The following is a 115343-nucleotide window of genomic DNA, read 5'->3' on the forward strand; positions in this document are numbered from 1 at the left end:
AAATGGTTATGATGTAATAAGCACTAAGCATATATACGCAGTGAGTGAAGGGTACTTCCATGTCAGCCAGCCAATCTTCCCAGGAAAAAGAGCAAACTCCCTTGTCAGAACGGGAATTGCAGATTGTTGAGCTGGTTGCCGCTGGCTTAACTAATCAAGAAATCTCAACTGAGCTTGATATTAGTAAGCGCACCGTTGATAACCACATCAGTAATGTTCTAAATAAAACAGCCACCGGTAATCGGGTGGCATTGGTCCGTTGGGCTCTGAAATGGGGCAAGGTCTGTATCGATGACGTTAACTGTTGCAACCTGCCCACTACTAATGGTCATAATGATCAGCATCTCTCCAATGGCCAGCAGGAGCTAGTGTCTTAAACCAAAGTTGCCATCTGTGGTCTTTTCTGCAGAAAAATCTAATTCTGGTTGTGGATAAAGTTTAAGCTGGCGATCATTTGATAGGGTGGGCAATGCCCACTGCAAATTTTTAACAGTTCACTAATGAGCAATATCCAGGCACTGCGAGGTACCCGTGACATTCTGCCCGATGAGGTAACGGTGTGGCAGCATGTGGAATCAGTAGCTCGTGATATTCTCAATCGCGCTGCCTATCGAGAAATTCGCCCACCCATGTTTGAGCAAACAGAGTTGTTTGCTCGGGGCATTGGTGAGGCCACCGATGTCGTTGGTAAGGAAATGTACTCCTTTGAAGATCGGGGGGGACGCTCCATTACACTGCGGCCAGAAATTACTGCTGGTCTTGTGCGGGCCTTTATTGGTAATAAGTTGTACGCAAGCGGCGGTGTACAGCGTCTATGGCATACGGGGCCAGCCTTTCGTTATGAGCGTCCTCAAAAAGGGCGGCAGCGACAGTTTCATCAGCTAGATGTAGAAATTTTGGGTAGTCGCGATCCACGGGCGGATGTGGAGGTAATTGCGATCGCAACCGACATCCTCCAAAGTCTGGGTTTAAAGTCTCTGACCTTGGATCTCAACTCAGTCGGTAGCGGAGCCGATCGCCAAGTCTATCGCGATGCTTTAGTGAACTACCTCACCCCTTACAGAGATGAACTTGACGGTGATTCCCAAGCTCGCCTAACGCGAAACCCCCTGCGTATTCTGGATAGTAAAGACAGTCGCACCCAGGAAATTGTCAACGATGCCCCCAGTTTGCTGGATCATCTGAGTGATGATTCCCAGCGTCACTTTAACCAGGTGCAACAGCAGCTCAGTGCCCTGGGCATTGACTTCACTATTAATCCTCGGTTAGTGCGAGGTCTCGACTACTATACCCACACTGCCTTTGAAATTATGTCAGCGGATCTTGGAGCCCAGGCTACAGTCTGCGGTGGTGGTCGCTATGATGGTTTAGTCCAACAATTGGGCGGCCCAGACGTTCCAGCCATTGGCTTTGCCATTGGTTTAGAACGACTCACCATTTTACTTCAGCAACTGCAAAGTACACCGGTCCCTGCCTTAGATTTCTACATCGTTTCCCGAGGTGAAAAAGCAGAGCCTGCGACTACAGTGCTTGCTCAGAAGCTTCGCCATGCAGGATTTTCGGTAGAAATCGACTTGAGTGCTAGTGCCTTTGGTAAACAGTTTAAGCGGGCTGATCGCAGCGGCGCTATTGGCTGTTTGATTCTGGGGGACGCCGAAGCTGAAGCGAACACTGTACAGCTAAAGTGGCTGAGTTCGGGAGACCAGTCAGAACTGTCTCAAACTGATTTAATTAGACAGGCTGACAGTCTAAAAAACAAACTTGCAACCTTGCGCCAGTAATAAAATTAGATCTATTAGCCCATGTATAGACGTTGCAGGCAACGTCTCTTCACCCATTTATGTCAAGACTAGAGGTCACCACCACCTATCTAGAAATGCTGTCCGTGAGTCAGATTAACCCTGCCTCGCCCACGCACATCACCCTGACAGAAGCTGTTGTCCCATGTCCAGAATTCCAACGATTCCTTTACACCGCAGTGGGAGGATCATGGTACTGGATGGACCGCCTGCGTTGGACCTACCAACAGTGGGCCGATTATCTCAACCAAGAGTCCGTTTGTGTCTGGGTTGGCTATGTCAACGGTGTACCAGCAGGCTACTTTGAGCTGTCAAAACAACCCGATCTCAGTGCCAAAATTGAGTATTTTGGTCTCTTGCCTCAATTTATTGGTCAAGGCCACGGGGGCTATCTTCTAACCCTGGCTCTCAAAACAGCCTGGGAACTCACCTCAACACGGGTCTGGGTGCATACCAACTCCATTGATGGTCCCCATGCCCTAAAAAATTATCAGGCGCGGGGGTTGGTCATTTATGACCAACAGCAACATATTTTTGACTTGCCCCAAAGCTCACCAGGGCCATGGCCTGGAGCCCGTAGCCCTCACCAAAAGCACTAGGCACAATTCCTTCAGAGACAATTCCTTCAGAGACAATTACTCCAGAGACAATTACTAAGAAATATCCTCACTTCCGTCACAGGCTCCAATGGCGATGCTAGCGTAAACGGAATCAAAGGCTAATTTAGAGTGTCCATGGCCCAAGATCCATCTAACGATATATCCGATAACTCTCCTCAGACCCCATTAAACCAGCCTAAAAATCGTTCAGAGCTGGTAAATTTTATCGCAGCCGCTCGCAGTCGGGGAGCCTCCGATGAGTTTATTAGTAGCCTACTACGCAATTTTGGTTGGCCCCAAAGAGAGATTGAGCGTGCCTATTTTGTCGTCTATGAAGAATTCGTGGGCATGCCCATTCCTGCTCCCTCTGGTGGTCAAGGGGAAGCAGCGCGAGATGCCTTTATCTATCTGCTTTCGTTTGTCACGTTAGGAATTTGGACCCAAGCACTGGGAGAAATTGGGTTTATCTTGATCAATCACGTCATCCCAGATCCCTTAAGCCGTTCCTATGGCGACTCATCGTTTCAGGTGGCCTTTTGTCTAGCCCGTCTGTTGGTGGCCTATCCGGTATATCTGCTATTGATGCGCAGAATTCTCAAGGACCTGTCTGTATATCGCGAAAAAACCTACTCCGGTGTCCGCAAATGGCTCACCTATATTGCCCTACTCATCGTTGCATTGGTGGGCATCGGTACCTTAATGGCGTTTCTCACTTCGTTTTTGCGCGGCGAATTAACTCCACGGTTTTTGCTCAAAGTGCTGGTTATTTTAGTCATTGACGGCAGCGTCTTAGCATATTACTACCAATGGGTTCAACGACGTCCAGCTCAGATTTAACTCAACGTCTACCGTCAGATGGGCTATGCCCACCTCGCTTTGCAAACTATGAACCATTCAGCATTTGATCGTACCTTTGCCACCCTCGCTACTGTGGCTGTCGCTGCTGGTGCAGCGGCTGGTTTTTGGGTGTTGGGCACACCAGGTCAGCAGCGTCTGATCATGAGTGACCGACAGCGATTGGAAGATTTGAATGCGATCGCAAATACCCTTTATTGGCAAAATCAAGACCAGGAAGAATACGTCCTACCCGACACCCTAAACCCGGATGATCAGCGTCAAGATCCCATTACTCAAGAGCCCTATGGCTATAGCAAAGTTGACGAGAGTCTATACCAGCTCTGCGCTAATTTTGCCACCGATAGCAGCACCCACAAGTTAGCCAATGCCAATAACGAAAACTGGCAACACCCTGAAGGATTTCACTGCTTCGAATTAGAAATTAGTCAACAGCCCCCCTCTCTCTATTAACCATTTCAAGATTAGAGAAATTAGACAATCTATGGCATGATCCAAAGCCATCACGACAGGTTCAGCCGATTTTCAGGAGATTTTCAGCTGTGTAGGCGTTAATAACAGCAGCCTAACCGCCTAAAATCAGACCTCTATCTCACCCCTTCGTTTTCTTCTAGGAGAATTACATGAGCTACCTTGAAACCACAGCTAAGTTCTATAGTGACGTGGCCGAAGACCCCATGGTAGGACTGTGCTGTGTTCAGAGCACCCCATTGCAGCTACCGGACTTAAATGTTCCTACCCTGATGCAGGAAATGAACTACGGTTGCGGTACAACCGTCCATCCGTCCGAATTATCAGGTGACCCTACCGTGCTCTATGTTGGCGTTGGTGGTGGCATTGAAGCCTTACAATTTGCCTATTTTTCACGGCGGCCCCAGGGGGTCATTGCTGTGGATCCTGTAGATGCGATGAGGGATGCAGCCCAGCGCAATCTAGCCATCGCTGCCGAAGAAAACGACTGGTTTGACCCCAGCTTTGTCGACATTCGTAAAGGTGATGCATTCGATTTGCCCATCCCCGACAATTCCGTCGATGTGATGGCACAGAACTGTCTGTTCAACATTTTTGAACCGGCGGATCTAGTGCGGGCTCTAAAAGAAGCCTATCGAGTGATTAAACCTGGCGGTCGTTTGGTCATGAGTGATCCCATTGCCACCCGCCCAATCCCCCCCCACTTGCAAGCAGACGAACGGTTACGGGCTCTATGCCTGTCGGGAGCCCTCACCTATAACGAGTATATTCAGGCCTTAATTGACACGGGTTTTGGCCAGGTGGAAATCCGAGCCCGTCGCCCCTACCGTCTACTGGGTAAAGAAACCTACAACCTAGATCAACCCCTATTGCTAGAAAGCTTAGACTCAGTTGCGTTCAAGGTTCCCCTTCCTCCTGATGGAGCCTGTGTCTTTACTGGCAAAACAGCTGTCTATGCTGGCACAGAAGAGTACCTTGACGATCAGTCCGGACATATCATGCAGCCAGGCATTCCCCTGGCAGTATGCGATAAAACTGCAGCTAACCTGGCCAGCAAGTTCCCTAATGAGATTGTTTTAACCCCATCCACCTGGTTCTATGACGGAGGGGGGTGTTGCTAACCTAGACGGCGCGTTAGCCAGCAGCCACAGCCCACTGTGGCAAAGCCTAACCAAACAGACGGCTCTGGCACCGACTGCCTATTTGGACTAGTCGAGTTGGGGGGCAATGCATGATTCACAGTATCTCCTCGGTAAAGATTTGCCCCCACAACATATCCAAATTCATTGTTGTCAATCGCAAATCCATCCACTGCGACATCGTTAATAAGCGGAATTTCCGCAGGGTTATTACCTAAACGAGAAACGATATAGGTGATACCCATAAACTGGCCATCTTGAAAGTTGACTTTTGGAGAGTTGGCATCAATATCTAAAACATCATTGTCATCAGTAAATGTGATGCCACCAAAATCAAAGATAATTGACGTAGGCCGAACCGTTTCGTAACTCTCTTTCAGTAAATTCGTGACATCAACGGATGTTAACCCTATATAGCGCTCTCCTGCGAGGGGGCCGGATGTAACATCTACAGTGAAGTCATAGGAAACAGTGTGAGCAAAAGCTACTTGTGCCTTAAAGAATGTCAATATGGCAGTTGTTGCCGCCATCAAACAAACGCGATTCATCATGACAAGATTACCTTAGCTCAGTCAATTTATGGTCTCTAAACATCTTTAAATCCTGTATGTATACCCTAAAGGAGAGTCATAGCAAAAACGCCAGTAACAACAAGGAAATTTGATGAGTGTTTACTTAAACTTGTAGTCAACTATTCTGAAAAATTGCGGACTTGAAAAACAAGAGGTAGTCCAACAAAAGATATTAAGTACTATTTTTTTCAGCCTAATGTCGGATTACATAATAGTTGTGGCAGTCATGAAGCCCTGGGCGTACTATTGAACTGTTGGCAAACAAATCTGCCTTGTGTCTAGCAACAGCTATGTGCGCCAAGCTATAAGTTCTGAGCGGCACCGTAGATCTCAGGGCTATGTATTCCATCGATAAAACAATGACGAACAATGCAGCTTAAGCTTAAGGTTTGGCGACAGGCAGCTCCTGATCAATCAGGGCATATAGAGGACTATCGCCTTTCAGGCGTATCCCCCGATATGTCCTTTCTAGAATTACTTGATTTACTCAATGAACAGCTCACAGCCTCGGGGCAAGAGCCGGTGGAATTTGATCACGATTGTAGAGAGGGAATTTGTGGCTCTTGTGACCTGATGATCAATGGTCAGGCCCATGGACCAGAGCTGCGTACGGCTACTTGCCAACTGTATATGCGTAACTTCAAAGATGGGGATACCATCGTCATCGAGCCTTGGAGGGCTCAGGCATTCCCAGTTGTTAAAGACTTAGTGGTAGATCGCAGTGCGTTGGACCGGATCATGGCAGCCGGGGGCTTTGTATCTGTAAAAACCGGGTCTGCGCCTGAAGCTAATAGTCTTCCTGTTGCCCCTGGTAAAGCGCAAACTGCCTTTGATTATGCCACTTGTATTGGCTGTGGAGCCTGTGTAGCGGCTTGCCCCAATGCGTCTGCCGCCCTATTTACTGCGGCGAAGGTGGCTCATCTGTCTTTACTTCCCCAGGGACATCCCGAACGCCGTCAGCGTGTCATCAACATGACTGAACAAATGACAGCCGAAGGCTTTGGTGATTGCTCTAACCACGGAGAATGTCAGGCGGTCTGTCCTAAGGGAATTTCGATTGATGCGATCGCAACCATGCGCCGCGAATACCTCAAGACCATTTTTTAAGGCCTATCACCCAATCGTGGGTTGTCCAAATCGTAAAGCCATACCCCAAATCGTGTGGGGACGTTCCATGGAACGTCCCCACACGATTATTAGGCCTGGAGTTCGTCCAATCGGGCCAGGACTTCTTGGCTATGGATCGCCGGGCGCACACCGAGAAAACGCTCGCGCATGGTCCCATCCGGATCAATTAGATAAGTATGGCGCATCGACATGGGTTTCATCCAAGACCCATAGGCACGGCTCACCGCACCATCAGTATCTGCCAGTAAGGGAAACTTTAAGCCTTCGGAATCACAAAATTCAGCATGGCTATCCACATCGTCAGCACTGACACCAATAACCTGGGTCTTGCGCTCAATAAACTCTGGTAAATCTCGCTGAAAGCGTTGTGCTTCCAACGTGCAACCAGGGGTAAAGTCCTTGGGGTAGAAATAGAGAACAACCCACTGTCCCAAGTAATCTGTTAGGGAAATTTCCCCATCGCCTACATTTGTGGGGAGCGTAAAGGCAGGAGCAGGCTCCCCCAACGGTACTTGTTCACCACCGAGAGCTTGGGCCGGTAATGATGGCCCTAAAATCAGCACCCCCACCAATAGCACCGACAAAGCCAGACGGTAAATACAACGACGGACAAACGAAAGGGTCATAACAAACAACAGCAAAGCAAATACTTTACTTAAGTTAACATTTCTGGCCAAGCCCACAGGTTGTCTTAAACACTAAGGAAATTAGATGAGATACACAAAAAAATAAGGTTCGAAGTTAAACTTCGAACCTTATTTTTTCTTAAGTGGCGGGGGCCGGATTTGAACCAACGACCTTCGGGTTATGAGCCCGACGAGCTACCAGACTGCTCTACCCCGCGTCAGCGCTTTACTACTATAGCTATGGGTTGTGTAAAGTGCAATACTTTTTTGCCATTAATTTTTGATCCCCAGATTTTTTCATATCTAATTCTGCCAAAAGCCCATGACAGTAGGCTTTTCAAGAAACTAAACAAGGTCAATTTCACCAACCATATCGAGCCGCTTGTAGTCGCTCAAATTTAAATAGGTTTCGGCCATCGTGTCGGCAATATCTGGAGAAATCCATCCCAACTGTCGTAAAACATGGAGAGCCGCTGCATATTTAGCCCGCTTAGAGCCATCCACGACCTTCAGGGCTACCCCCAAGCCTTCCCCTACTCGACTCATACATTGAATCCCTTCTGCCCCAGACTTACTGAGAATTTCGCCATGGGTCAAGCACATTAATTCCGTATCAAATCCGCCGGGGCCTGATACCATCTCCGGATGGTGTGTCATGGCTCGCACAACTCGCTCCATCTCCAGGTTTTCTCCTGACGCCAATTTGGCATACAGCGTTGCCATTTGTCGCAGCTGCATGAAATAGGTGGGAGCACCACAGTCATCGTGGGCGCAAATAAACTCGTCAGATGGCATTCCCAATAAACTGGCAAAGCGATTGAGAATCAGCTGTTGCAAAGGATGATTGCGGTTCAGATAGGTATTGAGTTCCCATCCTTGCTGTTTACAGCATGCCAGCATGCCAGCATGCTTACCTGAACAGTTGTGTTCTAACGGGCTCTTCTTGCCATCGGGCACCGGACATCGTAAACACGTAGGTTCTAAATCAGCACGCCACAAAATGCCAAATACTTGCCGGGCCTGGTGGGTCAGGCCTTGGTGAGAACCACAGATAATGGCCAAATCTTTGTCAGTAAGCTTAAACGCATCCAAAGCCCCTGTAGATGCAATGGCCATCGCTTGGAAGGGCTTCAGGGCAGAACGTATAAAGCTGGCATTATCTGCATCACCAGCTCCTGATAGTAGTCTCCCGCGACTATCAGCCACTGCCGCGTGGACCTGATGAACAGACTCGACAATCCCTTCTCTCAACAGTTGGACTGCCAATGGAGTAGTGGAGATACGGCTTGGCCTAGGCATAAATTTTGATTGAAACAGCTAGAAAATGACGATATATAAGATATACAAAGATACCGGACCATATGAACCGGGATCAGAATACACCGATAAAAACTGAATACCTGACTTATCTTGGCAAAACAGGAAAATAGTTAGAGGAGCGACCACCCCAGAATACTGGTTGCCAGGCAGCTGGCTATGATACCAAAGGTTTTTCTCAGGCGACTTAAGATTGGTTTCACCTGGTAATCCACGATCAGGCAATCGCGATTGAATACATCATCAGGCTTAGTCCATATCTGACCGTCATACCAACCCGACTCTTCGTAGGGCAGGTCCCTGATTTGCAAGCGATGACCCACATGGGACCAACCCACATAAAGCTGTAGCAACGTTAGCGTTGGTATCACCAAAGCTCCCAATGAGGCACTCACCAAAAACTGAGTCAAAAATTTGGTTGGAGCAAAACTGGCAGCGGCAATCGGTGCGGAGACTAACCAACTGAGCCCCCAAACCACTAGAACAGGGACGGTGTAACCACGCAAACTACGGGCACCCCAGCTATAAAACCAGGACTCCCGCATTTCCTCATATTCTCGAATAGGTAGCTGCTCAGCAGGAACAGGACAGCGTGGTGCAGAGCGTTTCATGGCCAATGGTTACGTTTTAATAACTTCATCATAGGATAAGCACTCGCTTTGGCCTATTGCCCCATGCCAGAGGGGGGCGTAGGAATAAACTCAATGCGCTTAACGTGGCCCCAGAATGCCTCAAGATCGTAATATTCGCGCTCACGTGGCTGAAAAATGTGGGCAATGACGTCACCGTAGTCATAAATCACCCATTTCCCTTCTTCAACGCCCTCTGTACGTAGAGGAGAGCGGCCATGGTCCGTTTCGATGGTGGACTCAATGGAGCGGGCAATCGCACGAACCTGGACATTGGTAAACCCAGTGGCAATTACAAAGTAATCAGCTAGATAGGACGCATCACCCACCTGTAGGATAGAAATATCCTCTGCTTTCCGGTCATCGGCGGCATTGGCAATGGCTGTCGCCAGCTCTAATGCCTTTTCGTCTATTTGTTCCGTTGCGATCGCATCTACACTATTTCCTGATGTATCCAATCTAAGTGCCTCAGTCAAAGATAATAAGCTCCCTCATCAAATCAACAATATCTACACGGTAATGCAAATTATTTGAAGCAGAACACATTCAGCAATTCTGCAGTCAATAGTGTAACGAGGTGTAATACATTACCAGTGGGTGTACCTAATGGCCATTACCGATGTCAAACTTTGGCATCATAGGGGATAATCCATCTGATTTTAGGGGATAATCCATCTGATTTAGAAAGTGAACCTACATGAGGAAGCGCTGTTATGGCGACGCAAGCAGGGATAGGCGTATTAATTGGATTGGGGATCGGTTCGGGTGTAACCGCCTTCTTAATGCAACGCATTATTCGTCGCCAGGATAATGCCTTACAGCAATCCATTAATCGCTTGAACCGCATCCAGGAAGATCATGCCCAAGATTTAAATGCAGCCCTGGAAAAAATGGCCGCTGACTACGAACAGCAATTGGCCGCCAAAATTGAGCGTTACCAAGACACCCATGAAGAACAACTCACCGAGCTAGACGCCGAATACGAAGCGCGTATTGCAGCATTGACCGGCATTGGCTTTCAAGAAGAAACCAATGCAGTGCCAGAAACGACGGCAGATGCAGTCAACGAGGTTTCAGCGCCCCCAATTGAAGCCACTCAACCCATTCCAGAACAAACCTTTACACCCATTCCAGATCCCTGGGCAGAGAGCAACAATCCACCTGGAGCCACATCTGAACCCGCTCCCCCCCCAGAGACAGTGGCCACAACCTCGGTTGAGACAACGACTGCACCTGGCCAGCCCAATGCCAGCCAGAATACCCAACTGACTCAAACCGCAGCTGAACTAGGTAAAACCGCCGCCCTCAATCGTAAGGAAGCTATTCGCGCTGTCCCCCAGCTTGGCAAGCTCACCAAAGATGTCGATGCTGATGTTCGTCTAGCAGCCATTACAGCCCTTCAAGAATCTGGTTCCATCAAGGCAATTCCCTTTCTGCGGCAGGCACTTAGAGATACTGACAGCCGTGTTGTAGCTGCTGCCAGTGCCGCCCTCAATCGCTTTAAAGGCAGCAAGAAACCTGCGCCAAAAGCTAAAAAAACTAACAAAACCAAACGTCGTCGATAAGATATCTGCAACTCAGCTTGAGCCAAACTACGCTTGCTGCCATCATAGGCAAAGGTTTTAACCCGCTTTGCTATACGAGGATGCCTGCATGACTAAAGCAATCATGGAAACCGCGAAGGGAACTATCAATATCGACTTTTTCGATAACGATGCTCCCAATACAGTTGCAAACTTTGTCAAACTTGCCAAAGACGGATTCTACGACGGGCTCAATTTCCACCGCGTCATCCCCAACTTTATGATTCAGGGCGGTTGTCCCAATGGTACTGGGACTGGTGGCCCTGGCTATAAAATCAAGTGTGAAATCAACCCTAACAAGCACGAGGCAGGCAGTCTATCCATGGCCCATGCCGGTCGTGATACAGGAGGTAGTCAGTTCTTCATATGCCATTCTCCTCAACCTCACCTGGATGGAGTTCACACAGTCTTTGGTAAAACCACAGATATGGATGTTGTTAATGCCATTAAGGGTGGCGATAAGATAGTGTCCGTGACCATTCAAGACTAAAACTATTGCTTTGGTGGCCCAGCCGCTAATGATTAATAGCTTTAAACTACAGCCCTGTCTCTTCATTGGTCATGAAAAGACAGGGCTAGTTTTTTAGAGGCCCATTCATGTCATACCAAATCCGAATTTATTCACCCTGATTAAAAATGGACAATCCTGTAGGGGCAATGCCTTAGGGATGCCCTTCGGTATCGGGCGTTACTAGTCAGAATTTCGTATAAGTCAATAGATAAGTCAATGCATTTAAAATAAACTCCATAAGTTTCCGTTCAACTAATTGAACGGTTCAATAGAACACATCTGAATAGAGTGTTCGGGAGTAAGATAGCTAACCAAGCCCCACAGAATTTACTAACAATAGAGAGAGTAATCTCAAACTCCTATTGTGCAATATGCTATCTCTTCATTTTTGGCCGATATGTTATTTAGATCTCTGTTTTTAAATAATTTCATTCCCTCTCATTCTTCTCATTAAACGCAGTCTTTTGTCTTATATTTCTCATCTTTAGAGAGATATCTAAATACCGAGTGATTTGACCCTGTTTTTGTCTTGCACTATCAGGATTTCTACGATTAGTATAGCTGTAAGATTCGTAATCTTTAACACAGCGTATTCCTATGGCTAACATCAAAAAAACACTCAGTATTGTATTGAGGATGGTAAAAACTATCGGAGTCGCTTTTGGTGATTGGAAAACGAGTTTTTCCTTATAGTTTTTTGATGAATAGTCATGGTTGAGATACCCTGTGATTCCCCGCCAGCTTCAGAAAAACTGAATATTGACCTACTTAAAATTTGGCTGATCCGCTATCTGCCCAAGCTGGGATTAATCTCTTTGCAAGCACATAGCCATGTGAAGGCACGTCTTGCTGTTGCCGTGTCAGCAGAAGCCCGTCAAGAAACCCGTAGAAAAGTTTTGGGAAACCTAACAGCCCACTGCACAATGTCAGGGTTAAGGGCGCAACATCTGATGATGGATAGCCATATGCCATTGCAAATTCTTGAAGCTCAAAAAATCACTCATCAGATAGTGGCTATTTATCAATATTTAATGGAAGCTTATGTGAGAGATTTTGTATTTGCCCCGGTCTTGCACCATTTGCACACTATTGATAGTAAACAGGTAGTTGCACTTCAGATACTGCCCAAGTTTCATCAATTGATGCAAGGATTAGCGCCGTTACTCAAGGGGTTACAATCTCTGATTTCAACATCTACCAATCTTCGTGCCATTGGCTTTTTAAGTACACAGATTCATCTATCTCGACAACGGATCTTAAGTCGTTTAGATGTTTATGAGCGCATCTGGCTCTCTCCATATTTGCAACTGACTGAAGAATTGCTGTGTATGCCTTGGCAGCGCGTATGCATAGCAGCAGGTAACCATTCATCCAACAGCCCGGCAGCGGCACTTGTGACCAGAATGTTGCCCCTGACGGAACCTATTGCCAGTGCGGTTTATCATCGAGCATTACGCACTTTTCCAAATCATGTTAGTCGTCAGGGTTGCATCCAGTCAGATCCGGTGCAAACCTCCAGTGTTCGCGATCTGAGCATGTTTCAAACCTACATCTGGCTCTCTTTGCTGGAGGGCAATATATCGGTTATTAAAAATGAGCTTCTGCCTCTATGTCTTTTAGTCTTCCCATGTTCCAAAGTTAGCTGGCAATTTGTGCAGTATGGGATTCAGTGGCTTAGTGAAGAGATTTACTTGCACCTCACATCTCCAGAAACACTCATGTTTTCTAGCTACATTAAACCCATTCAACGACTGTTTAAGCAGGCTGACCCAGAGCAGATTGATCTGGTGAAAGTCAACAGCAAGTTAACGATAAAAACCATGGGGCATCAACTTCAGCCGGTAAGTCTTGGCTAAGTAGTATTGCTTTTACACTACTGATCAGCAGTATCAAACAGGGCTAGCAGCTGGGCTTCATTGAGTTGCGGGGTATTATACTTTTCAGCTTTTTTGAGTTTACTGCCAGGGTTTTTGCCAACAATAATGTAATCGGTTTTTCCACTGGGCATTTTATTAAGCCGTCCGCCCGCATCAGTAATTAGCTTGGTCACTTGCTCATAGGTAAGAGCCTTGAGTGTGCCTGTAATTACAAAGCTTTTGCCCGTTATCCCCTTGGCTGTTGTAGTGTCCTGAGATGGTTCTGTGGTGAGGCTGGCAGCTTGTGTCGATGGCTGTTCATTGGGCTGCGTGGGAGTTGGGGCTGTTGTTGCCGAAACGGGAGATGGAGAAGACGGGGGGACCGCAACGGCAGACGATGGTGCGGGAGTGGTTTGTTGTTTTTTGAGAGACGCAATTACAGTTTGGCTAATCTCTAGGGCTTCTTTCATAGCCACTTGCTCTTTAGCCGTTACTTTCAGCTGATCTGCCTGGGTTGTCATGGTTTGCTGAGCGGCTTGTAATTGTTGAGTCAGTTGAGCATTCATTGCTGTCAACTCCTCCACCTGGCGACTTAATTGGGGAGTATTCTGAGCTGTCTGTTGTGCCAGTTGCTGATGAGCTTGGGTTAGTTCTTCTAGCTGATTGCGTAGAGCTGTTTCACGATCATGGGAAAGCTGGGCATCTACTAGAGACTTCTGTGCCTGGGCTAATTCTGCTTCTAATACTGCAATCTGAGCCTGAGTTTGAGCTAATTGGGTCTGGCTGGTTGCCACGTCACGTTTTAACTGGTCACGTTCTTGCCCCAAGCTGGCTACCTTAGTTTGTTCACGCTGGGCGATCTGTTCTTGCTGCTGGATAGCCGTAGCCTGCTGTTCTCGTACCTGCTCTAGTTGCTGAGTCAGCTGAACAATCGTTGTCTCAGTCTGAGCAGACTCTGTTTGAGCAGCGGCTCTAACTTGCTCTAGTTGTTGGGTGAGTTGATCGATGGTCGATTGAGCATGGGTTGCTTCCATCTGAGACGTTGCCTGGGCTTGCTCTATCCGTTCTAACTGCTGGGTGAGGCGGTCGATGGTCGATTGAGCCTGGGTCGTTTCTGTGTGTGATGTTTCGCGCGCTTGCTCCAGTTGCTGGGTGAGTTCAGCAATGGTTGCTTGAGCTGCTTCGATTTGCGCCTGGGATGTTTCGCGTGTTTGTTCTAGTTGCTGCGTTAGCTGATTGATCGCTGTCTGAACTTGCTCATCTTCAGTTTGCACAGCCGCAAGGGACTGCTCTAGCTGTCGTTTATTTTGTTCTAGAGTTGTAACGGTGTGGGCTAGCTGACTGTTTTCAGTCTCTAAATTCTTAAGCTGTTGCTGCTGGGTTGATGTCTGAGCCTGGAATTGGGCTAGCTGTGAGGTTACCTGCTCTAGCTGTTGCGTCAGTTCAGTAATGGTTGTCTGAGCCTGAGTAACTTCTGTTTGAGATGTTGCTCTGGTGTGTTCTAGCTGTTCTAACTGCTGGGTGAGTTGGGTAATCGTTTCTTGGGACTGGGTTGTCTCTGCCTGAGCCGTTGCTTGGGTTTGTTTTAACTGCTGCGTGAGCTGGGTTATGGTTGTTTGAGCTTGGGTCGTTTCTGTCTGAGCGGTCTCGCTTGCCGCTTCTGCCTGTTGCAGTTGCTGGGTGAGCTGATGAATGGTTGCTGCCGCTTGTTGTTGCTCTGTCTGGGCGGTTGTTTGGGCTTGTTCTAACTGCTGAGTCAGCTGAGTGATGGTTGCTTGGGCCTGAGTCGCTTCTGTTTGGGCTTGGGCTTGGGCTTGTTCTAATTGCTGCGTGAGCTGGGTAACGGTTGCTTGGGCTTGGGTGGCTTCTGTCTGGGCGTCAGCCAGGGTTTGCTCTAGCTGCTGCTTATTTTGTTCTAAGGTCTTAACGGTTTGAGCTAGCTGACGTTTTTCAGTCTCTAAATCCTTCTGCTGCTGCTGCTGAGTTGAGGTTTGGGTCTGTAGTTGCCCCAGTTGGGTTTCCAAATCAGCTTGGCGAGTCTGAGTCTCTTGGCGTAGCTGGCGTAACTGCTGCTCTGATTGTTCTAGGCTATTCAGACGTTGCTGGGTGGCTTTTAATGAGCGTTCTAAGTTGCTAGCACGATCGCATTCCGTTTTATAAGTTTGCTCCAGCGTCTGTTTCTCTGAAGTCAAACCCGCTACTTGACCTTCTAGCTGAGTCGTTGTGCTTTCTAGCTGAGTCGCTTTGCCTTCTAATTGAGCTGTTTTGCCTTCTAGCTGAGCCACTTTAGCTTCAGCGGCAGTGGCCATTTTAGAGATGCGATCGCGTTCTGCCTTCAGCTCACTCACCTGTTGCTCCAGGCCCATAACCGCATCCTTAGCCAGGGCCATGGCCTCATTCAAGGTTTTATTTTGTGTCTGAGCCTGATTTACCTGTTGAGTTAGCTTGGTTTTTGTCCCCTCCAACTTAGACAGTTCGGTCGCTTGCTGGGCCTTCTGTTTGCCCAGGCGACTCGCCATCACTGCACCCACCAATGCCGCTGTGCCTACAGCAGTACCCACCAGTTCTGAAACCAGGGTGTAGTCCATCAGCTCTGAAACCAGGGTGTAGTCCATGGCTTGCATTTCCCAACTCAATTAACATATCAACTCAACAGACTTTCTATAGTAAACAGCTATGGCAGCGACTATGGCTCTTGGCAGAAATATTTTAGGCATTCGTCAGGGAATGGGTCGTTCGCTGGCCTAGGCAGGGGAAGGTGCAGTGGGCAGTGGGCCATGGCCACTTGCCTTCTATACTTTTCCTGCGATTCTTCCAAAGGCTTTTCGTAAACCAGACACAATAGAACTAATCGCAGCATTAGCAACTATGACTTCTACGTCCTCGGCTGGGTCAAACCGCCTGCTTACCCTTTACAAGTCATCCATTGGCAAAAAGCTCATCACTGGCCTTAGTGGTTTAGCCTTGGTCACCTTTGTCATCATTCATATGACGGGCAATTTCGTGTTGCTAGTTAGCGCCGATGGCTATAACCGTTATGGTCACCTGATCGAGCAATTGGGGCCATTGACATGGCTGATTGAGCTGGGGTTGTTAGGGTTTGTGCTGATTCACGTTGTGATGGGCATACAGATTTTTTGGGGGCGGTTGCGGGCACGACCTCAGGGATATGCCATCTATACATCTGCCGGAACGCCTAGTTACCAATCTATGAGTTCTCGCTCCATGATCATTACCGGGCTGGTTCTGGGCAGTTTTTTAGTCTGGCATCTGCTCACCTTTAAGTTTGGTGTGCGCTACACCGTACCAGGCTCAGATATCCGCGACTTATCGCGGCTGGTTATCGAAAAATTTCAGCAGCCTTTCTACTTGATTAGCTACATCGGCGTCATGGTAATGCTTGCCAGCCACCTACGCCACGGCATCTGGAGTGCGTTTCAATCCTTAGGTGCCTTAAATGCCACCCTACGCCCCATCATGTATGGGACAAGTTTTATATTAGCCATCGGCATCGCGTTGGGCTTTATTGTCTTACCCTTAGCCATATATTTGGGGCTCATCACCTAAAAAAATGTTGAATTTTGAGGTATGAATTTGGAATTATCAGCTCCACAAATTCCTGACCGCAACAGATTCTCAAAGCTCTAATTTTCTTGTGTTCTTAAACATTAAAGGCCAGCAACTCAAAACCAATAACCAAGACCCAATAACCAAGAAGACGCACCCCCCTTTACCTCAACCGACTCCTTATCGTTACACTTATGCCTTTAAATCCTCGCATTCCCCATGGTTCCTTAAAAGACAAGTGGAACAACTTTAAAGACCACTGCCAGCTGGTCAATCCCAACAACAAACGTAAGCATACGATTATCATTGTCGGCACGGGTTTGGCAGGAGCATCCGCAGCGGCGACACTAGCTGAGCTGGGTTACCACGTAAAAAGTTTCTGTATTCAAGACTCTCCTCGACGATCCCACAGTATTGCGGCCCAAGGTGGGATTAACGCCACTAAAAACTACCCCAATGATGGTGATAGTGTTTGGCGGTTGTTTTACGACACCATCAAGGGGGGAGACTATCGTTCCCGAGAGGCGAATGTGTATCGTCTTGCCCAGATTAGTAATCACATTATTGATCACTGTGTTGCCCAGGGCGTACCCTTTGCCCGAGAGTATGGTGGGTTATTAGCCAATCGGTCCTTTGGGGGGGCTCAAGTATCGCGCACATTCTATGCCCGTGGGCAAACGGGTCAACAGCTCTTGCTAGGGGCCTACAGTGCCATGATGAAAATGGCCCACCAGATTGAAATTTTCACCCGGCGTGAACTGTTGGATTTGGTTGTTATTGACGGCCATGCCAGGGGAATTATTACCCGCAATTTAATTACTGGTGAGTTAGAGCGGCACCAGGGTGATGCGGTACTCTTGTGTACCGGCGGCTATGGCAATGTGTTTTACCTATCTACCAATGGTCGCAACTCTAATGTGACAGCAGCATGGCGCTGTTATAAGCGTGGGGCTTATTTTGCCAACCCTTGCTATACCCAGATTCATCCCACCTGTATTCCGGTATCAGGAGACTATCAGTCAAAACTCACCCTGATGAGTGAGAGTTTGCGGAACGATGGCCGTGTTTGGGTGCCGATAAAACCAGGGGATAATCGTTCGCCCAATGAGATTCCTGAGGATGAGAGAGATTATTACCTGGAGAAACGCTACCCTAGCTTTGGCAATTTAGTGCCTCGGGATGTGGCCTCACGCAATGCTAAGCATATGACCGATGACGGTCGTGGTGTGGGGGCAACGGGGCTGTCAGTGTATCTAGATTTTCGGGATGCCATTGCGCGGGATGGTGAGGATGCGATCGCAAACCGCTATGGCAATCTTTTCCAGATGTATCAACGCATCACCGACGAGAACCCCTACCAACAACCCATGCGCATTTACCCAGCGGTGCACTATACCATGGGCGGTCTGTGGGTGGACTATCATCTGATGAGTACGGTACCTGGTTTATTTGTTCTGGGCGAAGCCAACTTTTCAGACCATGGAGCCAATCGTCTTGGGGCCAGTGCCCTGATGCAAGGATTGGCCGATGGCTACTTTGTAATTCCGTACACCCTGGGGGATTATCTGGCTCGTACCCCTTTACCAGCAGTAGAGACTACCGATGATGCCTTTGCTGAAGCTGAGGCCTCGGTGCAAACAAAAATCCAAAAGCTCCTCAGTATCCAGGGTGATAAAACTGTGATGCAGTTCCATCGAGAACTGGGGCAGCTGGTGTGGGACCATGTGGGCATGAGTCGAGATCGCAATAGTCTCAAAGCTGTAATTAGCCAAATCCAATCCCTACGAGCAGAATTCTGGCAAAATCTCCGGGTTCCTGGCAAAGCTAACACCCTCAACAAAAATCTAGAATATGCCGGTCGTCTAGCTGATTTTCTGGAACTGGGTGAACTTATGGCCCGTGATGCCCTCAATCGAGAAGAGTCCTGTGGCTGTCATTTCCGTGAAGAATATCAAACCAGTGATGGTGAAGCCAAACGAAATGATCAAGACTATGCTTATGTAGCAGCTTGGGCCTACAGTGGTGACGAACAACCCCCTGAGCTACATAAAGAGACACTGGCTTTTGATAACGTTGAACTGACGCAACGCAGTTATAAATAGGCTCGTTTAATTCTGGTTTCCCATCAGCGACAACTCTGCTAGTAAACCTTAATTGACTCTACCAATAGCTTAAACGGCCCTGCTTCAAAGTGGGGATTGAGCTGTCGATCATATTCAAATTTGCTCAACATCATTTGCAGCGAATAGATGCTGCCTCTATTAATTGGAGGCCGTTGCACTACCCTTGCCCGTTGTACTGCCTTCATGTCAGCAAACGGGATGCGCACAGTTACCCAGCCCCCATTAGCTGTATCAAAAGAATAGGCATAGGCAACAGTGTCCCAGCCCGCACCATCACGCAAAAAGAATTTATAGCGTTGCCCATCGCCCTTGACCCGTAGTTCAATGCCACTGTAGTTACTAAGATCTAGCGGTGGTTCAAAGTTGCGCGTGCGCACCGAGGCAAACCCCCCGGAGTTAGCGGTCGAAACATATCCGGTAAACGCTAAACCCTCAGGTTGTAGCTGGGTTCCACTCTGGCTGACGCCCCCCATGACCACATCGTCAAGAGCGCCCCATAGTTCACGCATTTGCTCTGTAGGCTGACGAAAGTCAAACACTACATTGGCTTGAAGTTGGGGCGGCGGCGGTGGTGGTGAACCAAAGAACATGTTTTGTAGTGAGCTAATGATGGGGATGGCCTCAAAGTAGTTGAGGGTGTCAAAAAAGCGCCCAAAATCCCACGATTGCCGGGTTTGCTCTGGCATGGCCTCAACCTCAGTTGACAGATACTTTTATTGTATATGTAGCTTCATGGGATTTGAGAGGGCAGATTCAGTGAACCGAGACCTGCTATACCTAGCTTAGGCATTGCTGATTCTCCTGAAAAAAGTCATGACTCATCAAAAAAATCCTTTTTCCCTAATACGCATCCCGCTGATACTCAGTGGATTGCTATATCTGGGTTTAGGTGTTGCTTTCTGCGTATTACCAAGGTTTGAAGCTGTCCTCAATGCAGCTGAATTACCTGCTGTATTTTTCTATGGCTTTGGATTATTTTCAATCTTGCTAGGCATTGCGGCCACTCTCTTTGCCTGTATTGTCCATAAACCGAACAAGGCAATTTACATCGTTGCCCTCGTCCTTACTGTTCTCTATATTCCATCGGCATACATTTTCTTTGGGATACCGATGCTTATATTCCTAATACGGAAAGATGTTCGAGATTACTATGGGATAAATATATAGGCTCGTTGGAAGTATGCAGAAATCAGCTTAAAGACATGGGTAATTGGCTTTGTATTTGCAACTTAAGTTCACCTATAAACCAGCTTGGGTTTGAGCAAATAGAGCCTTAAAGTCATTGTTGACTGGTGTTTGATTCGGTGACTCTGGTTTCGAAACTACATCAAAGGCCTTATTGCGGGCAGTGGTCTGTAGCAAGGCTTGAACCACGACCGCCGCAACATCAGCCCGAGGAATCGACGTTGTGATGCCTTCTGGTGGATTTTTTAGCAAGACATCATTTTTGCTGACAACGAGTTCTCGCTTGCCACCTGGCTGGTCCAGTAACCCACCGGCTCGAATAATTGTGTAGTCAATACCCGAGTCAATCAAATGTTGCTCGGCTTTACGCTTCCAGATCAAGATATTGCCATTACCGATCGTGTTGAGAAAATGATTCTCATCTGTTCCTCCCATGGAGCCAACTAGAACAATCTGTTGTATACCTGCCCTTTTGGCTGCCTCAATCTGATTGGTCTGACCCTGATAGTCAATTTGTTCAGGCATTTCTCCAGGGGCAAATGTAAACTCTGGACGTTGTCCAGGCTGAGGTGGGGCCTTCATCTGCGGTACTGCACTGGTGAGAATAACCAGGGAATCACAACCTTCCAAAGCTGGTACTAGATCATTTGGCTGAAGAATATTGCCAAAGAAGAAATTATCGGTTGAGTCAAAGAGGGCTTTAGCTTTTTGAGGAGAACGGGCAAAACCTCTGACACGAAACGATTCAGGTAATGTTTGTAGTTTTTTGACAACTAAGGAGCCGGTTTGCCCAGTTGCACCTGTGACTAGAACGTTAAGGGGATGGGACATGAAAGATAGATACCATGGGGCTGTGCAGTATTTAGTATAGGGATTTTTGAGAAGAGTTTTCAGGTCTACTTCATTCATTACAAAGTTCACCGAGTCTAATTTTTGGCACACGGCCTCAACTCTGGGGACGGGGATATGCAAAGGAAGCTACACTTTCTGTACTTCGCTACACATTTGATGTGCTTGGATTGAAAAAAGTAGAGGCAGATGTTGATGAACCTAACAAAGCTTCTATTCGAGTGCTTGAAGCGGTGGGGCTGTCCCAAACTCGGAGAGCAATCGTTAATGAGCGTCCATTGCTTTACTATGAAATTCAAACTTGAAGAAGAGAAACAGAAGAGAAACAAATGAATAACTGCTAGCGACCTGATAATCGTGCTGCCGTTTGCAAGGGGGCAAAGATATGGGGGTATCCCACGAGTATTCAAGCCAGTGCTAAGCTCAAGGTAGAGTTTCTCTGGGTTGAGTCCAATGGCAGACACTGAAGAGTTGGCTGGTGAAAGTGCCCAATCAATGAATGCTAAGCAGATAGAACTATATGAGCGCATTCAGGCGTTTTCATTAGATAAGCCAGATGCCCAGCTACCGTTTAGTAAACGGCTAGCCAGAGATAATGGCTGGACACTGCAATATGCCCAGCGAGCCATTGAAGAATATAAGAAATTTGCCTTTTTAGCATTAGCAGCAGGGCACCCAGTCACCCCTTCAGACCAGGTGGACCAAGTATGGCACCTACATTTGTCCTATACACACTCCTATTGGGAAGAATTCTGCTCTGGGGTTTTGCAAAAAACACTACACCACGATCCCACCCTGGGGGGAGACGATGAAAGCCAAAAGTTCGATAATTGGTATCGTCAAACTCTAGAGAGCTATGAACAACTTTTTGACGAACCACCACCAGTAGATTTTTGGCCAGCACCCGAAGAACGTTTTGGCCGTGACTTACATTTTTTACGAGTTAACACCCAACAGAATTGGATACTGCCAAAATTACAAGTTCAAAAAGCAGCAATCGCCAGTGTAGCAACGCTTTTAGCCTCGATATTCAGTAGTTATTATCTAAGCAGTGCTGAAGGCAATATTAATCCACTGGCGGTAGTTTTACTCACTGCTATGATTGTTGCTTCAGGGTTTGGCGCAACACGAATGATTATGGGACTCGTGGATTTTATCAAAGACCCCTCTCGCCCTCGACTTAAAGGAGATTGGAGCAACTACAGTGTTGGTAGCGGCTGTGGTGGTTGTAGCGGCTGTGGCAGCGGCTGCGGTGGTGGTTAACTAAAATATCGCTTGGAAGACCCGATTACTCGTATCGCACCCCATTGTGTTCTAGCCATCCATCTGCATGCCAATCTTTGGGATCATCATGGGTCCAGTGCAGCACACCTCCCCGCTCATTCCATTCATATTCACCCCGAAATCGCACCTCATCACCGACGCGTAACGCATCGATACGAGAAGCGACATCCCTATCAATATTGTGACTGACCAGCAGTGACTGCCCTGAGGCTAGTCGCAAAATAAACTTTTGATGACGAGAGCCTTCCAAATCATCTGGCAGTAGCTTTTCGACACGTCCTACCCCTTCTACAATCAGGTCAGAGTCACCATTGCGATAAGCTTCCATCAAAGCATCATCACCTTTAACATCAGTCCGTCGAAAGTCGTCTCTTGCAGCAGCATCAGCCATAGGTACAGACAAAGGAAACAATAAAGACACTTTTACCACTGGCACAAGCAGTATTAAAACAGACAAAGTGGTTACTATTAAAAACGTTGAAAACGCTTTTATAGCCTTGTTTATAGCCATCTCAGTGGGAAACCGTATACGGTAGTGTCGGTGTAATTTTACCCCATCCCATGGGGGCATTCACCACCTGCACCCATTCTCTCCGTTTGCGATGATGAATTTGTCGAACAAGAGAGATACGGCCCATGAAGACATCTGCACAGCAACCCATTATCGAAGGGATTCGCAACTGGTACCGCAACGCCATTCGCAACTCTAAATATCGTTGGCTTGTGGTTTTTGGGAGTCTTCTGTATCTTGTCAGTCCCTTGGATATCTTACCTGATGTTTTGCCGATTATTGGCTGGCTCGACGATGGCATTATCGCTACTCTTCTAGTTACCGAAGTGTCTCAACTCTTGTTCGAACAGGTAAACGCCTCTAAGAAAAAGAATCATCAAGAGGCTAATTATTCTCCTGATACCACTAGCACAACCGAGCAGGTGGTTGATGTAGAGGTGGTATCCGTTAGCTAGCTCAGTCTTTGAGTAAGTTTGTCGCGCTCATCACGTTTCATTATTCACTTTATTCAATAAGGCACAGAATCATGACCAATACCAACACCCAAGTAATCAACGAAAACTTCCAGTCCATCAAAGCAGAAGGCGGACGTCGTACTCAAAAGATTGGCGATATTCTTAAGTCCGCTTTCTCGGAGGCTATCAGTGAAGTAAAAGAAGGTGCCAGCACCGTTCACCCCCTTGCTAAAGATCTAGCCGATAACGCCGTTCAAGTAGTCAAAGAAAAAGGACAGGAAGCCTATGTAAATGCAAAACAAGCGGCACAGGAAACGGCTACTGATGAGAAAGACATTGTGACTCAGTTCAAGCTAAAACTACAGGCTATCGTGGAAGCGATTAAGGCCACACTATTAAGTAAGGTAAAGACGGCAGATGATGAGACTGCTGCTGAGACGGTGAAATTAATTGAACAGGATACTGAGGTGCAAACCGTGGTTACGGTGGGTTCCACAGCTGTTTAGTCTTGTTAGGTTTCTCTCCTTTTCCTAGAGTTTTGTTAGGTACGTAAACTAGACGCTAGTTTCCCTTAGGACTAGCGTTTTTTTTGTTTACTGTAGGGGCACCGTAGGCAATGCCCCTACAGGGATGGGCCTTTATGTTTTGGCTAATGCTTCTTTTTTGCGTTCCTTGATTTCTAAATGCACTAGGAGTGCATTGATATCTGCAGGATTAACACCACCGATCCGAGTGGCCTGACCTACGGTTAAGGGTTTAAAAGATGTTAGCTTCTCGCGAGCTTCCATCGATAACGTGTCAATGCTCATGTAGTTAATATCTTTCGGTAGCTTGCGGTTCTGTTGTTTGGCTACCTGCTCAATCTGACTTTGCTGACGCTGAATGTAGCCTGAATATTTAATGTCGATTTCAGCACCTTCTTTTTCGGCCCGTGTTAGGTCTAAATTACCTAAATCGTATTGCTCCAGATGGGTGTAATGGAACCGGGGGCGACGGAGGAGATCGGCAAGTGCGATCGCATCCTTAATTTTCTGCCCCGTATCCGCCACAATCTGCTTACCCACAGGCTCATGAGCCTTCACCCGTGTACTGTGCAGTCGCTTTTTTTCAGCTGCAATATTCTCCTGTTTGCGCAGATATAGTTCCCACCGTCGGTCATCCACCAAACCAATGTCACGCCCCAGAGGCGTTAACCGCTGATCCGCATTGTCTGAACGCAGGATCAACCGATATTCCGACCGTGATGTGAGCATCCGGTAGGGCTCTCGCAAATCCTTAGTACACAGGTCATCAATGAGCGTACCGATATAACTCCCCTCACGGGGGAAGATAATCATCTCGTCACCACGGCCATAGCGAACAGAATTAACACCAGCAACAAACCCTTGGGCCGCAGCCTCTTCATAGCCTGTTGTACCGTTGATTTGTCCCGCACAGAACAATCCCTCAATTTTTTTTGTCATCAGTGTGGGAAAACACTGGGTGGCAGGTAAATAGTCATACTCCACCGCATAGGCCGGGCGTAGCATGGTGCAGTTTTCCAACCCAGGTAGGCTGCGTAACATCGCCCGTTGAATACTTTCGGGCAACCCCGTAGAAAATCCCTGCACATAAATCTCAGGAATTGTACGACCTTCTGGCTCTAAAAAGATTTGGTGACTTTCTTTATCAGCAAAGCGAACAATCTTATCTTCAATGCTTGGACAGTAGCGAGGTCCCTTAGAATCTACCCAGCCACCATAGATAGGAGACATGTGGAGATTCTCCTGGATGATGCGATGCGTTGCTGCTGTCGTACGAGTTAGGTGACAATCCATCGGTTCACGCTCAACCCACACCTCTGGGTCAAAGCTAAACCAGCGTACATCCGTGTCGCTTGGCTGCTTCTCTAAAACATCAAAATTGATCGTGCGTCGGTCAACACGGGCTGGGGTCCCTGTCTTGAGGCGACCTGTTTCAAACCCTAACTGGTTTAGAGTGTCAGTTAGACCAACAGCTGCAAACTCCCCCGCTCGACCCGCCGCCATTGATTTGTTGCCCACCCAGATAACACCCCCTAAGAAAGTACCTGTGGTGAGAATCACCGCTTTACAGCGAAAGGCAACACCAAAGTAGGTTTGAACACCAATCACCTCATCGTTGTCACCCAGTACTAAATCTGTTGCCATCCCCTCACGTAGTACCAGATTCTCCTGGTTTTCTACGATGGTTTTCATGGTGGCGGCATATTCGCGCTTGTCGGTCTGTGCCCGCAGAGCCCACACTGCCGGACCACGGGAATTATTCAATACCCGCTTTTGTAGATAGGTGCGGTCGGCCATTTTGCCAATTTCTCCACCCAGGGCATCCACCTCATGGGTTAGCTGTGACTTTGCTGGCCCACCGATTGCTGGGTTACAAGGCTGCCAGGCAATTCTGTCCAGGTTGAGGGTAAGCAGCAGCGTCCGAGCCCCTAACCGTGCTGAAGCCAGCGCGGCTTCACAGCCCGCATGGCCTGCACCGATCACGACTACATCAAATTCATCTAAAAACTCTACCGAGCTGCTCATAGGCCTATCCATCCAGCGTTTCCCGTTGCTGATTTTTGCAAGATACCGATCTGGATTGAGTGCAATCCAGCAAAACTTGTCAGCTTCAACCCGATCGGGGGATCAGCAGCGTCAAGCGTTATTTATTCTAAACCCTCAATCCTGCTACAGTTAGGTTTCAGGATTGAGTTGATTAGAGTTAATCAATTGACAATTTTTACTAACCCCCTTTGGTATAGATTAATGTGGGGTTTGGAATCGGGTGCTTCTACGCCCTCGGGCCTTGAGTTTCTATTGACTCAAGGCCTCTGTTTAGTGCCCCCACAGGAAACTCAACCATGCAACCAGATGTTCTGGCATTTGATTTCGATGGAGTAATTTGCGACGGGTTGATCGAATATTTTCAGACGGCGTGGCGAGCTTATTGCAAACTGTTTAAACCAGACAGCTTAGAGCCCCCTAAAGGACTAGCTAAGCAGTTTTATCCGCTGCGTCCCGTGATTGAGACCGGCTGGGAAATGCCCATGCTGTTACGCGCTTTAGTCTCAGGTAAAACAGCTGAGGAAATTATTCCAGGCTGGCCAACCCTGGCGCTGCCGTTTTTAGAAGAAACCCAGCTTACCCAGGCTGAAGCTGCCAAAATTTTGGATGGTGAACGTGACCACTGGATTGCCACCGACTTAGACAACTGGCTAGCCCAGCATCGGTTCTATCCCAACATGTTAACCGTACTACAAGCCTCTCTGGAAAAACGCCCCACCTATATTGTCAGCACCAAAGAAGGCCGCTTTATCCAGCAGCTACTTAAACAAAGCGGTGTGGCCATGTCCGCTGAGAATATTCTGGGTAAAGAGGTTAAACGCCCCAAATATGAAACGCTGCGATTGCTGACAGCAAGCCATATGGCTCGGACGGAACCTGATCAGGAAGCTCAAGGCTATCATCCTGTTCCCCCTAGTATCTGGTTTATCGAAGACCGGATCAAGGCTCTCCAGTCCGTCAAGAAACAACCTGACCTAAACCACGTTGAACTGTTTCTGGCCGACTGGGGCTATAACTTAGGGCCTGAACGTCAAGCGGCTCAGGAAGACGATCGAATTCATCTGCTATCGTTAGATTCGGTAGTACAAAGGTTCGATATCGTTTAGGCGGCTGGCAGCACCATGCTGGATCTATCAAAAATTGCACAGCAGATGCAGGGGATCAGTAATCACCTGGCCAAGGAGGCTGAGGCAGCGAAGACAAGGATTGCGATCGCAACCCAACTTCTCCACCAGGCCCAATTACAGCAACCCCATTTAATCCAGCAACTCCAAACCCATGGTCCGCAAATTGGTTTTGCCGCCGCCGCACCGGTTGAACCACTAGATACCCGAGTCAACATCAAACCTGCCCCCGAAGCCCACACTGTCCTTGCCACCGACGGTTCACAGATCAACCCCAGCCACCACGAAATTGCCTATTGCTATTTGCTTAACATCGGTCGTATTGTGCTGCACTACGGCCAAAGTCGCTTCCCAATGCTTGATAGCCAGCCAGAAGTGATTTATCGTCCCGAGGACCTTTACACATCGCGACAGTGGGGCATTCGCACAGAAGAGTGGATGGGCTATCGCCGGACGGTATCAGAATCCGTGGTATTGGCAGAGTTAGGTCTGGATGTGCATGGAGGGCAAGGAGAGCCGAGGCAGCCGGAGACGCAAGCAACCTTAGAAGCCAGGCAATCCTCACCCCATGCATACATCCCCACCCTGGCCATGACCGATGGGTCATTAATTTATTGGTTTCTCGATCAACTGCCCGCACCCGCCAGGGATCAAATTCTTGAGCCCATCCTGGTGGCCTGGGATACCCTCCGTGCAGCCCAGGTCCCCCTGGTGGGATATCTCAGCGCCTCACGGAGCAGCGAAGCCCTTAACTTTCTACGCCTGCAGAGCTGTCCCTATGGGCAACCAGATTGTCAAAAGCACTGCGAAGGGCAAACCGACGGTGCCCCCTGTCAGGTATTTTCACCACTGCGAGACGTCACCTTGTGGGCCACGCTGCTAGAACCGGGACAGCGCGGCCCCTTATTCAAAAGCTCGGCAGATATTCTGCAACTTTATGGTGACCATCAAGTGTATTTTTGCCACGTCCATGTGGGCGCTGAAATTGCCCGTGTCGAGTTTCCTGAATGGGTGGTCAAGGACAATCAGCTATTTGAGAGCGCCCTGAGTCTGACCCTCACCCAAGTGCAGAAAGGCTTTGGCTACCCAGTTTCCCTGGCAGAAGCCCATAACCAGGCGGTGGTGCGGGGGGGCGATCGCAACCGATTTTTTGCCCTACTTGAGCAGCAAATGATTCGCGCTGGTTTGCAAAATGTTGGCACCTCCTATAAAGAAGCTCGCAAACGCGGCAGCATTGCCTGATCGACACCAGAGTGCGACTGCGCTCACCCCTGAAGATTTGGGTTCAGCTGCGCCCAGCCATTGGACGTCTCTGTATCATCCGGAAAAAATTGCATGACAGCATTAAAATTTCCGCTCAAGCTATCGGGAATTCTCCCTAGAGGAATCGTTATTAATAGTACGTTGTTGCAAACGGACACTCCCAGAGTCTTTGGTCTGTCAAACAACCCATAACAAATGTGATAATAACTACTCAGTACCTCTGATGCATGTAGTCACTAGAGCTGCGGCTGTGAACTCGTCTCCCCAACCCCCGAGTCGCCATCTCTGGCAATGTACTCAAACGATTAACGCCCACAATAGCTGGATTCGTTCCATTGCCATTGATAGCCAAGCAAGATACATCGTCAGCGGTAGCGGTGACCGCTCCGTAAAACTGTGGCATTTCAACAGTGGGCAGCTACATCAAACCCTGCAAGGTCATCAGGGATGGGTTAGAGCCTTAGCCATTAGTCCGGATGATTCATTGATTGCCAGCGGTGGCAATGAAAACAAGGTGTGTTTGTGGCAACTGGAGCAGGGCCAACAATTAGCCATCCTCAAAGGCCACACCGATAGCATCCGCACCGTGACGTTTAGTCCTGATGGACAGTGGATATATACGGGTAGCCAAGATAAAACGGTGCGGCGCTGGTCAGCGGTCGATGGTACGTTACAAGGCATTCTAATTACCCATCAGCACTGGATTCGTACCCTGGTGCTGAGCCCCGATGGTTGCACCCTGGTCACCAGCACTCAAGATCGGGAGATTAATATCTGCGATGCTAAAACTGGTCGCATTATTCATCGTTTACAACGGCATAAAGACGACATCGTATCCCTTGCCATCAGCCCCGATGGTGAGTTACTAGTTAGCGGCGGAGCTGACAATAAAGTCATGTTTTGGCGACTGGGGGACGGTCGGTTTCTAGCCGAACTTGATGCCCACAGCCAAGGGGTGAATAGCGTTACTTTTAGTGGCGATGGCAAACTTTTGGCGACCGCCAGTCGAGATCGCACCATCCGCATTTGGAATATGACCACCCGCAAATTGCTCGATATCCTTGAAGGCCACGAAAGCGGCGTCTGGTCAGCCGTATTTGCCCCCGATGGCCGCACCCTGATCAGCGGAGACTGGGCCGGTCAACTTCGATGCTGGCAGTTATCTAAGTAGGGGATTGAAGAACTTAAGACCAAGCTTTTCTACTCAAAAGCTAGTATTAAAATAGCTGTTTCACTCTTTTTAAGAACCGACTCTATGGAAACCCTAGCGCTCACCAACGACAACGTAGAAAAAGTACTTGACGAGCTCCGCCCTTACCTCATGGCTGACGGCGGCAACGTTGAGCTAGTTGACATCGATGGCCCTGTAGTTAAACTACGCCTCCAAGGTGCTTGTGGCTCTTGCCCTAGCTCTGCCATGACCCTACGCATGGGTATCGAGCGTCGCCTACGCGAATTTATCCCTGAAATTGCTGAGATCGAACAAGTAGCTTAGAGCATCAAAGTCCCTCTCCCTTGGGGAGAGGGATTTAGGGTGAGGGATGTTATCCTGATTTACTGGGAAAACTCGGTGAACCACAGTGCTTGATCTAAAGCTGATTCGACAAAATCCTGACCAAGTGGCAGCGGCCTTAGCCAAACGCAGCGGCGACTATGCAAACTCTCTATCTGAACTCCAGGCATTAGATAGTGAGCAGCGAGGCTTGGAGGGAGTGCGATCTCAACTCCAGGCTCGCAGCAATGAAATCGGCAAAGCCGTTGGTATGAAGATCAAGGGCGGTGCCGACCCTAAAGGTGACGAGGTCAAGGCATTACGCGGCGAAGGCAACCAGGTCAAAAAAGAGCTTGCCGAGCTAGAGCCTCAGGAAAAGGAACTCAAGGCCAAGATTCAAGATATATTGCTAACCTTACCTAATTTGCCCAACGACACAACGCCAGAGGGTAAGGATGAAGAGGAGAATGTGGAAGTTCGTCGCTGGGGCGATGACCTGATTCCCCAGGGCGATGAGTTGCTTGCGCACTATGAGCTAGGTGAAAAGCTCGGCATCATGAACTTTGAGCGTTCAGTCAAAATTGCCCAGAGTCGATTTGTGACCTTGATCGGTGCTGGTGCAGCTCTAGAGCGAGCCTTGATTCAGTTTATGCTCAACCGCCATACCAAGTCAGGCTACACCGAAATTTTGCCCCCCATCTTGGTCAACTCGGCCTCATTGACTGGCTCAGGGCAACTACCTAAGTTTGCTGAAGATAGCTTTAAATGTGCAGATGATGATCTTTGGCTCACACCAACAGCTGAGGTTCCCCTCACAAATTTGCACCGCAGTGAAATTCTCACAGAAGATCAGCTGCCCATTAACTACTGTGCCTATACCCCATGCTTTCGTCGAGAAGCAGGCAGCTATGGTCGCGATACCCGTGGTTTAATCCGCCTCCACCAATTTAATAAGGTGGAAATGTTTAAGTTTGTGCACCCAGACACCTCGTTTGATGAACTCGAAGCCTTGACGAAGGATGCTGAAGACATTTTGCAACAGCTGAAGCTACCTTATCGAGTACTCGCCCTTTGTACCGGTGACATCGGCTTTTCGGCCACCAAAACCTACGACTTAGAAGTATGGCTACCCTCAGCCAATCGCTACCGAGAAATCTCCAGCTGCTCCAACTGCGTTGATTTCCAGGCTCGCCGTGCTGACATTCGCTTTAAAACCCCAGGACAGAAAGGTACTCAGTTTGTCCACACACTCAATGGTTCAGGGCTAGCTATTGGCCGTACCATGGCCGCTATCCTTGAAAACTACCAACAGCCTAATGGAAGCGTGAAAGTGCCTGAGGTCCTTCAACCCTACATGGATCGCGAGTTTCTTTGAAGCATTTAACCCACAGCTATTTAAAGGGAACGGTAGAATGGGAATCATAACAAACGTTTTTCGTTAATTGACTCGCTTGCTTGTCTTATTGACGTTGTCTGTCAATGCTTTTGTGGGTTTTCTGATGCCCAAGAGTAAACCTACGTTCTGAACCAATCAAGCGACTTTTACTGACCTACTTACTGTCTTCTATGTCCGTTCTGGCCGTTATTTCTGTCATTGCCCTATTAATTTTCGTCCATGAGCTGGGCCACTTCCTAGCTGCTCGACTACAGGGCATTCACGTTAACCGGTTTTCCATCGGTTTTGGCCCCATCCTGTGGAAGTTTCAAGGCTCTCGAACAGAATACGCGCTGCGGGCACTTCCCCTCGGTGGGTTTGTGGGTTTTCCCATGGATGAGGATTCGGACACCAGTTTTGCCCCTGACGATCCGAACCTGCTGCAAAATCGTCCGGTGATGGATCGGGCCATTGTGATGAGCGCAGGCGTGATTGCTAACCTTCTGTTTGCTTACCTTGTCTTTGTCATCCAGTTCACCAGCGTTGGCGTCCCTCAAGACTTTATACCTGAGCCAGGTGTCCTGATTCCTCAGGTCATGTCCAATACATCCCCAGCCGCCCAAGCTGGCATCAAAGCGGGAGATATTATCCTCTCCGTTGAGAATCAACCCCTTAACCAAGGCGAAGAAAACGTACAGGTGTTGATTGATGCTATCCAAACTAGCCCTAATAAACCCGTTGATTTGCTCATCCAGCGGGGGAAACAGGAACTCAATCTAACGGTGACCCCTGACATGTCCCCCGAAGGGACGCCCATTATCGGTGTTCAGCTATATCCCAACGGTAGATTTAGCTATGAGCGTTCTGCTAATCCAATTGAGGTGCTTACGTTCGCCGCTGATGAATTTCAAAATGTATTTGTCCGTACAGCCGAGGGCTTCTTTGAATTAGCAACCAACTTTTCTGAAACATCCGACCAGGTATCCAGCCCTGTACGTATTGTTGAACAGGGTAGCACCATGGCCGATGCCAATATTATCAGCCTGTTTCCTTTTACGGCCCTGATTAGCGTCAACCTAGCCATCATTAATATTCTGCCCTTACCCGCCCTAGACGGTGGTCAGCTGGCTTTTCTGCTGGTAGAAGCTCTACTGGGAAAACCGTTACCAAGACGAATTCAAGAGAGCGTCATGCAAACGGGCCTGCTGCTGTTTCTTTGCTTAGGCAGCATGTTGATTGTTCGGGATATATCCCGCCTAGAAATTTTTCAGAATGTTTTTCAGTAGGTAATCCTCAGCCCCCAGCTCCTTCTCCTCCATGAAAAGGGGTACAAAAGGAGCGCTGGTTTTGCTCAGGTGAAAGCATCTAAACGCCATCAAAACCCCTCTCCCTAGAGAGAGGGGTTTGGGGTGAGGACAAATCCTTCAAAGCCACCTTCTAAGACATTGTCAGCCTCCTAAATCACCGTGACCGCTGCCCAGACCAAACGCCCTCGCCTCACTAAAAAACGACGAGCCTTATTCATCCTCGAGCAGCTCAAAGAGCTTTATCCCGAAGCTCCTTGCTCCCTCGATTACGACAATCCACTACAGCTACTAATCGCTACGATGCTGTCGGCTCAGTGTACTGATGCACGGGTCAATATTGTCACACCCCATCTATTTGAGCGCTTTCCAACGGTCACAGACTACGCAGAAGCAGACGTCAGCGAGATTGAGTCGTACATTAAATCAACCGGCTTCTATCGTAATAAGGCCAAAAATATCCGCGCCGCCTGTGAAAAGATTATTACCAATTTTGGTGGTGACGTGCCCCAATCAATGGAAGCCCTCACCAGTCTTCCGGGAGTAGCCCGCAAAACAGCCAATGTGGTCCTAGCTCATGCTTTTGGAATCAATGCTGGAGTCACCGTAGACACCCACGTAAAACGCATTACCAATCGTCTTGGCCTGACTAAACACGACACTCCCATCAAAATTGAGCAAGATCTGATGAAGCTTTTGCCTCAACCAGACTGGGAAAACTGGTCTATTCGGCTGGTGTACCATGGCCGTGCTGTTTGTGATGCTCGCAATCCAGCCTGTGAGCGATGTCAATTGATTGAATGGTGCACCTCTGGCCCTAAACTAATTAAGGCTAGAGCTGTGGCTGCAAGCACCAAGAACTCTAAAAAGAAGAAATCCTAGCCCGATAACGTCCATATATTTTTCCTGAATAGATGGGAAATTTAATGCATGAAGACAACGATATTCAGGGTATGTACCTGACAGCTCAACGAGTTCACCCCCCCAAACCCTTGTAAAACCTATGAATAGTTTAGGTTGGTTCATACTCGGACTTGTTGGTATTGGCATTCTTATTGGAGCCGCTGGCATTCTTAATTGGCTGATTAAATTTGATATTGAAGACGATTTCGATCAACGAGAACGTTAATTTATTAACGTTAGCTTTGCCAAAGCAGAGGTTCTCCTTTATTATGGGAAGCTGTGGTAAATATCGGTAACACCTAGGAAATTATCAGCCCAATGGCTAAAAAAGGCATGATTGCGCGCCAGCGTAAGCGCGAAAAGGCAGTTGCAAAGTATGCAGCTAAGCGTCAGGAGCTTTTGGATACATTTAGGTCCGCTGGCTCTCAAGCAGAAAAGTTAGAAATTCATCGAAAAATTCAGCAGCTGCCTCGCGATAGTTCCCCTACGCGTTTGCATAATCGCTGCTGGTTGACGGGTCGTCCTCACGGCTATTATCGTGACTTCGGTCTTTGCCGCAATGCTCTTAGAGATATGGCTCACCAGGGCTTACTACCTGGCGTAGTGAAGTCTAGCTGGTAGTTTTTAGTTTTGCCCAGGCTTTATCCCTGGCTAAGCTAACGAAGTAAATCCAGTTTAGTCAGCAAGCATCAGAAAGTTTTGGCTTTTAACCGGAGGGGTGTCATTATTACCTCTCCGGTTCTATTATTTATTTGTAGATGTCATGTAGATGTAAGACTTTAAGATAGCTAGTTTATCGCCTCCCAGTTCTTACCTGCATAGGAAAGTTTGCTCCAACCCCCAGGGGCACCCAGCCTATTCCAGTAGCGCTAAGCTCAACGGTCATTTTGCCCCCAGCGACCAGGTCACTGAATTATTAAGCTTTTTCATTCTCTGGTAGCCATTGCAATATAACCAGCAAACTGAGCCTCTAATTAGCAGAGCCTTTCAGTCGTTACTAAACCATCGCCGAGTTACCTGTCTGCTTGTCAATCGGCAAAACTATTTACTACATGTCTGTGGCGATCCCCTTGGGCTGCTGAAAACTCAGTCTGATGCCCAGACTGACCGTAGTGATTGTCAAGACATCCTGAAATGTTTGCCAATTTCATTGCGGCAGCCGGTCAGCATAGCTCTCCAGCAAGCACACATCAATGCTGGCCATATCCAACGAGCTAGCGGCCAGATCAGCACAGTCGATAATGAACAGCCCTATAGGGTGACCATAGAAGCTCACTTACACCTTGCCAGTGAGTCAACGGAAGAGTTTTTAACACTTTTGGTTGAACGAGAGACCTATGACTCTTCATTAGAGAAGCTTGGCCAATGCGCCAGTACTGATTTATCAGTGCACAATTTAACCCAATCCCATAACCCTAAAAACGAAACGACAGAACTGCTCGCAATTAATAAACGTCTGCGAGCAGAAGTATTGGAACGACAACAAACAGAGCAAAAGTTAGCCCAGAAAGCTGAAGCATTAATCCGATCTAATGCGGATCTAGAGGAGTTTGCCTATGTCGTTTCCCATGATTTGCAGGAGCCTCTGCGAGCCATGACAGCTTTCTCCCAGCTGTTGGCACAGCGTTATAAAGACAGCCTAGATGCATCAGCCCAACGATATATCACCCATATCGTTGACGGTGGCACTCGCATGAAAGCCATGATAGATGGCATTTTAGAGCTCTCTCGCATTAACAGTAAACAATTAAATAACAACCCCACCAACCTAGAACAGGCCCTTGCCACGGCACTCGAAAACCTTAAGCTTATACGTTTGGAAAATCAAGTAACTATTACTCATGGGGACTTACCCACCCTTGATGTGGATACAAATCATGTTGTACAGCTACTGCAAAACTTAATCAGTAACGCCATTAAATTTCGAGGACCGGAACCGCCCCATATTCATATTAATGCTGAGCAGCAGGCCACTAAGTGGTTTTTTAGCGTACAAGACAATGGCATTGGTATTCCCCAAGACCAACAAAAACGTATTTTTAAGCTATTTCAGCGATTGCATAACCAACAAGAGCAAAAGGGTTATGGGATTGGCCTAGCTATCTGCAAAAAAATTGTCGAGCACTATCAAGGTAATATTTGGCTCAAATCGTCTCCAGGAGAAGGCTCAATATTTTATTTCACTCTAGTCCCAAATCAATATCAACATGAAGCTTAAAGTTTGCTTATGAGGAAACCCTCAAGTCCACTGTCCTGGTTAGAATCATAGCCTTCGGGTGCACAATGGGTGTTAGCATGCCTGACCACTAAGATGGACGTAACTATTCTTCTTGTAGAAGATTCCCCTACTGATGCAGCTATCTTATCAGCTGCTTTTGATGATGTCGGCTGCCAATGGTCTATTCAACTGGCTCAAACTGGAGACGAAGCTTTAACCCTACTAAAGCAATTCGATAACAGTCACGCTCATCCTCAACTGATTTTGCTGGATCTCAATTTACCTGGTAAAACAGGTCACGAAGTTCTAGGAGAAATTAAGGGGAACTCAGCTTGGCAAGCTATTCCCACCATTGTCTTGTCAAGTTCTGCCACTCGTGACGATATCGATAAAAGCTATCAGCTCCATGCTAATGCGTACATTACTAAACCCACAAACTTTAGGGAATATCAGTTGATTGCTCAGAAAATCCTGGGTTTTTGGCTTGAAACTGCCCAATTGCCCACCAGTCTGTAACTTAAAATACTAATTCAGCAATTTTTGACCCAATATCTAGAGTAGAGTTAGCTCGATATATGTTTTTCGATGCTCTAGCAATTCCGTAGCACCTGTGCTCTCTGTATAGGCAGTCATATCGTAAGAATAGGTATTTTTGCGATATACAAGTTATAACGACTTTTCTTACTATGTCTCTAGATCAATTAGGACGCTGCGTGTTGTTTTCTGTAGAGACTCGTATTTATTCTTTTGTTGTTGCATAATTACCAGTGCTGATTACCACCTAGCTAGTCTATTTATAGGAGCTGCTATGCCTATGAATAAAACACTAGCTATTTCATTTTTACATTTTCTCCTTAGATATAACCTATACGGGCGTACCCATGACAACAGGTATAGATGCACTATTGATTGAAGACAACATATCGGATGCTCAACTCTTCCAAGAACTGTTATCTTCCTCTGAACTGCTTGAAACAACATTGCATCATATTGAGCGCTTTAATGAAGCTATCAGGACTCTAGAGACTAATAACAATTTTGATGTGGTTTTATTAGACCTTTGTCTACCTGATGGTCAAGGTGTCGATCTAGTTAAGCAAATTAAAACACTTGTGCCCAAGGTGCCTGTGGTTGTTCTAACAGGTATTCAAGATCAAAACGTTGCCATAGCTGCCTTGCAGGAGGGTGCCCAAGACTACCTGGTAAAATCAGACACATTTTCACCCGAAAGATTGCAGAGGTTAGGCTATGTTGATGTTGGTAATCTCCTGGCTAAGACCATTCAATATGCAATTGAGCGTACAGAACTCACAAAAAAGCTAGAAATTAGTGAGGAACGCTATGCTCTGGCGGTGCAAGGGGCTAACGATGGCATTTGGGACTGGGATTTGAGAACCAATACTATTTGTTATTCCCTCCGTTGGAAAACCATGCTGGGGCTTAACCACAGCAATCTTAGTGATAGCCCTGAAGAGTGGTTGTCACGTATCCATGCTGATAGTCGGTCAGAGTTTGAACAAACACTACAAGAACACCTTGCTTCTCAGCGGTCTAACTTTCAATTTGAATATCGAATGCGTCATGCTGATGGCAGCTATCGCTGGATGTTAACGCGCGGTATGGCTTTATGGGATGAGGAAGGACAGCCCTACCGGATCGCCGGGTCCCAAACCGATACCACTGAGCGCAAACACCTGGAGCAATCGCTCTATCAAGAGAAAGAGCTGGCCCAGATTACTCTCCACTCCATTGGCGATGCTGTTATTACAACCGATGCCCATGGCTATATTAAGGATTTTAATCCGGTGGCTGAGAAACTGACGGGTTGGAAAGCCAATGACGCAAAAAAACGCTCCATTTCAGAAGTTTGCACCATTGTTGATAGTGCGACCCAGCAGCCCCTGCAAAATCCAGCCTTACAGGCCATCAAGGAAAAGAAAGCCATTAGCCTCAGCAATCATCCCACACTCATTTCTAAAACTGGTCAGGAATTTGCGATCGGAGATTCGGCAGCCCCCATTCGTGCCGATAACGGCGAGGTGCTGGGCACCGTTCTTGTCTTCCACGATGTCACTGAAGAACGGGGTAGGGCTAAACAACTGGCCTGGCAAGCATCCCACGATCCACTGACCGAACTATTCAATCGCAAAAAGTTTATGCACGCTCTAGATAATGCCATTGAGGAGCTGCACGGTGCAGAATCACAGCACATGCTGTGTTATATGGATTTAGATCATTTCAAGGCTGTGAATGATACCTGTGGCCATGCGGCTGGGGATCAGTTGTTGCAACAAGTGGCCGATCTGTGGCGGAGGCAAATTCGTCAAACTGATGTGTTGGCTCGACTTGGTGGTGATGAGTTCGGTCTGTTGCTGTACAACTGTAAATTGGATCGTGCCACTGAAATTGCTAAGTCCTTTTGTCAGGGTATTCAAGGGTTTCGCTTTGTGTTCGATGGCAAGATGTTCAACATTGGTGTCAGCATTGGTATTGTGCCGATGGTATCCAATACTGTCAGCAGTAAACAGGTTATGCAGCTGGCGGATAAGGCCTGTTATGTCGCCAAAAATAAGGGGCGTAATCGCGTGCAAATCTACCACTCAGACGATGTCGGCATTAGCCGACAAACTGAAGATGTGCAATGGTTTTCACGGGTGACGGAGGCCCTTGATGGGGACCAGTTTCAGCTGTATTATCAAACGATTGAATCCGCTGTCCCCAACTCTAGCGATATTCGCTTGTGTGAAATTTTGCTACGCTTGCCCAATACTCGTACCGGTGAAATAGCACCACCGATGGCATTTTTACCGACAGCGGAACGCTATAACCTCATGCCCCGCATTGACCGTTGGGTCGTGGAAAGTTTCTTTAGTTATTTGACGTCCCATACCCCGATGCCTAAGACAATTTATAGTGTCAATCTATCGGGTGCTAGTATCAATGACGAAAATTTTATCGGTTTTTTGGAAAAGCAGCTACGAAAGTATCCCGTCAACCCCGCGATACTCTGTTTCGAAATAACGGAAACCCTAGCCATTGCTAATTTACAAAAAGCGGCGGATCTTATTTTGAAACTTAAAAAGATTGGCTGTCACTTTGCGCTAGATGACTTTGGTAGTGGTATGTCTTCTTTTAGCTATCTAAGGCATTTACCGGTAGACTACTTAAAAATTGATGGTAATTTTGTCAAGGAATCCCCCACAGATGATTTGCTCTGTGCCATGTTGGCAGCTATTAACAACATCGGTCACATCATGGGCTTAAAAACAATTGCTGAATATGTTGAAAGTCCAGCTGTGCTGAAAAAAGTTCAGGCACTGGGTGTAGATTATGTGCAGGGCTATGCTATTAGCCACCCCCAGCCACTGGTATAATGTCTTTTTAGAAAATTACTGACATCACAAAACTTGTTTATTTGAACGTGTACTTCGCCATATTTCTTTAGTATTGCTATAGCTAACGTACAGAAAGCTTAGGGAAAACGGTGACTCTGACGGAAAAAGGTGAGAATCGTAGCTATGTTTGCTAGGATTGCCCCTATGTTGTAGCTGTTTGTATAGATCACACCAGTGGCTACAGGTGATACGGGCAGGTCTCTGACAGGTGTTTAAGTATGCGTTATTGGGAGTTTTTAATTCAGCAGGAAGGTGATCAGACCTGGCTACCGCTGGAAACAAGGCAGGTAGAAATATTGGAAGGTCGCTATCGCATGGCTGCCCATACGAGCTATGACAGTACTTCTGTCGAAGTTCGGGTTAGTCAACTGTTGCTAGATGAAATTCCTCCTCGCCGTCGTGTTCGTAAACGTAAAGCAAATACAAACGACTCGGGATTGCTGGCTATTTTCCCGTTTATCAAGCTGAGTCCTGGCCGCTGGGAAATTGAGTGTAACAGTCCCAATGTCATTGATGACTTTCTGGGGGAGGGGGGATGGCATTATTCGGTGCAATTACAGGTCACGCCGCGAGATGAGGATGATTGGGAACCTAACTGGTCGGAGGCTACAGTTGACCATCGGCGCTCGCTTGATGCAGAGGTCAGTGCGGAGCAACCAGCGGCTGGTATCTCTGATATTGCACTGGGTGATGCTCAATCACCTGACGTTCAGTTGCAGCTAAAGCAACAAGCCTATGTAACAGAGTTGGGACAAACATTAACCCTGACTGGCCATCTATCTCAAACGGCTGGGAGTCCTTTAGCCAATGGGCAGCTTTGGGTAGAGCTACGGGATCCACAAACGGCCAGTACGGTTACTGAAAAGGCGTTTGATTTACCCAAAGCATTGCCCTCTCCCTTTTCGGTCACGATCGCGTTGCCAGAGGAACTATCTACTCAGGTTATTCTGGGGGCGATTTCGCTCCTGAGCCCAGATGGCTCGGTGGAGAAAACTGCGTTGGTGTCGGCGTCCTTTACGGTCACCATCGGTTTAGCGCAGATGCTGGATGCGATCGCAAATCAGCCAGACCTCGATTTTGAAGAAGAAATCTCCATTTTTCCAGGCTCCACGGAAGCCTTTGTTCCCTCCCCAGAGAAATCAGAGGCACTCCTTACCAGCGATACCCCTATAGTTCCCAAGGAAATTATCCCTTCTGAAGGCTTGACCCTACCTCCCCAAATCAAGCCCCCCAGTGATGTAGACCTGGATCCCGACCGGCAACCAGAACTGCCCACCTTTCAGGTAAACGCCGACAGCTCTCCAACCAAAGCTGAGACAGAAAGTCTATTGACTGATCAGGCAGATGAAGTCGCAGACACTATTGCAGAAAATCCGTCAGAGGACTCTCCTGCGACGGACCCAATCATCGATGCTGATCCTGAGGCGATGCGTTCTATAGAACTGGGAACAGCTATGGAGGATACAAAAGTCGAAGAACCTCCTATGGACGAGCCACTCCCCTTTGCCGAACCCCGAGTAGCCGAACCCCGAGTATTTGGGCTCAGTAGCATTGAAGACGATGACTTAGACCTGGAAGTAGCCAATGCCGCTCTTAAGCAGGATGTTGCTCCAGCAGCAGTGGTGGTTAATCGCCCAACCCGTCTGCCTGAGCCAGACTCTGCTTCCAAAGAGTCCAAAGAGCCGCAGTGGGAGCCAGCCACTGACAGCATTGATCAGGCTTTTCAAAAGCTGCAATTACGGGAACGGTTCTGGAAAAAGCTTAACTTGCTAACTCAAGAGGGTTATCGTCAATCCCTGGAGGTCAAGCAGGCGCTACACCCCTCTGAAGCGCAACAACCATTAGAGGACAAGGGCAATCAACAGACACAGACAAATGAGTTTGTGGCGTATGCCCCCCCGAAGCGTTCTCCATGGCCTGAGCAAAGAAAGGTGGCTCAAGAGGTAGATGATCCGATCCAAGTATTTCCGCCCATTTTGGACGTACCAGAGCAAGAATTAATAGCTGGCGAATGGATGGCCATCAAAGTGCGTGTACCGGCTGGCGATTATCAACCCTATGTCAAAGTGTGGATGAACGATTTACAAACGCGAACAATGATTGATTCGCCGCGTTTGCTGATGCAGTTTATCCCCAACGACTCCAATGAATTGGAAACCCTTATGCGGGTGCAGATTCCCCATGGTTGTTTAGAGCTGCAGGTGGCTGCCATCTCAATTGACATGGCGACTTTGCAAGAAAGTCGCAAAGTCGTGCAAAATCGACGAGTTATGCCACCGGACGACTCCCTATCCATATTTGATGGTTGGGATATTTGATGGAATTTTTTAGGGGCGTTCCATGGAACACCCCTAAAAATGTGTACACATTCCATGCAAACTTTCTAAACAATTGACATATACCGCATCAAATCGCAGTAAATTAAGGGCTAGGTCCTAGACCCACCGTACAGTCAGAATGTGGAGTTTTCTCTTGGGAAAGCCCTAATCTTCTGGATGTGACAATGATTAATTCTTTAGAGCATTTGCTCACTATTGAGAGATAGGAGACTCGATATATGGATACATCCCTTTTGCCTCAGGTTATGGTCCCCATCGTTGCTATTCATGCATTTGCATTTATGATCGCGATGTTCCTCTATGTAGAGCAGGAAGAAACATCGGCATAGGTTGTCGATCTATCTGTGGAACTTTCTAATCACATGTAATCTGTGGTAAGACCACCAAAAGTATTGAATGAGAAAAACCCCCCAGGCTGAATAGCCTGAGGGGTTTTTCAACGCCTATTTTTTATAGCTTTGTGCACATTAGTTCACAACATTAGTGAGCGCTAGTAGGTTGGTTATACACCTGAACCCACGCCAGCATAGGCACCATAGAAAAACAAACCAACAACCACTAGCACACCAGTGCCAGCAACAGTTGCCACAATCCAAAGGGGAATTCGGCCATCCTTAAACATGCATTTATCTCCTAGTTATCGCCTACTCTCATGAAAAATGAGCGTAGACAGCCATAGTATTGGCCACCTACACCCGTTACCTTTTAGTTAAAGAAATAGCTGGAAAACAACAGGCCCAACACAAAGACTAAAAGCAAACCAAGGAACAATGATGTCCGGTTTAACTCAACGGGCTGTTTATTTGGATTCGGGATTCTATCCACGGTGATCTCCTATCGCTGAATAAATTGCATTGCAGCAATGGCACCCAGGAAGAAGACCGAGGGAATGCCAAGGGCATGAACGGAAAGCCAACGTACCGTAAAAATTGGGTAAACGATGGGCTCGTTAGGATTACTGCTGGTCATAAGGGGATTCCAATCTCAATTGACAATCAACAAAGGGGACTAATTACCAAATTGGGTAATTTGATTATCCGCATCGTAGCGGTTCTCAAGAATCGGTACTTGAACCTGATTGTTGGGGAAGTACTCGTTAGGACGAGGGGTGCCAAAAACGTCATAGGCAAGGCCAGTGGATACAAACAACCAGCCTGCAATAAATAGTGCAGGGATGGTGATGCTGTGGATAATCCAGTAGCGAATACTTGTAATGATGTCTGAAAAAGGCCGTTCTCCAGTATTACCTGCCATTGCACAATCTCCTCTTAACAGCGAATAGGCGTGACTAATATCCAAACTAGAACGCAAAGTTTTCACTATCTGAAAACCAAAGCTCTATGGATGGAAAGTGTTTAGTAACATCATAGAGAACAGGGCATATCCCTATCAAGCAACGATTAAGGATTCCTTCACGTTTCCGCACTCTTGATGTTTCTCCCATAACGAGCAAAACGGCCTAAGCCATAGCTTCTGGGGAATATCGCAGTAGATAACCACGCTGTCCCAAAATAAAGCCCTGATCCTGATTAAAGAACTTAACCCTATAAAGATTGGAAGGAACATCGCCAGCGGGCTCATCTTTAAGCCAGGTTTCGCCGCCGTCAGGACTCATCAGTAGGGTACCGCTACCACCACTTACCCATAGCTCATTATCGGTACGATAACCAACATCTAAGAACCCCCAGCTAGTACCGATCTCAGGTCGCAAAGGCTCGCTCCAGCTTTCGTATTTAACAGCATCCGGATCTTCATCGGTCTGGCTAAATTGCATCTGGCCACCTCGAGCAATCAACCAAAGATCGCCGTCACTGGTAAAGCCCATATTTTGTAGGCGCTTAGAGTTCTCACGATTATGGGGCTGCCAGCTATCCTGGCCAGGTTCCCACGTGGAATAGAAATTGCCTCGAGACGAAACGGCTACGTAACGTCCGTCTTCACTACGAGCCATGTTACGAACCACACCCACTGCGGCTTGGACGAGGGCAGACCAGTGACGACCGCTATCTTCAGTACGATAGATAGCACCTACATCCGTCGCCAGTTCCACAGCTCCTTTGGCTAGGGCCGTCACCATCAACGGGCTACCAGGAAGCTGATTGCTCAATGGCACGTTGGCCCAGGACTGACCGCCATCGGTTGTATGCAATAACACGCTGGGCAAACCTGAGACCCAGCCTTCATCACCGACAAAGCTAACAGAGGTAAATGTGTAGCGCTGATCGCCCAGGTCCAATGTTCTTTGCCCCCAGGTCTCGCCACCGTCATTTGTTTCAAACAAAGAAGTCCGACTACCCACCAGCCAACCATGGTTAGCATCTGCGGTAAACGCGACATCGGAGAATGTGGCGTCGGTTTCCAGGGCAATCGTTTGCCAGGGATTACCTTCCAAAGCTGGCAGGAAGAACTTGGTACAGCCGACGCTAAGAACTGCGATCGCAACCAGCATTAGTCGCTTCAGCCCGATGGCCAATCGCTCATTGAAAAAGTCTGTTAAAACCGTTTGCATTTCTACGAAATCAAGACAAATAAACAAATTCAGGGATGAAAATCAGACTCAGCGCCCTGGCTGAACAAGCCTGTTTTTCAAAGCTTATTTAAGGCCGTACAAACTCATAAAGAACATGAACGCTACGGCCAAAGCTCCGAAAATCAAAATATTTTTCTGCCCAGGTGTCAGCGTGTTTACCCCCAATCCATATCCCAGATTTTCACTAAATCCTGACGGTTTACCTGCAGGGCCAATATTGGCAAACATCTTGGGGCGGGCACCGCACACCGGACAGCGCCACTTGATAGGCAGTTCATCAAAGGGCACTCCAGGCGGAATATCCGCTTTACCATCCCCCTTCACAGGCTCATAAACATAGCCACAAGGACGACATTCGTAGCGGTCTAACTCGTAAGGTGTCAGTGGTGCAGACGGTTCTTCAGTCTCAGGCACATCAGTCTCGGGCGCATCCACTATTGGATTAGCATCAGGCTCAGTACTCATGGGGGGGTCCGATAGCGTCATGTAAACAATTATTACACACTGAGTTGCGTCTCCTGTCATGTATAGGTATCAGGGCCATCATCATGCACCTATCTATAGAAACGTCCTATAGAAATGTCTCGATTTTTTTATCGTCGGATCTCTTTATCACGATGGGATTAACCTACACAGCTGTCTAGAATAGAAGTAAGCTTATTGGGGGCAGTTAGCCCTCTACGAGAAAACCATAAAGCGCGCGTGTTTGTACTAACTGGATACGAATACTTCTTACTCTTTTTAATTATTTGCAGCCTGGTGCCAGTTTTGGCCCTGGGGGCAGCTAAGCTTCTCGGAGCCAGAGGTACGGGTGCGGCTCGACGCACCACCTATGAATCAGGTATGGAACCCATCGGTGGGGCCTGGATTCAGTTCAACATTCGTTACTACATGTTTGCCCTGGTCTTTGTCATTTTTGATGTAGAAACCGTTTTTCTATATCCCTGGGCAGTCGCCTTCCACAAGCTAGGTGTATTGGCATTTGTGGAAGCTCTGATTTTTATCGCTATCTTACTTATTGGTCTGGTTTACGCGTGGCGTAAAGGAGCATTGGAATGGTCATAAAGTCTCCCGCAGAGAGTTCCTTAATCAGTGACAATGAGCGGGTTATGAATCCGGCAGCCCCGCCAACTGTGACTCAGGATTTATCGGAAAATGTCATTCTCACCACTGTGGATGACATTTATAACTGGACACGTTTGTCCAGCTTATTTCCGCTGCTCTATGGCACAGCCTGCTGTTTTATTGAGTTTGCCGCCCTTTTAGGTTCTCGATTTGACTTTGACCGCTTTGGCTTGGCCCCTCGTTCCAGCCCGCGTCAGGCAGATCTGCTGATCACCGCTGGTACTGTCACCATGAAAATGGCTCCGGCGTTGGTGCGGCTCTATGAGCAAATGCCTGAGCCAAAGTACGTAATCGCCATGGGTGCATGCACTATTACTGGCGGTATGTTCAGTGTTGATTCTCCCTCAGCCGTGCGCGGTGTGGACAAGCTGATTCCCGTGGATGTTTATATCCCTGGTTGCCCACCTCGACCTGAAGCCATTTTTGATGCCGTAGTCAAATTGCGTAAGAAAGTGGCAAATGAGTCCATGCGTGAGCGGGGCATCCTGGAGCAGACCCATCGCTACTATACCCGTTCCCACAAGATGGAAGCGGTTGAACCCATTCTTACTGGCAAATATCTTCGTTCTGACAGTCGTGAGGCTCCCTCTAAGGAGCTAATGCAGTCCATGGGCATGCCTATGAACGTTGCTGAGTCGGAAAAATTAGGTGAGGAGAAGCAGACTAATGGCTGATGAAGAAATTAAGCCTGCCGCTGAAGCCGCAGGTGTGCTGGCTGAAGCTGGTCCTGTATCAAGCTGGCTAACGCAACAGGGGTTTGCCCATGAAATCATGGAGCGTGATCATTTAGGTGTGGAATTGCTTAAAGTTGATTCTGCCTTTTTGATTCCCTTTTGCACGGCACTCTATGCCTATGGCTTTAACTATCTTCAGTGTCAGGGCGCTTACGATGCAGGTCCTGGTAAACCTTTAGTTAGTTTTTACCACCTTCTGAAGGTTAGTGATAATGCTGATGCCCCTGAGGAAGTACGCATTAAGGTCTACGTTCCACGGGATAATCCCAAGATTCCTTCGGTTTATTGGATCTGGAAAGCGGCTGACTGGCAAGAGCGTGAAAGCTATGACATGTACGGCATTATCTATGAGGGACATCCCAATCTAAAGCGATTGCTTATGCCTGAGGACTGGGTGGGTTGGCCCATGCGCAAAGACTACATTTCCCCAGACTTCTACGAGCTACAGGATGCCTATTAATTGCTTTGATAGTACTCTTTGGAGACCGAGCTTGGTAGCAAACCATAGATTTGCTACCAAGACATTTGGTCATTTAGGTAAGAGTTGAAGAGTAAATCATGTTACTTGGGAGCTCTTGACTATTGGTAGGAACACTGATGGCTGGTTCCCATGTCGTTTAAGGATTCCATAGCGCCAGAGTTATTGCCAACTAAAAGTATCGTTATATGTTCTACAGGTAGATCTGGGAGTACTCTTCTGGGGCTTACTTTGGGGGATATTGGCTATGCAGGTAAGCCCAGGGAATTTTTTAGGCCCGATGTATTGACTGCAAATGGTGTGCATTCGCATGTCAGTACGTTATATCCACACTTAGCCAACGTGTATGCTCAGGGAAAAACGCCAAACCAGGTATTTGGCGTCAAGTTACATTGGGACCATATGATCAATTTGATCAAAATTGTCCGCACAGATCCAGCCTTGCAGACAGGGTCAGATATTGAAATCCTTTCTACACTTTTCCCAAACCCTAGATTTATTTTTATTCGCCGTCAGAACCTCATTAAGCAGGCCATTTCTATGGAAATTGGTAAGCAAACGGGGGTGTATGTTGTGCGAAGCGAAGGTACCGACAAGGAACGCGCTAATAAAACGCACAAACTCTTCTTTAAACCCCTCAATATCTATCGCTACAAACAAGGTCTTGCAGGACGCAATCAGAAATGGCGGTCGTTTTTTCAACGCAATGATTTGCCCTTTTTGGAAGTGGTCTACGAGAGTTTAGTCGAAGATTTTGATGGCATCCTGCATCAGGTCATTGAATTTTCTGAAATTGAACTGCCTGAGGCAGGAGTTGAAATTACCAAAGCCACCAGTAAACAGGGCAATCGGATCAACGAACGCTGGCTCAAATATTATCAATTTATACCTGAAGGGCTTTTGGGATATTACTCGGCAATCAGAAGCTATGTGCGGAAAGTCCTGGTAAGCAGGTAAATTACTCTGCCCAACGTCTGAGCAGGTTTGACACGCTTTTAGATAGCAGATCAAACTCTGCTGTCTTTCCATGTTGGGCAAAAATTGATCGCCGCACCGTATCAATATCAAACAGGAGCTCACGCTCATCAGGGGCGCGTACCAGGCTTTGTGCCCAACCCACCACCACCAAACGCTGCCCCTGGGTCACTTCATTTACCCGGTGCAGTGTGGACGAAGGATAGACAATTGCATGGCCCGCTGACAGCTTATAGTGCTGCTCGTCGTCAGCTCCTTCGATGACTAATTCTCCCCCTGTGTAATCAGTGGGGTCACTCAGAAACAGCGTAAAGGACACATCTGAACGGTACCCCCCCATCATGGCATTGTCTGCATGGGTACCATAGGACATACCAGGGCTGTAGCGACTAAATCGCAAACTGTGAACATGTTTGGGCCGAACCGCGACTTGAAATAAAGGATGACGGGTTAAGGCTGCCTTAACCGTTGCTTCTAGTGGTTGCCCGACACCAGGCTTGAGCTGTTGGTTGTGTTTTACTTGTTTGGCATACCAGCCAGCTGTGACTTTGCCATCCACAAATTCAGCCTTGGCTAAGGCTGTGTGGAGCTGGGTTAACTCATCCCCAGAGAGCACATCAGGAATTTGAAACAGCATTGTGCAGCAGCGTTGAGATATAGGCCAAATCTAGCCAGGCAGTTTAACGGGATTTCATCCCTGATCTAACGTGATAAGGCGGTGAACATCCCATGCAAGGCATTGATATCCCATGACTCACCGCCCGTCATCCCATGTTGACTCACTAAGCCGAGGCCTACTGCCAACCAGCTCGGTCAACTATTTTGACAACTTCGGGGTTGTTACGACCATAGGCAGAGACATTGACTTCATCTACCTTGAACTCGCCCAGTTCTGCCACGATAGGGTCCATGGTGATCCCTTCGACAACTGGATATTCATTATTGCTGCTGGCAAAGACTTCCTGTGCTTCAGAACCCACAAGAAACTCCAGGAATGCGATCGCATTCTCCTTATTTTCAGCCCCTGTCACGACACCTACGCCGCTAATATTCACATGGGTGCCCCGATCGTCTTGATTTGGGAAAAAGACAGCGGTCTTCGCGATCACATCCTGGCTCTCAGGCTCATCGGACTTAGCCAGTCGTGCCCAATAATAATGATTAGCAATAGCCACATCACATTGGCCCGCTGCCACCGCCTTGATCTGATTAACATCTCCACCATCGGGGTCCCGGGCAAAATTATTCACCAAGCCCTGGGCCCAAGCCTCCGTTTCCTCTGGGCCAATGGTTTCAATTAATGATCCCACCAGGGACTGATTGTAAATATTGCTAGAACTGCGCACACACACCCGTCCATTCCATGCAGGCTCCGCTAACGCCTCATAGGTTGACAGCTCAGCTGCATCTACTGTATCCACGTTGTAGATTAGGACCCGCGCCCGTTTTGTGAGGCCGTACCACAGTCCATCGGGATGGCGTAAATTCTCAGGGACTTTTTCATCTAATACAGCGGAGGATATTGGCTGAAAAATCCCTGCCTGCTCAGCGCGCCATAGTCGCCCTGCATCTACGGTGATAAATACATCAGCCGGGCTGGCATCACCCTCTACCGTAATCCGCTCAATTAGCTCATCCGACTTACCTTCGACCACATTGACCTCAATCCCTGTCTGCTCGGTAAAGCTGTCAAACAACTCATCATCCACTTCATAATGACGCGCGGAGTAGACATTGACGACGGCAGCCGCAGCCTCAGATGCAGGGGTATCAGACCCAGACGTCTCTTGCGCCTGATTACCACAGCTTGCGATCGCAAATGACATGAGTGCCATGCATAAGAAAACAGGTTTGTAGGACATAGCCAGCAGTTAATGCGAAAAGTTCCTAAATAATCATATTAGGGGAAAACTGACCTACTTGATAATTAAGAACATCCTTGGACGGTTTGTAGCTCAAAAAATTCCTTGCGCAGAGGTAAACATAAGTTGACGGAAGTTTCGCTACTAACCCACTGATATTCAACGAGTTAGCAAGTATTATCGCTATCCGGAGGCCATTACAGCCTCAATTATTCTTTTATAAACTTTTAGATATTATTTGCAATAGAGTAAAACTATTGCAAATAACTTGAGAGTTCGCTATATTCTCATTAAGCTCTTATTAATGACATCCTCCAGAGGAACGATTATGGTCTCCTACACTCCCGCAGCAATGAAAGCTGAGCTTCACGAACGGGGATGGCGCATGACTCCACAGCGGGAAACTATTCTAAATACATTCCAAAATATTGATAAGGGGCAACACCTTAGCGCAGAGGAGCTGTGTGAGCTACTCAAAGATGAGGGTGAGCCCATTAGCCTTTCCACTATTTATCGCAACCTTAAGCTTATGTCCCGCATGGGCATTTTACGCGAACTAGAGCTAGCGGAAGGGCAGAAGCGCTACGAAATCAACCAGCCCTCTCCCCATCACCACCATCACCTGATCTGTGTGCGGTGTAATAAAACTATTGAGTTTAAAAATGACTCCGTACTCAAAGCTGGAGCCAAAATGGCTGATAAATCAGGCTATCACTTGCTGGATTGTCAACTTCTGATTCACGCTGTATGCCCGGCTTGTCAGCGCTCAATCATGCCGGTTTAGGCTAAAAAATAGCAGGGCGACTTGCCCTGCTGCTTAGTACGCGCAACGCCAGCGCTACTTGCCCATAACGTCTTCTTCATAATCTTCATAGGGGCCACCAATGCTGATGGGGGTGCCCACCACTTCGGCATCCGCAATATCAATGTTCTCCAGCGATGCATTAGTGACATCGGTAAAGTAGAGGGCTGAGCCAGATAGGTTCGCGCCATCTAACGTTGCTGACTCAAAAACAGCATTGGTTAGAAAGGCGTTACTCAGGTTTGCGCCCTTCAGATTTGCCCCAGTTAGGTCAGCTCCTTCAAGATTGCTGTCTGACAAATTGACCCCCTGTAAATTAGCCCCTCGCAGATCTGCTCCAATTAGGTGGGAGGACTGCAAATCAGCCCCTGAGAGATCGCAGTCAGGGCAGATACCCGTCATGACCAAACGTTGCAGATCTTCTTCGGATGCTGCATGGCCTGGAAACGCCACAAAAATGGGTAAAGCTAGAGCCAATAACGCATTTCGCACTAACATAAGCAATCTCCTTAATAGGTCTAAACAATTCAGCCTTCGGAGAAACTGGGGGTCATTGAAATTGACACACTCAATGTGTTGGATTTTTCTCAGAACCCAGCTGTTTTAAGCAGCCTTTTGTGTATCTCGTATCGATCTTGACACAGCCTTTCGGTAATTGACTAGGATCTTAACAAGCAATAATTATTCGGTTTTCAGTACACATCCCCACAGTTGCATGAGCGTTGACTATGCTGATTTTCCAGAGTGTTAGCAGTGGATTTAAGTGACAATATTCTGTAACAGTAACAGCGTGAAATTTGGTCTGTATTCGTGACAGTTTTGCTAGCGTCACCATCAATGTTATTTCGGAGAAATAGAGTCAAACAGATGGGGTAACGAGGTGGGATGGGAGAGGGATGTCTTTGCATCCTTCTTGGCGTCTTTAATGTGGAGTTAACGATAGTTTACTCTGGATCTGCCCTTGTCGAATAGGCTACCCCATCGGCTCTAAAGTCTATAACCCCTGGGTATCTAAGGTTGTCATCTCTTTCAACAACTCCTTCATGAATTTTTCGGGATCCTTTAGATTTATTTCTGAAAGTGCAACCATTTCTTCTACACTGTAGCGATCATCGCTATCAACGACATCTGAAATCCAGGTGGAGATTGTTTCAGGATATTGTAGTAGCTCTTCAGCAAACTCTAACGGGCTTTTGCCTGAGTGTTTAGCATCCACTTTGGATGCTAAACATAATCCCAATAGTTTACCTAGTGTAGTTTCCGGGGTTGTACATAAGAGAAACGCCATTGTTTGAGTCAAAAGCTGTTCCTTCTGCATTAGAAAATCTCCTAGATTGACTATTTATGGATGATTTTGGGGTGTATATGTTCGCTGCGCGTAAACTATACCATGGAGGTTAAATTTCAAGTTGTGCGTAGCGATAAGGATAGTTCAGCATGAACAACCTAAAGGTGATTGTTGTTGGTGCAGGCATGGGGGGATTGACGGCTGGGATCTCACTGCGCCAGGTAGGCTACGACGTGGAGATCTATGACCGCGTTCGGCAACTACGACCGGCAGGAGCAGGCATTTCCCTTTGGTCCAATGGCATTAAAGTGCTAAATCGACTGGGTTTAGGGGCTGAAATTGCCCATATCGGTGGTTCTATGCAGCGCATGGCGTATTTCACCCAAGCTGGACAGACTCTGACCAATTTTAGCCTGACACCGCTGGTAGAAGCGGTTGGTCAGTGCCCCTATCCTGTTGCCCGCACAGACTTGCAACAGATGTTGTTATCAGCCTTTGGTGTAGAGAATGTTCAGCTTAATTCTCAATGTGTCGGCATAGAACAATCGGATACAGACGCTACAGCTATTTTTGCGGATGGACGACGGGCAACGGGGGATCTTGTCGTTGCCGCCGATGGCACCCATTCTGTTCTTCGCAACTATGTGGTGGGGAAAACCATAGAGCGGCGCTATGCAGGCTATGTCAATTGGAACGGTCTGATACCTATCGCCCCTGAGCTGGCTCCGAGCCATAGCTGGGTGATTTATGTGGGTAACGGTCAGCGGGCCTCCATGATGCCTGTGGGTGATAATCGGTTTTACTTTTTCTTGGATGTGCCCTTACCCAAAGATGCTCAACCCCAAGCTGATATGCGAGCGGAATTAAACGATCACTTCGACGGTTGGGCGGCACCCGTTCAAACATTAATCCAGCATTTGAATCCAGAAAAGACCAATCGCATTCCCATTCATGATGTGGATCCGCTGCCACAGCTGGTAAAAGGGCGTGTGGCGTTATTGGGAGATGCGGCCCACAGTACGTCCCCTGACCTGGGGCAAGGGGGCTGTCAGGCGATCGAAGATGCTTGGGCTTTAACAACCCACTTGGTAACGACCAATATCGGTGTGGTAGATGCCCTGAAACGCTATGAAACTGAGAGGAAAGATCGGACAGCTGAGATTATCCTTAAAGCGCGGGAGCGGGCGGATATGATTCATGGCAACGTCGCGGCAAAGACTGAGCAGTGGTACGAGGAGTTGGCCCAGGAAGATGGCGGTAGGATTATGGGTGCGATCGCAAAAATCATCCAAAAAGGCCCGTTTCACTAGACCATTTCACTAGACCGTTTCACTAGACTGCAAATCACCATGGCAGGCAAACTTACAACCCATGTTCTCGATACAGCCCAAGGCTGCCCTGCTGTAGGCCTGACCATCGAACTCTGGTGGGTAGAAGGTCTACTCAAAGCAGAGCACCTGCTCAAAACGGTAACCACCAATGCCGATGGTCGCACCGATGCCCCTTTGCTAATGGACAATGAATTCACTATTGGCGTCTACGAACTACGATTTGCGGTTGGTGACTACTTCAAACAACAATCCGGAGAGCTACCAGACCCTCTTTTTCTGGACAACGTACCAATTCGGTTTGGGATTGCCGATGCCACAGCCCACTACCATGTCCCGCTACTCTGCTCTCCTTGGTCCTACAGCACCTATCGAGGCAGTTAGCGATGGGATATAGCATCATTGAGATTAACCACATGACTCAGCTGGCGTTTGTTCAAGTTTTTGGCAGCGTGTTTGAGGACACACCCAGCATTGCAGCCCAGACCTGGCATCATCGTCCGTTTCTGGATTTGGCTAGTCTCCACCAGGCCATGGTAACTCTGGTGGAACAGATGCCTGAAGCCGATCAGTTAACGCTGATTAGAGCCCATCCTGACTTAGGCAGTCGGGTGCAAATGGCCCCTGCCTCTGTGCAAGAACAAACCAGTGTGGGACTTGACCGCCTGAGCCCAGCTGAATATGGACGGTTTCAGCAATTGAATGCCACCTACCAAACAAAATTTGGCTTTCCCTTTATCATGGCAGTCAAAGGTCAGACCAAGGCGGCGATATTAATTGCATTTGCCAAACGTTTGAACCATACGACGGTCAGAGAAAAACAGCAGGCGATTTTGGAAATCGGAAAAATTGCTAGATTTCGCTTAGAAGACTTACTCAATTAGTTAGTTAGAGATAAAGAGGATGGCAGAGGCATCTCCACCAGCTTGGCTAGGAAAGTGCTTGAATAATCGCTATGAAATTCGCAAAGAGCTGGGTAAAGCTGTTGGACGTAGAACGTTACTGGCTGATGATACCCAAGCGCAATGTCCTGTCGTCATTAAAGTCATTACATTCGGTAACGATTTTGAATGGGCTAATTTACGTTTGTTTGAGCGAGAAGGGGAAGTTCTCAAATCGCTTAATCATGCTGGTATCCCTGGATATCTAGACTATTTTGAGATAGATTTGCCATCCGCCAAGGGATATGCGCTAGTGCAAAGCTACGTCCATGGACAATCACTACAAGAGCACCTGCAAACAGGACGGAGTTTTAGTGAGGCAGATGTCATCGACATTGCCCAGCGGCTATTGACTATTTTGCAATACCTCCATAGTCAAATGCCGCCAATTATTCACCGTGACCTGAAACCCAGTAATATTCTGCTCAGTGATCGTACTGGCCATAGTCAGGGGCAGCTCTATTTGGTAGATTTTGGCTCTGTCCAGGTCCCGTTTCTAAATCCATCTGGCACGTTAACCATTGTGGGCACCTATGGCTATATGCCACCCGAGCAGTTTGGTGGACGGGCCACACCGGCTTCAGATTTATACAGTTTGGGAGCTACATTAATTTTTCTGATGACGGGATGCCATCCTGCGGATTTACCCCAAAACAATATGCGCATCCAGTTTGAGAGCAAAGCCAGACATATCAGTTCTCCCATACGCCAGTGGTTGCGCTGGTTGATACACCCTGATGTCAGCCAGCGACCTGCCTCAGCCACAGAGGCCCTAACTGGCTTACAGACGGTTTTAGAAAAGGGTACTTTAAGCGCTTTATCTGAACGCCCTTTTGATCAAAATCGCATTTTAGTGAATCAGCGGGACAGCACCGTAGATACTGTTATTCGTCCCTATGGTTTTCGAAGGAAACAAGTGGGTTCATGGTTAGATCTACTGATTCTTGGAGTCATCTTTAGTATCTCTTCTTATGTCGGAACAGTGGCTGTATGGATTGTTCTTTCATCTATAGGTTTTTTTGGGGGGCTTTTTGGAGGCTTTCTCTGGTTTTTTAACACCGTCGTTGTTAGCTCTATTGCAGGGTTTACAGGCATAGTCCTACTACCTACCCCCTCCAGGAATCGTTTGCTGAGTCAGTTACATATATGTCTCAGTGATGACAATCTCATCATTTATCGAGAAACTATACTGTTGATGCGATCGCGCAAAGTTCTGTTTCAGACTCAGCGAGAAGATATCTTGCATTTAAGGCTAGAGACAACTAAAAACATCCTTGAAATTCACACGAATCATCGTTCTTATAACCTTAAATGCAAGACCTTAGGCTTAACCACAAGAGAATCCCAGTGGTTGGCTCAAGAACTGAGCAATAATTTAGGCGTTAGCCTAATCTCCACTTGAACAGATGTGATTGAACAAATGTGATTAATTTGTAGGCGATAACGGTTAGGCAAACACCACTGTGCGATTGCCATACACCAGTACGCGGTTTTGCAAATGTAGTCGCACAGCACGGGCTAGGACCACCCGTTCTAAATCCTTACCTTTACGAATTAAATCACTGACCTGGTCGCGATGGCTAACATGCACCACATCCTGCTCAATAATCGGCCCTGCATCTAAATCTGAGGTGACATAGTGACCCGTCGCGCCAATGATTTTGACGCCTCGATCATAGGCGCGATGATAGGGATTGGCCCCCACAAAGGCGGGTAAAAACGAATGATGAATATTAATCACCCTGGGAAACTGCTCGATAAAATCAGGGCTCAGAATTTGCATGTACTTGGCCAGAACGACCAAATCAATGGAATGCTCTTTTAGCAATGCCAGCTGCTTTGCTTCTTGCTCAGCTTTAGTCGCCTTAGTAATTGGAATATGGTAAAAAGCGATATTAAACTGCTCAGCAATGGACCGTAATGTTTCATGATTGCTGATAATCAGCGGAATCTCTGCTGCTATCTCTCCCGCTTGATATCGCCAAAGCAAGTCTAACAAACAGTGATTCTGCTTACTCACCCAGAGGGCAACGCGAGGGACTTCATCAGAGAAGTGGAGCTGCCATGTTGCCTCTAAAGGTTTAGCAATGGAATCAAAGGCTGCTCCAATCAGATCACGTTTTAGATTAAATCCATCCAGTTGCCATTCAATGCGTGACAAAAAAAGTTCTGATGGCTCATCGCGATGTTGATCAGCATGGACAACATTGCCCCCATTGGCGTAGATGAAGTTTGCAATTTTAGCCACAAGCCCTTGCTGATCGGGGCAAGAAATCAGAAGTGTTGCAGTCGGTGAAGCCACAGTTAGCAGTTCCTATACATGAAATTAAACGATATTGATATTTCTACAGTAGTTACCAATTGAGATGAATATAATATCGCCTGGTGGTGTAAGTGATACATAAAAACAGCGAGTCGAGGCAATAATGTGCTCGACTCACTGCTGAAATCATTGATTCAAAATGAAACCCATTCAGTCAATAGGCCTCAACGTTTACATCCGCTGCTCTAAGAAACCAGTGAGGCGACCCAACGTATCGTTTAGCTTTTCATCAGTGGAAGGACCAGCATCCACTTCTTCAGTACGCTTCATACGCTCAAATGTACGAATTAGTACGAACAAAATAAAGGCAATTACAACAAAGTTAATCACGGTCGACAGGAACAGACCATACTTGACGCCATTGGCAGATAGCTCTGCAATATCGGCAACGCCAGCCTTATTGAGTGCAGGGCTCAATAACAGAGGAGTGATGATGTCCTCAATAAAAGAGGTGATGACAGCACCAAAAGCACCACCAATAACAACTGCCACGGCTAAATCGACAACGTTACCACGCAGCAAAAACTCACGAAAATCGTTCATAAAACTACCGGCAGAATTCACTGCACGGGAGCGAGCCTGATTACTAACCATAACTGTGTTTTCCTTAAATGCAACAATTCAGTGTGTAGGCTAAACCACATTGAGGTGCAGCTTAGCTCCTCGATAGAGCCAACTAAAGCACTACGGCTGTAACGTACAGCCCGCCTAGGCTTTTGCGACCATCAAAGTGAATTGTTTGGAAGTATATCAGTGTTTTTAACAAACGGGTAGGTATTCTAGGTTACGTTAACCTTTGTGGGTGGCACACTCACTTCTTGAACTGGCTGGGGGGAAATCGAACCACAAACTTGGGTGTATTGTCTTAACGTTGATAGACAATTTGCGTAAAAATCGTAAGCAGCTTGTTGCTTTTCTGGAGCAAAGACAGCATCATTTAACGTCAGTTTATGAAACTTTTTACGCAGAATCTTGCCGGCTTGAATTGCTTTGGAGTTATCTCCATACTTTAGACGAGACGTGTGTTTCGCCACCGTATAGCTATCGGAAAATGGAGAACTCGTCCCAAGAAATTTCTGAAAGGCAGCCAACGTAGCGTCGGTATCAGCTAGTAAATCCTTGTATTTCAGTGTTAGGCAGCGACTGGGGTCATTAATTTGCATCACTAGCCTTTCAAAGCACTCTAGCCGCCTTCGGTAATAATTAAGCCATTTATCGACACCTTCTGGGGACTCTTGTCCTGAAAAGGATTTCACTGTACTTGTGTAAGTGGCTGCGGGATCTCGCAGAAGAAATATAAACTTAATCTGTTTATTTTGCAGAATGTTGTCCGCAATCGGATAGTTTCGAACAATCTTATCCACAATGTAGGTATGTTCCATTGGATCAAAGTTGTCCAGAACTGCAGCTGTTCTCCAAGTTAACTGGCGCAGATCCGTCTCTGATGAATACCCCACATGGCTTTCACCATAACCTGCCACTTCCGGATGACTGTAGAGTATGTGGCCTAATAATGTAGAACCAGATCGTGCGGGGGCCATAACAAAAAGATATTTTGATGGCTGTTGCCGCTGGTTTAACGTTTTGCTGAGGAATGGACCCAAAATGCGGTAGGCATAAATATCAAATAGTAAAAAGCTTTCGATTTTTGAAATAAACGTTCTAATGCTGACTGGAACGAACTTTCTTATGTAGCGTTTTAACATGGTGAGTGTTTCCTGTAAAAATCCACAGCCAGAAGCAGTAAAAGCATCTTGTACGTGACAACAAACGCATTTCACTGATTGTTGTTGATTCTTCTGTGCCGTGTATCTGCCAATGCTCAGATACCTTTTAATACACGTCTAAAAGAGGTTATACGGCTATACACGGCTAAGTGGATATGCCAGACAATCGGACGTGTTGTTTCAACCCTAGTTTCTAAAATTAACGGACAATGGCATTACGCAACATATCTTTAATTACCTGTCTATGCATAGGTAAAATAATGTAAACATCGCAAAACATCGCCTCTTCATTAGAAAAGCCGAGACTAATGACTATGAATGAGCGTACTAGCAGTATGCCCACAGAGACTATGTTAAACCGCTGAGAATTAAACCGCTAAGAACTCTTGAATCACATCATTACTGAGTTGATCCGTTGACCCCGATGCAACAATACCACCTTTCTGCATGGCATAGTAATAGTCGGCTTGACGGACGAAATGTAAGTGCTGTTCTACTAACAGAACGGAAATACCCGTAGTTTCAATAATCCGTCGTACCGCATTTTCAATGTCTAGAATAATTGAGGGTTGGATACCTTCGGTTGGCTCGTCTAAGAGTAATAACTGAGGTTGCCCCATAAGTGCACGGGCGATGGATAGTTGTTGTTGTTGTCCACCACTTAGATCTCCGCCCATCCGTGACAACATTGTTTTCAAGACGGGGAAAAGTTCAAAGATGAGGTCGGGAATTTCTTTTTTAGCCTTGGGGGCACGCTTTCCTAGCGCTTCTAAACCAATAAGAAGATTCTCTTTGACCGTTAAGCGGGGAATGATCTCTCGTCCTTGGGGGACGTAGCCAATGCCGATGCGGGCTCGGTTATCGGCAGTCAAAGTATGAATATTTTGTCCGTCATATGCGATCGCACCACCACGAGGCGACAACAGCCCAATAATATTTTTCAATAAGGTCGTCTTACCTACTCCATTACGTCCAATCAAACACACCATTTGGCCCCTGGGTACCGTGAGATCGACATCCCGTAAAATATGGCTCTCACCGTAATAGAAGTTAAGGCTGGAAATCTTCAGCATTGGAGCCGTGGAGGTGACTTTATGGGTAGGCGGGTAGGCTGTCTCTGTCATGGATGAGGATTGTTTAAGGGAAGTAAGAGGAATAAAGACTGTCTAGATCGAAGTTTCGAAAAAGTGCAGTTGGGTACCTAATTAGCGTTTTCAAATTGTTCTAGAGCAGCGTTTTCCAAACGATTTACGGTTTCTTCAGGCAGCGCTAACAGGTGTAACAGTTGCTGATATGCCGATGCTTCTGCCTGGTTAATTTGGTTAGCCTTAATGACGTCATAGCTCAGCATCAGTGCCTGTTCGCGCTGGTCAGGTGTTTTCAGCTGAGGAACCAACTCTTGTAAAGGAATTCTCTTCGCTAACAAATCTTTTAACTCTGTTTTCAGTGCAACTTGTTCCTCTGGTTCATAGGCAAACTGACGACTCAGGCGATCAAGAATAATCTCTTGTTCTATGGGTTCAAAGTTGCCATCGGCCCAGGCCATAGTTGCAGCGATACGTAACAACAACATCTGGTCTGGTGTAATGGACGTCTCGGTACCTAAATATACTTCAATCACCCGAGGATCATTTTGTACCTCATCCATCGTGCCTTCACAGAGCACAGAACCTTCGTGCAGCACCGTTACCTGACGGGCAATCTGACGCACAAATTCCATGTCGTGCTCAATCACGATTACAGAATGGCTTTCGGCTAAGGCAATCAACAGTTCACCTGTGCGTTCAGTTTCTTCGTCAGTAAGTCCGGCAACCGGTTCATCCACCAGGAGTAAATCTGGGGACTGGGCCACTAGCATGCCAATCTCCAGCCACTGTTTTTCGCCATGGGAGAGGAGCGCAGCGGGCTTGTCGGCCTTATGGTCAAGGCCGATAGTTTCCAGCAACCCACCCACGGTACGGCGTTCTGCTGTGGGTGTGGGCTTAAACAGAGTAGATAATACGTTCTTATCCTGGTTGCAGCATAGCTCCAGATTTTCGCGCGGGGTCAGATTAAGGTAGATGCGTGGGGTTTGGAACTTGCGGCCTATGCCTAGACGGGCAATGTTATGTTCTGAACGACCGCTGAGCTTTTTGCCTTTGAATCGGACCTTGCCGTGGGTGGGTTGGACTTTGCCAGTGATGACATCTAGGAATGTGGTTTTACCTGCGCCGTTGGGGCCAATGATGACTCGCAGCTCGCCTTCGTTCATGGAGAAGGTGAGCTTATTGAGAGCTTTGAAGCCGTCGAAGCTGACGGTGAGGTTATCGATTTCGAGGATTGGGTTGGCCATGATCGGGGTTGCAATGATGGTCGCTTGCAGAGATTGGAGAAAGTGGGATGGAGGGATGTTGGATTGAGCGGTGTTGGCGTAGCAATCAATAAAAGAGCTAGATCTTAGGCTCAACCCAACCAAGGCTTTTGGTGGTTATTTACCGGCTAATTCGCGCTGTTCGCGTTTGACATCGGGATCTAGCTCCAGATCTGGATAGGTGCTGAGCTGAGGTTGTAGGCCAAACAAATCACGAATCTGGCGGACGGCATCATCACGGACCCAACCAACGATTCCCTTAGGTAGCACCGTCACCACTAGCAAGAACAGGGCTCCTTGAAAGAATAGCCACACCTCTGGAAATTGTTCACTCAGAAGAGCTTGGGCCCAGTTAACCACCAAGGCACCCAAAATCGCACCGCCGAGGGTGGCACGACCACCCACAGCCACCCAAATCACCATTTCAATTGAGAAGGCAACGCTCATGTACTGTGGCGTGATACCGCTAGATTGAACGGTATACAAAGCACCCGCTGCTCCAGCAATACCACCTGCCACGGCGAATACCAGGACCTTAAACATGGCAGGGTTATACCCTGAAAATCTGAGGCGGTTCTCATCATCGCGAATGGCAATGAGTAGACGACCAAAGCGACCACGGGTCAGCCAGCGGCAAAGACCATAGGTAAGGGCAAGGACAATAACGGTGGCAACATAGAAGGCAAACTGCATGCGATCGCTACCCACCTGCTGACCAAACAGAACCGTGGTATCGGTAGTGAGACCGTTTGTACCATTGATTAGCTTTTGTTGACCATTAAAGAAGTTAAAAAACACCACCAGCATGGCCTGGGTCAAAATCGAGAAATAGACGCCTCGAATCCGGTTACGAAAGACCAGATACCCCAATAAACCAGCCACTAAACCAGGTAAGGCCACCATGGCAATAAGGGTGACTGGCAATGAATAGAACGGCTGCCAGAACCAGGGTAGCTCTGACACACCATACAAGCCAAAAAATTCTGGCAGACCATCGCCAGCCAGATTGAGCTGCAAATGCATCGCAAATGCATAACCTCCCAGGGCAAAGAAAATCCCCTGGCCAAGACTCAGCAACCCGGTGTAGCCCCAAATCAGGTCAACCCCCAGGGCCACAATCGCTAACGCTAAAAACCGCCCTAGTAACCCTAAACGGAAACCAGACAGTACTAACGGCGCAACAAAGATAAGGGCAAAGGCCAGACCAATAACAATACTTGCTTCGAGGGCACGTCTGCGCTTTTTGCCTACGGGTTTTGTCGTTACCATCGTTACACCTCCACCGAGCGGCCTTTTTGTGGGAATAAGCCCGCTGGCTTAATCTGCAGAAAGGCAATAATCAGAGCAAATACTAAGACCTTGGCCATACTCGTTGTGGCAAAGAATGTCGCCGTATCAATCAGAGGCTGTAAAGACTCGCTAGAGGGCAGCATCAGTACCAAAGTGCCGGAACCAACGATGTAGGTAATGATGCCAATTAACAGAGCAGCGACAATGCTGCCGATGAGCTTACCAACCCCGCCAACGACCACCACCATAAAGGCGTCAACAATATAGTTGCTGCCTAGGTTCGGCCCTACAGAGCCCAGCAGTGTAACAGCGCAACCGGCAATGCCAGCCAGTCCGGACCCTAAGGCAAAGGTAAGGGCATCCACTCGCTTTGTAGGAATTCCCAAACAGGCACTCATGTCACGGTTTTGGGTCACCGCTCGAATCCGCAAACCCCAGGCAGATTTATTGAGAAACCAGAATGTACCCAGCAGGCAAATAATTGTCAGTGCAATGATAAAAATACGTGCAGCTGGAAATGAAAGCGTATCCGTAACACTAATACTATCCTGGAGCCACTTGGGAGCCGTTACATCTACGTTACGAGCACTAAACCAAGGTTTGGACATGGTGGGATTACCATTGAGAGAACGCCCAAACGTGATGCCAATGGCGGCAGAAAGTACTAAAACAACAAAGTTAGCCAGCTTTTGACGCGGCCCCAAGTTAGCAAACTTGTTCAAAACAGCCCGCCCACCAAAAAGCAGTACACAAATAGCCAGAATGCCAAAGGCCATAGCCCAACTAACACTGCGCACAAACTGCTGCAAAATGAGGCTGACACCCCAGGTGGCCAAGAGCGTTTCCAATGGTCGCCCATAGAGCAATCGAATGACGCTGCGTTCTAACAAGAGCCCCACCAGGGCTGCCACGATAAAAGAGAGGGGTAAAGCTAACCAAATGTAGAAGTCTTGAGCCCCGTCCCCTAAGGACTTAAAGCTGTTCTGGACCACATAGGTGGTGTAAGCCCCTAGCATCATTAGCTCTCCATGGGCCAGATTAATTACACCCATGAGACCAAACACAATGGCCAGACCCAGGGCAACAATCAGGAGCACTGCCCCAATGCTGATGCCGTTAAATATGCCGTTGATTAAACCGTCGAGCACGACAATTACCTGTCAAAAAAGTAAACTCTTCTTCCCTTGAATGAAAAAAGGGAAGAGCCACAGTGACTCTCCCCTGTCAGCTAACCTACAAAAGCTTTAGGCTGCTTTAAACTTGCCACCCTTAGCAGGGTCAGACCAGTCGCACGCATAGCCCTTAGTATCAGGAACAAACTGATTCCAAGGAATTGGATCAACCGGACCATCAGTCTCGGAAACAATTTCAAATAGACCGTCTTCGCGGATTTCACCAATGCGAACAGTCTTAGAAATGTGATGGTTGGGGTTCATGGTAACCGTACCACCTGGTGCGTCGAAGGTCTGGCCATAGGCTGCCTCACGTACTGCGGCAATATCAGTAGAACCCGCTTTCTCAACCGCTTGTTTCCATAGGTAAACCATGATGTAAGCGGCTTCCATGGGATCGTTGGTTACGCGCTCATCGCCATACTCAGCTTTAAAATCGGAAACCCACTTCTCGTTAGCAGGGCTTTCGACGGTTTGGAAGTAGTTCCAAGCTGCATAGTGGCCTGTCAGGAAGTCGGGGCCAATGGTGCGAACTTCTTCTTCTGCAATACTTACAGACATGACAGGATAATTATCAGGTCCCATGCCTGCACCCTTAAGCTGCTTAAAGAAGGCAACGTTACTGTCACCGTTAAGGCTGTTAAAGATCACACCGCCATCGGGTAAAGCCGCCTTAATCTTAGTGATGATGGGAGTGACCTCTGTGTTACCCAAAGGTAGATAGTCTTCACCGACAGTGTTGCCACCCTTGGCCTTGAGCTGCTCTTTAATAATGGTGTTAGCAGTACGGGGGAATACATAGTCAGAACCCACCAGGAAGAAGTCTGTGCCTTTGTTCTCAAGCAGCCAGTCTACAGCGGGCTCAATCTGTTGGTTAGGTGCCGCACCCGTGTAGAAAATGTTCTTGGAGCATTCTTGACCTTCGTACTGTACGGGGTACCACAGCATGTGGTCCTTCGCTTCAAATACGGGGAGTACCTTCTTACGGCTAGCAGAGGTCCAGCAGCCAAATACCACGGATACCTGGTCTTGGTCGATGAGCTTTTCAGCTTTCTCAGCAAAGGTATCCCAATCAGAGGCACCGTCTTCCTTAACGGCAACAATCTGTTTGCCGAGGACACCACCAGCTGCGTTAATTTCTTTAATTGCTAATTCTTCAGCGTCCACCACGGTGGTCTCACTAATGGCCATCGTGCCACTTAGAGAGTGCAGAATACCGACTTTAATTGTGTCGCCATCACCAGCGGCCGCTATCGTAGTTTCGCCTTCGGCTGGTGCAGTATCTGCAGTGGGCTCAGAAGTTCCACCACAGGCCTTTAGCAAAATGCTGGTACCCACGGCAGTGGAGCCGTACACCAAAAATTTACGTCTATTAATCCTCGTCATTGGGCGTTCCTTTCTAAAGACTCACACACCTATGGCATCAAGAACCGGCCACTGCCACAAATCAAGTGTTGCAGTTACCGTAGATACACTTATTCGCTTCGTGATGGTAAGTCTTGAGGAAAACGACGATTGTAGCCTTTGATACTTTTCGGGTCTCTGTAGATTTATTTGTTTTTGTTTGCGTTTGATCCCCAGTATTAAATGAAGCGATTATGGCTCCAATAAAGACTCGAATGTTATGTCTCAATAACCTTATCTCTTGCAAAATGAATTATTTAACTTTCTAAACAAGAGTTTAGAAACAAGAGTTTAGAAACAAGAGAAGTTTTGGCAAGAACATTACGCACCCCTATGTGAGATTTGTAACTGGCAACCGCCCGTGAAACTGAATAAATTGCTGAATGGTGTCTAGCCCCTGACTGATTTTAAGGTTTGTAAAGACAAAGGGTTTATCGCCACGCATGGTTTTAGCGTCGCGATCCATCACCGATAAGTCAGCGCCCACCATGGGAGCCAGGTCAATTTTGTTAATCACCAGCAGGTCAGATTTAGTAATCCCTGGACCGCCTTTGCGGGGGATTTTGTCGCCAGCGGACACATCAATGACATAGAGTGTCAGATCTACTAGCTCTGGGCTAAAGGTAGCTGCTAAATTATCGCCACCGCTCTCTACAAAGATTAGGTCTAGGTCATCAAACCGGGTTTCTAGCTCCTCAATTGCCACCAGGTTAAGGGACGCATCCTCGCGGATGGCGGTATGGGGACATCCACCGGTTTCTACACCAACAATGCGGTTATGGTCCAGTAGGGCCTGACTGCGCACTAAAAATTGGGCGTCTTCTTGGGTATAGATATCGTTGGTAACCACGGCAATGGAATAGTCATTGCGCATGGATTTGCACAGGGCATCGACGAGGGCCGTTTTACCAGAACCGACGGGGCCGGCAACACCGACACGGTAGGGGGAGGAAGTCATGGGAGCATGCCGGATAGGTAATGGAATAGATCCCAGGATAAAACCCCTATTTAATGAGCCTAGAATTTACCTTCAAAATTTTAGATTTTACGTTAGCTACGGAAGAGGCGGGTGTATAGCGTTTCGTGTTGCATGCTTGCGATCGCACCGCCCCACCCACTCACATACAGCTGATCATCTTGCAGTGCCACCATGGTGGCTGCTGCCGTCCTCAGTTCAGGAATTAGCTGTAGCAGACAGCGTTGGCCGTCGGTTTGGCCCAGGGGCACCAGCTTAACGGCTGCACCGATCAGGTTAGCAGCCCAGCTTTGCAGATAGCCGAGGGCCATGGTGTGAACATCCATTTGCCAGTGGGCGGCGATGATGCCAAAGGCAACGGCAAAATTGCAGGGGGTGCCACAGGCGTTAAATGTGGCCTGAAGCTCTGGGTGAAGTGTGCAAACCAGACGCACCAGGGCGCGACCCATGTGCCAGCTTTGCTGGCGTAGTTCAGCGGTGTCGCGGCTGGCGGTGAGCCATTGATTCCAGTAGGCAAGCTGATCAGGGCTGTTAAGGTTCTGGTGGATGCGGGTTGCGATCGCAACGTCTAAACGCACCGCCCCATAGCGTAGCTCCTGCAGCAGCCAGCTGTGTAACGTCTCACCATCGGTAAGATGCCTCTGCATAACTAACGTTTCTAAGCCTTCTGAGTAGCTGAAGGCACCGACAGGTAAAGCTGGACTGCTCAACTGCAGCAGCTTTAGCAGCGCTTGCTCGTCAATGGTGATGGCCATAGGCCCCCGACTCTGGTTGAAAGGGAACAGTTTCTTCCGTGACCGTTACACCCAGCTGATGCAACATCGCTGCCAAAACCGGATCTGGCGCTAAGCGTAAGTAATCAGCCCCCACTTCCAGGGCCACATGACGATTACCCAAATGATACGCCGCCTGCAAAAGTCGCAAGGACGCCTGGGCGTTAGTCGATGGGGGCTGAGCGTTAGTCGAAACCCTCACGGTCATTACTGGCTCAGGCTTTGCCACAATTTTTAATACCTGACTATGGTTGCTGCCTCCCAGGCAATCACCGTGTCGTAGCGTCGTTCCACGGGGTAGTTCTAGATAGATTTCATCAGCCTGGGTAGTCTCTGGCTGGGTTGTACTAAAGTCTACAGTCTCCCCTTTAGTGTCCGTAATACCACCGGAGAGACTGTAGCGATATCGTGAGCGAGTACGCTCGTCCGCCGTTAGTGCTAGTGCCAATGTTGGCTCCAGTGCTGAAGATACTTTTTGAGTAAAAACGTACACCGAGATTCTATCTACGCATTGCTTTTACAGCATGCCACATGCTCACCCTATCCCCTAATCAAAACACGCGCACTGATTTATGCCGCCCGCCAAACTGTCACAAATTCATGCGGATTTTCCAAATTCGGAAATGAGGTAAATACCAACAGCGGCATCCGTATTTTCTACTAGTTTAATTCAGCATTTGATACGAATCTCACAGACGCCACTAGCACAGTCAACGAAGTTCAGATTTTCATCCGCCAATTACTTCTCGTTAGTTATGGCTTCTCAGACTCAACTCGTTCCCTCAATGGCTCCTTCTCCAGTTGCAGTAATCGATGATTCTAATGACTCTTTTAACATGCGAGCAGCTCTATTAATAGCTGCCATTGAAAATTCCACATTTGGCCTTGTGATTGTTTCTCAAAATGGAACTATTCTTCTCAAGAACAAACGTGCTCAATCACTACTTAAGAAGATGTCGTGCCCATCGTCCAGCAATATTCCTGATATTCTCTGGCAATCATGCCAAAGTCTTATGGAAAACCAAAATGAAGTCTCAGATCTCTTTCCCACACATTACACCATTGTTTTAGAGGATGAGCTTGTCACTGAGCATGGCAGTATCCATTTGCGAGCCCAATGGTTTGATTGGGAGAATACTGGCTATCAGCCTAGTAATTGTTTCCTAATTACATTAGAAGACCGCCAACATTCTCTCACTGTGATTGCCAATCAAGAGGCCCAGCGCTATGGTCTCACCACTCGTGAGACCGATGTATGGTGTCTAAAACGGATGGGTAAAAGTTACAAGGAAATTGCCAGCGCACTATTTATTTCTGAAAATACTGTCAAGAAACACTTGAAGAACATTTATTCAAAGAAAGAACAGTCTACTTGGTAGGCACAGTCAACTCAGTAGATTTAAACAGGAAGAAAACAGCATGCACCTATAAAAGGTTCCATGCTGTTTTTTCTTGCTTCACCTCAAAGGCACTCAACACCCTGTTTCGTCAGCTGTTTCAAGTGATTTTAGAAAGCCTGATGTTAAACGGTATCAGGCTTTCGCCAGCAGCTTAAACGTACTGGAAGCTAGAGCTCGATAGATTCAGGTTGCCTGCGCCTTGAATGACAGCAATCAGCTCATCCTTTTGGCCAGCCCCATTATCAATAAATAGAGCTTGACCATTGGGTACACCCTTTGGAGAAGATCCTAAACGATAGTCATGATCGTTGCTCAGCTGAATGATGTCTCCTTGACCAGCTTTGAAATCCTTGATTAGGGCGTAGTTGTTTAGCCCACTGGTTTTGGCTTTGCCATCATCGTAGAAAGCGCCAGCTTTGTTACCTAAAACAAAGGTATCGCGACCGTTACCACCCGTCATAATGTCTTTCTCGGTTGCACGCTTTCTAAAGGAGGTCCCTTGTAAACGGTCATTACCGTCACCACCGACTAGAACATCCGACTGTGTTCCGCCTAGCAGCCGATCATTGCCAGCACCACCATAGAGCTTGTCATTTAAAGAGCCACCATGGAGCGTGTCATCGCCATCTCCGCCTTTCAGGATATCTCTTCCGGCATTACCGTAAATCGTATCATTGCCCCCTTTTCCGTCGATGACGTCATTGCCGCTCCTGCCAAAAATTCGTTGGCTTTTCGAGCTACCAAACAACTTGTCAGCCTTGTTAGTTCCTCTAATAACAGAGTTGTTATTTGAGTTGGAAGGTGGTTTGGGGTTGGTGGGATTTGAGGGTGGCTTGGGTGTAGTTGGGTTTGAAGGTGGATTAGGTGAAGATGTTTCAATTGTTCCCTTACCAAACACCTGGGTCCAATAACTGTTGTAGTTAACACTACCCGTATCATTTTCTAAGAAATAATACCCGATGCCAATTTCGTTATAGTTAGAATTTAGCAGGTTGGCGCGGTGGCCAGGGCTGTTAATCCATCCATCAACTACATCTTGGGCAGAACGATATCCCGCTGCAATATTCTCTCCAACAAATCCAGATTCATAGCCTGCATTTTTAGCTCGATCTGCAGGGCTTGATCCATTTTGACCCTGATGGCTAAAAAAGTCTTTTTGGGCCATGTCCTTGCTATGCTGATCTGCAGCTTTGTTCAAGCTTTGATCAAAAACAAGAGGCTTTAAACCATTTTGCGCACGAAACTCATTGGTAAGTTCAAGAACTTCCCGTTCAAATGCGTTGATTTGCATGTTCTTTGCTTTTTTAAAGGATTAGGTTGAAAAGTGGTACCTGTACCCCGTTGAGAATTCACTACTTCCCCTAGCCCTTAAATCTCAGCTAGTATAACTAACTCGATTTAACTTAACTGCCGTAGATACGGCACCGTTGTTCATAGCAAAACCATCAAGGGGTTCTCTAGCGTTGAACACACTTAGTAGAATGAGTCACCTATGCGATCGCAACAATTGCAACCTTGCCACTGCCTCAGGTCATCACAATATGAAATATCCAACTCTGGAGGCAATTGGGAACTTTTGTATGGCCCTAATACCTATCACTCTATAACGGCATTAGGTTGAGGATAAACTAGTCGGCTAGGATCTCCCCTTTGTTGTTGTGGCGATCTGCACCTGTGATTCATCATAGAAACTGATTCTCATAAATGTCAACAGTTCAAGACTATTTGACAGTGATTTAAATCTTTTCAAGCCTGAAAAGCCCTGTGAATAAAAGGTTTTTCCCATTTATAAGTATAGCTGATGAGAGTTTTTAAAAGCTGCAAATGTCCCATGATATTGAGACGCATACTTTAAAGAAAACCTTGTGACCCACGTGCCAGTTGGAGAAGTCATACAAACTCCTCCGGATTGTTAATCCTATTGCCAGATTGACCTTTAATCCATCATTTAAGTGTTAACCCGAAGCAGAAACAAACACCTTCAATAGCCATGGAGAGCAGTCTTCAAGCATATTGTCCCCATAAAATTTCATGGGCTTCCCAGAGCCAGACTAAAGCAGCATAACCAAACACCGCTTAATATAGTAAGAAAATAGCCATTGTATAGCTAGCTCACGCCTATGCTGCCCAAAGACGACCTACTCAAGGGTGTTGAAAACACCGAAACCCTAACCCGTGTAATTGATCAAGCCGATCAGTCTATTCGTACATGGGAGCCGGTCACAACTGATTTTCTGTCACCACCAGAGCTTTACGAAGCCCAAGCCATATTTGGTCGTCTTACCGATATTCATACCCAGGCCCACGGAGGGTACCCCCAGGCCGAACGGCAGCGCCTGACCATAGCACGAACTGAAATTCCGTTAGCAGGACAAGCGCTTCCCTTAGCATTACTTAGCGTAGCGGGTAACTTTTTGTTTGATACAGCAACTCACCGGGACTTTTTGGGCGCATTATTGGGCACCGGCATTGTGCGGGAAAAAGTGGGGGACATCATTGTCTTGGGTGAACGCGGTGCCCAACTAATTGTTGTTCCGGAGCTGGTGGAATTTTTAGAAATAAGCCTGACCCAGGTACGCTCAGTACCCGTTAAAACAAAACCCATTGACTGGAGTGAGTTAAGAGTACGTGAACCCAAGAAAAAAGAAATCACAACTGTCGAAGCTTCTATGCGCTTAGATGCTGTAGCGTCAGCAGGATTTGGCATGTCCCGCAGCAAAATGGCAGACATGATTACTGCGGGCGATGTTCGAGTCAATTGGAAAACGATTCCCCAATCCAGTCATGCGCTAAAATCCGGTGATCTAGTCGCTATTCGCGGTAAAGGTAGACTGGAAATTGGCGATGTGATGATCACCAAAAAACAGCGCTACCGCATAGGCTTGACTCGGTATGTTTAGGCAGTCGCTATCTGGATGGCAAAATAAATCAATGACTGTGCACCCAATGCTGACTCACAATCAAGGCGGGTGAGAAACGCTACATTGAATCACAAAACTGCGAGGGGTCAAGAAAGAACCCATGGGTTCTTTCTTGACCCCTCGTAATTAAACCAGACTTGATTACAAAAGTGAGAATAGGCAAGCCTAAACCTAAAACACCTATCGTTTAGTTTCCTAAGATTTAGTTTTCTCGGACAGCCATACCAAACACATTAATATTGGCAATCCGCAGTTGATCCAGAGCCTGGTTGATTAGATTTTGCTTAATCTGACCAGGGTTCGTAACAATTAACATGCCATCTGCTTGCTCAGCAACCAGATATGCATCGGATTGACCCAGCAAGGATGGTGCATCGAATACAACTAAGTCAAATTTGGTTTTCAACTGTTGAAGTAGGCCTTGAACACGCTTAGTTGTTAAGATATGGCCCGCATCGTGACCTTTTGTTCCGGCACAGAGAACCTTAAGCCCATCAATAGGTTCATGGAGAAACGTATTTTTGGTAATGGAACTAGGATCAATCGAAGCCAGATCAGTGAGACCTGCATCATGGGGTAATTTAAGATAGCTGTGAATCTTAGGATTACGTAGATTAGTATCCACCAGCAGTACCCGTTGCCCCATCAAGGCAGCTGCTTCAGCCAAGTGAATGGCAGCAATTGATTTACCCTCATTATCCATCACAGAGCTAACCACGACCGACGTTAATGGTTGCTCTACACTGCTGAGTCTCAGGTTAGTGTAAAGGGAGCGAAACGCCTCCATAAATGGATCCTCAGTGTAAGATGCCGACCCGTTGCTTAAAGACGTTTTCGCTTGGGCATCGCCTACAGAAGACTTATTGACAGATAACTGTAACGCTTTGACAGGTTCTAGAATATCTTTTTCAACCAGTTGAGGCGTGGGGATCTTGCCTAAGATAGGCAATTGTATGACCCGTTGAATTTCTTTATCTGAATACAGAACCCCGGATGATTTATCCATCAAGAGGGCCATGATCGAACCCACTAATAATCCCAGGGTACCGCCCAGTAATAAGTTCTGCACCATGCTCACAGCCTGGGAGCTGGGTTGTGTTGGCGGGGTGACAATTTCCCAGGGAATTTCTCGCTGAGCCTCATCAATTTCTAAAGCCGCTTGCTTTGCTAAAAACTGATTCAGGTTTTCTGTGGCAATGCCTAGCTCCCGTTGAATTTCTAAATAGTCTCTCGAAATTCCTGAAAGGTCATCAACACCTGAGCTCAACCCCTGCAATGTTTGATTCAATGCCCGTTCCTGTGATTCTAGCTCTTGCAGCTGACTGATCAGATCTCTCTGGGATTGTTCCCCCTGTTGTTGCAGTAGCGCTAATAAATTCTGACGTTGCTCTTTGAGCACTTCCATATCAGGGCTACTGTCTAGATAAAGTGTGGAGGCCTCAGCAATTTTGGTATCTAGATCCAACAACTGATTAAGTAGCGTCTGATATCTGGGGTTTTGAGCTAATGCAGAGGAAGACGCCTGTTCTTGAGGCCCACTCAGCTGGCCGCGGAGACTATCGTAGGTCGCCCGATTTTGCTCCAGCTGTATTTGCAGGTCAAGCTGTTGTTTAGAGAAGGCATTTACCTGCCCTGATAGTTGAGCTCCACGGGAATCGGGATCAATAATATTGTGCTCTAAACGCAGTGATTGCAGCTGATCTTGCAAAGACTCTACCTTATTGACCAGATCAGGTAGCTTTTTCTCAACAAACTCAATTGCTCGGCGAATATCAGCCTGTTTTGACTCTAAGCTATAGGCAAGATAGGCTTGAGACACTAGGTCTAAGATAACCCGAACAGTCTGTGGATCAGGATCTTGCAATGTTACCTGAATGATGTCTGAATTCTTGCCGAGCTGCTTTACCTTTAAACGACTAGTAACCAGCTGGTAGCAAGGATCATAACTGAGCTCCAATGGTTCTGACTGCGTGGCTGCTGGAGGACAGAAATTAGGATATCGATCTCTAATGCCTTCAATAACAGGTTGTAAGACCTTAGGCCCTCTTAAAATCTTGAGTAGGTCTCCATCAACGGCCACTTGTTCTTGGCTTGTGATTGTTTCAGGAACGTTCGAGATGACCTCGGTCTCAGTACTTTGAGCCTGTACTAAAATTTCAAAACTGCCATTATAGACGGGTTTGGTAGTTATCACTTTAACCGCAGCCAAGCCCATGGTCACAACTGTCATGCCAGCGATGATCCACCACTTACGCTGTAGTGTTTTAAGGAGACCGCCAACATTTAGACCACCTTCATCTTCTGTCGTTGGTAGACGATCTTGAGGGGTCCATGGGGGTGAAGAGGGGAGGGTATCGGCTCTCATAGGTAGAAGATAATTATAATAGAGGTGAATTGTGCAAGATTAAAAGTGAAAATTCAGAGTTCTTGACTATCTCTGCCTAATCGAGTATATCCAGGAATCTTAGGGGAGAGAAGACATTCCTAATCACTTGTCCAACTGGCTCTAGTACAGCTCCAATATCATCGGTTACACGAGCTAGAGCATTGGGATTAACGATAACGACATCGTTATTTTGCAAGATAGGATTATTCTCGTCATTAATTGCTTGAGCAAAGTCCACCGGAATCGTTTCACGGGCAACGGTGCCATCCGCGTTGAGTCTGATCAATTCCGCTTCACCTTTTCTGGCACGACGGTTAAACCCACCAGCTGCAAGAATCGCTTGGCTGAGAGAGGTGTCAGGGGGTAACTCAATGACTCCTGATCGGCTTACTTCCCCGACAACGTTAACGCGAATTGAGTTAGGTGATAGGCTGGAACCTGCAACTGTCGGTACTTCAGCAGGGTTCAAAGCTGTTGCGACTGGAACAAAGATAGTATCGTTAGGCTGCAGCACGACATCTTGATAGATATCCCCTACTTCCAGCAATTTCCACAAATCAACATCAATAACCTGGGTCTCACCAGAACGGGTCGGGCGCACAACTTGCACCTTGCGAATATCGGCTCTGGGTTTGATGCCGCCAGCCAATTGTAGCGCTCGCGTCACCGTAGTGGGGGTTGACGAGCTAGAAGAGGCACCCGGAACACCAGCATCTCCAGTGCTAGCCCGACCTCCTTGCAGGGTATATGGACCTGGACGATAAACCTCACCAATCACAGCCACATTAATGGGCTGACTAACGCTGGCGGCAAAACTAGCATCTGCTAAAAAAGAGGCTTCTTGTAGAGAGAGGGTACCTGTGGGGATAAAAATAGAATCTCCATCTCTTAATGATATATCGTACTGGGAGTTACCAGTTTCTAGCAGCTCCCACAGATCAACGGTGAATGTCTGTTGTTCTCCATTACGTCCAGGGCGCTGGATCTGAATGTCCCGAATAGCCGCAACTTGCGTAACCCCCCCAGCCCGTTCTAGTAACTGGCTTAATCTGGGGGCCTGGGTCCCGGTTTGAGTCAGGGTGTAGGAGCCAGGGCTGTTGATTTCACCTGAAATACCAACTTGTAGAGGTCGTCTATTTAATAGACTGAGGGTAATTAAGGGACGCTTGAGATACTGACCGTACTGACTAGACAACAACTCTGTGGTTTCGCCTAACGTCAGACCCGCTACGTTTATAGGCCCCACGAGGGGTAAGTTAAGAGTGCCATCCACAAGGACTTCACTCTCGCCACTGTATTGCGGCACTCTAAAGATATCGACACGAACTACATCACCAGCACCTAATGTATAAGATGTTTCAGATGGTGGTGCAATGGCCTCTGATGTGGGTGCAGCACTGCGGCTTGTGGGGACTTCTCTATTACGATCCAACCCTGGCAATGGTTGAAGCTGAGCATTTGCTGGAGAGGTAGAGATACCCATTGCACAGAGTGCAAAACAGAGTAGGGCTAGGTTTTGCTGGGACAGGCGACGATTAAACATAGGTATCAAACAGATTGCAATGTGAGAAGTTAGAACACAAGCTTCGAACACACTGTATTCAGGCCATAAGCTATAAGCCTTTAGGGGTGTATCAGTTTTCTGTGTGAATCTACACCAATCCGTTTAATTTTGAAATCGCTGCCATTAATTTCACATATTTTCTGGCAGCAAAATCCTTGTAACCCTTGATCTGCCGTACATTATTGCCTGTTGTTATCTATATAAGTAAATAGGTCTCATCAAGACAATAGCCGTAGTTATAAAAATGCCCGTAAAACTGAACAATCGATTTGTAGAGATCCATTGTGCAACTTAAATAGATGACCACTGCCGCTAATGACAAATCATTTTTTTTTGTCTATACTGGCTGCAAAGCAAGGGTGTTTATGAAATAAAAACGTGTGTTTATAAAGCAATTATGAAGTATAGATTGCTTTCCCACTGAGAAAATGTGTTTTTATCATATGACGACACCTATTAGCAAGGAATTTGTCAATATGTAACGTAGGATGAATCGGCAGGTTTATCTTCGTGTACCCAACCCCAAATCTACAACGGCTAGAAGGTCTACCATATTCGTTTCAGGGTCTCTGAGTTTTATCGCGTTAATTAAACATGACTAACAGATAATTCTCCTGAGGTTGCTACCAGCCATTGAATAGAGTGTTGTTCTGTGTATTATCTACCTAAATCTTTGGTAAAGATTTACACGGGGCTCAGGGTTTACGCTACCAAGGAAGTTTTTCCATAGGTCTTTTAGTCTAAATCAGTCTTTTAGACTAAACAGATTTATCTAAGTAAATGGATAAAATGCTTGGATTAAGGGTGTTCTGAAGATAATCTTCCAAACTTCGTCAGTCTTACGTTCAAGGCAGCAGTAACGCAGCAGTGACTTTTATTACATGTAGATGCTCTAGTGCATCACTGCGAATAAACCTTCTTAAATCATTTAGTTCTCTTAATGTACTTACAGTAGTGCAAGTTTGATAAATTTGATTTTAAGAAAGCAGATTTATCAATAAAGATTCATAGGTTTATTCGATTTTGTGCGATCGCATTAGAAACAGAAGTTTTTGTAATCCGCCCTCAACAAAAATCGAGAATCATTATGCTGTATTCGACTACTAAGTCTAACCTTACTGGTCTTTGGAAGAGACGCACAAAAAAACTGGAAAAGCAGAGTGTGATTGGTTTTCCAGTTACAGCAGAACCCTTTGAGGCCCAAATTAATACGATGTTAGGTTGGGCACATCAGCGACTCAGTAAAGTCGTGTGTGTGGCAAATGTCCACATGTTAGTTGAGGCCAAATACAATGAAGGCTTTGCCTGGGTCTTACATAGAGCCGATATGCTCACGCCGGATGGTATGCCCCTAGTATGGCTAACCAGTCGCCTGAGAAAGCGCAAGCAAGATCGAGTCGCAGGGATGGATATTTTTCTTAGCCTGTGCGAAAAAGCATCTAAAGAAAATATCAGCATCTTTTTCTTAGGCTCTACTCCTGATGTGCTGTGGAGTATGGAACAACGGCTCAAGCGAGAGTATCCTAACTTAAAGATTGCAGGTATGGTATCGCCACCCTTTAGACCACTCACTCGGGATGAAGATGCGGCCTTAGTTAAGGAGATCAACGATAGTGGAGCTGGCTTGGTACTGATATCGTTGGGCTGTCCTAAGCAAGAGTGGTGGATGCATCATCACAAAGGCCGGATCCAGTCAGTTATGGTGGGTATAGGTGGTGTATTTCCGATTTTTGCTGGTGAGAAGAAGTGGGCCCCTGTTTGGGTGCAAAAGAATGGCCTGGAATGGCTGTATCGCTTAGTACAAGAGCCAGGCAGACTTTGGAAGCGCTATGCCAAAACAATTCCCTTATTTTTGTTGTTGGCCTTTAAGCAACTGGTTAAGGTGAAGTTAGGATTAGAGCCTAGATTTGGTTGCCCTCAAGTAAACGTTGCGTTTGGGATGCATGGTAGACGATAGCCCAAAACATTAGGTGATTTGATAGAACGCTTTCAGTAGAAAGCTTTCTATCGCTTGTAGCCCATTGAGGACATGGAACAGCTCGATGGGCTATTTGAGCTGTCTGAAGCAATGCTGAAAATCAGATAGTTGCTTGATGAAGCAACTGTTTTAGTGATAGCTAAATGATGTGGTTTAGGTAAAGCTATGGGTTGCTTTTCGGTGTTTCTGACCTTTCCCGAAAATCGCTTTACATTAGGAAAACTATAGTGTAATGCGTATAGGCTCAGATTAACGTTTGTGGGTTATAAACTGCTTCCCAGAAGTATTTTCTATATTTTGACTTCATGAAAATAAAGCTACCTGGTGCCCTTCGTACACTGATCAAAACAACTCAGATCTGGAAGGAACATCATTTAATTCTTAGGGAATTTAAATATTTTCGAAGAATCGTCTTTCTAGCAATCCTCTTTGCTCTGATTGCAGCTGCCTTTGAAGGGGTAACGGTTGGATTTATTGCCTCCTTTCTACAAGGACTCACTAACCCTGAAGAGCCTCCTATTCAAACAGGAATTCAGTGGTTTGATACCATTTTTTTGGCAACCCAGGCTTCTGCAACAGAACGGATCTACAGACTGTCTGGTCTATTGCTGGTGGGAGTTTGGTTACGGGGTTGCTTTGATTATTTAAGCACTATCTATGCTAAGAAGTCCTCTTTGACCCTTGTCAATCGCTTACGTGGTCGAATTTTTGATCAGCTAGAAAGCTTGCGACTCAGCTACTACACCATAGTGAGTCCTGGAGCTTTGATGAGCACTATCCGGGGGGAAGTGAATCAGGTTCAGCAGGCATTTAATGTTCTTGCAACGTCTGTTGTCCAAGGCTCTAAGGTTTTGGCCTATCTAACGTCCATGTTGCTGTTATCCTGGCAGCTATTTTTAATCTCCACCCTTGTCTTTTCTCTAATCTCCGTTGGATTAACCTCTCTAACGGCCAAGGTGAGAGAGGCTAGCTTTGCAGTCCCGGCTGCTAACAAAGCCTTTACTAACCGCGCTCTTGCATTTATTAACGGCATCCGCACCGTTCACGCCTCAGGCACACAGGACTTTGAACGAAAGCGCTTTTATGCAGCTGCCCAGCAAATTCATGATTCTCAGCTTGCAGTCATTAATTTTTCCGCATTAGTAAGACCCTTAATTGAAGGTCTGGGCGTTACCCTCCTGGTGGGCATGGTTGTCATATCCTTTAGCTTACTCATTGCTAGGGGACAACTCAAAGCAGCAGAGCTACTGACATTCTTATTTGTACTGATTCGTACCACACCACTGGTTTCATCCTTAAACGGTATCCGTGTTGGTTTTCTCTCATCGCAAGGTGCCTTACATTCAGTCAATGACCTGCTCCGACGCGATGATAAGCCCTATTTCCAAGACGGCCATCAAGAATTTCATCGGTTAGAGCGCTCAATCGATTTTGTTTCGGTTGACTTCTCCTATAATCCTGGTGAGCCGATACTCCACGACATTACGCTCTCCATTAAGCGAGGGGAAACGACGGCACTGGTAGGTGCTTCCGGGGCTGGTAAGACTACGTTGGCAGATTTGATTCCACGTTTTTATGACCCTTCGCGCGGTCGAATTTTAATTGATGGCGTAGATCTAAACGAATTAAAAATAAACTCGTTTAGAAAGCGAATGGCTATCGTCAGCCAGGATACGTTTATCTTCAATACAACAGTGGCCGAAAACTTAGTGTACGGTGTTGAAAATGTTAGCGACACGGATATTATCGAAGCGGCGAAAGCATCTAATGCCCTGGAATTCATTCAAGAATTACCGAAGGGATTTGAAACGATCTTGGGTAATCGGGGTGTCCGATTATCAGGAGGACAGCGTCAGAGGATTGCGATCGCGCGTGCTCTGTTGCGAGATCCCGAAATTTTAATTCTGGATGAGGCAACAAGTGCTCTTGACTCATTAACTGAAAAACTGATTCAGGAATCAATCGAGAGGTTATCAAAAGGGCGCACTGTAATTGCTATTGCCCATCGACTATCAACAATTTCTAATGCGGATAAAGTTGTCGTCTTAGAGAAAGGGCGAATTGTAGAGCAAGGAAATTATCAGAGTTTACTCAAAGAGCGCGGCAAGCTTTGGAAATATCACCAAATGCAATTTGAAATAGGTAGCGCTAATTAAAGCGCTAATTAATCTGAAAGTTATCAATATTGGGAAATCAGCATGCATACCGTTAGTGAAGTAACTTATACAGAAAAAATTGTTTCAAAGTTAGTCAAGCGTTGTAGATCCGCTACTGTTGGCAAACCATTAGTAAACTTTTTTATAGCAGGAACACAAAAAGGAGGAACAACAGCTCTGCATGATTTTCTTACTAAACATCCAGAGATTTGTATGCCCTATTCCTTAAAGGAAGTGCATTTTTTCGACAATGATAGATTTTTTATAAATTTGCATTCTATTTTTCCAGCTTATCGAAAATATCATGCATTTTTCCAACCTTCGCCATCTACTAAAGTTGTTGGCGAAGCATGCCCTTGCTATATGTGGAATGAAAAAGCACCAGCAAGGATTCATACCTATAATCCAGATGCAAAAATCATTCTGTTGCTAAGAAACCCTATCACTAGAGCTTATTCCCATTGGAACATGGCAGCTTCCAGAGGTAACGAGCATAGAGATTTCTCTGAAGCAATTTTTACCGAACTTGATTATTCACGGGTCAAGACAGGAACGTCAAAAATGAAGAGATTTATCTCAGACCAAAATAGAACTTTTTCCTATCTTGATCGAAGCTTTTACTCATCCCAAATACGCCGCCTCCTTAGATTCTTCCCAAGGGATCAGATTTTGATTCTTTTATCAGAAGATCTACAGGAAAAACATAATGAGACACTGTCGCAGATATTTTCTTTTTTAGAAGTTGATGACACGGTTAAAATTGAGCCAAAAACAATTCATAAAAGGGAATATAAAATACCGCTAAAAGATAAACAGCTCCAAAGGCTTAAAATTCTTTTCGAACCCGAAATAAAAAGTCTTGAGTTATTAACTGAAAGAAATTTAGATCATTGGTTGAAATGTCCAGAAACTGTAAGTCGCTAAGATTTTATTGAAAATTAGTACGTTAGGAGTTTAACCCTATGAGTTTCGCATTTATTCTTCCTGTAATTCATCCTGATAGCGTTAAAGTAAGCAACTATGAGCATGTTGAAATAGTCCTTAAAAGGACATTAGAGTCATTACGGAGACAAACGTTTACTGATATAAAAATCATAGTTGTTTGCTGTAAAATTCCAGACTGGGCAAAAGAAATTGGTGACAATGTTTATTTTCTAGATGTAGCTGACTCTAAAACCTTTAAACCAGATCGAAATATTGCAAGGGTAGATATGGGTTTAAAGTTTATAGTAGGCATACTTTATGCTATCGAGAAATTCAAAGTAGACTTATTTATGCGCGTTGATGGTGATGACTATGTGAATAGTAATCTGGCTAAATATGCCATCAATTCATTAGATAAAACGCTGCAAAGTTCTACAGTAGATGGCTATATAATTAACAAGGGTCTTCAGATAGAAGTGAAGGTTAACTCAAACAATGAGATTGAATATGGAAATACATATTTCATCAGAAGATTCAACTCATCTTGTGGGACATGTCGCATATTTAAGCAAGCAACTTTACGCGCTAAGCTTCTAGAAATTCACTCAGATATATTTAGTAAATCAAGCCATTGGTTGGCAGCACACCAAGAAAGAACTGTTGCAATACCAACAGAAATGACGGACTGGTTAGATCAGATTTCAAAGGACCACTATGCAGAAGAATGGCATCCTGTAAATATTTTGGGGAGACATATTAATCAGTCAGAATACCTTAATTTTGAAAACTTCCCATTCTTAGGGGCGGCTAAGGCCTGTGGACATGGTAACCATGATGGTCCTCGTGAGGGAAAAATTCATCAAGATAAGATGATTGGAAAACTACCTAAAAGCATTTTAGAATCCACTTTTGGCATCAAAGATGTACCAGAAGCCTTCAGAATGGTTTTAAATTTCTATATGAGTACGATATTTCACTTACAGTCGAAGCTTAACTAACATCTACTTCAAGCATTAGTTTTAATAGAATTGATGCTTGAAATACTCTCTTATCTCTATATATTTTTTATCGCTAGGAAGCTCTAGCTAAATTGTATTCTAGTCAAAATAATTTCAACTAGCTAAGCTTCTAAGGCATTGATGAGAGACATTTATACAGTATAGGAATTCATTATGAAAAACGACCCTAAAGTAGCCATTATTTCTACCGTTAAAGGGACTCTAGAGGAATTAATTTTATTCATCAACTATCATTTGAATATAGGGATTGATAAAATTATTTTATTCTTCGATGATCCTAATGATAATTGCATCGATCACATACATTCAACATATAAAAATGTTCATGCAGTAACATGCACGGATGAATATTGGTTAAAAAAGTCTTCCCATAGACCTGAATTGCATACGGAGAGGCAGGTTATCAATGCTAATGAAGGTATAACTATTGCAAAAGAACTCGGCTGCAAATGGATTATACATATTGATAGAGATGAATTAATTTATTCATCCAAAAATTTCAAGTCTGTTTTAGATAATAGTGAATCAGATGTCATAAGATTATCAATACGCGAAGCTATTCCTGAAATTGAAAATTACAAAAATATCTTTGAACCTAGGATATTTAAAGTTCCTAACCCATCACCTCGAAAAGTAAAAGTAGCTAAGGTATTCGGCTGCAAATCTGTTTTCTATGGAAATAATTATTTCAAAGGTCATACAAGATCAAAAGTAGCTATCAAAATAACTTCAAAGATTCAAAAAATTGCAATTCATCAACCGCTTGAATATGACAAAGAAAATACAAGATTTACAGATACTCAAGAAATAAAGTTATTGCATTTTGATTCTATTGGCTTTCATGATTGGTATCAAAAATTTGCCAATAAGCCTGAAAACTTTTCTAAAAAAACAACTGTGAAAAGAGGAGCCTATAGAAAATTACTGATTCAAGAGTTTGTTGATGCTCGAGATAAAGGTAGTCAGCATCTGCGCTCTCTTTATAAAAAGAAATATATGATTTCTCGAAATAAGATCTTCATTCTATCTCTTTTAAAAATGACAGAGAAAATTCCTATTAATCATAAATTTTTTGAGACTCCATCCAGATAAAAATATTATACCAAGATTAATCTGTGTAAACAAATAATTTTGCTGTATTAATAGCAGCTCTTTTAGGTTTTCTAATTTGAGTGAAAATCAAGAAATATTTTTTATGCTTCTAACTGAGATTTTAAGAAAGTACAAAGAGATAGTCTTAATTGAGTAGAGTATATACAGGATGCTGATTTCCCAGTCTAATAAAAAATCCCTAAAGATTATCTTCTATTAGCTGTTTATCCTATGATTGCTTGAGGTCCATGTATGAGTTTATTGAAAATCTTAAAGAAACAAGTAAAAGGAAATATCTTTCGATACTTGCCTCGATTTATAACGTACTCAACTAAAATTCCAAGGTTTACTTATGAATCATTTACGTGGAGATGGTTGCGAGAAAAAATAGCTTCAACCATAGAGCTAGAGCCTTTTATAAAAAAGAAAAAATTAAAGGATAGTGATAGTAAGGTTTTTGGGAATGTGATATTGTCCCAAACACTAACTAATGGCCTATTAGGCTATCTATATTCAAACAAGAAAGTTCTGAAAAACTACCATAGAAATCAACTACAACTTGTTCCCGGTGAGGCTTCAATTCCCTTCAAAACTCCTCTGCCGTGGGGTGAAAATCCAACTCAACGCATTTATTACATAAGAGTTCTCCATTTTTTAGGATATCTTGTACCTTTACTCCAAGAAGCTCGTAAGACTGGGGATCGACAATATCTCATCGCAGCGGAAAATATTCTGATCGACTGGTTAAAATCTAACCCTTACCCAAATGGTGCCCATACTGCCGCCTGGTACGAAGGATGTGTTGTACATCGACTTGGCGTACTATTGGAGTTTTTGAAGACTTATAAAGCTTTGGGTTCTTCACAAAATCTTCCACTATATAAGTTATTAGCAACTATCCATCAACATGTATCATATCTCTACTTCAAACGCAATCAGCATTACCAGATTGGTAACCATGGCTTACGTCAGGATATCCTTTTAATAATTGCCTCATATGCAATGCCCTATTTTCAAGAAGCTCCCACCTGGAGACAGGTTGCATTATTAGGGCTTGAAAAACAATTAACGGAATATTGTTCTGAAGAAGGTGTGTGGTTAGAACATACACCAGGGTATCAGGTCTATATAGACCAATGGCTCTGGTATTTAATGCATTTTCTCAAAGAAAATCAGTTGCCAATACCTCAGGTTTTGAAAGGCTTCTTTGAGCTGAGTGATCAGTATATAACGCATATCATGTTACCAGATGGCACACTGCCCACCATCGGAGATACTGCCAATATGAATGCAGTCCGCAGTTTAGCACGAGGTTGGTCTCCAGGAGTAACCTATGTTATGTCTCAAGGTAAGGAAGGTCAGAAACCGGAAGAGCTGGATAAGTTTTTCCCAACAGCAGGGGAAGCTACATTAAGAGATATCTGGGGCAATACTCCAGAAGAATACCAAAAAACATTCTACATTTGCTGCCATTCATCGCAACATCTTCCACTCGTCCATAGACATGAAGATGCACTCTCTTTCATTGTGTATGGAGCCGGTCGTCATTGGATCATTGATCCAGGTCGATATGCATTCACATTGGACAAGAAATACAACCAATTCTTCAAAAGTGCATATGCCCATAATACTTGCGCTATTAGAGACCAAGCCTTAGCGCCACAACAGCACCCAGAACTTTCCGCTACACTTTCCAAAGACCATCTTTCAACCGATCAATTAGCTGTGGTAAGTATGCTCTCACAGCGCTTTCCTAGAAATGGAAAGGTGACTCGGTATTTGATTTTTGTGCGCCATGAAAAACTGCTATTCGTTATTGACCAGTTTGAGGGAAGTGAAAAAGAACATTGGCAATTTGTAATGCCATTTGCCCCAGACTTAGAGGCCAGTCGAAATGAGCACTCCATATGTGTTGAAGACACAAAAAATAATGACACAACCCTTGATATTTTATTAGGGGGAGATTTTTCAACATCGAATATTCAGCTTATCAGAGGACAGGAGAGTCCTTTACTTGGGTGGACGTTTGATGCGGAAAAGCAAAGCATTGACCCTTGTTTCACCATGGTTGTCAATCATCATGCGCAACAAGGTTATGGAATTAGAGTGCTACATTGGCGCGCTGTCGATCAACCAGCTCTCTCCTCTATTCAAAGCCACACAATAAACAATGGTTACAAAATTATCTGTTGTGATAGTCATAAGCAACACGAAGTCACTTTACAGGTAGAGCCATCATTAAAGGCGACATTTACATCCTTAAATCCTCAATAGTGTTGCCAGTATAGTCTTAATTGATTTGGTCTCATACTCAGAACGTTTCTAGCAGGAACATATGAAGCCACTCTAATGTAAAGGGTTAAATTAAGATGACACCACAGAACATAAATTTTTTAGGGATAGGTGCACAAAAAGCTGGGACAACCTGGCTATGGAGTGTTTTAAAGACTCATCCAGATATATGGATGCCACCGAAGAAAGAGTTACACTATTTTGATCGTGATCCCGGCTATCCATCACCAAGCCATCTTGCTTCTAAACATTTTTTTCAACGTCTGATTGGAAAAGAAGATTGCAATAAAGAGTTTCGTAAACACTTTAGATTCTACTTATTGCAGCTAATTAAGCTCAAAACTTGGGACATAGCAGCCTGGAATCATCACTACTACACAGGCACATATAGTGATGATTGGTACTTGTCCTTATTCAAAGATGGGCAAAACTCAGTCAAAGGGGAAATAACACCTTCTTACTCTATTTTATCTCAAAATGATATCCAAAGAATCAAACAACTATTCCCCGATCTAAAGGTCATTCTCATTTTAAGAAATCCAATTGATAGAGCCTGGTCTCAATTACGGTTTGATTATATGAAAAATCGAATCGATAATATTCAAAGTTTAGAAAAAATCAAAGCAAAGATTGAGCATCCATCTCAATGCTTACGTAGCGATTATCTACGTATAATTGAAAATTGGTCTGCTTATTTTGAGTATGATCAGCTCTTCATTGGTTTTTTTGATGATGTTATTAAAAAACCTCGAAAATTAATTCTAGAAATATCTAGTTTTTTAGAGCTTGATATATCAAAATTTGCATATTCTGATGCCTTAGTATCACCTAAAAACACTTCTATAAAGAAAGACATACCTGATGAGATCGAATATTACCTTGCACAGAAATATTATGCGAGCATCAAATCATTAGCTAAAAGCTTTGACAACCCTGCTTCTGACTGGCTGGAAAGAGTTGAGGAGATCTTGCGAACAGCTCCATCAGATCTTAAGTAATTGCAACTTGAATCGAAGTAATCCTAGTACGTAATAGTTAAAAAGGCAATGAAAAATACCTCAAATACGTTAACCAAAGCTGTATCTTTCTTATCTTCACCAAGGGAAGTTATTAAATATGTTAGCTATAAAACAGCTCCAGCTTGGGGTATGCCCATGTCAATTTTTCGTGCTAGAAATATTGCCATGTTTCATATGGGGCGCTGTGGCAGCAGTGTTTTAGGAGATCTTTTATATCAGCATTCTCGAATTCAATGGAATGGAGAAATCTATTGTCCTTATATTCATGATTGGCGTACTCAGACAACTCAAAATCCAAAAACTCCTACCTTAACGCCAGATCCACTAATGCTTTTACAGCGAAAGATGTTTGCAGCTGGCTCAAAGAACTTTGGCTGTGAAATTAAGTTTCATCATTTAGTTGAAGGGCATATCGACATTGAAAAATTTATTGAGATACTTAATAAAAAAGATTTTTATTATATAATCCTTAGAAGAAAAAATTTTTTAAGATCAATCATCTCTCATACAGTTATGTATAGCCTAGCAGAGAAAAAAACGCATAATAAATCATCTGAAAAGGCTACTTTAAAGCAGGTTAATATTGATGTGAAAAATACAGGATATAATGGAACGAAAAAAACACTACTTGAGCATCTTAACATGCAAAAAGAAAATCATATTTATTTAGAGAAGTTATTAGCTAATCAAAAATATCTAAAACTGAATTTTGAAGATGATATTGCAGAAAATCCTAATAATGCATACTTACAGGTTTGTGATTTTCTCAATATAGAGCCAGAAGAAACCCCTGTTCGCCTTAGTCGAACTAATCCCTTTCCATTATCGGAAATTATCATCAATTACGGTGAAGTTAAAGAGTATCTTAAAGATACTGAGTACGCTTGGATGTGTGATTAGCAATAAATTTTGTTCTTTACTAGATATAATTTTTCACACAAAATAAGACTTTTAGGTATATAAAAATACCTGAAATCCGCTTTGAAATAATTTTAATTTAAGCCTGATCTAAAAATACTCTTTATTAATAAAAAATGATAAAATAAAAATAGCATAATGGCTTTTTCTCTACCAGGGTATAGCAACTGATTAGCTGTATTATAGATGAATTTGAAACGCTGCAATTATACCTTTTAAGACTTGGTCAGATAATCAAGGCTTCATCCTGAATTAAAGATATTAGGTATGAAAAGCTTTAGTGAAACTACTAGCGGTAAAATGACTTCTATGCCACATGAAATGGTTGAGCCAATCCGCTGGTTTAACCTACTAGATTGGGCTCGACAAACAGTATCTGTCGACCGTAAGAACTATCACAACCAAAAGCGTCCGATCTCGACAGATCGGCTGTGGCATTTGTTATTCCCCAATCTGAGTCGTCCTATTTTTATTGTGGGTTCTCCTCGCTCTGGCACCACATTTCTAGGATCATGTATTGGCCAACTGCCGGAGCTTTCCTATCACTTTGAGCCAGTCGCCACTAAATCAGCCGCTCGCTATATTCATACCCAGGCGTGGAGCTTTGACAAGGCTAAATTTTTCTATCAGCTTGTTTACGCATGGCTAATGCGACTGCATGGAGATGGAGATTTACGCTTTGCCGAGAAAACCCCCCGTAATTGCTTTTTAATTGACTTTCTCTATCAAGCCTTTCCCGACGCCCAATTTATTCACATTATTCGTGATGGCAGAGATGCCGCGCTCTCCCATAGCAAAAAGCCATGGCTACAAGCCGCTTCGGCCAACTCTGACAAACGAGAGTCTAGTGGCTATCGCCATGGTCCCTATGCTCGCTTTTGGGTAGAACCTGAACGTGTGAAGGAGTTTGAAAGCACTAGCGATATTCATCGTTGTATTTGGGCCTGGCGACGTCATGTCAGCAGTATTCTTGAGCAGGCCCAAGCATTGCCAGCCGATCAATACTACGAACTACGCTATGAAGACCTGGTTAGTCAGCCTCAGCAGGCGGCACAAAAGCTACTTAACTACTTAGGAATTGAGAGTTCGGTCTCTAGCCAAACGCTCTACGAGGCATTCTCACAAGCTAAAGCAACATCCGTTGGCGGTTGGGAAAGGGAGTTTGCTGAAGAACAACACCAACAGGTGAATCAAGAGGCAGGCTCTCTACTCCGGCAGTTGGGATATGCTCACTAGCGCCATGAAAGATAGCAAACCTATGCAGACCCTAAATCCTATTTTTTTGGTGGGGTGTCCGCGCTCTGGTACCACGCTGCTACAGCAGATGTTGGATGCTCATCCAGACGTTGCGATCGCACCTGAAACCCATTTCATCCGAAATTTTTGGCTAAAGCGGGAGCACTATGGCGACCTAGCAGAAGATGCCAATTACCAAGTCTTGCTTCACGCCATTGCCGACATCCCCGAATTTGCGGAGATGGAACTAGACCTGTCAACTTTTCAGGATGCTGCACAAACACTCGATAGAAGCTATGCTGCACTGTTCAAGTTGTTGCTAGAGCAGTTTCGCCAAGGTCGCAACACCCAGATCGTAGGAGAGAAAACCCCTAATCATCTGCTCTATATGCAGACCCTACAGACCTTCTTTCCAAAAGCTCGTTTTATTCACATAATACGAGATCCTAGAGCTGTCGTTAACTCTTGGAAGACGGTGCCGTGGAGTACAGGCAGTGTTGGGGGTGACGCTGAGGTTTGGCGACGATACATGGCCACAGCACGTCAGTTGCCACCAAATAATGGTGCTATTTGTACATTGCACTATGAGCAACTAATCTCAGCGTCAGAAGATTGTCTTAAAAAGCTGTGCAACTTTTTAGAGCTATCGTTTGATGCCAGCATGTTGGACTATCACACCCAACAATCTAAGCGAGTCAATGTCAACCGTGAACCCTGGAAAGGAAATGCCGTTAGACCCGTCAATAACAAATCCTTAAACCGCTGGCAAACCGAGCTATCCACCCTAGAAATTGCCACCATTGAAGCGGTTGCCAGCAGCGAGATGTGCCAACTTGGATATAAGACGCAATCTGCCAGTTGGCCGCTCTTAAAAGCGAACGCCCAAAAACATACTCAGCAAAAGTTAAAGCTTGCCAAACGCTATATAAACAAGCTAGTAAAACTATGAATATCGGTTACTTACATGTAGGCCCCCAAGAACATGGCCTACATCGCTATGGTCGGCTCATTGCTGAGGAAGCCAAAACACGGCCCAATGACTCTGTTATTGAAACCAGTGCAGCTTTAGACAAAGCCTGGTGGCAAAACCTGTTAACGTTGCATCAAGCTGCACAAAAATTGGCCGATGCCGATATCGTTCACTTTCAATATAACAAGGCCATCTGGGGGGAAACACTAAGTGCGTTAAACCTCTTTATTTTTGCCCTCAGCTGCAACGCTGCCTTAGTTGTAAGCTTACACGATGTTTACTGGGAACAAGTCCCCTTTCAATGGTCTAAACCAGCCTTTTATTTTAAGGCCATGTATGGGCCTAAAGCGCTAGCGATTCGGTTTTTAATCCATCGTATGCAGAAAGTCTTTGTTTGCACCCAACAGGAGTTTGACAGACTCGTATCCGTATCTAACTTGCAAACTAAGGCTAAAGAAAAGATCAAAATAATCCCTCACTTTGTGGAAACAAGGGATATTCAAATCAATCCTGAAGAGGTTCGGCAGTCTTTAGATCTTAAAAATAAGAAAATCATTACACTGCTAGGGTGGATTCATCCCCGCAAAGGCCATCGACTTGTGGTGGAAACTCTCCCTAAACTTCCCTCAGATGTGATGGTCGTTTTTGCAGGACAAAACAGTGAAGGTATCGGTGGCGAACAGTTTTTGCAAGAACTCACCCAATTAGCGGAAACTCTCAAAGTTGCTGATCGGCTAAAAATAACAGGCTATCTATCCGAAAAAGAGCTAGAAGAATATCTTATGGTTACAGACATTGCCGTCTGTCCATTTATGAAATGTTCTGCCTCCGGTTCACTATCTACCTGGATATCGATTTCACACCCAAAGGTAGCCGCCTATAAGCTCCCTCAAATTGAGGAATATAATAACATTTCACCGGGTTCAATCCATACCTTTGAGCCTTACACTGCCAACTCTCTGGCCATGCTTCTAAGCAATCTTCTATCTCAACTGAAAGAGTCTAACAATACAGCCATCGAACATTTACGCACTCAGCTACAGATCAGCACCATAGTTGATGATCATACGCAGAGCTACGCCCAAGCAATTTGTCGCTCCAATCCTGAGGAATCTAAACGTAATCGCTCTAAACGATTCTTTCAGAATTCGTAACCCATGGCCAATGATTTTCCCATGATTGTCTGAACATAGGTGTAATTCTAACGTGGCTTGAAGAACTAGGAGACTTAAAATATATGCTTGGAGCATTTACACACAATAAGTCATTGACTCAGGCAGACCAAAAAGGGGCTAGCGAGACTAGTTTTGGTCAAAATATCCAAGCATCTAATCAATCCCAGGATAGTCTTAACGTGATTATTGCCCCCTGGTATACTGACAACCCGTATCAACAAAAATTATCTGATCAGTTAACCCAAAAAGGGCACCAGGTTACAGGCATTAGCTGTAGCACATCTAGCTTACTCAAAACAGTTAAAAATAATCAGGCAGATGTTCTACATTTACATTGGCTACATCATTTCTTTTTAGAGGAAGAGAGCCGATTTAGAGCCGCTTTGAAGCTTTGTCTATTTATTGTTCAGCTAATTATCCTTAGGTTTTCTAAAGTTAATATTGTTTGGACAATTCACAACCTGAAAAATCATCAGAATAAATATCTATTACTCGATAATATCGCTTCATTTTTAGTTGCTCACATTGTTCACAAGTTGATTGTCCATAGTGAGACAGCTAAAACAGAGATAACCCAAAAGTTTTACTTAGCCAATCAGCAACGTATCCATGTGTTACCCCATGCTAATTACATTGGCAGCTATCCCAATACCATTACACGCCAAGAAGCTAGAAAATTACTAAATCTGCCAGAGTCAGGATTAGTCCTATTGTTCTTAGGAACGATTCATCCCTATAAAGGTGTCGCCGATCTACTGCAGGCTTTCAAAAAGCTGAATTCAACCAATACATACCTGGTCATTGCAGGTAAATCTAAGGATCAAGGACTAGCAGACGAATTAACAACTGCTGCTAAAAACGACGATCACGTCCGATATTTGCCAGGGTTTATCCCTGATGAACAGTTGCAGATCTACATGAATGCGGCTAATACCATTGTGTTTCCCTACCGAGAATTTTTAACATCTGGTGCTGTTATTTTAGCGATGTCTTTTGGAAAAGCCTGCATTGCACCTCGTAGAGGACATATCGGAGAGGTTTTAGACGACGTTGGCGCATTTTTGTATGATCCAGATTTACCAGACGGACTGCTTCAGGCATTGCATGCATCTCTGCAACCTCCAGAACAACTCGATAAAATGGGTCAACACAACTATCAGGTTGCGAGTCAATGGACTTGGGAGATGATCACTGAAAAAACCCTTGCGGTCTACCAATAATATCTGGAATTAGAGGCGCAATAGCCGTAGAAAGAATTTGATTACGACTTGTTCCCAGGAGAAGCTATATCCCCTTAGGCTTTCAGATAAAATTATGGCTGAAAACTTTCACAAGATGCCGTTTGTCTCTATTATTATTCCTGTTTTTAATGACAACAGGTCATTACGCATTTGTTTAGATGCGCTCAGTGCTCAAACGTATCCAAAAGACAAATACGAAATTATCGTCATTGATAACAGCTCACAAGAAACTGTTAGCGATGTGACCAATGACTTTGAGCAAGTCACATTGACGCATGAATCTCAGCCTGGGTCATATATCGCACGTAACAAAGGACTTTCCTTAGCTAAGGGCAATGTCATTGCTTTCACAGATGCAGACTGCATCCCAACTCCAACATGGTTAGAAAATGGCGTAGCTGTTCTACTTAGTGAACCTAACGTTGGTTTAGTTGCTGGTCACATTGATCTATTTGCCGAAGATCCTGATAATCCTAATCCCTATGAGCTCTATGAAATGCTTGCCCTAGGGTTTCCACAGGATCAATTTTTAGAGAATGGCCAGTTTGGTGTCACCGCCAATCTATTTACATTTAGCCATGTTATCAAAGCCATCGGTGATTTTGATAAAACACTCAAATCTGGCGGGGATAAGCAATGGGGACAACGGGTCTTTAAGGCTGGTTATAAACAACTTTATGGTAAAGATGCCTGTGTAAAACATCCTACTCGAAATACCTGGGACGATCTTCATAAACGTTGTACTCGAATTATGGGTGGTCGTTATGATGCCATCAAGACTAGCAAAAAAACACAGCTTGCTTTGCTCATCGACTTTATTGGCTTTCTCAAACCCCCTTTCCGCTTTTTTATACGCATCTGGCATGACAACCGATTGCGGGGAACTCGCCAAAAAATTCAATTTACTACGGTAATGTTACGCCTTAGAGGAGCCGCTATTAAAGAAAGAATGAGACTACAGTTTGGCGGTGGGATATCTGAACGTGGTTAACCATTGACCTAAAGCCATCGGGCGACCAGTTTTATTGTCCCTCTTACATTATGTACACAACCATTGATATTGATCATGAGCGAATATACACCTTTAGTTAGCATACTTATCAATAACTATAATTATGGTTCATTTGTGAATCAGGCAATTGACAGTGCTCTCCATCAGACCTATGAAAATATTGAAGTTATTGTCGTAGATGATGGGTCTCAAGACGATTCTCAAGATGTGATTCGTAGCTATGGGGATAAAGTAATTGCTGTCCTTAAGGACAATGGTGGTCAAGCCTCAGCATTAAACGCAGGGTTTGCCAAAAGTAACGGAGAGATTATCTGTTTGCTTGATGCTGATGACCTCTATCTCCCCAACAAGGTTTTAGACGTCGTCAATATTTTTAGAAAAGATAATAATACTGACTGGTTTTTTCATCGCTCAATGGCCTATCGCTCTGACCAACTCATCGACGATAAGCTAGGCTCTCATTTTCAGGAGATCAACCATAACAACACAACTGAAACCCCCCGAAAAATTGATTTCAGGGTTGAGCTTAGCAATGGCAAAGCACCTGATTTTGCGCCAGCAACGTCTAATATCTGCTTATCTAGATCCCTTGCTCAAAAAATATTTCCTATGCCTGAAGTACGGGGTAAATCAGGGATTGCTATTAATGATATGTATATTAAATTATTAGCTGTCGGCTTAGGAACAGGCTATCAGACAGAAAGGAATCTATGTATCTTTAGATTGCATAACAACATTGTTTCATCCACCGATTTTGTCAATAGACGAAAAGTTGGAGCTGAAAATTATATTGCCACAGGCTATTGGATTAAAACCAAGGGACCTGAGTTTGAAAAGCTAAGCGACAAACTCTTAGCAAAAGGTGTAAGTCTTAAGAAAAAGAGTCAGATAACCGATCAGGTTTTCACGAATTTAGTCAAAGATTATTTAGCTAAAACAAGCTTCTTGAACAGAATAAAGATGAACTTGATGGTCATCTATTATTCATTCAAGCTTTACTTTGCAGAAATGGTTTAACAGATAATTCTTTAGCATGTCAAGCAAATTGACAGTACAGAGTAAAAGTAAGGACTAAAGCTATGACTATGCCAAACTTTCTGATCATTGGCTCTGCCAAAGCAGGAACAAGTTCACTCCACTATTATTTAAGGCAGCATCCAGAAATTTTTATGCCCTTTTCTAAAGAGCCTAAATTTTTTGCCTTAGAAGGTGAAGAACTAAATTTTCAAAATCCTGATCAAGGTATTAATCAATACTCCATTAATAATTTAGAAGATTATCAGAAATTATTTGAAGACGTCAGTGATGAGATAGCAATTGGTGAGGCATCACCCATTTACTTATACAGTGAAAAGGCCGCTAATCGTATTAAGCACTATATTCCTGATGTTAAGATGATTGTCATCTTACGAAATCCTGTCGATAGGGCATTTTCTTGCTACACTCACTTAAAACGTGAAGACTATGAACCTCTATCGTTTGAGGAAGGCCTAAAAGCAGAGCCATCAAGAATTGCTAATAACTGGTCTCACTTGTGGCATTATCAAACAGCTGGATATTATTATAGACAGCTGAAACCATATTTTAAACTATTTGATAAACAGCAATTCAGAATCTATCTTTTTGAAGATTTATGCCGTGATTCCCTCAATGTACTAAGGGATATTTTTGAGTTTTTAGGCGTAGATCCTGACTTTGACCCAGATATGACCAAGCAGAATGTATCTGGGATGCCTAAAAGCAAGCTTTTACAAAAGTTCTTTTCTAAAGACAACGTTGTCAGATCAGCAATCCAGACAGTTGTACCTGAAGATTTGCGACATCAAACTGCAAAACGTATCAAGCAATGGAATATTGGGAAAAAACCAGAATTATCCCCCAAAACGCGGTTAACACTAACTCAAATCTATCAAGATGACGTCTTGAAGCTACAAGAGATAATTAACAAAGATCTTTCTGGATGGTTGTCATAGTTGTAATAAAAAATAGGGAGTCATTTTACACATAGCATAAGGAGATACAGCACATGAGTACACAACCATTCGTTAGTATCATAATTAACAATTATAATTACGAGAAATTTTTGTCTAAGGCCATTAGCAGCGCCTTAGAACAGACTTACTCAAATGTTGAAGTTATAGTTGTTGATGATGGTTCTACCGATAATTCTCGTAGTGTTATCAATGACTATGGAGATCGCATCATTCCTATCCTTCAGCCCAATGGCAAACAAGGTGCTGCTTTTAATAACGGCTTCTCCCATAGTAAGGGTGATATCGTCATCTTTTTAGACTCAGACGACTATCTCTATCCCTATGCTGTCGAGAAAATTGTATCCGTCTGGCGACCTACCCTTGCTAAAGTTCACTATCGTTTAAACGTTGTCGATAGCCAAGGTCAGGATAAAGGATCTTCCTATCCTCCAGGAGGCAAACCACTGGATCAAGGTGATTTAGCGTCTACGGTTTTAGAGATAGGTACATATCGCAGTGTCCCAACTAGCGGAAATGCGCTGAATCGTCGGGCCATGATTCCCAATTTCCCGATTCCAGCAGAATTTAGTACCACTTCCGATGATTACCTTTCTGTTCTAATCCCCTTACATGGAGAGGTGATTGCCATTGAAGAACCACTCGGTTGTTATCGTATTCACGATAGTAATCAGTGGGCACTGGTTGACCTGTCCAGTAGCCGCTTCCGCCGTTTCATTAAACATGATCTACAGCGCTGTGAGCTGCTCCGGCAAAAAGGGTCAGCCTTAGGTCACACTGTCCCTGATGATTTAGAATTTCGTTCGTTTGGCCGAGTTTGGTCTCGACTAGTGTCTTTACGCCTCGATCCTCAAGAGCATTTGGTTACATCTGATAATTCGCTGAAGTTGATTTACTTTGGCATCCGTGCGCTATGGCAGTTTTCAGATCATAATCTGGCAAAAAAGCTATTATTCAGTGTTTGGTTTATCTGGGTTGGTTTAATGCCATTATCGTTGGCCAAACTTGCCATTAACTGGTTATTTATGCCCAATAAACGACCTAGGCTATTGAGCCGCGTTTTCTCTAAACCAGCTACCAGTTAATCGCAGCTTAAAAACTCTGCAAAGAAGCTCCCAGATCGGTCTGTCAGGTTAGGAAAAAGTACTTAAGGCTATTTTCTAGTCCAAAATTGCTAGGCCGATCAGTCTAAACTCAATCTTCAATCACTAAAACGTCTGCTCCTTTTGATTTGCCTCTTCTTGAGACAATGGTCAGGGGCTTCTCACTCTTCTATGACCAGTTTATTTTTTCTGTTACTAAAGCATTAGCGTTAGGTGTTTAGCTCTATGTCAACTGATAACTTTCGTCTAGGCGTTGTTTTTACTCATCCGACTCAGCACCATGCTCCTCTCTGGCGTCAGTTGAATGCTCAACCAGGAGTCGATGTCTCAGCCTTTTATCTGTGTACTGAAAACCAGGCCCAAGGAGCTAAAGGTGTGGGTAATACAGCCGCTTGGGACGTGGATTTGACCAGTGGCTATACCTATGAGTATCTGAAGAATTGGAATGGTAGTGTGGCCCCAAAGATTAAGCGTGGACTGTTTACTCCAGGCTTGATCAATAGGCTTAAGGCAAAAAACTTTGACGCTGTCTTTGTCAGCAGCTTTTTCACCTATTCCTATCGACTGGCAATCTTGCTGTGTAAGCAGCAGGGCATTCCCATTATTATGCAAAATGATGCCACAATTATTACAGACTCACATTTTAGCTACTTAAGAAAGCTGGCCACTACTTTACTGTATCCATCCATGTATGGGCTGGTAGATCATTGGATCTCCAGTGGTGATCACAATGAAATATATCTCCGTCACTATGGCGTTTCCGCTGACAAGATTGTACGGGGATGTTATCCGGTTGATCGCGATCGCTACGAGCAGACACTGGCCCAAAACCCAGAAGAGATCAAGAAAATTCGGGCAGAGCTAGCCTGGAATGACGATACGATTCTGTATAGTTTTGTTGGCAAATATATTGAGCGCAAAAACCCCTTTGAGTTTATTGATGCCGTTGTGCAAGCCCATCGTAAAGATCCACGGGTGCGAGGCATTATGCTAGGCGGTGGCGAACTCAACGCTGCCATTAATGAGCGCTTGAGTGAATTAAATGGAGAGGTGATCAACGTTGGCTTTATTAACCAAAGTAAGCTGCCCCTATACTATGCAGCTCTAGATGTATTTGTGGCTAGCTCATGGTCAGACCCCCATCCTCTGGTGGTTTCTGAAGCCATGGCCTGTGGTTGTACCGCCATTATTAGCGATCGCTGTGGCAACTGGGGCTATAGCGATACCGTTCGTCACCACTATAACGGTCTTGTCTACCCCTGTGGGGATGTGGATGCCCTTGCCAAGGCTATCCTCTCGCTGACCTGTACCCAAACTCGCAAAACCTATAGCCAACGTGCGCGCGAAGTGTTTGCTAATCAAGACTTAAATTGCGAAGTCAATGCCTTCTTGACGGTTATTGAGCGCATCCAGCGGCAAAAAACTGGACAAAAATTGAATTTACATCCTGTTTCGTCTTAGTATTTCGAGATTTAACGAGATGAAGTTGTCTGTAAATACTAAGGACCTATACCTGAAATGCGCATAACAATATTAAGGCGTTCTCCCGGCGTTTCTTTTAGTATGGATGTGTATGCCGACGCCGTGGTGGAAGGACTTAGAGCCGTTCGACCGAATTGGGAAATTGTGGAAAATTTTCCTGATAACCCTGTTCAGGGCAAGCGCACTAACTCTCTACTCAAAGGCATACAAAAATATCATCAGAGATATTGGCAATATCCTAAAGGCTTACAAAATTGTGAGTCCGACATTTTCCATATTATTGACCACAGTGATGGCTATCTTGTGAACTGGCTTAAAACAGCCCAGGTGCCTGTTGTTGTTACCTGTCACGATTTGATCAATCTAGTCCATCCAGAGTTATTTCGTGATCGAGCTCTGATGCCTTGGTTAAGTTTAGCCACATGGAAATATTCACTGCGCAGCATGTGTGAAGCCCATCGCATTGTTTCAGTCTCGGACTATACCGCCCAAGATATTATTAAGTATTTGGACGTGGGCGCAACGAAAATCCAAACTGTTCCCAACGGGGTAGACGATATTTTTCAGGCTATCACTTCCCAGGCAGAGGGCCATTTTCGTCAAGATTTAAACATACCTGCGGAAACATGCTGTTTACTCAATGTTGGTTCTAACAACCCACGCAAGAATATCATTACAATTTTGAAGGTTGTGGCTCAGTTGCAAACTAAAGGATTCCCCATTCACTTTTGGAAGGCAGGGGATGACTTTACCCATGACCAGAAAAAATTTATTGCGGAACATCAACTTGATGGTCGTATATCTTATCTAGGTAAACCTGACAAGGAGACTTTGATCAAAATTTATAATGCAGCTGACATATTAGTCGCGCCTTCAACATATGAAGGTTTTGGGATCACGGTTTTAGAAGCAATGGCCTGTGGTCTGCCTGTAATTGCGTCCAATGTCACCTCACTACCAGAGGTGGTTGATGATGCCGCTATCCTTGTGGAGCCTCTGGATATTAACGGTATTGCTAAATCAGTAGAAGCAATCTTTAAAGACCCAGATGTAAAACGTGAGCTGATAACTAAGGGGACAACACGCGCAGCGAAATTTACTTGGAAAAACACCGCCGAGCAAATTGCTCAGATATATGAATCGCTATTAGCTAGTGCTGCTGAAACAAATATTGCTTAAATTTAAGGAATTATAGGATGAGCTATCAACTCAGAAATGTTCTAGGCTTACATGCTAGAGATGCTGTTTTTTTGACTAGGACGCTTAAAGCGAAAGCTCTTTCAGGTAACCGTCCTAAGAATTTTGTGATCTGTAATTCCTATCCTAAAAGTGGCACTCACTTACTGTATCAGATTCTTTATTCAACCCCTGGCCTCAAGCGATGGGATGACATTATTTCTGTTCAAGCCCTTTGCGGCATTATGAACACGCCTAACCATATTCGATGGAAGTTAGGGTCTGCCCCTAATCAATCTATTGTGCGATCGCACCTAATGCATTCACAAGAGATTTTAGACATCCTAGGTGAGCACCATTGCAAGCCTTTATTTATCTATCGCGATCTCAGAGACGTAGCGGTTTCCCATGCTCGCTGGGTCACCAAAGAGAAACGCATATTTTTGCACGATATTTATCAGCAGCAATCTAACTTCGACCAGCAGTTAATGAACTCCATTGTCGGTGTCCCTGTCGGCTCACCGTTTGGTTCAAACCTTTCCCAGCCTAATATTGCTCAAGACTTCTCACGCTGGCATGGCTGGCTTCAGGATTCACAAACCCTGGCGGTTAAGTTTGAAGATCTGGTGGGGGAAAGGGGGGGTGGCTCTGAAGACAAGCGGCTACACCTTATTGGTCAAATTATGGACCATCTTCAGGTCAACCTTTCCTCTGAAGAAATCAAGGCTAAATTTGGTTCCTATGCCATGAACCCAGAAGAATCTCACACCTTTAAGAAAGGTGGAAAAGGCGCTATTGGAGGATGGCAACAGTACTTCAAAGAAGACCATAAGGCAGCATTCAAGAAAGTTGCTGGAGATTTACTGATTGAACTCGGTTATGAAACGGGTCTTGATTGGTAGTCACAAAAGCTAAAAATTGTTCGACTGTTAACCTTAAGGCTGTATTCCAGATGAAAGTTCTTATATCAGCATATTCGTGTGAACCTGGCAAAGGCTCAGAACCTGGTGTGGGCTGGAATATTGCCCGAGAAGTTGCGCAACACCATCAGGTTTGGGTGCTGACTCGCCCTGATGAGAGCAAAGAGGCCATCGAAGCTGAACTGGCCCGCAACCCCATTCCCAACCTGAAATTCGTTTACTTTACGCTACCCTTTTGGCAAGATAGCATGCGCCTGGGACAATCGGGTGCCATGCAAATTCACTATTATCTGTGGCAGATTCAAGCCTACTTTGTTGCCCGGCGCTTACATCAAGACATTAATTTTGACGTGGCTCACCATGTCACCTTTGTCCGTTATTCAACACCCAGCTGGCTATCCCTATTGCCTGTTCCCTTTGTTTGGGGGCCGGTGGGCGGTGGCGAACAGGCTCCTCAGAGTTTCTTCAAAGACTTTAGCGACAAAGCAAAACAGTATGAAACCCTGCGTAAGCTAGCCCATAAAATGGGTGAAATTGATCCCTTTACCCGGCTAACGGCGCAACGTAGTGCTGTTGTGCGAGCCACCACCCATGACACGGCTAAACAACTGAGCAAAATGGGCGCATCCCATGTGCAAATCGCTTCAGAGTCTGGTCTGGCTCCAGAAGAGATAGAAAAGTTAAATCGTTGTCCCCTGCCAGAGACTGGCCCCTTCCGCTTGATCAGCATGGGACGTTTACTCCATTGGAAAGGATTTTATCTGGGTATTCAGGCGTTTGCGAAAGCGAATTTGCCCGATGCTGAATATTGGATTTTGGGAGAGGGACCGGAGCTGGAGAACTTTCAGGCACTAGCCAAGGACCTGGGAGTAGCCGACAAAGTCAAGTTTTGGGGACGGCTACCCCGTAAGGAAACCCTGGAAAAGCTAGCTCAAAGTCACGTGTTGGTACACCCTAGCCTGCATGATTCGGGTGGTTGGGTCTGCTTAGAGGGGATGGCGGCAGGGCGTCCGATTCTCTGCTTAGATCTAGGCGGTCCAGCGGTCCAGGTGACCGATGAAACTGGATTTAGAATCGCAGCCCATACCCCCGAGCAAGCGACCCAAGACCTCAGTCAGGCAATGCTTAAGCTGGCACAGGATCCTGGCCTGCGGAAAACTATGGGTGAAGCGGGGAAAAAGCTAGTGCGTGAGCACTATAGCTGGCAGGCAAAAGCGTCACAGCTAAGTCAGCTGTATCAAGAACTCTGTGCTGTGTCACCAGGTATGTAACGTAAGCCCTTTCACAAAAACTGCCGACGTCTTTCAAACTATTCCGACTTGGCAGTAAGGACTCGTAAATTTAGACCGTAGGGAGTTAGATTACAAATGCGTATTCTAGGGGTTCACAATCGCTACCAGATCCGTGGTGGCGAAGAAGAATGCTACGAAGCTGAAATGGGTCTACTGCAAGAGCAGGGGCACCAGGTGGATCTCTATGAGGAAACCAATGACCGCATTGCTGAGGTGAGTAAGTTATCCCTGGCAGCACAAACTGTGTGGTCACAGACTACCTATAACGCAGTGCGTAAGCGCCTGGCACAACAACATTACGATATTGTGCATGTGCAAAACTTTTTCCCTCTGATTTCTCCCTCCATCTATTACGCTGCTAAAGCTGAGAATATTCCTGTTGTTCAAACTCTCCATAACTATCGTCTTGTCTGTCCTAACGGCCTGTTCTTCCGCCAGGGACAGGTGTGTGAAGACTGTGTCGGTAAGCCAATTCCCTATCCGGGCATGGTCCATGGCTGTTACCGAGAGAATCGTGTAGCCAGTGCCGGAGTTGCGGCCATGCTCTCCACCCATCGAGCCATGGGCACATGGAAAAATAAAGTTGATTGCTATATTGCGTTAACAGAGTTTGCGCGACAAAAGTTCATTGAGGGGGGACTACCTGCTGACAAAATTGTCGTTAAACCCAACTTTGTTGCCCCAGAGCCGCAGATAGGGGCTGGCAAAGGCGGTTACGCTCTGTATGTGGGGCGTCTTTCTGTGGAAAAAGGGCTGGATACCTTGCTAGACGCCTGGAAACAGCTCAAAACACCGTTACCCCTCAAAGTTGTAGGGGATGGGCCACTGTCGACACTGGTGACCGCAGCAGTTGAACAGATGCCCCACATAGAATGGCTGGGCCGTAGACCGATGGCTGAGGTGCATCAGCTGATGGGGGAGGCTCAGTTTTTGATCTTTCCATCTAAGTGGTATGAAACCTTTGGTCGAGTTGCCGTCGAGGCATTTGCCACGGGTACTCCTGTGATTGCCTCTAAGATTGGTGCCATCACAGAAATTGTTAAATCTGGCCATACTGGTTTACATTTCACCCCTGGCAATCCTGACGATCTAGCCCGTCAGGTGCATTGGATGTTAGACCATCCTGAACCTCAGGGACAGATGCGTCAAAATGCTCGTGCTGAGTTTGAGGCCAACTATACAGCAACCGCTAACTATTCTCAGCTGATGGCCATTTACTCCCAACTTGTGCCCGTTTCTCCATCGGCTCCATCGGCCACACCGGTTACTTTACGCTAATAATGCAGACTCAGACTCTACCTCGTCCCAAAGCGCCTGCGGGTTTCATTTCAAGCTCTCGCTTGTTACTAATTTCATTTGCGACGGTTTTTTTCCCCAGACTCCTTGAGTCAATGGGGGCTCCAGCACCGATCAATTTTGTTCACTTTATTGTGCTACCTGCGGCTTGTAGTCTAGTGATGTTGAGCAGTCGGCATCAATCCCGCAGGCAGTTGGCTACTGTACAGGCTCTACTTGTTGGATTGGTGGCGCTGTTTGCGATCGCAACCGCCAGTGCCTTACTAAATAACGCAGGCCTGATCAATGTCTTCTTAGGGCTCATGATTATCTCAGAGCCTTTTATTTTTTTGGCCGCCCTTATTTCCGTTCCATTTACACAAGACTCCTTAGACCAATTCAAAAACTGGATTCTTCGCTTTGGAGCTATCCACCTGGGGTTAGCCATACTTCAGAAAGTAGGTTTAACCACAGGTCTGTTAGCCCACACTCGGATGACCATAGAAGACAATATCCAAGGTGTTTTTTATCTCTCCTCCGGTGGTCACGTAGTGGGGGCGAGTGCATCCTTAGTATTTGGTCTTTACTATTACGTCAGTGCTAAGACAATGCCCGTTTGGATACGTACTTCTGTGCTTGCCGCAGTGATGGCACAGGTCTTATTTGCTGATGCGAAACAGGTAATATTAGTCGCATTTTTAGCCTGGGGCTGCCTAATTTTTAGCAAAATCACCGATTTCAAAGTAGCCTTCCAATATATTATTGCAGCCGGTTTACTTGGGTACACCTTCTATTGGTGTATTTACAATGTCGATTTTTTTAGCGCCTATAGAGGCTGGATTCGCCCCCATATCTACGGCCCTAACGGCGATGCAACCGTTCTCAAAACCACCCCTTTTAGAGTTATTCCCAACCACTACAATTCATTCTTAAACTGGTTCTTTGGTTTGGGGCCTGGGCACACCATTGGTCGCATAGGAGGCTGGATGATCAGAGACTATTGGTCTCTTGTTGGACCCATGGGTGCAACGACCCATCCGGTCACTGATTTAGTTTGGTCAAGGTGGCGTGGGAATTATTTAGATTCAAGTTTTTTCTCTCCCCTATGGGGCTGGGCCGGTATCTGGGGAGACTTAGGTCTTTTAGGTCTAGGCAGCTACATCTATTTATGGTTTGTTACCTTAACTAGAATTACTAAAGACGATGTATCTCGTTTCTTAGTCCTCAATGTCATCGTTAATGGTTTTATCTTTACTCTTATGGAAGAGCCTGGCTTCACACTGACGAGTATAGTGTTAGTTGGGCTCCGCTGGCACGAGTTGCGTATTAAAGGTCGTTGATGATTTAGAGCATTAAATGATCAACTTAGAAGGCTCTTTCCAAACTTGAAAAAGAAATATTGGCTGGCTGCAAAATTCTTGTCTTGATCTCCTTCTTAAGAAAGCAGCGTCAGACTCCAGATACATTTCCTTTGTATTTATAAACTCTTCATAAAGTTAAATGAGCAATTTCCGGTCTCAGCATTATGACGGAGTTAGAGGGAAATAGTTTCTGCCTGGTATGTAGTCATCACCAATCCTCATACTATCCACTACCAAGCCTATGTCAACACAAAAATTCTTTGATATAAAGCAGCTTATAGCGGTGGTTTATGCTCAGTTACAACAGGCCATAAAGACTAACCATGGTCGGTTGATGCTCTTGGGCTCAGTTGTGGGGTTAGTATACCTACCAGTATGGGTTGGCTATCTCTTTCCTCGAGCACTGAAGGGAAAAATTGGCTGGTTTTTAGTATTAAGTATGCTACTCATAGCAGCTTGGAAGCTATGGCAGCGTCGCCAGGTGTTTAGCACCTTAAAAGCATCGGAAGAAGATCGAGCTTTAGGCTATTTATTAATTGTTGTCGGCATAGTTGTATTCCCATTTTGTCGATTTGCCATGTGGCCCCAAGCGTTATTGTGGCTACTTATTATTATCGGTATGGCCTGTAGTACCTGGGGGCTTAAAGTCTTTACCAAGTTCATGCTGCCAACCTTTTTTATTGGTTTAACCGTATATCCTCGCATTGGCATTATTTCTCGGGGGCTGTGGGACTTTTTCGTTCCTGATCAAGGATTAGAGAAAGTTATGGCCTGGGCAGGCACACAATCAATGCAGTGGATTGGATTCCCAGCAACGCAGCAGGGCATCTTTATCACATTTCCTGAAGGAGCTGTGGAAGTAGGTTGGGGGTGTAATGGGTTAGATATGGCAATTACCATTGCCGCAGCAGGTTTATTTATGGGGTTGTTGTACAAACAAGATCGCCGTCAAATGGTGCTGTTAATTATCGCTGCTGCAATCATTGCCATGATCGCTAATGTGCCCAGACTCATGTTGGTAACCATTGCCCATGTGTATTGGGGACCAGAGTGGTTTAAATTCTGGCATGGTTTTTGGGGTGGTCAAATTTTCTCGGGCGTTTTGTTTACGGCTTATTACTATATTGTTGAGGCACTAATGAAGTCTCAGTCTCGACAGATGAGCGGATAAAAAATCATAGCAGTCTCAGCCAGGCCATCCAAAGCATTTGCCCCAAACACGTTATTCATAAACCTTAAAAGAGATAGACTGTAGAAGAACTAGAGCCTATCTCTTTTTTCGACTTCGCTTAGTCAACTATCTCGGCCAGCGTTCCCTATCACTTTGAAGAAGTCATACCAACAGCTTCATATAGGGGACGCTTACCCTTTTCTACGCATCTTTAAGCAACGGTTTTCAGTCAACCACAACTAAACCATTAGCTCTTAAAGACTACCGTAGACCCATTAGGCATCAGCGGCTTCACCACGTCGCTTGCGCATAAAGGCAACACCCATACCAATCAAACCAGGCAACACAGCTGGAGTGGGAATTTCTTCACTAGTGACCGTCAAACTGGCAATGGTGTAGTCATCATCCAGCTCAGGAGCACTAAATCTCCAAACATTACCACTAGGCAATAGTAGGGGCGTAAAGTCAAAGGTGCCTATACCGGAGTCAAGGCCATTACCACCAGGGATATCAGCGATCTCGATAACAGAGTTACCGTCAACCGCCAGACTAAAGTCATCGTTACCAACTTCACCTACCTCATCAATAGGCACATTGGTACCAACACGTCGGAACGTAGCAGAGACAATGTTTACAAACCGACTACCAAAGTCAAAATCAAGGAAGTCTGGACCGTTTAAGGCAAGGCCATCCACCTGTTCAGGAGGAGCAACGCTTAGGACCCTGGCCAAACCCAAACCGTCAGCAGTCTGAGTGACGACACCATTACCACTTACATCTACAGTTAGACCATCAACTGTAAAACTGGATGGTGCAACATCAATTAGAAGCGGTACGTCAAATCTTCTGAAGTTATATGTAATAGAAGCAGCGTTTGCGGAATCAGCTTGTGCCAGAAAACTTGTAGCTAAAGTACTTGCAAACAGGGCACCTGTTAGAATATATTTTTGCATGATTTTGTAGGGAAAAATGTTTGCTTGAAAAATGTATCGGTAGAGCCCAATTTAACCCTATAACTCCAGCCTCGTTGAACTAAGTTGCCCACTTGAATTCAACTGGAGTATTTGTCAGAATCGCACAAGAAACAGGAACACCTCATGCATATGCACCATAAGACTTTAAAGCATATGCAAGAATCAAGGAAAAAGCTTTATCAAGCTTTCTTGAATACATTTTCTGCCCTATGAAGCTGAGATATCCTCAATTGGTGACACTTTAATTAGTTAAACATCGATCCCCGGAGTCTTCTTTAATAAAGAAAGAACCCCAGGATTTGACGAGGATATCCAGAAAATCGTACAAAAATAAGGAGCAATAATAGAGATATTTAGGGCAATAGGGAAGGAGAAGAGAAAGCTGTCTGATGTGCTATATCCACACAAAAAATCTCGCTTACTATCAGACTCAACGTCGTCCAGCATTCTCCTTAGGATTGACCAAAAACTATTGGCTATACAATAGTCCTAAAATAAGAAGCCCCTATCAACTCTCACCTAGCAGTTAACAGGGACTCAATGACTATTCAGTTATTTGATGATAATAGCTATTGAACGATCAGCTGTATCAATATCAACCAGACTTATCCACGCTTAATGCCCAGGCGACCTAATCCTACCAGCCCTAGGCCAACTGCTATAAGATTACCGAGGCTGGCCACACTATTTTTAGTAATACCCTGACGAGCATTTTGCTTGAGGGCTTGAGCCTGACTCGACAATTGTTGAGACGCTTGCTGTAATTGCTCAAGAGTCACGTTTTCCGGTAGGCTGCCACCAACTTGGACCTGTTCAATCTGCGTCTGGATCTGTTGTTCCTGATTGTTGATATTTTGCAAAGCCTGTTTTTGAAAGACCAAGTTATCCCGGATTACTACACCACAGGACAAGACAAAGGCAACTCCTAAAGCTAGACAAGCATACCCCAATGAACGTTTTAACTGGCGCTGTTCAAAAGTGGCAAATAGCAGCATCCCAACTGCCAGCAGCAATACAATACTGCGATCTCCAACCTGTTGCATCACATTGATACGCCATTCTAAAGCAAAGACATTGAGCGGTGTAGCCAACACCAACATGTCAACTAAAAATCCCAGCAAACAGGTAAAGCCAACAACTAAACAAATATTCTTAGCAGCAGGCATCTGTGGATTTTGGCCAACATCTGTTTGATTAGCTTTAGAAGGAAAGGGTCTAGGAAGGCTTGTCATGGCAAAAAAGAATAAATCAAGTGGTGTCGGAACATAAGTTAGGCGCTTAGGTCTTAATATTAAAGCGATACTAACGAATGATATATCGCGTTGTCCCCATACATGAGAGTGGGCATTATCTCGGAATCTAAGCAGGAGCAATGGGAAGATAAATCTTCAAATGTGGTAAACTAGTCTCTATAAAGTTTGTCTGTCACCTCTCGATTGCCTCCTTTGTTTAATCGCAACAAAAGCGATAGTCTTACTAATCAAGAAATAGGCATAACGTATTAATTATTTTCTCTGGTCATAAGGAGCTATCCGTAAAGTTCCTGACATTTTTCTACGTTGGCATGTCCGTATGGCCATTATTTGCTAAGTTGCATCACCCGGAAGGGTCGCAATAAATAATATATAAAGAATAAAGATTTAGGCAGCGATACTGTAGCGATATCTGCAAGAGTCGGCTGCATAAGCGTTAGGATAAATTTAATACGATTTTTCCACTGGCTCATAAGCCGCAGTTGATATGCAGCGTTGAGAAGATCTAACTTTGACTTAGAATTTATATTACTCTTTAGTATTATTTGTCGTTGTAATGCCTCAGCAAGTTTTTGAATAAAGGTACAATTCTGCAACGGCTGTTCAATCTGGTCGGGCAAAGTGAACCCATATAGTTGACGAATCAAACACAGTCCCAATAAAAGCCTAGGAAGCACATCCATCTGCTTTGATAGTTTCACTAGCTGATCCCAATCTAAATCAGGGTGGTTCTTGATCAAGATTGCAACATCAAAAAGCTTACCTAGATGATTCCAGCAATCTTCAACACCTTGTGCGCATAACACAAGTATCTGAACCTCTGGTGTTAAACCTAAGACTTGATGTCCTCCGATTTTAACCTGCTGAGTGTGCTCCCAAATCCATTGAGTGTTAAATAATGGGGAGAATTGCTTAGATAAAACTCCTTGATGAATATCAAGAAAAATACGATTTTTGGCATTCACTAAACTATACTCTTTTTGTGAGTTGAAATATAGTTCTTGGTCTTGAAAGCTAAGTTTAGTCAAACACTCTCTTTCTTCTTTCGCCATCAACAAATCACACGTATAACCATGATTTTTGGCAATATCTCTAAGTTTAAAAAAATCATGGGAATGTACTAGTAAATCTAGATCATAGAAGGTGCGCAATGATAAATCGCCATAGGCAACCATTGCGGTCATTGGCCCCTTAAATGTAATTGCATCAATCTGATGCTTTTTTAGGATATCTAAAAATCTAATGAGCTCTTGTAATAGAAAAAAGTTACGTTTAATATTTTTAAAGTGTAGTTGATGTAACTTTGGCAGGACAAAATCTGGCAGTTCCTGTGGGGATACTAGAGTAAGAGTCTTATGGAGTATGGGCAATACCCTATGAACCTGCGCCATTTTAATGACTTCATCCCAGTTTAAGCTGGTTTGTTGGATTAGCTGGTTAATCTCGCACGGGTCATCAATATTCAGATATACTCTGGCGCATTTTAGTAGAAATGAGATTTCTGGATTTAGCTCAGTTATTCTTAAAGTACTCACAGCTCTAAAGTAGTTAATTGAAAATCAAATAATAGATACTACCTCTACCAATAGTTTTTAGCTTGAATTTCAAATAAATGGGCGTAATTTCCCTGTTTCTCCATTAACTCTTGATGTGTACCGTTTTCTATGAGTTTGCCGTTGTCCATGACATAAATACGATCAGCCATTTTGACTGTAGACAAACGATGGGTAATTAAAATTGCTGACTGGTCTTGAATTAACTCACGAAACCTACTAAAAAGTTCGTACTCAGCCTTGGGGTCCATGGCACTGGTGGGTTCATCTAGAACAATCACCTGAGACTGACGTAAGAAAGCTCTGGCTAAGGCAACCTTCTGCCACTGACCAATACTAAGTTCTTCTCCACCCTGGAATAATTTGCCTAACATAGTGTCATACCCATGGGGTAACTGGGTAATGACCTCATGGGCTCCTGCATGTTTAGCAGCTTCGATAATAAGTTGATCGTCCAGCGGCAGCTGAACATTACCTAACCAAATGTTGTCTTGGGCTGAAAGATTATATTTAGCGTAGTCTTGAAAAATAACACTAATCTGTTGTCGCAAATGGGGAACATCGAGATCTCGCAGATCGATGCCATTCAGTGTGATTCGTCCTTCAGTCGGATCGTACAGGCGACATAATAATTTAATCAGTGTTGTCTTACCTGAACCGTTTTCTCCTACCAGAGCAATGGTTTCTCCAGGTTTGATATTGAAAGATATATCTTGAAGTGCTTGTCGAGACGTTCCTTCATACTGGAAATTAACGTTCTCAAACGTAATGCCCTGCGCTTTTACAGGGGGGCAGAATTTGGGCTGTGCTGGTGTCACAATCTGGGATTTTAAATCTAGAAATTCATATAGATTTGCTAGAAATAGATTGTCTTCATGCAGTCCGGAGAGTCCAGCAATAAATGATTTGAGCCCCTTTTGACCTCGCTGTAATGCCTGATGGTAAAGTACAAGATCCCCAAGCTTTAATATGCCCTGAAACGTTTGATAGAGGATAAAGGCATAAATTGCACCAACCATCACCCCCGCTATGACATTGGCAGCTAAAAACGAGAGTGAACGCCATGTCATTAGTTTGAGCTTGGCGTGGTAAATTTGCGATCGCAGCCCATTAAACCGCTGACTAAATAGGTCACCTAAGCCAAACAAGCGAATTTCTTTGGCAAACTGATCCCCTATCAACAACCAGGAAAGATACGCTGATTTCCGTTCAACAGGGGTCCAGGTACGCTGCCAAGCATATAACCTACGCGTATAGTGTAGCCGAACCAATACGGTTGGAATAATTGCAACTAATAAGGCACTAGTGATACCCCAATGGAGGGTTAATAACAAACCCACCATGGCAACCAATAAAATACCGTTTTGACCAACCAGCGCCAGCCGCTTTAAAATCTGATTAGGGCGATAAGTTGCTTCTTGCTGAGCCCGCTGTAATGTGTCGTGATAACGCGGGTTCTCATAATAGCTAAGATCAATCTCAATGGACTTAGCATGCAAAATACCCCGCATGTAGTCAGAGACCTTTTGAGATTGTGACGATGTGACTAGCTCTGAGAGTGAAGTTGCTATCATGCCAACCAGTAAGACCACAGCCAGTCCGATAAATAGCAATTTATTTTGACTGAAAAACTGTGGTGATGTGGTCAACTCAGATTGAGTTGTCACGACATCAACTAATAGCTTGATTAGATAAATCTGTAGTAATGGCTGTAGCCCCTGAATTATCAGTAAGCCAAGTTTAGCCATGGTCCAACCAGGACTGCTACGCCAAACCAGGCGCAAAGCTGGCATCAATCGCTGAGTTTTCTTAAAGAATGCCGCTAATGGCTTAGCAAATTGCACGGTAGGTTAACCCCTAGTTGGGGGATGGATGATTCTTTCACATGTTCCTCTACCATTCGCACTAAATCCGGCAATTCTTCTAAACCAGGTTTCCGATTAAATCGGTAGTATGACACTTGTTTAAGCAATTGGGTACATTGTTGAAAATGAGCCTTTAAGGACTGGTTATCCCGCAACACATCCATAGCACGGCTATGGCTGACCAAATATGCAAATGCATCCTTGAAGCTCAAGGGGGTGATACTGTGGCTATCGCCTTTGGATAACAGATAAATACTTTGTAATGGGAGCTGCTCTTGTTGGAACCCTGTTTGAAAGTTATAGGCCCGTTTAGCAGAGTGGGCAAAAAGTGCCTCTAGGCTGGCTGGATCTTTGCCCAATGCCTCTGCAGCTTGGGGAGAAAGCTTACATTGAGGAAACGATGGAACAACTTTAGGATTCTCCACATCCTCTAGATTAATTGCCAAGACATCATCGGTTATCACACTATGGCCATGGCTATGTAGTGCTGCAGCTAGAGTGGATTTTCCCCACCCTGAATGCCCTAAGAATGCCACCACCCTGTCTTGTATTGCAACACTGCTTGCATGCAGAACTAGAAATCCCCGTTGTCGTAAAATAACTGACATGCACCCCCCTAAAATATTAGGGGCAATCATCTCGTGGGTCACCCCTTCAAAAGGAGTGATAGTAATCAATCTTCCCTCTGAGAACCGGCATTTTCCTATCCCTGCCAGCCGACCAAAAATCTCCTGTGTGGGCTGGAGCTTTTCAGGGTTAGATTGTTCTCTAGAATCTTGTAGGCGGATGATAACATCTGGCTCACCGTTAGCACTAGGCAGCCCTGACAATGGAATTTCTGAGTGGAGGCACAGCTGATAAGCAGAATAACAATACATGATTTACAAAAATAAGCCTACTGATACTTCAGATAATTTCTCCCCAACACAGTGCTCGAGTAATTATAGTTATTGATATCTTTTACTAAAGACTTAAGGGTGCATATTCACGATGTTTGAATCTATCAAAGCATAGTGGAAAAGGGAATCTAATAAGATGCGTTTCGAATCCATTCAATAATTGCTAAAGTCATAGGAAATGGATTCCTAGTTATCTTTAACAAGAATGGTTGGAAAGAAAATCGCCGTCTATTAGATCCCCTAGATGTTAATCATAAGGTTTGGCCCCTAAGACTGGTCTTCGATGAAGACCTCGAAATCTGAAGAGCCAAAACCTCAATCTCTAAAAGTTAACCATCAGGACTAATCAGGTTAGAGAAGATAATGATATCTTCAATAGTGATAGTTCCATATTGATTGACCTTTTACACTAAAGCGATTAGAGGTCGTTGAAGTCTCCCTCTACATCGATAGAACCTGAGGCTGGGATATTAACAGTTCCCCTACCAGGCACATTGGAAAGTATCAAGATATCATTAAGATCGATATTTCCCTGAGCTTTAGTTAGCTTTTCTACACTACCGTAAGTTGTCAAATTAGGCTGAGTATATGCTTTCTTAGTCATTGTATGTCCTCTAATTAAATCAGTTAGGTTGACAGTTGGTGATACTCCCTGGTTTGGACTTACAGTCAGGCGTATCTGTCCTAACCTGCCAAGATAAATGTTTACCTTAGCAACGAATTATCTCTACATTCGCTGAAACCAAAGCGCCAGTACTGTTGCTCGCCAAACTATAAAACAGTCCTTAGTTATTGAACTCATTCTTTTATTCGACTTAGGGTACTGTTTTAACTTATTCCAAGCATTCTCCCAATTATCAAGATTGATATATCCAAGCACAGCGTGATTGTACTTATTAAGTACTTGCTCAAATGATGGACTATTTATATTGAGTAACCCATGTACAAAATTAGCAGTCATATTGACTTTGTCACCTCGCCATTGGACTGCTTGGGGTAATATATCATTCAGCCCTTGACGCATAATCATCCGTCCAAATCCTCTTCTGAATTTTTGGTCAGATGGAACAGCTAGACAGAATTCAACCAACCGACGATCTAAAAATGGATGACGGGCCTCTAATCCAAAGGCTGCTGCACAACGATCTAATGCCTCAAGATTTACCGCCAGTACACCCCCTGTCATTGCCTGCCAGTGCTCCTGCCGCACTGACCTTAGGGAAGACTTCTTAGGAGTGTATTTTTGAATTCGCTCCTTTAGACGAACCTGCTTTACAAAATCAGCGTTTACTATTTCTCCTACTCTAGCTAAATCATCGGCTGGCTTCTTTGGCGTTCGATAAAGTTTGTGTAAAATATGATTGAAAGTTGGTTTAATTCCTTGTCGAATCAGCAAACTACGCCGTGAGTATTGAAATCGATGGTGGATAAAATTAACTGCTTTAATGAATTCGAACCACTGTCCTTGCTTACTCAACTGCCTCAAGGCTGGCAAACCATAAGCGGCCAGCATGTAATTAACAGAGAACTTATAGTTTTTGCTAGCAACTTCTATAGCATCTGCAAATTCTGTCCATTTTTTCTGTAATGCTAACTCCTGTAACCGCTCTACGCCGTGAGACACAACTGTATCTCCGTCAAAACCGTCAAAAACAATCCGTACATTTGCCTCATGGGTCGCCTGATTCAAGCGCCAAGGATAGTGATGGCTAGGCCCCAGTATGGGCTCATCTTCATAGTTCAGAATCTGTTCAACATCACTTAAAGGCCCAAATGTGTCAGCATGAATATAGTGGGGAGTATAACCACCTTGTTTTAAGACTTCGTCAATATAGGAGCGTTCATCACACTCTTTGACTGTGTCAAAAATGTTTGAAAACGTATGCAGCGTTTCTCCTGTTGTTTCACTCAGGATTTTACGAGCCACACAGCTAACAGAAGAAGAGTCTAGACCGCCGCTCAGATGAGAGCCAACTGGAAAAGCACTTCTTAAGCGACACCTGACCGCTTCAGTAAAAATCTCACGAAAAGCTTCTGCATAGGCATCATCTGATTCTAGTTTTAACTCATAGTTTGAATCGAGTTGCCAATAGGTCTCAACTCTAATGCCTGAAGCGTCTGCCCATAATCTAGAGGCAGGGGGCAACCGAAAAATATCCTCAAAGGTAGTAACTACCTTATCCTCGAACATCAGGGCTAGATAGTCGGCAATACGCACCTCATTAATTTGTTGAGGAATCCAGTCTAGGCAAAGCAATCCTTTAATCTCTGATGCAAATGCAAACGTGTTACTTTCTTGATGAAAATAATAAAACGGCTTCACACCTAAATGGTCGCGGGCACAGAATAGCTGCTGCTTTTGTCCGTCCCAAATGCCAAAAGCAAAATCCCCTAGTAAATGTTCAGGGCAATCACTCCCCCATTTTTCATAGGCTGCCAAGATAAACTCACTATCAGCCACCTTTTCTAAAGGACGATCAGGTAAACTCAAGATCTGGGCTAGTTCATCTCGGTTATCAATGCGAGCATCTGCAGTGATAGCCAAATCACCCTTCACTAAAGGTAACTGTTCATGGAGCGATTCTGGTGTTGTCCACAGCATACGATGCCCCATGCCTACGGCTCCCTGACACCAGACATCTGCACCGTCAGGGCCACGATGCATCAAGACATCTACCATCTGATGCAGATCACTGGACTTCACTAGACGTTGATCGAAATGATAAATCCCTACAATGCCACTCATAACTTCGCTCTTACAGCAGAAAGCGGTTTAAATTGACTCAAGTTATGTAGACCACCAACAATGACTCGTCCGTTGTATTCAATCCAAGCATGGGCAGTCAAATTACCGTTTTCACTCTTAGCAACACCAATATGTAATTGATGCTTATATCCATAGCGAGTTAAGAGTAGCTGGGTTGTTAATGCCCGCACTAAACACATTACCCCGCCTGGGGTATAGCGACTGGCAATATCAACACTCCAGACAATCTTTCCTACGGAAACAGGGGAAGTCAAGTTATGGCATACCCACACAGAAGCAAGGCGCGATATTCTTTGCCTGACCATATTGAAAGGCAACAACCACAGAGCCAATCGAATTCCATTAAGCAACAGACATGCGTAGAGTAAAACTCGTCGCTCAACTCCTGACAGTCTTAGGAGATTATTCAACTGTTTCATCACTCACCTCAATCAGGTGGGCATGCTGCATTTCTGAGAGAATTGTATTTAGATCATGCTCGCAAATGTCGGGTTGTACGTCATATTCTGCCAGTAAGTGCTCAAGTATACTGGCGAATGTACATGGCTTTTGAATAAATTCCCAAACACTTGCGCCTACTTCGTTCAGGCCATAATACATACCTGACTCTAAGTTTAGAATCACCGCTTCACCACCTAATTCAGAGGCAATTTGGTTCTGTGCAGGTGAGATCATCGATGCTGGCGATATTTTTAATGTTTGAGAAGTCATAAAAACCTCAATATAGACAAGTTGTTAACGTTGAAATAGGAAAGCGTTATATAAAGACTGCAGCTTAAACTCGCGAGAAAACGTTCATGTTTTCTTGACTATTGAGCTTTATTCAGTTAGAAATGGGCACTTTTGCCTTGATTGAACGGTCTCAAATAGTGAGTGTTAGTATGCTCCCTGTCTGTTAAAAACAACAGCGAACGTTTGCAAGATTAGTAGAAGATCATAAGTTATTGACCATTTTCTCTGATAATTGAGATCCATCCGCACAATTTCGTCAAAGTTTTCTACATTAGAGCGTCCATAAACTTGCCATTCACCCGTAATGCCGGGTTTGACATTCAACCGCTGGAAATGGTATCTAGAATACTGTTCGACTTCCTCAAAGGTAGGCGGACGGGTGCCGACCAGGCTCATATCGCCTTTTAATACATTAAAGAACTGTGGCAGTTCGTCCAAGCTTGTTTTTCTTAAAAATTGTCCTACACGAGTGATTCTAGGATCATTCCGATTTTTGAAGATGTGTCCAGCAGCTTCATTCTTGACCAGGTGCTTCATGCTATCTGCATTCGTCACCATCGAACGGAATTTCCAAATCTTAAACTGCCTACCCTTTAATCCACATCGTTGTTGATTATAAAAAATGGGACCAGCGGAATCTAAGCGAATTGCGAATACTATTGGCAAAAATAAGATAGAGGTAATCGTTAAACCCAGCAAAGCACCAACTATATCTATAAGACGCTTACGTTTACTACGCACTGAAGGATGCGTCGCAGGTGTAACTACCTGTGGGGTGGGGGAGTATGTCGAGAGTCGCATAACGCAAAAAGTTATTTGGGTGCAACGGGAGAGATCGGTATACTTTCAAAATCCAAAGGGCTTCTGTTTGAGTCAAGATGTTCAGCGTCAACAGAAACCCTTAGTGCATCTAATAAGCGAATAACTTGCGTGCTATATCTCATGTTTGAGCTGTTTCAACCTTCCAGATAAGGCGTTCTTATCTGGAAAAAAACACTTGCTTCATGTAAGCTTTGTTAACTTCATGGAGTGCTTACATTGTTTGCAGTGTTTTTACACTGAATAGTCTATTTCTATGGGTAAACAACAGTATGCTGATTTTGTTGGCTGATTTATCAAGGTTATTAGTTTGAATGTCATCGTTTACAGTTTGAGTTTTATAGCTCAGGACGAAATCACACTGTAATTTTGCCGAATAGATGGCGTTAACTATTCCTATAGCCATGGTTTTTTGTGTAAATCCCCGGACATTTGCTTAAAACCTTGTAGAAGTCTGTAAGCCAAGCCATGTTGTTTCTGTCTTCGTTGGTATGACTTCTTTCTGTAACACACCACAACCCACCAAGCCCTGGCAGCAGCTAATCGCTGATTGTCTAGGAGATGAAACGCTCTACCAACGTCAAGATGGCGATCTGGACTCTGATATCTCTACGTCTGATAAATCTGATCAGGTTTATTGGGTAGATGACTTATCGGTTCCTGCTCCACCATCTTCGCCTTGGCAATATCATACAGCCTTAGCCATTGGTGCAACGGTGGTATGCTCTGCCGGAGCCCTGATGCAACATACGGAAACAGGTTTTTGGCATTCGCCAGAGGATTCTGCTTCAAACGACAACACAGCAACTGTAACAGACGCAGAGTCTGCTGCTGAAGCTGACGTGTCTACACCGCCGATTGCCAGCCCACAAGCGTCATCGAGTGTGGCGTTTAGTTCTGGTGCTGGTGAGCGAGATACTACTTGCAAAGACAGTACTTGTAAGGGGCTTGAGTTTATTGATCAACAAGTGCCTCAAATTCAAGAGCAAGTTCGTGCACTGAGATCAGAAATGCAGATGTTTCAAGCGAAGCATACAACGCAGAATCTGCAAACACATCGCACAGTCTTGGCGTATCGTAGTAGCGATCTCTCCCATAGACAGGCTGAGTTAACGGTGCGATCGCAACAGCTACAGCAAAAGCTTTCTAACGTTACCTCTATCTTGGCGTTAGACTCAGATGAAGTTAACTATATCAGCCATCTGCTAGTAACAGACCGCGTATATCAAGAGCAACTGCAACAACTTAAAGCATTAGAAACCGACATTGCTGTTGAATTTAGCAATCCTGACTTAGACAACACTCAGCTTGGGGAGCTTTATGCAGCCTACTACCAACTTGAAGGTCAGCTACGTCAGACTGCTCAAGTTATCTTGGCAGACTATGCCTATGTAGCAAGTCTACAGTCTCCCGATCCACTATGGCAGGAAGCTGCCTATGAAGCGCCTTTACAGGAGCTAATGGATATATCCCACCACCAGCAAATGTTGGTAATAGAGCAACAGACACTGGATCAAATTGCCACAAAACTAACTGAGCGACGTACTGAACTAGCTACCCTGCTAAGACAATATGCTGTCATGCAACGTGAGTTGGATGGTCACAATCAGGTGCTTCAACAGTATGTTGCTGAACGTCAAGAACTCACAAGTGAGCTTACTTAGACAAGCATGTGTTAGGAAACAATAAATGGGGTCTATAACCTCATTTATTGGCGAGAACGGAGCTTCCCTTTATGTGGAAGCTCCGTTTTTTTGTATTAAGTGCCCCTACAGGATGGTCCATGTAATCAGTGTTAATGAATTTGGATTTGACATCAGGAGTCAGGATCTAGAATCTCACTGCCTCCTGGTTCCGGACTGCCATTTGTTTGAAAAACGTCCTTTAAACTACCACTCTGTTCTTTTCGTGTTGAGAATTTATGCCCCATGAAAATAAAAAATGTCTATATCATGTTTTGAGTCATGTTTTGATATCTGGTATTTCCTAAAAGTAATCAGATTTTTCAGGGATAAGAATGTGATTTTAGTTGGCAATTCAGTACATCAAAAAAACAAAGATAACTAATAATTAAAGTCGATAAAAAGTAAATATCAAGAATTGTAGTGAAAGAGGGTAAAGATAAAACCTATACATAATAAACCTAGCTTTAATGCCTGGTATTGTGGCCTTTGAAGACACAAGTCGACTTATTGTACAGTTCTAGGAACGATTGACGGCAAGAACCTCAAGTAAGAAAATAATCCTTAGATGACTTTAAATTATGTCAGGCTCTGGGTCATTCATC

Annotated in this window: 109 protein-coding genes, 1 tRNA gene and 1 pseudogene; 65 read left to right on the plus strand and 46 right to left on the minus strand. The window is 45.3% G+C overall.

Annotation, left to right across the window (positions count from 1 at the left end; genetic code table 11):
• Positions 1-59: 59 nt before the first annotated feature.
• The 6 genes from pedR to arsM all read left to right on the plus strand — a co-directional run bounded on the left by pedR (position 60) and on the right by arsM (position 4845).
• The gene (pedR, locus tag QGP82_RS31640) at positions 60-377 is read left to right on the plus strand and encodes a photosynthetic electron transport-dependent transcriptional regulator PedR (protein ID WP_163669793.1); all 318 of its coding nucleotides are present in this window, start codon (positions 60-62) and stop codon (positions 375-377) included.
• A 123-nt stretch (positions 378-500) separates the two neighbouring features.
• Positions 501-1781: a histidine--tRNA ligase gene (gene hisS / locus QGP82_RS31645; protein WP_163669795.1), complete on the plus strand. Its 1281-nt coding sequence runs from the start codon at positions 501-503 to the stop codon at positions 1779-1781.
• A gap of 59 nt (positions 1782-1840) precedes the next feature.
• A complete protein-coding gene (locus tag QGP82_RS31650) occupies positions 1841-2398 on the plus strand; it encodes a GNAT family N-acetyltransferase (protein WP_163669797.1) in 558 nt (185 codons plus the stop codon).
• 135 nt (positions 2399-2533) lie between these two features.
• Entirely contained in the window at positions 2534-3235 is a 702-nt protein-coding gene (locus QGP82_RS31655; RefSeq protein WP_163669799.1) for a DUF5671 domain-containing protein, read from the plus strand.
• A gap of 48 nt (positions 3236-3283) precedes the next feature.
• Complete coding sequence (locus QGP82_RS31660) at positions 3284-3706, plus strand: hypothetical protein (RefSeq protein WP_163698834.1); 423 nt, start codon at positions 3284-3286, stop codon at positions 3704-3706.
• Between the two features lie 170 nt (positions 3707-3876).
• Positions 3877-4845, plus strand: a complete 969-nt coding sequence (gene arsM, locus QGP82_RS31665) for an arsenosugar biosynthesis arsenite methyltransferase ArsM (protein WP_163669802.1) — start codon at positions 3877-3879, stop codon at positions 4843-4845.
• Here arsM and QGP82_RS31670 read toward each other — a convergent pair.
• Positions 4842-5414, minus strand: coding sequence for a PEP-CTERM sorting domain-containing protein (locus tag QGP82_RS31670; RefSeq protein WP_499062014.1), 573 nt, complete (start codon positions 5412-5414; stop codon positions 4842-4844). The genes arsM and QGP82_RS31670 overlap by 4 nt on opposite strands.
• 390 nt (positions 5415-5804) lie before the next feature.
• Here QGP82_RS31670 and QGP82_RS31675 point away from each other — a divergent pair, with 390 nt between their 5' ends.
• Positions 5805-6542 carry a succinate dehydrogenase/fumarate reductase iron-sulfur subunit gene (locus QGP82_RS31675; protein WP_499062015.1) on the plus strand — a complete coding sequence of 246 codons (738 nt, stop codon included), beginning with the start codon at positions 5805-5807 and terminating at the stop codon, positions 6540-6542.
• Positions 6543-6631: 89 nt separating this feature from the next.
• Here QGP82_RS31675 and QGP82_RS31680 read toward each other — a convergent pair whose 3' ends face one another.
• The 5 genes from QGP82_RS31680 to rsfS form a co-directional block, all read right to left on the minus strand.
• Complete coding sequence (locus QGP82_RS31680) at positions 6632-7189, minus strand: peroxiredoxin (RefSeq protein ID WP_499062016.1); 558 nt, start codon at positions 7187-7189, stop codon at positions 6632-6634.
• 144 nt (positions 7190-7333) lie between these two features.
• Positions 7334-7407, minus strand: a tRNA-Met gene (locus tag QGP82_RS31685).
• Positions 7408-7534: 127 nt separating this feature from the next.
• Positions 7535-8488, minus strand: a complete 954-nt coding sequence (locus tag QGP82_RS31690; RefSeq protein ID WP_163669816.1) for an asparaginase — start codon at positions 8486-8488, stop codon at positions 7535-7537.
• 131 nt (positions 8489-8619) lie between these two features.
• Complete coding sequence (locus QGP82_RS31695; protein ID WP_163669818.1) at positions 8620-9117, minus strand: CGLD27 family protein; 498 nt, start codon at positions 9115-9117, stop codon at positions 8620-8622.
• A gap of 53 nt (positions 9118-9170) precedes the next feature.
• Positions 9171-9611, minus strand: a complete 441-nt coding sequence (gene rsfS, locus QGP82_RS31700) for a ribosome silencing factor (RefSeq protein WP_499062017.1) — start codon at positions 9609-9611, stop codon at positions 9171-9173.
• Between the two features lie 237 nt (positions 9612-9848).
• On the opposite strand from rsfS, the gene QGP82_RS31705 reads away from it, so the two are divergent.
• The 3 genes from QGP82_RS31705 to QGP82_RS31715 all read left to right on the plus strand — a co-directional run bounded on the left by QGP82_RS31705 (position 9849) and on the right by QGP82_RS31715 (position 13085).
• Positions 9849-10700 (plus strand): HEAT repeat domain-containing protein, encoded by an 852-nt coding sequence (locus QGP82_RS31705; protein WP_499062018.1) that lies wholly within the window; start codon positions 9849-9851, stop codon positions 10698-10700.
• Between the two features lie 88 nt (positions 10701-10788).
• Positions 10789-11208 carry a peptidylprolyl isomerase gene (locus QGP82_RS31710; protein ID WP_163669822.1) on the plus strand — a complete coding sequence of 140 codons (420 nt, stop codon included), beginning with the start codon at positions 10789-10791 and terminating at the stop codon, positions 11206-11208.
• Positions 11209-11939: 731 nt separating this feature from the next.
• Positions 11940-13085, plus strand: a complete 1146-nt coding sequence (locus tag QGP82_RS31715) for a hypothetical protein (protein ID WP_499062019.1) — start codon at positions 11940-11942, stop codon at positions 13083-13085.
• A 17-nt stretch (positions 13086-13102) separates the two neighbouring features.
• Here QGP82_RS31715 and QGP82_RS31720 read toward each other — a convergent pair whose 3' ends face one another.
• Positions 13103-15700, minus strand: a complete 2598-nt coding sequence (locus tag QGP82_RS31720; RefSeq protein ID WP_499062020.1) for a BRCT domain-containing protein — start codon at positions 15698-15700, stop codon at positions 13103-13105.
• 253 nt (positions 15701-15953) lie between these two features.
• On the opposite strand from QGP82_RS31720, the gene QGP82_RS31725 reads away from it, so the two are divergent.
• Complete coding sequence (locus QGP82_RS31725) at positions 15954-16652, plus strand: succinate dehydrogenase cytochrome b subunit (protein ID WP_163669828.1); 699 nt, start codon at positions 15954-15956, stop codon at positions 16650-16652.
• 194 nt (positions 16653-16846) lie between these two features.
• Positions 16847-18754, plus strand: a complete 1908-nt coding sequence (locus tag QGP82_RS31730) for a fumarate reductase/succinate dehydrogenase flavoprotein subunit (protein ID WP_163669830.1) — start codon at positions 16847-16849, stop codon at positions 18752-18754.
• A gap of 38 nt (positions 18755-18792) precedes the next feature.
• Here the strand turns inward: QGP82_RS31730 and QGP82_RS31735 are convergent, their stop codons facing one another.
• Complete coding sequence (locus tag QGP82_RS31735) at positions 18793-19461, minus strand: CIA30 family protein (RefSeq protein WP_499062021.1); 669 nt, start codon at positions 19459-19461, stop codon at positions 18793-18795.
• Between the two features lie 127 nt (positions 19462-19588).
• On the opposite strand from QGP82_RS31735, the gene QGP82_RS31740 reads away from it, so the two are divergent.
• Complete coding sequence (locus QGP82_RS31740; protein WP_499062022.1) at positions 19589-19942, plus strand: hypothetical protein; 354 nt, start codon at positions 19589-19591, stop codon at positions 19940-19942.
• A 72-nt stretch (positions 19943-20014) separates the two neighbouring features.
• Here the strand turns inward: QGP82_RS31740 and QGP82_RS31745 are convergent, their stop codons facing one another.
• Positions 20015-20791, minus strand: a complete 777-nt coding sequence (locus QGP82_RS31745; RefSeq protein ID WP_163669835.1) for an SDR family oxidoreductase — start codon at positions 20789-20791, stop codon at positions 20015-20017.
• 56 nt (positions 20792-20847) lie between these two features.
• On the opposite strand from QGP82_RS31745, the pseudogene QGP82_RS31750 reads away from it, so the two are divergent.
• Positions 20848-21114: pseudogene (locus QGP82_RS31750) on the plus strand (GNAT family N-acetyltransferase); the annotation flags it as partial.
• Positions 21115-21262: 148 nt separating this feature from the next.
• On the plus strand, positions 21263-22072 hold the full coding sequence (locus QGP82_RS31755; RefSeq protein ID WP_499062023.1) for a glycine-rich domain-containing protein: 810 nt from the start codon (positions 21263-21265) through the stop codon (positions 22070-22072).
• A gap of 25 nt (positions 22073-22097) precedes the next feature.
• Here QGP82_RS31755 and QGP82_RS31760 read toward each other — a convergent pair whose 3' ends face one another.
• Positions 22098-22484, minus strand: coding sequence for a DUF3465 domain-containing protein (locus tag QGP82_RS31760; RefSeq protein ID WP_499062024.1), 387 nt, complete (start codon positions 22482-22484; stop codon positions 22098-22100).
• A gap of 121 nt (positions 22485-22605) precedes the next feature.
• Positions 22606-22731, minus strand: coding sequence for a hypothetical protein (locus tag QGP82_RS31765; protein ID WP_284681675.1), 126 nt, complete (start codon positions 22729-22731; stop codon positions 22606-22608).
• On the opposite strand from QGP82_RS31765, the gene QGP82_RS31770 reads away from it, so the two are divergent.
• The gene (locus QGP82_RS31770) at positions 22730-23059 is read left to right on the plus strand and encodes a YkvA family protein (protein ID WP_163669841.1); all 330 of its coding nucleotides are present in this window, start codon (positions 22730-22732) and stop codon (positions 23057-23059) included. The two genes, QGP82_RS31765 and QGP82_RS31770, sit on opposite strands and share 2 nt — an antisense overlap.
• Positions 23060-23130: 71 nt before the next feature.
• Complete coding sequence (locus QGP82_RS31775) at positions 23131-23565, plus strand: hypothetical protein (protein ID WP_163669843.1); 435 nt, start codon at positions 23131-23133, stop codon at positions 23563-23565.
• 132 nt (positions 23566-23697) lie between these two features.
• On the opposite strand, the gene mnmG is transcribed toward QGP82_RS31775, so the two are convergent.
• Positions 23698-25608, minus strand: a complete 1911-nt coding sequence (gene mnmG, locus QGP82_RS31780) for a tRNA uridine-5-carboxymethylaminomethyl(34) synthesis enzyme MnmG (RefSeq protein ID WP_499062025.1) — start codon at positions 25606-25608, stop codon at positions 23698-23700.
• A gap of 317 nt (positions 25609-25925) precedes the next feature.
• Between mnmG and QGP82_RS31785 the strand changes: the two genes are divergently transcribed.
• The 13 genes from QGP82_RS31785 (at position 25926) to QGP82_RS31845 (ending at position 41021) form a co-directional block, all read left to right on the plus strand.
• Positions 25926-26735, plus strand: a complete 810-nt coding sequence (locus QGP82_RS31785) for an HAD family hydrolase (RefSeq protein ID WP_499062027.1) — start codon at positions 25926-25928, stop codon at positions 26733-26735.
• Between the two features lie 15 nt (positions 26736-26750).
• The gene (locus tag QGP82_RS31790; protein WP_499062028.1) at positions 26751-27995 is read left to right on the plus strand and encodes a DNA double-strand break repair nuclease NurA; all 1245 of its coding nucleotides are present in this window, start codon (positions 26751-26753) and stop codon (positions 27993-27995) included.
• Between the two features lie 271 nt (positions 27996-28266).
• Complete coding sequence (locus QGP82_RS31795) at positions 28267-29187, plus strand: WD40 repeat domain-containing protein (protein ID WP_499062029.1); 921 nt, start codon at positions 28267-28269, stop codon at positions 29185-29187.
• An 84-nt stretch (positions 29188-29271) separates the two neighbouring features.
• Positions 29272-29511 (plus strand): NifU family protein, encoded by a 240-nt coding sequence (locus QGP82_RS31800; RefSeq protein ID WP_006518566.1) that lies wholly within the window; start codon positions 29272-29274, stop codon positions 29509-29511.
• Between the two features lie 85 nt (positions 29512-29596).
• Positions 29597-30883 (plus strand): serine--tRNA ligase, encoded by a 1287-nt coding sequence (gene serS, locus QGP82_RS31805; protein WP_499062030.1) that lies wholly within the window; start codon positions 29597-29599, stop codon positions 30881-30883.
• A gap of 191 nt (positions 30884-31074) precedes the next feature.
• Entirely contained in the window at positions 31075-32169 is a 1095-nt protein-coding gene (gene rseP, locus QGP82_RS31810) for an RIP metalloprotease RseP (protein ID WP_163669862.1), read from the plus strand.
• A 180-nt stretch (positions 32170-32349) separates the two neighbouring features.
• The gene (gene nth, locus QGP82_RS31815; RefSeq protein WP_163669864.1) at positions 32350-33069 is read left to right on the plus strand and encodes an endonuclease III; all 720 of its coding nucleotides are present in this window, start codon (positions 32350-32352) and stop codon (positions 33067-33069) included.
• 121 nt (positions 33070-33190) lie between these two features.
• Positions 33191-33316, plus strand: coding sequence for a hypothetical protein (locus QGP82_RS31820; protein WP_284681676.1), 126 nt, complete (start codon positions 33191-33193; stop codon positions 33314-33316).
• Between the two features lie 92 nt (positions 33317-33408).
• Positions 33409-33711 carry a 30S ribosomal protein S14 gene (gene rpsN / locus QGP82_RS31825; RefSeq protein WP_163669873.1) on the plus strand — a complete coding sequence of 101 codons (303 nt, stop codon included), beginning with the start codon at positions 33409-33411 and terminating at the stop codon, positions 33709-33711.
• A 322-nt stretch (positions 33712-34033) separates the two neighbouring features.
• Positions 34034-35308 carry a sensor histidine kinase gene (locus tag QGP82_RS31830; protein WP_499062031.1) on the plus strand — a complete coding sequence of 425 codons (1275 nt, stop codon included), beginning with the start codon at positions 34034-34036 and terminating at the stop codon, positions 35306-35308.
• A gap of 93 nt (positions 35309-35401) precedes the next feature.
• Positions 35402-35824, plus strand: coding sequence for a response regulator (locus QGP82_RS31835; protein ID WP_163669877.1), 423 nt, complete (start codon positions 35402-35404; stop codon positions 35822-35824).
• Between the two features lie 365 nt (positions 35825-36189).
• A complete protein-coding gene (locus QGP82_RS31840) occupies positions 36190-38682 on the plus strand; it encodes an EAL domain-containing protein (RefSeq protein WP_163669879.1) in 2493 nt (830 codons plus the stop codon).
• 239 nt (positions 38683-38921) lie between these two features.
• Positions 38922-41021, plus strand: a complete 2100-nt coding sequence (locus QGP82_RS31845; protein ID WP_499062033.1) for a hypothetical protein — start codon at positions 38922-38924, stop codon at positions 41019-41021.
• A 523-nt stretch (positions 41022-41544) separates the two neighbouring features.
• Here the strand turns inward: QGP82_RS31845 and QGP82_RS31850 are convergent.
• The 6 genes from QGP82_RS31850 to QGP82_RS31875 form a co-directional block, all read right to left on the minus strand.
• Entirely contained in the window at positions 41545-41664 is a 120-nt protein-coding gene (locus QGP82_RS31850) for a photosystem II reaction center protein J (protein WP_006518578.1), read from the minus strand.
• An 83-nt stretch (positions 41665-41747) separates the two neighbouring features.
• Positions 41748-41867, minus strand: coding sequence for a photosystem II reaction center protein PsbL (psbL, locus tag QGP82_RS31855; protein ID WP_006518579.1), 120 nt, complete (start codon positions 41865-41867; stop codon positions 41748-41750).
• 9 nt (positions 41868-41876) lie between these two features.
• Complete coding sequence (gene psbF / locus QGP82_RS31860) at positions 41877-42011, minus strand: cytochrome b559 subunit beta (protein WP_006518580.1); 135 nt, start codon at positions 42009-42011, stop codon at positions 41877-41879.
• Positions 42012-42050: 39 nt separating this feature from the next.
• Complete coding sequence (gene psbE / locus QGP82_RS31865; RefSeq protein WP_006518581.1) at positions 42051-42296, minus strand: cytochrome b559 subunit alpha; 246 nt, start codon at positions 42294-42296, stop codon at positions 42051-42053.
• 205 nt (positions 42297-42501) lie between these two features.
• Positions 42502-43551 carry a photosynthesis system II assembly factor Ycf48 gene (locus QGP82_RS31870; protein ID WP_499062034.1) on the minus strand — a complete coding sequence of 350 codons (1050 nt, stop codon included), beginning with the start codon at positions 43549-43551 and terminating at the stop codon, positions 42502-42504.
• A gap of 84 nt (positions 43552-43635) precedes the next feature.
• Positions 43636-44037 carry a rubredoxin gene (locus QGP82_RS31875; protein ID WP_250565161.1) on the minus strand — a complete coding sequence of 134 codons (402 nt, stop codon included), beginning with the start codon at positions 44035-44037 and terminating at the stop codon, positions 43636-43638.
• A 237-nt stretch (positions 44038-44274) separates the two neighbouring features.
• Between QGP82_RS31875 and ndhC the strand changes: the two genes are divergently transcribed.
• The 4 genes from ndhC (at position 44275) to QGP82_RS31895 (ending at position 46866) form a co-directional block, all read left to right on the plus strand.
• Positions 44275-44637, plus strand: a complete 363-nt coding sequence (ndhC, locus tag QGP82_RS31880; protein WP_036019082.1) for a photosynthetic/respiratory NAD(P)H-quinone oxidoreductase subunit C — start codon at positions 44275-44277, stop codon at positions 44635-44637.
• Positions 44628-45371: an NADH dehydrogenase subunit K gene (locus QGP82_RS31885; protein WP_250565162.1), complete on the plus strand. Its 744-nt coding sequence runs from the start codon at positions 44628-44630 to the stop codon at positions 45369-45371. The genes ndhC and QGP82_RS31885 overlap by 10 nt, the downstream gene beginning before the upstream one ends.
• Positions 45364-45891 (plus strand): NAD(P)H-quinone oxidoreductase subunit J, encoded by a 528-nt coding sequence (locus QGP82_RS31890; protein ID WP_499062035.1) that lies wholly within the window; start codon positions 45364-45366, stop codon positions 45889-45891. The genes QGP82_RS31885 and QGP82_RS31890 overlap by 8 nt, the downstream gene beginning before the upstream one ends.
• Before the next feature lie 150 nt (positions 45892-46041).
• Positions 46042-46866, plus strand: a complete 825-nt coding sequence (locus QGP82_RS31895; RefSeq protein WP_499062036.1) for a Stf0 family sulfotransferase — start codon at positions 46042-46044, stop codon at positions 46864-46866.
• A 1-nt stretch (position 46867) separates the two neighbouring features.
• On the opposite strand, the gene QGP82_RS31900 is transcribed toward QGP82_RS31895, so the two are convergent.
• Complete coding sequence (locus QGP82_RS31900) at positions 46868-47521, minus strand: Fe2+-dependent dioxygenase (RefSeq protein WP_499062037.1); 654 nt, start codon at positions 47519-47521, stop codon at positions 46868-46870.
• A 157-nt stretch (positions 47522-47678) separates the two neighbouring features.
• Entirely contained in the window at positions 47679-48719 is a 1041-nt protein-coding gene (locus QGP82_RS31905; RefSeq protein ID WP_499062038.1) for a Fe(3+) ABC transporter substrate-binding protein, read from the minus strand.
• 355 nt (positions 48720-49074) lie between these two features.
• Here QGP82_RS31905 and QGP82_RS31910 point away from each other — a divergent pair, with 355 nt between their 5' ends.
• The gene (locus QGP82_RS31910; protein ID WP_006518590.1) at positions 49075-49530 is read left to right on the plus strand and encodes a Fur family transcriptional regulator; all 456 of its coding nucleotides are present in this window, start codon (positions 49075-49077) and stop codon (positions 49528-49530) included.
• A gap of 54 nt (positions 49531-49584) precedes the next feature.
• Here QGP82_RS31910 and QGP82_RS31915 read toward each other — a convergent pair whose 3' ends face one another.
• Together QGP82_RS31915 and QGP82_RS31920 are read right to left on the minus strand one after the other, a co-directional pair.
• Positions 49585-50046 carry a pentapeptide repeat-containing protein gene (locus QGP82_RS31915; RefSeq protein WP_163669893.1) on the minus strand — a complete coding sequence of 154 codons (462 nt, stop codon included), beginning with the start codon at positions 50044-50046 and terminating at the stop codon, positions 49585-49587.
• Positions 50047-50542: 496 nt separating this feature from the next.
• Positions 50543-50866: a hypothetical protein gene (locus QGP82_RS31920; protein WP_499062040.1), complete on the minus strand. Its 324-nt coding sequence runs from the start codon at positions 50864-50866 to the stop codon at positions 50543-50545.
• A 119-nt stretch (positions 50867-50985) separates the two neighbouring features.
• On the opposite strand from QGP82_RS31920, the gene hpxO reads away from it, so the two are divergent.
• The 4 genes from hpxO to QGP82_RS31940 are packed head-to-tail and all read left to right on the plus strand — an operon-like array spanning position 50986 to position 54507.
• Entirely contained in the window at positions 50986-52146 is a 1161-nt protein-coding gene (gene hpxO, locus QGP82_RS31925) for an FAD-dependent urate hydroxylase HpxO (RefSeq protein ID WP_499062041.1), read from the plus strand.
• Between the two features lie 39 nt (positions 52147-52185).
• Positions 52186-52548 carry a hydroxyisourate hydrolase gene (gene uraH, locus QGP82_RS31930; RefSeq protein WP_163669911.1) on the plus strand — a complete coding sequence of 121 codons (363 nt, stop codon included), beginning with the start codon at positions 52186-52188 and terminating at the stop codon, positions 52546-52548.
• A gap of 2 nt (positions 52549-52550) precedes the next feature.
• On the plus strand, positions 52551-53048 hold the full coding sequence (gene uraD / locus QGP82_RS31935; RefSeq protein ID WP_163703217.1) for a 2-oxo-4-hydroxy-4-carboxy-5-ureidoimidazoline decarboxylase: 498 nt from the start codon (positions 52551-52553) through the stop codon (positions 53046-53048).
• 19 nt (positions 53049-53067) lie between these two features.
• On the plus strand, positions 53068-54507 hold the full coding sequence (locus tag QGP82_RS31940; protein ID WP_499062042.1) for a serine/threonine protein kinase: 1440 nt from the start codon (positions 53068-53070) through the stop codon (positions 54505-54507).
• A gap of 45 nt (positions 54508-54552) precedes the next feature.
• Here QGP82_RS31940 and purU read toward each other — a convergent pair whose 3' ends face one another.
• From purU to QGP82_RS31995, 11 genes are all read right to left on the minus strand, one after another.
• The gene (purU, locus tag QGP82_RS31945; RefSeq protein ID WP_163669917.1) at positions 54553-55407 is read right to left on the minus strand and encodes a formyltetrahydrofolate deformylase; all 855 of its coding nucleotides are present in this window, start codon (positions 55405-55407) and stop codon (positions 54553-54555) included.
• Positions 55408-55599: 192 nt separating this feature from the next.
• The gene (gene mscL, locus QGP82_RS31950; RefSeq protein ID WP_163698134.1) at positions 55600-56022 is read right to left on the minus strand and encodes a large conductance mechanosensitive channel protein MscL; all 423 of its coding nucleotides are present in this window, start codon (positions 56020-56022) and stop codon (positions 55600-55602) included.
• A 185-nt stretch (positions 56023-56207) separates the two neighbouring features.
• Entirely contained in the window at positions 56208-57134 is a 927-nt protein-coding gene (locus tag QGP82_RS31955; RefSeq protein ID WP_163669921.1) for a sulfotransferase family protein, read from the minus strand.
• 389 nt (positions 57135-57523) lie between these two features.
• Positions 57524-58279 carry an urea ABC transporter ATP-binding subunit UrtE gene (gene urtE, locus QGP82_RS31960; protein ID WP_006518599.1) on the minus strand — a complete coding sequence of 252 codons (756 nt, stop codon included), beginning with the start codon at positions 58277-58279 and terminating at the stop codon, positions 57524-57526.
• Between the two features lie 77 nt (positions 58280-58356).
• Positions 58357-59487, minus strand: a complete 1131-nt coding sequence (urtD, locus tag QGP82_RS31965; RefSeq protein WP_163669923.1) for an urea ABC transporter ATP-binding protein UrtD — start codon at positions 59485-59487, stop codon at positions 58357-58359.
• Between the two features lie 135 nt (positions 59488-59622).
• Entirely contained in the window at positions 59623-60774 is a 1152-nt protein-coding gene (gene urtC, locus QGP82_RS31970) for an urea ABC transporter permease subunit UrtC (RefSeq protein WP_163669925.1), read from the minus strand.
• Positions 60775-60776: 2 nt separating this feature from the next.
• Positions 60777-61943 carry an ABC transporter permease subunit gene (locus QGP82_RS31975; protein ID WP_163669927.1) on the minus strand — a complete coding sequence of 389 codons (1167 nt, stop codon included), beginning with the start codon at positions 61941-61943 and terminating at the stop codon, positions 60777-60779.
• A gap of 96 nt (positions 61944-62039) precedes the next feature.
• On the minus strand, positions 62040-63353 hold the full coding sequence (gene urtA / locus QGP82_RS31980; RefSeq protein WP_163669929.1) for an urea ABC transporter substrate-binding protein: 1314 nt from the start codon (positions 63351-63353) through the stop codon (positions 62040-62042).
• A 349-nt stretch (positions 63354-63702) separates the two neighbouring features.
• Complete coding sequence (gene ureG, locus QGP82_RS31985) at positions 63703-64329, minus strand: urease accessory protein UreG (RefSeq protein ID WP_163669931.1); 627 nt, start codon at positions 64327-64329, stop codon at positions 63703-63705.
• Between the two features lie 92 nt (positions 64330-64421).
• Entirely contained in the window at positions 64422-65102 is a 681-nt protein-coding gene (locus tag QGP82_RS31990) for an urease accessory protein UreF (protein WP_499062043.1), read from the minus strand.
• Positions 65086-65568: an urease accessory protein UreE gene (locus QGP82_RS31995; RefSeq protein ID WP_499062044.1), complete on the minus strand. Its 483-nt coding sequence runs from the start codon at positions 65566-65568 to the stop codon at positions 65086-65088. Before QGP82_RS31995 ends, QGP82_RS31990 begins: the two co-directional genes overlap by 17 nt.
• Positions 65569-65875: 307 nt before the next feature.
• Between QGP82_RS31995 and QGP82_RS32000 the strand changes: the two genes are divergently transcribed.
• On the plus strand, positions 65876-66499 hold the full coding sequence (locus tag QGP82_RS32000; protein ID WP_163669937.1) for a helix-turn-helix transcriptional regulator: 624 nt from the start codon (positions 65876-65878) through the stop codon (positions 66497-66499).
• A 172-nt stretch (positions 66500-66671) separates the two neighbouring features.
• Here QGP82_RS32000 and QGP82_RS32005 read toward each other — a convergent pair whose 3' ends face one another.
• Positions 66672-67811: a CAP domain-containing protein gene (locus QGP82_RS32005; protein WP_163669939.1), complete on the minus strand. Its 1140-nt coding sequence runs from the start codon at positions 67809-67811 to the stop codon at positions 66672-66674.
• A gap of 829 nt (positions 67812-68640) precedes the next feature.
• On the opposite strand from QGP82_RS32005, the gene QGP82_RS32010 reads away from it, so the two are divergent.
• A complete protein-coding gene (locus tag QGP82_RS32010) occupies positions 68641-69420 on the plus strand; it encodes a photosystem II electron transport protein, Sll1252 family (RefSeq protein ID WP_163698122.1) in 780 nt (259 codons plus the stop codon).
• Between the two features lie 223 nt (positions 69421-69643).
• On the opposite strand, the gene QGP82_RS32015 is transcribed toward QGP82_RS32010, so the two are convergent.
• The gene (locus QGP82_RS32015; RefSeq protein WP_163669942.1) at positions 69644-71806 is read right to left on the minus strand and encodes a GumC family protein; all 2163 of its coding nucleotides are present in this window, start codon (positions 71804-71806) and stop codon (positions 69644-69646) included.
• Between the two features lie 76 nt (positions 71807-71882).
• Positions 71883-73310 (minus strand): polysaccharide biosynthesis/export family protein, encoded by a 1428-nt coding sequence (locus tag QGP82_RS32020; RefSeq protein ID WP_250565164.1) that lies wholly within the window; start codon positions 73308-73310, stop codon positions 71883-71885.
• A 1168-nt stretch (positions 73311-74478) separates the two neighbouring features.
• On the opposite strand from QGP82_RS32020, the gene QGP82_RS32025 reads away from it, so the two are divergent.
• The 23 genes from QGP82_RS32025 (at position 74479) to crtC (ending at position 102194) form a co-directional block, all read left to right on the plus strand.
• Positions 74479-75348: a WecB/TagA/CpsF family glycosyltransferase gene (locus tag QGP82_RS32025; RefSeq protein ID WP_163669946.1), complete on the plus strand. Its 870-nt coding sequence runs from the start codon at positions 74479-74481 to the stop codon at positions 75346-75348.
• Positions 75349-75674: 326 nt separating this feature from the next.
• A complete protein-coding gene (gene hepA, locus QGP82_RS32030) occupies positions 75675-77525 on the plus strand; it encodes a heterocyst formation ABC transporter subunit HepA (protein ID WP_499062045.1) in 1851 nt (616 codons plus the stop codon).
• A 42-nt stretch (positions 77526-77567) separates the two neighbouring features.
• On the plus strand, positions 77568-78449 hold the full coding sequence (locus QGP82_RS32035) for a sulfotransferase family protein (RefSeq protein WP_499062046.1): 882 nt from the start codon (positions 77568-77570) through the stop codon (positions 78447-78449).
• A 38-nt stretch (positions 78450-78487) separates the two neighbouring features.
• The gene (locus QGP82_RS32040) at positions 78488-79447 is read left to right on the plus strand and encodes a glycosyltransferase family A protein (protein ID WP_499062047.1); all 960 of its coding nucleotides are present in this window, start codon (positions 78488-78490) and stop codon (positions 79445-79447) included.
• Positions 79448-79621: 174 nt separating this feature from the next.
• Entirely contained in the window at positions 79622-80560 is a 939-nt protein-coding gene (locus QGP82_RS32045) for a glycosyltransferase family 92 protein (RefSeq protein WP_499062048.1), read from the plus strand.
• 252 nt (positions 80561-80812) lie between these two features.
• On the plus strand, positions 80813-82834 hold the full coding sequence (locus QGP82_RS32050) for a heparinase II/III family protein (RefSeq protein WP_499062049.1): 2022 nt from the start codon (positions 80813-80815) through the stop codon (positions 82832-82834).
• Positions 82835-82929: 95 nt separating this feature from the next.
• Positions 82930-83850 carry a sulfotransferase domain-containing protein gene (locus QGP82_RS32055; RefSeq protein ID WP_499062050.1) on the plus strand — a complete coding sequence of 307 codons (921 nt, stop codon included), beginning with the start codon at positions 82930-82932 and terminating at the stop codon, positions 83848-83850.
• Between the two features lie 48 nt (positions 83851-83898).
• On the plus strand, positions 83899-84771 hold the full coding sequence (locus QGP82_RS32060; protein ID WP_499062051.1) for a hypothetical protein: 873 nt from the start codon (positions 83899-83901) through the stop codon (positions 84769-84771).
• A gap of 339 nt (positions 84772-85110) precedes the next feature.
• Positions 85111-86025, plus strand: a complete 915-nt coding sequence (locus tag QGP82_RS32065) for a sulfotransferase family protein (protein ID WP_499062052.1) — start codon at positions 85111-85113, stop codon at positions 86023-86025.
• Positions 86026-86029: 4 nt separating this feature from the next.
• Positions 86030-86974, plus strand: a complete 945-nt coding sequence (locus tag QGP82_RS32070) for a sulfotransferase family protein (RefSeq protein ID WP_499062054.1) — start codon at positions 86030-86032, stop codon at positions 86972-86974.
• The gene (locus tag QGP82_RS32075; RefSeq protein ID WP_499062055.1) at positions 86971-88149 is read left to right on the plus strand and encodes a glycosyltransferase family 4 protein; all 1179 of its coding nucleotides are present in this window, start codon (positions 86971-86973) and stop codon (positions 88147-88149) included. The genes QGP82_RS32070 and QGP82_RS32075 overlap by 4 nt, the downstream gene beginning before the upstream one ends.
• Before the next feature lie 83 nt (positions 88150-88232).
• Positions 88233-89390 (plus strand): glycosyltransferase family 4 protein, encoded by a 1158-nt coding sequence (locus QGP82_RS32080; protein ID WP_499062056.1) that lies wholly within the window; start codon positions 88233-88235, stop codon positions 89388-89390.
• 94 nt (positions 89391-89484) lie between these two features.
• Complete coding sequence (locus QGP82_RS32085; RefSeq protein WP_499062057.1) at positions 89485-90402, plus strand: glycosyltransferase family 2 protein; 918 nt, start codon at positions 89485-89487, stop codon at positions 90400-90402.
• Positions 90403-90477: 75 nt separating this feature from the next.
• Positions 90478-91440, plus strand: coding sequence for a glycosyltransferase family 2 protein (locus QGP82_RS32090; protein WP_499062058.1), 963 nt, complete (start codon positions 90478-90480; stop codon positions 91438-91440).
• 62 nt (positions 91441-91502) lie between these two features.
• Complete coding sequence (locus QGP82_RS32095; protein ID WP_499062059.1) at positions 91503-92396, plus strand: sulfotransferase family protein; 894 nt, start codon at positions 91503-91505, stop codon at positions 92394-92396.
• 53 nt (positions 92397-92449) lie between these two features.
• Positions 92450-93499 (plus strand): glycosyltransferase family 2 protein, encoded by a 1050-nt coding sequence (locus QGP82_RS32100; protein ID WP_499062060.1) that lies wholly within the window; start codon positions 92450-92452, stop codon positions 93497-93499.
• 243 nt (positions 93500-93742) lie between these two features.
• On the plus strand, positions 93743-94978 hold the full coding sequence (locus QGP82_RS32105; RefSeq protein WP_499062061.1) for a glycosyltransferase family 4 protein: 1236 nt from the start codon (positions 93743-93745) through the stop codon (positions 94976-94978).
• 57 nt (positions 94979-95035) lie between these two features.
• Positions 95036-96178 carry a glycosyltransferase family 4 protein gene (locus QGP82_RS32110; protein ID WP_163698096.1) on the plus strand — a complete coding sequence of 381 codons (1143 nt, stop codon included), beginning with the start codon at positions 95036-95038 and terminating at the stop codon, positions 96176-96178.
• A gap of 17 nt (positions 96179-96195) precedes the next feature.
• Positions 96196-97077, plus strand: coding sequence for a sulfotransferase domain-containing protein (locus QGP82_RS32115; RefSeq protein WP_163669978.1), 882 nt, complete (start codon positions 96196-96198; stop codon positions 97075-97077).
• Positions 97078-97127: 50 nt separating this feature from the next.
• Positions 97128-98366 carry a glycosyltransferase family 4 protein gene (locus QGP82_RS32120; protein WP_163669980.1) on the plus strand — a complete coding sequence of 413 codons (1239 nt, stop codon included), beginning with the start codon at positions 97128-97130 and terminating at the stop codon, positions 98364-98366.
• 96 nt (positions 98367-98462) lie between these two features.
• Entirely contained in the window at positions 98463-99665 is a 1203-nt protein-coding gene (locus QGP82_RS32125; protein ID WP_499062063.1) for a glycosyltransferase family 4 protein, read from the plus strand.
• A gap of 113 nt (positions 99666-99778) precedes the next feature.
• Positions 99779-101002: a hypothetical protein gene (locus tag QGP82_RS32130; protein ID WP_499062064.1), complete on the plus strand. Its 1224-nt coding sequence runs from the start codon at positions 99779-99781 to the stop codon at positions 101000-101002.
• Positions 101003-101264: 262 nt separating this feature from the next.
• The gene (gene crtC / locus QGP82_RS32135) at positions 101265-102194 is read left to right on the plus strand and encodes a cyanoexosortase C (protein WP_499062065.1); all 930 of its coding nucleotides are present in this window, start codon (positions 101265-101267) and stop codon (positions 102192-102194) included.
• Positions 102195-102469: 275 nt separating this feature from the next.
• Here crtC and QGP82_RS32140 read toward each other — a convergent pair whose 3' ends face one another.
• The 10 genes from QGP82_RS32140 to QGP82_RS32185 form a co-directional block, all read right to left on the minus strand.
• Positions 102470-103147: a PTPA-CTERM sorting domain-containing protein gene (locus QGP82_RS32140; protein ID WP_163669987.1), complete on the minus strand. Its 678-nt coding sequence runs from the start codon at positions 103145-103147 to the stop codon at positions 102470-102472.
• 626 nt (positions 103148-103773) lie between these two features.
• Positions 103774-104400: an HpsJ-like protein, cyanoexosortase C-associated gene (gene hpsJ-C / locus QGP82_RS32145; protein ID WP_499062066.1), complete on the minus strand. Its 627-nt coding sequence runs from the start codon at positions 104398-104400 to the stop codon at positions 103774-103776.
• A 347-nt stretch (positions 104401-104747) separates the two neighbouring features.
• Positions 104748-105956: a nucleotidyltransferase family protein gene (locus tag QGP82_RS32150; protein ID WP_163669989.1), complete on the minus strand. Its 1209-nt coding sequence runs from the start codon at positions 105954-105956 to the stop codon at positions 104748-104750.
• Positions 105957-106000: 44 nt separating this feature from the next.
• Entirely contained in the window at positions 106001-107818 is a 1818-nt protein-coding gene (locus tag QGP82_RS32155; RefSeq protein WP_499062067.1) for an ABC transporter ATP-binding protein, read from the minus strand.
• Positions 107797-108717: a hypothetical protein gene (locus QGP82_RS32160; RefSeq protein ID WP_499062068.1), complete on the minus strand. Its 921-nt coding sequence runs from the start codon at positions 108715-108717 to the stop codon at positions 107797-107799. The genes QGP82_RS32155 and QGP82_RS32160 overlap by 22 nt, the downstream gene beginning before the upstream one ends.
• Positions 108718-109156: 439 nt before the next feature.
• Complete coding sequence (locus tag QGP82_RS32165) at positions 109157-109342, minus strand: hypothetical protein (protein WP_499062069.1); 186 nt, start codon at positions 109340-109342, stop codon at positions 109157-109159.
• A 123-nt stretch (positions 109343-109465) separates the two neighbouring features.
• Complete coding sequence (locus QGP82_RS32170; protein WP_499062070.1) at positions 109466-111484, minus strand: lasso peptide isopeptide bond-forming cyclase; 2019 nt, start codon at positions 111482-111484, stop codon at positions 109466-109468.
• Complete coding sequence (locus QGP82_RS32175) at positions 111481-111924, minus strand: lasso peptide biosynthesis B2 protein (RefSeq protein ID WP_499062071.1); 444 nt, start codon at positions 111922-111924, stop codon at positions 111481-111483. Before QGP82_RS32175 ends, QGP82_RS32170 begins: the two co-directional genes overlap by 4 nt.
• Positions 111908-112216 (minus strand): PqqD family peptide modification chaperone, encoded by a 309-nt coding sequence (locus tag QGP82_RS32180; RefSeq protein ID WP_499062072.1) that lies wholly within the window; start codon positions 112214-112216, stop codon positions 111908-111910. The genes QGP82_RS32175 and QGP82_RS32180 overlap by 17 nt, the downstream gene beginning before the upstream one ends.
• Positions 112217-112381: 165 nt before the next feature.
• Entirely contained in the window at positions 112382-113038 is a 657-nt protein-coding gene (locus tag QGP82_RS32185; protein WP_499062073.1) for a sugar transferase, read from the minus strand.
• 509 nt (positions 113039-113547) lie between these two features.
• On the opposite strand from QGP82_RS32185, the gene QGP82_RS32190 reads away from it, so the two are divergent.
• Positions 113548-114720, plus strand: coding sequence for a hypothetical protein (locus QGP82_RS32190; RefSeq protein WP_499062074.1), 1173 nt, complete (start codon positions 113548-113550; stop codon positions 114718-114720).
• Positions 114721-115343: the final 623 nt, after the last annotated feature.

This window comes from Leptothoe sp. LEGE 181152, from assembly GCF_032906605.1.
GTDB lineage: Bacteria > Cyanobacteriota > Cyanobacteriia > Phormidesmidales > Phormidesmidaceae > Leptothoe > Leptothoe turfae.

Coding starts and splice junctions, on each gene's coding strand:
- QGP82_RS31790 (WP_499062028.1), top strand. CDS start 26,751: ATGCTGGATCTATCAAAAATTGCACAGCAGATGCAGGGGATCAGTAAT.
- QGP82_RS31660 (WP_163698834.1), top strand. CDS start 3,284: ATGAACCATTCAGCATTTGATCGTACCTTTGCCACCCTCGCTACTGTG.
- QGP82_RS31725 (WP_163669828.1), top strand. CDS start 15,954: ATGACTTCTACGTCCTCGGCTGGGTCAAACCGCCTGCTTACCCTTTAC.
- hpsJ-C (WP_499062066.1), bottom strand. CDS start 104,400: ATGACAAGCCTTCCTAGACCCTTTCCTTCTAAAGCTAATCAAACAGAT.
- hepA (WP_499062045.1), top strand. CDS start 75,675: ATGAAAATAAAGCTACCTGGTGCCCTTCGTACACTGATCAAAACAACT.
- QGP82_RS31710 (WP_163669822.1), top strand. CDS start 10,789: ATGACTAAAGCAATCATGGAAACCGCGAAGGGAACTATCAATATCGAC.
- QGP82_RS32125 (WP_499062063.1), top strand. CDS start 98,463: ATGCGTATTCTAGGGGTTCACAATCGCTACCAGATCCGTGGTGGCGAA.
- QGP82_RS32080 (WP_499062056.1), top strand. CDS start 88,233: ATGCTTGGAGCATTTACACACAATAAGTCATTGACTCAGGCAGACCAA.
- QGP82_RS32105 (WP_499062061.1), top strand. CDS start 93,743: ATGTCAACTGATAACTTTCGTCTAGGCGTTGTTTTTACTCATCCGACT.
- QGP82_RS31785 (WP_499062027.1), top strand. CDS start 25,926: ATGCAACCAGATGTTCTGGCATTTGATTTCGATGGAGTAATTTGCGAC.
- QGP82_RS32060 (WP_499062051.1), top strand. CDS start 83,899: ATGAAAAATACCTCAAATACGTTAACCAAAGCTGTATCTTTCTTATCT.
- QGP82_RS32100 (WP_499062060.1), top strand. CDS start 92,450: ATGAGTACACAACCATTCGTTAGTATCATAATTAACAATTATAATTAC.
- pedR (WP_163669793.1), top strand. CDS start 60: ATGTCAGCCAGCCAATCTTCCCAGGAAAAAGAGCAAACTCCCTTGTCA.
- QGP82_RS32130 (WP_499062064.1), top strand. CDS start 99,779: ATGGGGGCTCCAGCACCGATCAATTTTGTTCACTTTATTGTGCTACCT.
- QGP82_RS31850 (WP_006518578.1), bottom strand. CDS start 41,664: ATGTTTAAGGATGGCCGAATTCCCCTTTGGATTGTGGCAACTGTTGCT.
- QGP82_RS32095 (WP_499062059.1), top strand. CDS start 91,503: ATGACTATGCCAAACTTTCTGATCATTGGCTCTGCCAAAGCAGGAACA.
- QGP82_RS32090 (WP_499062058.1), top strand. CDS start 90,478: ATGAGCGAATATACACCTTTAGTTAGCATACTTATCAATAACTATAAT.
- QGP82_RS32070 (WP_499062054.1), top strand. CDS start 86,030: ATGAAAGATAGCAAACCTATGCAGACCCTAAATCCTATTTTTTTGGTG.
- QGP82_RS31705 (WP_499062018.1), top strand. CDS start 9,849: ATGGCGACGCAAGCAGGGATAGGCGTATTAATTGGATTGGGGATCGGT.
- urtE (WP_006518599.1), bottom strand. CDS start 58,279: ATGACAGAGACAGCCTACCCGCCTACCCATAAAGTCACCTCCACGGCT.
- urtA (WP_163669929.1), bottom strand. CDS start 63,353: ATGACGAGGATTAATAGACGTAAATTTTTGGTGTACGGCTCCACTGCC.
- QGP82_RS32015 (WP_163669942.1), bottom strand. CDS start 71,806: ATGAGAGCCGATACCCTCCCCTCTTCACCCCCATGGACCCCTCAAGAT.
- QGP82_RS32000 (WP_163669937.1), top strand. CDS start 65,876: ATGGCTTCTCAGACTCAACTCGTTCCCTCAATGGCTCCTTCTCCAGTT.
- QGP82_RS32160 (WP_499062068.1), bottom strand. CDS start 108,717: ATGTATTGTTATTCTGCTTATCAGCTGTGCCTCCACTCAGAAATTCCA.
- QGP82_RS32055 (WP_499062050.1), top strand. CDS start 82,930: ATGACACCACAGAACATAAATTTTTTAGGGATAGGTGCACAAAAAGCT.
- QGP82_RS31650 (WP_163669797.1), top strand. CDS start 1,841: ATGTCAAGACTAGAGGTCACCACCACCTATCTAGAAATGCTGTCCGTG.
- mnmG (WP_499062025.1), bottom strand. CDS start 25,608: ATGAGCAGCTCGGTAGAGTTTTTAGATGAATTTGATGTAGTCGTGATC.
- QGP82_RS32010 (WP_163698122.1), top strand. CDS start 68,641: ATGCTGCCCAAAGACGACCTACTCAAGGGTGTTGAAAACACCGAAACC.
- QGP82_RS31745 (WP_163669835.1), bottom strand. CDS start 20,791: ATGTCCCATCCCCTTAACGTTCTAGTCACAGGTGCAACTGGGCAAACC.
- QGP82_RS31800 (WP_006518566.1), top strand. CDS start 29,272: ATGGAAACCCTAGCGCTCACCAACGACAACGTAGAAAAAGTACTTGAC.
- uraD (WP_163703217.1), top strand. CDS start 52,551: ATGGGATATAGCATCATTGAGATTAACCACATGACTCAGCTGGCGTTT.
- QGP82_RS32025 (WP_163669946.1), top strand. CDS start 74,479: ATGCTGTATTCGACTACTAAGTCTAACCTTACTGGTCTTTGGAAGAGA.
- QGP82_RS32045 (WP_499062048.1), top strand. CDS start 79,622: ATGAAAAACGACCCTAAAGTAGCCATTATTTCTACCGTTAAAGGGACT.
- uraH (WP_163669911.1), top strand. CDS start 52,186: ATGGCAGGCAAACTTACAACCCATGTTCTCGATACAGCCCAAGGCTGC.
- QGP82_RS32165 (WP_499062069.1), bottom strand. CDS start 109,342: ATGACTAAGAAAGCATATACTCAGCCTAATTTGACAACTTACGGTAGT.
- QGP82_RS31910 (WP_006518590.1), top strand. CDS start 49,075: ATGGTCTCCTACACTCCCGCAGCAATGAAAGCTGAGCTTCACGAACGG.
- QGP82_RS31675 (WP_499062015.1), top strand. CDS start 5,805: ATGCAGCTTAAGCTTAAGGTTTGGCGACAGGCAGCTCCTGATCAATCA.
- QGP82_RS32110 (WP_163698096.1), top strand. CDS start 95,036: ATGCGCATAACAATATTAAGGCGTTCTCCCGGCGTTTCTTTTAGTATG.
- arsM (WP_163669802.1), top strand. CDS start 3,877: ATGAGCTACCTTGAAACCACAGCTAAGTTCTATAGTGACGTGGCCGAA.
- QGP82_RS31770 (WP_163669841.1), top strand. CDS start 22,730: ATGAAGACATCTGCACAGCAACCCATTATCGAAGGGATTCGCAACTGG.
- QGP82_RS31715 (WP_499062019.1), top strand. CDS start 11,940: ATGGTTGAGATACCCTGTGATTCCCCGCCAGCTTCAGAAAAACTGAAT.
- QGP82_RS32050 (WP_499062049.1), top strand. CDS start 80,813: ATGAGTTTATTGAAAATCTTAAAGAAACAAGTAAAAGGAAATATCTTT.
- QGP82_RS31740 (WP_499062022.1), top strand. CDS start 19,589: ATGACTCATCAAAAAAATCCTTTTTCCCTAATACGCATCCCGCTGATA.
- QGP82_RS32180 (WP_499062072.1), bottom strand. CDS start 112,216: ATGACTTCTCAAACATTAAAAATATCGCCAGCATCGATGATCTCACCT.
- QGP82_RS31875 (WP_250565161.1), bottom strand. CDS start 44,037: ATGAGTACTGAGCCTGATGCTAATCCAATAGTGGATGCGCCCGAGACT.
- QGP82_RS32020 (WP_250565164.1), bottom strand. CDS start 73,310: ATGGGTATCTCTACCTCTCCAGCAAATGCTCAGCTTCAACCATTGCCA.
- QGP82_RS31760 (WP_499062024.1), bottom strand. CDS start 22,484: ATGGCTGATGCTGCTGCAAGAGACGACTTTCGACGGACTGATGTTAAA.
- QGP82_RS31915 (WP_163669893.1), bottom strand. CDS start 50,046: ATGTTAGTGCGAAATGCGTTATTGGCTCTAGCTTTACCCATTTTTGTG.
- QGP82_RS32190 (WP_499062074.1), top strand. CDS start 113,548: ATGACTTCTTTCTGTAACACACCACAACCCACCAAGCCCTGGCAGCAG.
- ureG (WP_163669931.1), bottom strand. CDS start 64,329: ATGACTTCCTCCCCCTACCGTGTCGGTGTTGCCGGCCCCGTCGGTTCT.
- QGP82_RS32185 (WP_499062073.1), bottom strand. CDS start 113,038: ATGCGACTCTCGACATACTCCCCCACCCCACAGGTAGTTACACCTGCG.
- QGP82_RS31755 (WP_499062023.1), top strand. CDS start 21,263: ATGGCAGACACTGAAGAGTTGGCTGGTGAAAGTGCCCAATCAATGAAT.
- QGP82_RS31720 (WP_499062020.1), bottom strand. CDS start 15,700: ATGGACTACACCCTGGTTTCAGAGCTGATGGACTACACCCTGGTTTCA.
- psbF (WP_006518580.1), bottom strand. CDS start 42,011: ATGACCAGCAGTAATCCTAACGAGCCCATCGTTTACCCAATTTTTACG.
- QGP82_RS32075 (WP_499062055.1), top strand. CDS start 86,971: ATGAATATCGGTTACTTACATGTAGGCCCCCAAGAACATGGCCTACAT.
- mscL (WP_163698134.1), bottom strand. CDS start 56,022: ATGGTTAGTAATCAGGCTCGCTCCCGTGCAGTGAATTCTGCCGGTAGT.
- QGP82_RS31695 (WP_163669818.1), bottom strand. CDS start 9,117: ATGAAACGCTCTGCACCACGCTGTCCTGTTCCTGCTGAGCAGCTACCT.
- QGP82_RS32140 (WP_163669987.1), bottom strand. CDS start 103,147: ATGCAAAAATATATTCTAACAGGTGCCCTGTTTGCAAGTACTTTAGCT.
- QGP82_RS31690 (WP_163669816.1), bottom strand. CDS start 8,488: ATGCCTAGGCCAAGCCGTATCTCCACTACTCCATTGGCAGTCCAACTG.
- hisS (WP_163669795.1), top strand. CDS start 501: ATGAGCAATATCCAGGCACTGCGAGGTACCCGTGACATTCTGCCCGAT.
- QGP82_RS32035 (WP_499062046.1), top strand. CDS start 77,568: ATGCATACCGTTAGTGAAGTAACTTATACAGAAAAAATTGTTTCAAAG.
- urtC (WP_163669925.1), bottom strand. CDS start 60,774: ATGGTAACGACAAAACCCGTAGGCAAAAAGCGCAGACGTGCCCTCGAA.
- urtD (WP_163669923.1), bottom strand. CDS start 59,487: ATGGCCAACCCAATCCTCGAAATCGATAACCTCACCGTCAGCTTCGAC.
- QGP82_RS31940 (WP_499062042.1), top strand. CDS start 53,068: ATGGCAGAGGCATCTCCACCAGCTTGGCTAGGAAAGTGCTTGAATAAT.
- QGP82_RS32085 (WP_499062057.1), top strand. CDS start 89,485: ATGGCTGAAAACTTTCACAAGATGCCGTTTGTCTCTATTATTATTCCT.
- QGP82_RS32115 (WP_163669978.1), top strand. CDS start 96,196: ATGAGCTATCAACTCAGAAATGTTCTAGGCTTACATGCTAGAGATGCT.
- QGP82_RS32005 (WP_163669939.1), bottom strand. CDS start 67,811: ATGCAAATCAACGCATTTGAACGGGAAGTTCTTGAACTTACCAATGAG.
- crtC (WP_499062065.1), top strand. CDS start 101,265: ATGTCAACACAAAAATTCTTTGATATAAAGCAGCTTATAGCGGTGGTT.
- QGP82_RS31655 (WP_163669799.1), top strand. CDS start 2,534: ATGGCCCAAGATCCATCTAACGATATATCCGATAACTCTCCTCAGACC.
- psbE (WP_006518581.1), bottom strand. CDS start 42,296: ATGGCAGGTAATACTGGAGAACGGCCTTTTTCAGACATCATTACAAGT.
- QGP82_RS31820 (WP_284681676.1), top strand. CDS start 33,191: ATGAATAGTTTAGGTTGGTTCATACTCGGACTTGTTGGTATTGGCATT.
- QGP82_RS31775 (WP_163669843.1), top strand. CDS start 23,131: ATGACCAATACCAACACCCAAGTAATCAACGAAAACTTCCAGTCCATC.
- QGP82_RS31840 (WP_163669879.1), top strand. CDS start 36,190: ATGACAACAGGTATAGATGCACTATTGATTGAAGACAACATATCGGAT.
- QGP82_RS31905 (WP_499062038.1), bottom strand. CDS start 48,719: ATGGCACTCATGTCATTTGCGATCGCAAGCTGTGGTAATCAGGCGCAA.
- rpsN (WP_163669873.1), top strand. CDS start 33,409: ATGGCTAAAAAAGGCATGATTGCGCGCCAGCGTAAGCGCGAAAAGGCA.
- QGP82_RS31895 (WP_499062036.1), top strand. CDS start 46,042: ATGTCGTTTAAGGATTCCATAGCGCCAGAGTTATTGCCAACTAAAAGT.
- QGP82_RS31735 (WP_499062021.1), bottom strand. CDS start 19,461: ATGCCAGAGCAAACCCGGCAATCGTGGGATTTTGGGCGCTTTTTTGAC.
- QGP82_RS32120 (WP_163669980.1), top strand. CDS start 97,128: ATGAAAGTTCTTATATCAGCATATTCGTGTGAACCTGGCAAAGGCTCA.
- QGP82_RS31670 (WP_499062014.1), bottom strand. CDS start 5,414: ATGATGAATCGCGTTTGTTTGATGGCGGCAACAACTGCCATATTGACA.
- QGP82_RS32170 (WP_499062070.1), bottom strand. CDS start 111,484: ATGAGTGGCATTGTAGGGATTTATCATTTCGATCAACGTCTAGTGAAG.
- QGP82_RS31870 (WP_499062034.1), bottom strand. CDS start 43,551: ATGCAAACGGTTTTAACAGACTTTTTCAATGAGCGATTGGCCATCGGG.
- QGP82_RS31845 (WP_499062033.1), top strand. CDS start 38,922: ATGCGTTATTGGGAGTTTTTAATTCAGCAGGAAGGTGATCAGACCTGG.
- QGP82_RS31920 (WP_499062040.1), bottom strand. CDS start 50,866: ATGCAGAAGGAACAGCTTTTGACTCAAACAATGGCGTTTCTCTTATGT.
- hpxO (WP_499062041.1), top strand. CDS start 50,986: ATGAACAACCTAAAGGTGATTGTTGTTGGTGCAGGCATGGGGGGATTG.
- QGP82_RS31730 (WP_163669830.1), top strand. CDS start 16,847: ATGCCTTTAAATCCTCGCATTCCCCATGGTTCCTTAAAAGACAAGTGG.
- QGP82_RS32175 (WP_499062071.1), bottom strand. CDS start 111,924: ATGAAACAGTTGAATAATCTCCTAAGACTGTCAGGAGTTGAGCGACGA.
- QGP82_RS31955 (WP_163669921.1), bottom strand. CDS start 57,134: ATGTTAAAACGCTACATAAGAAAGTTCGTTCCAGTCAGCATTAGAACG.
- QGP82_RS31765 (WP_284681675.1), bottom strand. CDS start 22,731: ATGGGCCGTATCTCTCTTGTTCGACAAATTCATCATCGCAAACGGAGA.
- QGP82_RS31885 (WP_250565162.1), top strand. CDS start 44,628: ATGGTCATAAAGTCTCCCGCAGAGAGTTCCTTAATCAGTGACAATGAG.
- QGP82_RS31835 (WP_163669877.1), top strand. CDS start 35,402: ATGGACGTAACTATTCTTCTTGTAGAAGATTCCCCTACTGATGCAGCT.
- QGP82_RS31680 (WP_499062016.1), bottom strand. CDS start 7,189: ATGACCCTTTCGTTTGTCCGTCGTTGTATTTACCGTCTGGCTTTGTCG.
- QGP82_RS32065 (WP_499062052.1), top strand. CDS start 85,111: ATGGTTGAGCCAATCCGCTGGTTTAACCTACTAGATTGGGCTCGACAA.
- QGP82_RS31900 (WP_499062037.1), bottom strand. CDS start 47,521: ATGCTGTTTCAAATTCCTGATGTGCTCTCTGGGGATGAGTTAACCCAG.
- QGP82_RS32040 (WP_499062047.1), top strand. CDS start 78,488: ATGAGTTTCGCATTTATTCTTCCTGTAATTCATCCTGATAGCGTTAAA.
- QGP82_RS31990 (WP_499062043.1), bottom strand. CDS start 65,102: ATGGCCATCACCATTGACGAGCAAGCGCTGCTAAAGCTGCTGCAGTTG.
- QGP82_RS31890 (WP_499062035.1), top strand. CDS start 45,364: ATGGCTGATGAAGAAATTAAGCCTGCCGCTGAAGCCGCAGGTGTGCTG.
- rseP (WP_163669862.1), top strand. CDS start 31,075: ATGTCCGTTCTGGCCGTTATTTCTGTCATTGCCCTATTAATTTTCGTC.